Source organism: Paenibacillus koleovorans NBRC 103111 (assembly GCF_004000845.1).
Classification (GTDB): Bacteria; Bacillota; Bacilli; order Paenibacillales; family NBRC-103111; genus Paenibacillus_AA; species Paenibacillus_AA koleovorans.
Genome location: NZ_BIMA01000001.1, coordinates 1 through 115,343 on the forward strand (window position 1 = coordinate 1; position 115,343 = coordinate 115,343).

General features: G+C 57.3%; 108 protein-coding genes, 1 tRNA gene and 2 pseudogenes (1 of these 111 running past the window's edge). 24 read left to right on the top strand and 87 right to left on the bottom strand.

Annotated features, from left to right (window positions below):
- Positions 1–42 precede the first annotated feature (42 nt).
- Positions 43–147: a Kelch repeat-containing protein gene (locus PKO02S_RS00005; protein ID WP_246066777.1), complete on the top strand. Its 105-nt coding sequence runs from the start codon at positions 43–45 to the stop codon at positions 145–147.
- Between the two features lie 68 nt (positions 148–215).
- Here the strand turns inward: PKO02S_RS00005 and PKO02S_RS00010 are convergent, their stop codons facing one another.
- On the bottom strand, positions 216–587 hold the full coding sequence (locus PKO02S_RS00010; protein ID WP_127578667.1) for a hypothetical protein: 372 nt from the start codon (positions 585–587) through the stop codon (positions 216–218).
- A gap of 128 nt (positions 588–715) precedes the next feature.
- Between PKO02S_RS00010 and PKO02S_RS00015 the strand changes: the two genes are divergently transcribed.
- Positions 716–1,132: a hypothetical protein gene (locus PKO02S_RS00015; RefSeq protein WP_127578670.1), complete on the top strand. Its 417-nt coding sequence runs from the start codon at positions 716–718 to the stop codon at positions 1,130–1,132.
- A gap of 142 nt (positions 1,133–1,274) precedes the next feature.
- Positions 1,275–1,348 (top strand) — tRNA-Arg (locus tag PKO02S_RS00020).
- Between the two features lie 896 nt (positions 1,349–2,244).
- Here the strand turns inward: PKO02S_RS00020 and PKO02S_RS00025 are convergent.
- Positions 2,245–3,553, bottom strand: a pseudogene (locus PKO02S_RS00025) (aminopeptidase).
- 255 nt (positions 3,554–3,808) lie between these two features.
- Here PKO02S_RS00025 and asnB point away from each other — a divergent pair.
- Positions 3,809–5,662, top strand: a complete 1,854-nt coding sequence (gene asnB, locus PKO02S_RS00030) for an asparagine synthase (glutamine-hydrolyzing) (RefSeq protein ID WP_127578673.1) — start codon at positions 3,809–3,811, stop codon at positions 5,660–5,662.
- A 72-nt stretch (positions 5,663–5,734) separates the two neighbouring features.
- On the opposite strand, the gene PKO02S_RS00035 is transcribed toward asnB, so the two are convergent.
- Positions 5,735–9,589, bottom strand: coding sequence for a phospholipid carrier-dependent glycosyltransferase (locus PKO02S_RS00035; RefSeq protein WP_127578676.1), 3,855 nt, complete (start codon positions 9,587–9,589; stop codon positions 5,735–5,737).
- A 104-nt stretch (positions 9,590–9,693) separates the two neighbouring features.
- On the bottom strand, positions 9,694–10,242 hold the full coding sequence (locus PKO02S_RS00040; RefSeq protein WP_246066764.1) for a Uma2 family endonuclease: 549 nt from the start codon (positions 10,240–10,242) through the stop codon (positions 9,694–9,696).
- A gap of 255 nt (positions 10,243–10,497) precedes the next feature.
- On the opposite strand from PKO02S_RS00040, the gene PKO02S_RS00045 reads away from it, so the two are divergent.
- Positions 10,498–10,887, top strand: coding sequence for an ATP-binding protein (locus tag PKO02S_RS00045; RefSeq protein ID WP_127578679.1), 390 nt, complete (start codon positions 10,498–10,500; stop codon positions 10,885–10,887).
- Here the strand turns inward: PKO02S_RS00045 and PKO02S_RS00050 are convergent.
- From PKO02S_RS00050 to PKO02S_RS00065, 4 genes are all read right to left on the bottom strand, one after another.
- Positions 10,833–11,705 carry an Ig-like domain-containing domain gene (locus PKO02S_RS00050; RefSeq protein WP_127578682.1) on the bottom strand — a complete coding sequence of 291 codons (873 nt, stop codon included), beginning with the start codon at positions 11,703–11,705 and terminating at the stop codon, positions 10,833–10,835. The genes PKO02S_RS00045 and PKO02S_RS00050 overlap by 55 nt on opposite strands.
- 149 nt (positions 11,706–11,854) lie before the next feature.
- On the bottom strand, positions 11,855–12,622 hold the full coding sequence (locus PKO02S_RS00055) for a non-canonical purine NTP pyrophosphatase (protein ID WP_127578685.1): 768 nt from the start codon (positions 12,620–12,622) through the stop codon (positions 11,855–11,857).
- Positions 12,606–13,364, bottom strand: coding sequence for a ribonuclease PH (rph, locus tag PKO02S_RS00060; RefSeq protein WP_127578687.1), 759 nt, complete (start codon positions 13,362–13,364; stop codon positions 12,606–12,608). The genes PKO02S_RS00055 and rph overlap by 17 nt, the downstream gene beginning before the upstream one ends.
- 151 nt (positions 13,365–13,515) lie before the next feature.
- Positions 13,516–14,547 (bottom strand): GerMN domain-containing protein, encoded by a 1,032-nt coding sequence (locus PKO02S_RS00065; RefSeq protein WP_127578690.1) that lies wholly within the window; start codon positions 14,545–14,547, stop codon positions 13,516–13,518.
- Between the two features lie 216 nt (positions 14,548–14,763).
- Here PKO02S_RS00065 and PKO02S_RS00070 point away from each other — a divergent pair, with 216 nt between their 5' ends.
- Entirely contained in the window at positions 14,764–15,300 is a 537-nt protein-coding gene (locus PKO02S_RS00070; protein WP_127578693.1) for a phosphatidylglycerophosphatase A family protein, read from the top strand.
- 69 nt (positions 15,301–15,369) lie between these two features.
- On the opposite strand, the gene PKO02S_RS00075 is transcribed toward PKO02S_RS00070, so the two are convergent.
- Positions 15,370–16,674, bottom strand: a complete 1,305-nt coding sequence (locus PKO02S_RS00075) for a TolB-like translocation protein (protein WP_127578696.1) — start codon at positions 16,672–16,674, stop codon at positions 15,370–15,372.
- Positions 16,675–17,136: 462 nt separating this feature from the next.
- Between PKO02S_RS00075 and PKO02S_RS00080 the strand changes: the two genes are divergently transcribed.
- The gene (locus tag PKO02S_RS00080; RefSeq protein WP_127578700.1) at positions 17,137–17,727 is read left to right on the top strand and encodes a TetR/AcrR family transcriptional regulator; all 591 of its coding nucleotides are present in this window, start codon (positions 17,137–17,139) and stop codon (positions 17,725–17,727) included.
- A 33-nt stretch (positions 17,728–17,760) separates the two neighbouring features.
- Positions 17,761–18,642 (top strand): alpha/beta hydrolase, encoded by an 882-nt coding sequence (locus tag PKO02S_RS00085; protein WP_246066765.1) that lies wholly within the window; start codon positions 17,761–17,763, stop codon positions 18,640–18,642.
- Between the two features lie 57 nt (positions 18,643–18,699).
- On the opposite strand, the gene PKO02S_RS00090 is transcribed toward PKO02S_RS00085, so the two are convergent.
- From PKO02S_RS00090 to PKO02S_RS00110, 5 genes and pseudogenes are all read right to left on the bottom strand, one after another.
- Positions 18,700–19,389: an AlkZ-related protein gene (locus PKO02S_RS00090; RefSeq protein WP_127578703.1), complete on the bottom strand. Its 690-nt coding sequence runs from the start codon at positions 19,387–19,389 to the stop codon at positions 18,700–18,702.
- Positions 19,390–19,409: 20 nt separating this feature from the next.
- A complete protein-coding gene (locus tag PKO02S_RS00095) occupies positions 19,410–20,417 on the bottom strand; it encodes an MBL fold metallo-hydrolase (protein ID WP_127578706.1) in 1,008 nt (335 codons plus the stop codon).
- Positions 20,414–21,163 (bottom strand): class I SAM-dependent methyltransferase, encoded by a 750-nt coding sequence (locus tag PKO02S_RS00100; protein ID WP_127578709.1) that lies wholly within the window; start codon positions 21,161–21,163, stop codon positions 20,414–20,416. The genes PKO02S_RS00095 and PKO02S_RS00100 overlap by 4 nt, the downstream gene beginning before the upstream one ends.
- Positions 21,164–21,257: 94 nt before the next feature.
- Positions 21,258–21,410, bottom strand: a pseudogene (locus tag PKO02S_RS00105) (LuxR C-terminal-related transcriptional regulator); the annotation flags it as partial.
- A 331-nt stretch (positions 21,411–21,741) separates the two neighbouring features.
- A complete protein-coding gene (locus PKO02S_RS00110; RefSeq protein ID WP_127578712.1) occupies positions 21,742–22,032 on the bottom strand; it encodes a hypothetical protein in 291 nt (96 codons plus the stop codon).
- A gap of 219 nt (positions 22,033–22,251) precedes the next feature.
- Here PKO02S_RS00110 and PKO02S_RS00115 point away from each other — a divergent pair, with 219 nt between their 5' ends.
- Positions 22,252–22,476 carry a helix-turn-helix domain-containing protein gene (locus PKO02S_RS00115; protein ID WP_009672290.1) on the top strand — a complete coding sequence of 75 codons (225 nt, stop codon included), beginning with the start codon at positions 22,252–22,254 and terminating at the stop codon, positions 22,474–22,476.
- A 459-nt stretch (positions 22,477–22,935) separates the two neighbouring features.
- Here PKO02S_RS00115 and PKO02S_RS00120 read toward each other — a convergent pair whose 3' ends face one another.
- From PKO02S_RS00120 to PKO02S_RS00180, 13 genes are all read right to left on the bottom strand, one after another.
- Complete coding sequence (locus PKO02S_RS00120; protein ID WP_127578715.1) at positions 22,936–23,262, bottom strand: cupin domain-containing protein; 327 nt, start codon at positions 23,260–23,262, stop codon at positions 22,936–22,938.
- Between the two features lie 192 nt (positions 23,263–23,454).
- Positions 23,455–24,132: a YhcN/YlaJ family sporulation lipoprotein gene (locus PKO02S_RS00125; protein ID WP_246066778.1), complete on the bottom strand. Its 678-nt coding sequence runs from the start codon at positions 24,130–24,132 to the stop codon at positions 23,455–23,457.
- A gap of 135 nt (positions 24,133–24,267) precedes the next feature.
- Entirely contained in the window at positions 24,268–24,948 is a 681-nt protein-coding gene (locus PKO02S_RS00130; protein ID WP_127578722.1) for a glycoside hydrolase family 73 protein, read from the bottom strand.
- Between the two features lie 217 nt (positions 24,949–25,165).
- Positions 25,166–26,071 carry a sugar phosphate isomerase/epimerase family protein gene (locus tag PKO02S_RS00135; RefSeq protein WP_127578726.1) on the bottom strand — a complete coding sequence of 302 codons (906 nt, stop codon included), beginning with the start codon at positions 26,069–26,071 and terminating at the stop codon, positions 25,166–25,168.
- A 17-nt stretch (positions 26,072–26,088) separates the two neighbouring features.
- Entirely contained in the window at positions 26,089–26,628 is a 540-nt protein-coding gene (locus PKO02S_RS00140) for a hypothetical protein (protein ID WP_127578730.1), read from the bottom strand.
- 42 nt (positions 26,629–26,670) lie between these two features.
- Positions 26,671–28,215, bottom strand: coding sequence for a DEAD/DEAH box helicase (locus PKO02S_RS00145; protein ID WP_127578733.1), 1,545 nt, complete (start codon positions 28,213–28,215; stop codon positions 26,671–26,673).
- A 142-nt stretch (positions 28,216–28,357) separates the two neighbouring features.
- Entirely contained in the window at positions 28,358–29,221 is an 864-nt protein-coding gene (locus tag PKO02S_RS00150; protein WP_127578736.1) for a sugar phosphate isomerase/epimerase family protein, read from the bottom strand.
- 3 nt (positions 29,222–29,224) lie between these two features.
- Positions 29,225–30,406, bottom strand: a complete 1,182-nt coding sequence (locus PKO02S_RS00155; protein WP_127578740.1) for an N-acetylglucosamine-6-phosphate deacetylase — start codon at positions 30,404–30,406, stop codon at positions 29,225–29,227.
- Between the two features lie 15 nt (positions 30,407–30,421).
- The gene (locus tag PKO02S_RS00160; RefSeq protein ID WP_127578743.1) at positions 30,422–31,195 is read right to left on the bottom strand and encodes a glucosamine-6-phosphate deaminase; all 774 of its coding nucleotides are present in this window, start codon (positions 31,193–31,195) and stop codon (positions 30,422–30,424) included.
- A 4-nt stretch (positions 31,196–31,199) separates the two neighbouring features.
- Positions 31,200–32,495, bottom strand: a complete 1,296-nt coding sequence (locus tag PKO02S_RS00165) for a neutral/alkaline non-lysosomal ceramidase N-terminal domain-containing protein (RefSeq protein ID WP_127578746.1) — start codon at positions 32,493–32,495, stop codon at positions 31,200–31,202.
- Positions 32,496–32,498: 3 nt separating this feature from the next.
- Entirely contained in the window at positions 32,499–33,527 is a 1,029-nt protein-coding gene (locus PKO02S_RS00170) for a Gfo/Idh/MocA family protein (RefSeq protein WP_127578749.1), read from the bottom strand.
- A 7-nt stretch (positions 33,528–33,534) separates the two neighbouring features.
- The gene (locus PKO02S_RS00175; protein ID WP_127578752.1) at positions 33,535–34,389 is read right to left on the bottom strand and encodes a sugar phosphate isomerase/epimerase family protein; all 855 of its coding nucleotides are present in this window, start codon (positions 34,387–34,389) and stop codon (positions 33,535–33,537) included.
- 135 nt (positions 34,390–34,524) lie between these two features.
- Positions 34,525–36,225, bottom strand: a complete 1,701-nt coding sequence (locus tag PKO02S_RS00180; protein ID WP_127578755.1) for a polysaccharide deacetylase family protein — start codon at positions 36,223–36,225, stop codon at positions 34,525–34,527.
- Positions 36,226–36,461: 236 nt separating this feature from the next.
- Between PKO02S_RS00180 and PKO02S_RS00185 the strand changes: the two genes are divergently transcribed.
- Together PKO02S_RS00185 and PKO02S_RS00190 are read left to right on the top strand one after the other, a co-directional pair.
- Positions 36,462–37,832: an extracellular solute-binding protein gene (locus PKO02S_RS00185; RefSeq protein WP_127578758.1), complete on the top strand. Its 1,371-nt coding sequence runs from the start codon at positions 36,462–36,464 to the stop codon at positions 37,830–37,832.
- 385 nt (positions 37,833–38,217) lie between these two features.
- Positions 38,218–40,368, top strand: a complete 2,151-nt coding sequence (locus tag PKO02S_RS00190) for a methyl-accepting chemotaxis protein (RefSeq protein WP_246066766.1) — start codon at positions 38,218–38,220, stop codon at positions 40,366–40,368.
- A 60-nt stretch (positions 40,369–40,428) separates the two neighbouring features.
- Here the strand turns inward: PKO02S_RS00190 and PKO02S_RS00195 are convergent, their stop codons facing one another.
- From PKO02S_RS00195 to PKO02S_RS00240, 10 genes are all read right to left on the bottom strand, one after another.
- Positions 40,429–41,313, bottom strand: a complete 885-nt coding sequence (locus PKO02S_RS00195; RefSeq protein WP_127578761.1) for an SMP-30/gluconolactonase/LRE family protein — start codon at positions 41,311–41,313, stop codon at positions 40,429–40,431.
- Positions 41,314–41,503: 190 nt separating this feature from the next.
- The gene (locus PKO02S_RS00200; RefSeq protein ID WP_127578764.1) at positions 41,504–41,854 is read right to left on the bottom strand and encodes a hypothetical protein; all 351 of its coding nucleotides are present in this window, start codon (positions 41,852–41,854) and stop codon (positions 41,504–41,506) included.
- Positions 41,851–42,192: an alpha-helical endospore appendage domain-containing protein gene (locus tag PKO02S_RS00205; protein ID WP_127578767.1), complete on the bottom strand. Its 342-nt coding sequence runs from the start codon at positions 42,190–42,192 to the stop codon at positions 41,851–41,853. The genes PKO02S_RS00200 and PKO02S_RS00205 overlap by 4 nt, the downstream gene beginning before the upstream one ends.
- Before the next feature lie 39 nt (positions 42,193–42,231).
- A complete protein-coding gene (locus PKO02S_RS00210; protein ID WP_127578770.1) occupies positions 42,232–42,519 on the bottom strand; it encodes a nucleoside-diphosphate sugar epimerase in 288 nt (95 codons plus the stop codon).
- Positions 42,520–42,588: 69 nt separating this feature from the next.
- Positions 42,589–43,815, bottom strand: coding sequence for a glycosyltransferase family A protein (locus tag PKO02S_RS00215; protein WP_164821214.1), 1,227 nt, complete (start codon positions 43,813–43,815; stop codon positions 42,589–42,591).
- Between the two features lie 20 nt (positions 43,816–43,835).
- Positions 43,836–45,065 carry a glycosyltransferase family 2 protein gene (locus PKO02S_RS00220; RefSeq protein ID WP_164821215.1) on the bottom strand — a complete coding sequence of 410 codons (1,230 nt, stop codon included), beginning with the start codon at positions 45,063–45,065 and terminating at the stop codon, positions 43,836–43,838.
- A gap of 26 nt (positions 45,066–45,091) precedes the next feature.
- Positions 45,092–46,312: a glycosyltransferase family 2 protein gene (locus PKO02S_RS00225; RefSeq protein ID WP_127578779.1), complete on the bottom strand. Its 1,221-nt coding sequence runs from the start codon at positions 46,310–46,312 to the stop codon at positions 45,092–45,094.
- A 5-nt stretch (positions 46,313–46,317) separates the two neighbouring features.
- Positions 46,318–47,235 carry a UDP-3-O-(3-hydroxymyristoyl)glucosamine N-acyltransferase gene (locus PKO02S_RS00230; RefSeq protein WP_127578781.1) on the bottom strand — a complete coding sequence of 306 codons (918 nt, stop codon included), beginning with the start codon at positions 47,233–47,235 and terminating at the stop codon, positions 46,318–46,320.
- The gene (locus tag PKO02S_RS00235; protein WP_127578784.1) at positions 47,236–48,057 is read right to left on the bottom strand and encodes a beta-keto acid cleavage family enzyme; all 822 of its coding nucleotides are present in this window, start codon (positions 48,055–48,057) and stop codon (positions 47,236–47,238) included.
- Positions 48,045–48,980: an NAD-dependent epimerase/dehydratase family protein gene (locus PKO02S_RS00240; protein ID WP_127579115.1), complete on the bottom strand. Its 936-nt coding sequence runs from the start codon at positions 48,978–48,980 to the stop codon at positions 48,045–48,047. The genes PKO02S_RS00235 and PKO02S_RS00240 overlap by 13 nt, the downstream gene beginning before the upstream one ends.
- Before the next feature lie 165 nt (positions 48,981–49,145).
- Between PKO02S_RS00240 and PKO02S_RS00245 the strand changes: the two genes are divergently transcribed.
- Positions 49,146–49,919, top strand: a complete 774-nt coding sequence (locus PKO02S_RS00245; protein WP_127578788.1) for a sulfotransferase — start codon at positions 49,146–49,148, stop codon at positions 49,917–49,919.
- Between the two features lie 59 nt (positions 49,920–49,978).
- Here PKO02S_RS00245 and cysC read toward each other — a convergent pair whose 3' ends face one another.
- Positions 49,979–50,587, bottom strand: a complete 609-nt coding sequence (gene cysC / locus PKO02S_RS00250; RefSeq protein WP_246066767.1) for an adenylyl-sulfate kinase — start codon at positions 50,585–50,587, stop codon at positions 49,979–49,981.
- 213 nt (positions 50,588–50,800) lie between these two features.
- Between cysC and PKO02S_RS00255 the strand changes: the two genes are divergently transcribed.
- Positions 50,801–51,457, top strand: coding sequence for a PIG-L deacetylase family protein (locus tag PKO02S_RS00255; RefSeq protein WP_127578794.1), 657 nt, complete (start codon positions 50,801–50,803; stop codon positions 51,455–51,457).
- Positions 51,458–51,518: 61 nt separating this feature from the next.
- Here the strand turns inward: PKO02S_RS00255 and PKO02S_RS00260 are convergent, their stop codons facing one another.
- Genes PKO02S_RS00260 through galU form a run of 3 tightly spaced genes read right to left on the bottom strand, consistent with a single transcriptional unit; the run spans position 51,519 to position 54,780 of the window.
- The gene (locus PKO02S_RS00260; RefSeq protein ID WP_127578796.1) at positions 51,519–52,907 is read right to left on the bottom strand and encodes a UDP-glucose dehydrogenase family protein; all 1,389 of its coding nucleotides are present in this window, start codon (positions 52,905–52,907) and stop codon (positions 51,519–51,521) included.
- A complete protein-coding gene (locus PKO02S_RS00265) occupies positions 52,904–53,896 on the bottom strand; it encodes an NAD-dependent epimerase/dehydratase family protein (protein ID WP_127578799.1) in 993 nt (330 codons plus the stop codon). The genes PKO02S_RS00260 and PKO02S_RS00265 overlap by 4 nt, the downstream gene beginning before the upstream one ends.
- Entirely contained in the window at positions 53,893–54,780 is an 888-nt protein-coding gene (gene galU, locus PKO02S_RS00270; RefSeq protein ID WP_127578802.1) for a UTP--glucose-1-phosphate uridylyltransferase GalU, read from the bottom strand. Before galU ends, PKO02S_RS00265 begins: the two co-directional genes overlap by 4 nt.
- Positions 54,781–55,032: 252 nt before the next feature.
- Here galU and PKO02S_RS00275 point away from each other — a divergent pair, with 252 nt between their 5' ends.
- A complete protein-coding gene (locus tag PKO02S_RS00275; protein ID WP_127578808.1) occupies positions 55,033–55,524 on the top strand; it encodes a DUF4214 domain-containing protein in 492 nt (163 codons plus the stop codon).
- 26 nt (positions 55,525–55,550) lie between these two features.
- Positions 55,551–56,474 (top strand): phosphotransferase family protein, encoded by a 924-nt coding sequence (locus tag PKO02S_RS00280; RefSeq protein ID WP_164821216.1) that lies wholly within the window; start codon positions 55,551–55,553, stop codon positions 56,472–56,474.
- Positions 56,475–56,591: 117 nt separating this feature from the next.
- On the opposite strand, the gene PKO02S_RS00285 is transcribed toward PKO02S_RS00280, so the two are convergent.
- The 19 genes from PKO02S_RS00285 to PKO02S_RS00375 all read right to left on the bottom strand — a co-directional run bounded on the left by PKO02S_RS00285 (position 56,592) and on the right by PKO02S_RS00375 (position 76,016).
- Positions 56,592–57,251, bottom strand: a complete 660-nt coding sequence (locus PKO02S_RS00285; protein ID WP_127578815.1) for a serine/threonine protein kinase — start codon at positions 57,249–57,251, stop codon at positions 56,592–56,594.
- Between the two features lie 15 nt (positions 57,252–57,266).
- Positions 57,267–58,688, bottom strand: a complete 1,422-nt coding sequence (locus PKO02S_RS00290) for a glycosyltransferase (protein ID WP_246066768.1) — start codon at positions 58,686–58,688, stop codon at positions 57,267–57,269.
- A 56-nt stretch (positions 58,689–58,744) separates the two neighbouring features.
- Positions 58,745–59,692: a GDP-mannose 4,6-dehydratase gene (locus PKO02S_RS00295; protein ID WP_127578818.1), complete on the bottom strand. Its 948-nt coding sequence runs from the start codon at positions 59,690–59,692 to the stop codon at positions 58,745–58,747.
- Positions 59,693–59,699: 7 nt separating this feature from the next.
- Positions 59,700–60,734, bottom strand: coding sequence for a mannose-1-phosphate guanylyltransferase (locus PKO02S_RS00300; RefSeq protein WP_127578821.1), 1,035 nt, complete (start codon positions 60,732–60,734; stop codon positions 59,700–59,702).
- 143 nt (positions 60,735–60,877) lie between these two features.
- Positions 60,878–62,146, bottom strand: a complete 1,269-nt coding sequence (locus tag PKO02S_RS00305; RefSeq protein ID WP_127578824.1) for a glycosyltransferase family 2 protein — start codon at positions 62,144–62,146, stop codon at positions 60,878–60,880.
- Positions 62,143–63,108, bottom strand: a complete 966-nt coding sequence (locus tag PKO02S_RS00310; RefSeq protein ID WP_127578827.1) for a GDP-L-fucose synthase family protein — start codon at positions 63,106–63,108, stop codon at positions 62,143–62,145. The genes PKO02S_RS00305 and PKO02S_RS00310 overlap by 4 nt, the downstream gene beginning before the upstream one ends.
- Before the next feature lie 586 nt (positions 63,109–63,694).
- Positions 63,695–63,949: a hypothetical protein gene (locus PKO02S_RS00315; RefSeq protein ID WP_127578830.1), complete on the bottom strand. Its 255-nt coding sequence runs from the start codon at positions 63,947–63,949 to the stop codon at positions 63,695–63,697.
- A 20-nt stretch (positions 63,950–63,969) separates the two neighbouring features.
- Complete coding sequence (locus PKO02S_RS00320; RefSeq protein ID WP_127578833.1) at positions 63,970–65,340, bottom strand: glycosyltransferase family 2 protein; 1,371 nt, start codon at positions 65,338–65,340, stop codon at positions 63,970–63,972.
- Positions 65,341–65,367: 27 nt separating this feature from the next.
- The gene (locus tag PKO02S_RS00325) at positions 65,368–66,366 is read right to left on the bottom strand and encodes a GT-D fold domain-containing protein (RefSeq protein WP_246066769.1); all 999 of its coding nucleotides are present in this window, start codon (positions 66,364–66,366) and stop codon (positions 65,368–65,370) included.
- Between the two features lie 38 nt (positions 66,367–66,404).
- Positions 66,405–67,517, bottom strand: a complete 1,113-nt coding sequence (locus PKO02S_RS00330; RefSeq protein WP_246066770.1) for a CgeB family protein — start codon at positions 67,515–67,517, stop codon at positions 66,405–66,407.
- A 15-nt stretch (positions 67,518–67,532) separates the two neighbouring features.
- A complete protein-coding gene (locus tag PKO02S_RS00335) occupies positions 67,533–68,642 on the bottom strand; it encodes a CgeB family protein (protein ID WP_164821217.1) in 1,110 nt (369 codons plus the stop codon).
- 110 nt (positions 68,643–68,752) lie between these two features.
- Complete coding sequence (gene rfbD, locus PKO02S_RS00340; protein WP_127578842.1) at positions 68,753–69,640, bottom strand: dTDP-4-dehydrorhamnose reductase; 888 nt, start codon at positions 69,638–69,640, stop codon at positions 68,753–68,755.
- Positions 69,637–70,692 carry an NAD-dependent epimerase/dehydratase family protein gene (locus PKO02S_RS00345; RefSeq protein WP_127578845.1) on the bottom strand — a complete coding sequence of 352 codons (1,056 nt, stop codon included), beginning with the start codon at positions 70,690–70,692 and terminating at the stop codon, positions 69,637–69,639. Before PKO02S_RS00345 ends, rfbD begins: the two co-directional genes overlap by 4 nt.
- Positions 70,693–70,726: 34 nt before the next feature.
- Positions 70,727–71,272 carry a dTDP-4-dehydrorhamnose 3,5-epimerase gene (gene rfbC, locus PKO02S_RS00350; RefSeq protein WP_127578848.1) on the bottom strand — a complete coding sequence of 182 codons (546 nt, stop codon included), beginning with the start codon at positions 71,270–71,272 and terminating at the stop codon, positions 70,727–70,729.
- Positions 71,269–72,516 (bottom strand): L-2-hydroxyglutarate dehydrogenase, encoded by a 1,248-nt coding sequence (gene lhgD, locus PKO02S_RS00355; protein ID WP_127578850.1) that lies wholly within the window; start codon positions 72,514–72,516, stop codon positions 71,269–71,271. The genes rfbC and lhgD overlap by 4 nt, the downstream gene beginning before the upstream one ends.
- A complete protein-coding gene (locus PKO02S_RS00360; protein WP_127578853.1) occupies positions 72,513–73,244 on the bottom strand; it encodes a sugar phosphate nucleotidyltransferase in 732 nt (243 codons plus the stop codon). Before PKO02S_RS00360 ends, lhgD begins: the two co-directional genes overlap by 4 nt.
- A gap of 51 nt (positions 73,245–73,295) precedes the next feature.
- A complete protein-coding gene (locus PKO02S_RS00365) occupies positions 73,296–74,036 on the bottom strand; it encodes a glycosyltransferase family 2 protein (protein WP_127578856.1) in 741 nt (246 codons plus the stop codon).
- A complete protein-coding gene (locus PKO02S_RS00370) occupies positions 74,033–75,202 on the bottom strand; it encodes a glycosyltransferase family 2 protein (RefSeq protein ID WP_246066771.1) in 1,170 nt (389 codons plus the stop codon). Before PKO02S_RS00370 ends, PKO02S_RS00365 begins: the two co-directional genes overlap by 4 nt.
- Positions 75,203–75,206: 4 nt before the next feature.
- On the bottom strand, positions 75,207–76,016 hold the full coding sequence (locus PKO02S_RS00375) for a glycosyltransferase family 2 protein (protein ID WP_127578861.1): 810 nt from the start codon (positions 76,014–76,016) through the stop codon (positions 75,207–75,209).
- Positions 76,017–77,292: 1,276 nt separating this feature from the next.
- Between PKO02S_RS00375 and PKO02S_RS00380 the strand changes: the two genes are divergently transcribed.
- Positions 77,293–77,967, top strand: coding sequence for a chromate transporter (locus tag PKO02S_RS00380; RefSeq protein WP_127578863.1), 675 nt, complete (start codon positions 77,293–77,295; stop codon positions 77,965–77,967).
- Between the two features lie 33 nt (positions 77,968–78,000).
- Positions 78,001–78,540, top strand: a complete 540-nt coding sequence (locus PKO02S_RS00385; RefSeq protein WP_127578864.1) for a chromate transporter — start codon at positions 78,001–78,003, stop codon at positions 78,538–78,540.
- 63 nt (positions 78,541–78,603) lie between these two features.
- Here PKO02S_RS00385 and PKO02S_RS00390 read toward each other — a convergent pair whose 3' ends face one another.
- The 3 genes from PKO02S_RS00390 to PKO02S_RS00400 all read right to left on the bottom strand — a co-directional run bounded on the left by PKO02S_RS00390 (position 78,604) and on the right by PKO02S_RS00400 (position 85,857).
- Positions 78,604–84,222 (bottom strand): WIAG-tail domain, encoded by a 5,619-nt coding sequence (locus PKO02S_RS00390; protein WP_127578866.1) that lies wholly within the window; start codon positions 84,220–84,222, stop codon positions 78,604–78,606.
- Between the two features lie 63 nt (positions 84,223–84,285).
- Positions 84,286–85,479 (bottom strand): glycosyltransferase family 4 protein, encoded by a 1,194-nt coding sequence (locus PKO02S_RS00395; protein WP_127578869.1) that lies wholly within the window; start codon positions 85,477–85,479, stop codon positions 84,286–84,288.
- Between the two features lie 39 nt (positions 85,480–85,518).
- Positions 85,519–85,857 carry a L,D-transpeptidase gene (locus PKO02S_RS00400; RefSeq protein ID WP_127578871.1) on the bottom strand — a complete coding sequence of 113 codons (339 nt, stop codon included), beginning with the start codon at positions 85,855–85,857 and terminating at the stop codon, positions 85,519–85,521.
- 177 nt (positions 85,858–86,034) lie between these two features.
- Between PKO02S_RS00400 and PKO02S_RS00405 the strand changes: the two genes are divergently transcribed.
- The gene (locus tag PKO02S_RS00405; RefSeq protein WP_127578873.1) at positions 86,035–87,981 is read left to right on the top strand and encodes a hypothetical protein; all 1,947 of its coding nucleotides are present in this window, start codon (positions 86,035–86,037) and stop codon (positions 87,979–87,981) included.
- 112 nt (positions 87,982–88,093) lie between these two features.
- Positions 88,094–88,759, top strand: coding sequence for a DUF2306 domain-containing protein (locus tag PKO02S_RS00410; RefSeq protein WP_164821218.1), 666 nt, complete (start codon positions 88,094–88,096; stop codon positions 88,757–88,759).
- Here PKO02S_RS00410 and PKO02S_RS00415 read toward each other — a convergent pair.
- From PKO02S_RS00415 to PKO02S_RS00445, 8 genes are all read right to left on the bottom strand, one after another.
- Positions 88,754–89,179, bottom strand: a complete 426-nt coding sequence (locus PKO02S_RS00415; RefSeq protein WP_127578877.1) for an NUDIX hydrolase — start codon at positions 89,177–89,179, stop codon at positions 88,754–88,756. The genes PKO02S_RS00410 and PKO02S_RS00415 overlap by 6 nt on opposite strands.
- 18 nt (positions 89,180–89,197) lie before the next feature.
- On the bottom strand, positions 89,198–89,386 hold the full coding sequence (locus PKO02S_RS00420; RefSeq protein WP_127578879.1) for a hypothetical protein: 189 nt from the start codon (positions 89,384–89,386) through the stop codon (positions 89,198–89,200).
- A 32-nt stretch (positions 89,387–89,418) separates the two neighbouring features.
- Complete coding sequence (locus PKO02S_RS32170; protein ID WP_164821219.1) at positions 89,419–89,595, bottom strand: hypothetical protein; 177 nt, start codon at positions 89,593–89,595, stop codon at positions 89,419–89,421.
- A 264-nt stretch (positions 89,596–89,859) separates the two neighbouring features.
- Positions 89,860–90,957, bottom strand: a complete 1,098-nt coding sequence (locus tag PKO02S_RS00425; protein ID WP_127578881.1) for an SGNH/GDSL hydrolase family protein — start codon at positions 90,955–90,957, stop codon at positions 89,860–89,862.
- Between the two features lies 1 nt (position 90,958).
- On the bottom strand, positions 90,959–92,317 hold the full coding sequence (locus tag PKO02S_RS00430) for a neutral/alkaline non-lysosomal ceramidase N-terminal domain-containing protein (protein WP_127578883.1): 1,359 nt from the start codon (positions 92,315–92,317) through the stop codon (positions 90,959–90,961).
- 35 nt (positions 92,318–92,352) lie between these two features.
- On the bottom strand, positions 92,353–93,102 hold the full coding sequence (locus tag PKO02S_RS00435) for a glycoside hydrolase family 25 protein (RefSeq protein WP_246066772.1): 750 nt from the start codon (positions 93,100–93,102) through the stop codon (positions 92,353–92,355).
- Between the two features lie 117 nt (positions 93,103–93,219).
- Positions 93,220–94,563, bottom strand: coding sequence for an aminodeoxychorismate synthase component I (gene pabB, locus PKO02S_RS00440; RefSeq protein ID WP_218033899.1), 1,344 nt, complete (start codon positions 94,561–94,563; stop codon positions 93,220–93,222).
- Positions 94,564–95,042: 479 nt separating this feature from the next.
- Positions 95,043–95,300: a hypothetical protein gene (locus tag PKO02S_RS00445; RefSeq protein ID WP_127578885.1), complete on the bottom strand. Its 258-nt coding sequence runs from the start codon at positions 95,298–95,300 to the stop codon at positions 95,043–95,045.
- A 180-nt stretch (positions 95,301–95,480) separates the two neighbouring features.
- On the opposite strand from PKO02S_RS00445, the gene PKO02S_RS00450 reads away from it, so the two are divergent.
- Positions 95,481–96,842: an FAD-binding oxidoreductase/lyase gene (locus PKO02S_RS00450; RefSeq protein WP_127578887.1), complete on the top strand. Its 1,362-nt coding sequence runs from the start codon at positions 95,481–95,483 to the stop codon at positions 96,840–96,842.
- Here PKO02S_RS00450 and PKO02S_RS00455 read toward each other — a convergent pair.
- From PKO02S_RS00455 to PKO02S_RS00475, 5 genes are all read right to left on the bottom strand, one after another.
- Positions 96,800–97,711, bottom strand: coding sequence for a DMT family transporter (locus PKO02S_RS00455; protein ID WP_127578889.1), 912 nt, complete (start codon positions 97,709–97,711; stop codon positions 96,800–96,802). The genes PKO02S_RS00450 and PKO02S_RS00455 overlap by 43 nt on opposite strands.
- A gap of 33 nt (positions 97,712–97,744) precedes the next feature.
- Positions 97,745–98,311 (bottom strand): GNAT family N-acetyltransferase, encoded by a 567-nt coding sequence (locus PKO02S_RS00460; protein ID WP_127578891.1) that lies wholly within the window; start codon positions 98,309–98,311, stop codon positions 97,745–97,747.
- Positions 98,312–98,344: 33 nt separating this feature from the next.
- Positions 98,345–99,838 (bottom strand): protein adenylyltransferase SelO, encoded by a 1,494-nt coding sequence (locus tag PKO02S_RS00465; RefSeq protein ID WP_127578893.1) that lies wholly within the window; start codon positions 99,836–99,838, stop codon positions 98,345–98,347.
- 121 nt (positions 99,839–99,959) lie between these two features.
- Positions 99,960–101,516, bottom strand: a complete 1,557-nt coding sequence (locus tag PKO02S_RS00470) for an ABC-F family ATP-binding cassette domain-containing protein (RefSeq protein WP_127578895.1) — start codon at positions 101,514–101,516, stop codon at positions 99,960–99,962.
- Positions 101,517–101,580: 64 nt separating this feature from the next.
- Complete coding sequence (locus PKO02S_RS00475; protein ID WP_127578897.1) at positions 101,581–102,285, bottom strand: spermidine synthase; 705 nt, start codon at positions 102,283–102,285, stop codon at positions 101,581–101,583.
- A 146-nt stretch (positions 102,286–102,431) separates the two neighbouring features.
- Between PKO02S_RS00475 and PKO02S_RS00480 the strand changes: the two genes are divergently transcribed.
- Complete coding sequence (locus tag PKO02S_RS00480; RefSeq protein WP_127578900.1) at positions 102,432–103,517, top strand: YheC/YheD family endospore coat-associated protein; 1,086 nt, start codon at positions 102,432–102,434, stop codon at positions 103,515–103,517.
- A gap of 139 nt (positions 103,518–103,656) precedes the next feature.
- Here PKO02S_RS00480 and PKO02S_RS00485 read toward each other — a convergent pair whose 3' ends face one another.
- The 7 genes from PKO02S_RS00485 to hisC all read right to left on the bottom strand — a co-directional run bounded on the left by PKO02S_RS00485 (position 103,657) and on the right by hisC (position 108,708).
- The gene (locus PKO02S_RS00485; RefSeq protein ID WP_127578902.1) at positions 103,657–104,073 is read right to left on the bottom strand and encodes an NUDIX hydrolase; all 417 of its coding nucleotides are present in this window, start codon (positions 104,071–104,073) and stop codon (positions 103,657–103,659) included.
- A gap of 36 nt (positions 104,074–104,109) precedes the next feature.
- Complete coding sequence (locus tag PKO02S_RS00490) at positions 104,110–104,313, bottom strand: hypothetical protein (RefSeq protein ID WP_127578904.1); 204 nt, start codon at positions 104,311–104,313, stop codon at positions 104,110–104,112.
- Between the two features lie 197 nt (positions 104,314–104,510).
- Entirely contained in the window at positions 104,511–105,116 is a 606-nt protein-coding gene (locus PKO02S_RS00495) for a histidine phosphatase family protein (protein ID WP_127578906.1), read from the bottom strand.
- Positions 105,117–105,128: 12 nt separating this feature from the next.
- Positions 105,129–105,395 carry a DUF1294 domain-containing protein gene (locus PKO02S_RS00500; RefSeq protein WP_127578908.1) on the bottom strand — a complete coding sequence of 89 codons (267 nt, stop codon included), beginning with the start codon at positions 105,393–105,395 and terminating at the stop codon, positions 105,129–105,131.
- A gap of 98 nt (positions 105,396–105,493) precedes the next feature.
- Positions 105,494–106,501: a hydroxyacid dehydrogenase gene (locus PKO02S_RS00505; RefSeq protein WP_127578911.1), complete on the bottom strand. Its 1,008-nt coding sequence runs from the start codon at positions 106,499–106,501 to the stop codon at positions 105,494–105,496.
- A gap of 120 nt (positions 106,502–106,621) precedes the next feature.
- Entirely contained in the window at positions 106,622–107,503 is an 882-nt protein-coding gene (locus tag PKO02S_RS00510) for an AraC family transcriptional regulator (RefSeq protein WP_164821220.1), read from the bottom strand.
- An 89-nt stretch (positions 107,504–107,592) separates the two neighbouring features.
- Positions 107,593–108,708, bottom strand: coding sequence for a histidinol-phosphate transaminase (hisC, locus tag PKO02S_RS00515; RefSeq protein WP_127578915.1), 1,116 nt, complete (start codon positions 108,706–108,708; stop codon positions 107,593–107,595).
- A gap of 147 nt (positions 108,709–108,855) precedes the next feature.
- Between hisC and PKO02S_RS00520 the strand changes: the two genes are divergently transcribed.
- The gene (locus PKO02S_RS00520; RefSeq protein WP_127578917.1) at positions 108,856–109,419 is read left to right on the top strand and encodes a Uma2 family endonuclease; all 564 of its coding nucleotides are present in this window, start codon (positions 108,856–108,858) and stop codon (positions 109,417–109,419) included.
- A gap of 271 nt (positions 109,420–109,690) precedes the next feature.
- On the opposite strand, the gene PKO02S_RS00525 is transcribed toward PKO02S_RS00520, so the two are convergent.
- Positions 109,691–110,470, bottom strand: a complete 780-nt coding sequence (locus tag PKO02S_RS00525; protein ID WP_127578919.1) for a DUF8832 domain-containing protein — start codon at positions 110,468–110,470, stop codon at positions 109,691–109,693.
- A 440-nt stretch (positions 110,471–110,910) separates the two neighbouring features.
- On the opposite strand from PKO02S_RS00525, the gene PKO02S_RS00530 reads away from it, so the two are divergent.
- Positions 110,911–111,465 carry a hypothetical protein gene (locus PKO02S_RS00530; RefSeq protein WP_127578921.1) on the top strand — a complete coding sequence of 185 codons (555 nt, stop codon included), beginning with the start codon at positions 110,911–110,913 and terminating at the stop codon, positions 111,463–111,465.
- Positions 111,466–111,537: 72 nt separating this feature from the next.
- On the opposite strand, the gene PKO02S_RS00535 is transcribed toward PKO02S_RS00530, so the two are convergent.
- From PKO02S_RS00535 to PKO02S_RS00545, 3 genes are all read right to left on the bottom strand, one after another.
- The gene (locus PKO02S_RS00535; RefSeq protein WP_127578923.1) at positions 111,538–112,368 is read right to left on the bottom strand and encodes a sugar phosphate isomerase/epimerase family protein; all 831 of its coding nucleotides are present in this window, start codon (positions 112,366–112,368) and stop codon (positions 111,538–111,540) included.
- 19 nt (positions 112,369–112,387) lie between these two features.
- On the bottom strand, positions 112,388–113,362 hold the full coding sequence (locus tag PKO02S_RS00540) for a Gfo/Idh/MocA family protein (RefSeq protein WP_127578925.1): 975 nt from the start codon (positions 113,360–113,362) through the stop codon (positions 112,388–112,390).
- A 111-nt stretch (positions 113,363–113,473) separates the two neighbouring features.
- Positions 113,474–114,265 (bottom strand): helix-turn-helix domain-containing protein, encoded by a 792-nt coding sequence (locus PKO02S_RS00545; protein WP_127578927.1) that lies wholly within the window; start codon positions 114,263–114,265, stop codon positions 113,474–113,476.
- Between the two features lie 198 nt (positions 114,266–114,463).
- On the opposite strand from PKO02S_RS00545, the gene murA reads away from it, so the two are divergent.
- A protein-coding gene (gene murA / locus PKO02S_RS00550) for a UDP-N-acetylglucosamine 1-carboxyvinyltransferase (protein ID WP_127578929.1) crosses the window boundary here: on the top strand, positions 114,464–115,343 show its 5' portion. It continues 407 nt past the right edge of the window; only the first 880 of its 1,287 coding nucleotides appear in the window; the start codon lies at positions 114,464–114,466; its stop codon lies beyond the right edge, outside the window.

Sequence of the window (115,343 nt, forward strand, 5' to 3'; positions counted from 1 at the left end):
TCGGTGTCAGCAGCAGGGGATACTTGGGAAACAAAGGCTTCGATGCCATCATCAAGATTTAACGCTGGGGCAGCAGTCGTTGATGGGAAAATCTATGTTATTGGAGGACAGAACGACGGCGCGAGTGTGTTAAATACAGTTGAGTAACTGCCCCATGTGGTCCTCGTAGTTCCCGCAACCAGCCCTCTTGTTACCCTCAAATCCTCTTCTTACCCTCAAATATTCCAAGTCGTATCGAAAAATCTCCAGCCTTTGAGCGTATTAGCCACCGATCGTAGGCCCATCGCCAGCTGCCTGTCCAATGTTGCACTCTTTACGACGCCTTTCATAAACAAAGCGGTTGCCTTATAAGAGTATCCTTCTTCATAGCGTAAGTGAATCGCTTGCCGGGCATCCTCATCTTGAATTAGCTTGACGGCCCGATGAATGGTGCATACAAGCGTTTGATACTCCTGGAATAAAGCTCGCTGCCCTTCGGCAATAATGGATGCATTCGCCGTCCGGTTGGCATAATACTCTTCGCTGCTGATCTTATTGCCCCATTTGCCGTCGACCGCTGTGGAAGCATAGTCCTCGAGATGGCTCATGAAATCGCGAACGACCAAATCTAATTGAAGTGATTTGCCTTGAATTCGGGGTGTCGCAGTCCGTTGCCGAACGGAGAGTCACTCAGATTGAGCGGCGTTTGTACCAGGGCAGATTAGATCAGGAGTTGATGCAAAATGCGAGTGCTTTAGAAGGAAACGAACAAAAGCGGCTTCCAGCGTCAGTCGAGACTCAGGCCGATGTCGGACTTCTATACGATAACAACCTGGCTGGCGAACAGCCGTCGGCATTGGTCATCAAATTAAAGAACGGCATCACTGACACAGGTAGAACATACTTTGCCATACAAACTACACTTCCAAAAGTGGATGCTTATGATTTTGGATATTTAGTGACGGTCCCCATCCAAAATAGCGAAGTGATATGGACGGATATTCCGTTCTGCTTTGGAGTGGATATCCCCCGGATTCGTGGGCGCATTGGTCCGCTTGAAGTCGATCAGCTGCTTATTAAGCTAGACGCATTGGATTATTCACTGCAATCCGCCATCATGCGAAGCAATCCGCAAAACCTTTCCTCCTTTTGAGGCTGCTAGGAGTAGTAAATAAAGAGTTGCTATCTCGGTTTATTTCGGGTATAATCTGATCTTGTCGGTGGTCCACCTCGAGTTTTATTGCTTGAGGCGAGGGTTCGATTCCCTTCACATGATCCGCTTTCTTGAAGATTATGACCCAGTAGCTCAGCTGGATAGAGCAACGGCCTTCTAAGCCGTCGGTCGGGAGTTCGAATCTCTTCTGGGTCGTTAACGTTAGAAAAGCTCCCGATTAGGGGGCTTTTCTTAGTTAAGGGACCAGAATGAGAACTCCCGCAGGGAGGGCGTCGGAGCGACCCTTCGTTAGCATACGCTTCGCAGTCGCGGCTCCTTGTTTCCGCCCTTTGGCGGATAACGGCAGCGCATCTCTTCTGGGTCGTTAACGTTAGAAAAGCTCCCGATTAGGGGGCTTTTCTTAGTTAAGGGACCAGAATGAGAACTCTCGCACGGAGGGCGTCGGAGCGACCCTTCGTTAGCATACGCTTCGCAGTCGCGGCTCCTTGATGATGCGTACTGCCGCAAAACGGAACTCGTATCGGGCTGTACGCTCGATTTTTGTGCTTAAAGCAACAGTTACAGAAAAAGTCCCCCGGGCAGACATAGGACCCGGGGGACTTTTGGGCTGAGCGGCTGAGTGGAGGCACGGAAGGAAGCTCCTCTAGCACTCATAGAATAGAATATGAGAGGGGGGTGAGTCCGGCTTGGATGAACCCCCAGTGTCAGCAAAAAATCTAGCAAATGGTTGCCCGATTCTTCAGGATCGATAGACGCTTGCTAGAGACCTGAGCTTCAGTGCTGAGCTTCAGTGCCTGAACTTCAGTGCCTGAGCTTCTGTGCTTGAGGTTCAGTGCCTGAGCTTCAGTGCCTGAGCTTCAGTGCTTGAGCTTCAGTGCTTGAGCTTCGGTGCCTGAGCTTCGGTGCCTGAGGTTCAGTGCCTGAGCTTCAGTGCCTGAGCTTCAGTGCTTGAGCTTCAGTGCTTGAGCTTCAGTGCTTGAGCTTCGGTGCCTGAGCTTCAGTGCTTGAGTTTCAGTGCCTTAGCTTCGGTGCCTGAGCTTCAGTGCTCGAGCTTGGATCTTCCAGCAGCGAGCGCCTGATCCCTATCCGCCCTATACCAGCTGGAGCGCCCAGTTGCCGGCACGGAACACCGGCTCCACCGTGCCGTCAGGCAGCTCGCCGTCGATTTCCAGCAGCTCCGACCCAACCATAAAGTCGGCATGCGCCAAGCTGACGTTCGCTCCGCGCGCGAGCAACTCGCACCCTATTCAGTCATACGTCGAAAGCGCCACAGAAGCTGACGTTCGCTCCGCGCGCGAGCAACTCGGCTTTACTGAGCCGCGTCCCGTTCTCGATATTCGTCGGGTAGGCGCTGCCGAGCGCGAGATGGCACGAGGCGTTCTCGTCGATGCCGGTGTTGTAGAACGTGCGGCGCAGGTTGGAGATCGGCGAATCATGCGGCACGAGCGCGACTTCGCCCAAGTAGCTCGCGCCCTCGTCCGTCTCGAGCAGCGAGCGCAGGTGCTCCTCGCCGACCTCGGCGCGGCAATCGACAACCTTGCCGGCCTGGAACGTCAGCGAGAACTTCTCCACGAGCCGGCCGTTCAGATTGAGCGGCATCGTGCTCGTCACCGTGCCGTTCACGCCGCCGCGCTTCGGCATCGTGTACACTTCCTCGGTCGGCATGTTCGCGACGAAATACACGCCTGCGCCGTTCTCCTTGCCGCCGCCGAGCCAAATATGCCCCTCCGGCAGCTCGACGCTGAGGTCGGTGCCCGGCGCCCGGTAATGCAAGCGGCGGTAGCGCTTCGCGTTCAGCGCCTCCCGCTTCGCCAGCAGCACGTCGAGATGCTCGCGCCAAGCTGCGACCGGCTGCTCGCGATCAATGCGATTGATGCGGAAGATCGCCTCCCACATCGCGTCTACGCGTTCCTCCTGCGGCAAGTCGGCGAACACTTTGTCCGCCCAAGCCCGCGTCGGCGCCTTCACCAAACACCAGCTGATCGTGCTGTTGCGGATATAGCGCTGGAAGTTCTCGCGTGCCACTGCCGCGGCCTTCGTCGCCGCCGACACTTTCCACCCTTCGATCCCGTTGTACAGCGCCGGGTCCGGCACTTTGATGTTCAGCAACGCGCCGTTCCCTTCCGCCAGCTGCTCCATCATCCGAGCGCTCCATTCCGGATAATAATCGAATGAATCGTCCGGCGCTTGCTCGAACCGGATCCGCGTCGTCCCTTCGTCCTGCCAATTCACCTGCACATATTTGGCACCCGCCGCATAAGCCTGCTTCACAAGCTTGCGCGTCAGCTCCACGGTTTCAAGCGGCGACTCGATCATCAGCACTTGGCCCGCCTGCAAATTCAGGCCGACCCGAATGACGAGCTCCGCGTATTTTTCCAAGTTGCGTTCAAACGTCTCCATTCCACACAAACCTCCCGCCAAAAATCGACCGCTCCCGCCACCGTCTTTTTCGCCAACATCCGCATAACGACGGCCCGGAACGACCCTTCCTATTATACACAAACAAATGAAAATTTCTATCCGTCCCCCAAAAGGCGAGGCATACCGGGACAGACATCTCGTACGAGCCAATCGCATACGCTTAAGTATTGTCGCTGCCTGTCGTCAGCTGGAAGGACATGTACACATATTGAGAAGGCGAGGGGTGAATGGATCATGTGTGGAATTACGGGATGGGTCGATTACCGGAAAAATTTGACCAGCTATCCGTCCATACTTGTCGGCATGACGGAGACGATGGCGCTGCGCGGACCCGACGCTTCCGGCACGTGGCTGTCTCCGCACTGTGCGCTCGGACATCGCAGGCTGAGCGTGATGGATCCCGAGAACGGCGCCCAGCCGATGACCCGCCGCAAGGGCGATTACGACTATACGATCGTATATAACGGGGAGCTATATAATGCGCCGGAGCTAAAGCGCGAGCTGGAGCAGCGCGGCTACCGCTTCTCGACGACTTGCGACACGGAAGTGCTGCTTGTGTCATTTATCGAGTGGGGCCGGGAATGTGTGGACCGGCTGAACGGCATTTTCGCTTTCGCGATATGGAGCGAGGAAACGCGTAATTTGTTTCTGGTGCGGGATCGGGTCGGCGTGAAGCCGTTTTTTTATTCTTATCAGCACGGCACGTTCTTGTTCGGCTCCGAGCCGAAGGCGATTCTCGCCCATCCGAGCTTCAAGCCGGAGGTCGGGCGCGAAGGGCTGGCGGAGCTGTTCCTCATCGGGCCGGCGCGTACACCGGCGAGCGGCATTTACCGCGGCATGACCGAGCTCAAGCCCGGGCATTGCATGGTTGTCGACGCGAGCGGTATCAGCGTCAAGCCGTACTGGCAGCTCGAGAGCCGGCCGCATGAGGACGACGTCGACACGACGGCCTCCAAAGTGCGAGAGCTGCTGATCGATACCGTCGAGCGCCAGCTGGCGTCTGACGTGCCGGTGGGGACGCTGCTGTCCGGCGGCCTCGACTCGAGTGCGTTGACGGCCATTGCCGTCGACTTCTACAAGCGGAATGGCGTGAAGGATCCGCTGAAGACGTTCTCGGTCGATTATGTCGACAACGACAAGCATTTCAAATCCAGCGTGTTCACGCCGAACAGCGACGCGCCGTGGATCCAGCGGATGGTGCAGCATCTCGGCACACAGCATCACGATATATTTTTCGATACGCCCGACCTGGTGGCGTCGCTCCGAGAAACCGTCTACGCCCGCGACATGCCGGGGATGGCGGATATCGACGGCTCGCTGTACTTATTTTGCCGCGAGATCAAGAAGAACGTCACGGTCGCGATCTCCGGCGAGGCGGCCGACGAAATATTCGGCGGCTATCCTTGGTTCCACCGCGAGGAGTCGCTGAACGCGAACACGTTCCCGTGGTCGCTCTCCGCGGACACGCGGCTCAGCATTCTCGCGCCAGAGCTGCTCGACTGGCTGCAGCCGCAAGCGACGCTAGACGCCCGCTACGAGCAGGCGCTCGCCGAAGTGCCGCGGCTCGACGGCGAGACCGGCCAAGCGCGCCGCATGCGCGAGATGTCGTACCTCAACATCAGCCGCTTCATGCCGACCTTGCTCGACCGCAAGGACCGGATGAGCATGGCCGTCGGATTGGAAGTGCGGGTGCCGTTCTGCGACCATCGGCTGATCGAATACGTGTTCAACATCCCATGGGAAATCAAGACCGCAGGCGACCGCGAGAAAGGCATCCTTCGTCGAGCGCTCAAGGGCATCCTCCCCGACGACGTGCTGACGCGCAAAAAAAGCCCTTACCCGAAGACGCACAACCCGAACTATTTGCACGCGCTGCAAGCCGGCTTGCTCGACATCCTGAACGAACCGTCGTCCCCGATCCTCGAGTTCATCGACGTCCCGCGGGTGCGCAAGCTGGCGGAATCGGACGCGTCGCAGATGAACCTGCCGTGGTTCGGCCAACTGATGTCCGGCCCGCAATTGCTCGCCTACTTGACGATGATGAACATATGGCTGAAGGAGTACAACATCTCGATCATCCGAAATTAATATGAAACGGAGCCGCCTTCGCCAGACTAGCACCTCTGACGAAAAGCGGCTCCTTTTTTGCACAACAATCCATTAGAACTGCCAAGTATCCTTCCATTTCAAAAACGTCTCGACGTACTCCCGGTTCACTTCCGCGCCCGACAGGATCGGATAAAACAGCATGAACATCAGCAGCACCAGCCCCAAGTAGGCATAAACCGCCGCGTTAGCCCAGAAATGAGCCGGCTTGCCGGCCGTTTCTTCCCGTAACCTTTCGATGACATAGACAAGGCACAAGATCATGAACGGCACCACGGCGAAAAAGTGATAAATAAACGTAAGCCGCGGCACGAGCATCCAAGGCACGTAGACGGAGCCCAGTGCGATCGCCAGGAACAGCACCCGTCGATCCTTCCTTCGATACCCCATCCATAACGCCGCCAAAATACCCCCGATGCCGATCCAGCCCCATATGAGCGGATTGCCCAGCGCCACGATCAGCGATGCTTTCCCAGGTGGCAGCTCCGATCCGCCATAATACCAAACCGGCTTGACCATCGTCGGCCACTCGTACCAAGTGGAGGAGAACGGATGAGTAGCTTTCAGCTCGCTGTGATAATTGTACATATGCTTCTGGTAGCTGACGATGTCGGCCAACCCATGACCGGGACCCGGCACGTTCAGGAACGGAATATAGGACATGACGTAAATGATCAGCGGTACCGCGACGAACCAAACGACGCACCAACCGATCGTCCAGCCCGCATAGCGCGGAAATTGCAGCCACTTCACCGGCGCTTTCAAGTACTCGCGATAACGTTCCCACAGGCTGAGGAAGAATAGGATGGCCAGCCCGACGCCGGCGTAAAGCCCGATCCATTTGGACGCCACGCCCAGCCCGAACGCTAGTCCGCACAAAGCCAGCGGGATCAAGGTTCGTTTCAACCCGTCGCGATGGAAATTCAGCTGCATGTAGTGATACATGAAATAGAACGCCAGCACGATGAAAAAGACCCCGTACACGTCGATCGTAGCGATCCGGGTTTGCACGAAATGCATAAAATCGAAAGCCAGCAAAAAGGCGGCGGCGAACGCGTACCAAGCTTTGTTGTGGAACAAGCGCTTGGCAAACACATACATGAGCGGCACCATCAGGATGCCGAACAGCGTCCCCATGATGCGCCAGCCGAACGGATTCATCCCGAAAATCCATGTTCCTAAAGCGATTATGACCTTTCCCAGCGGCGGATGCGTGCTCTCGAAAGGTTCCAGCTGATTCGAATGTTCATATGCGGTGCGGGCGTGATAGATTTCGTCGAAGTACGTACTATTCATAAAAGTCGCTTTGTAGGCGGCCTGTCCCTGCTCGTCAAACAACAAATCGATCTTGCCGACGGACGCATCGCTCACCTGCTCGCCCTTGTAGCTCTGGATCGCCAGCGGCTTCTCTCCGCCTCCCGCCCCAGGTCCGTAGATGGCAAGCTCGCTCAACCGTGTACCCGGCTTGTCCACCTGCAGCTTCACGTAGCGGGCCGGTTTGTTCACCATGATGCTCTTCCACGCGAACACATTGCCGCCGTCGCGCACGAGCGGGAATGCATCGCCCCAGCTCGTTCCGTCCTGCGAGACGAATAGCTTGAAGCTGCCGTCGCCGACCGCGGCGAAGCTGTTGATCCGCTCGACGGTCTGCGCCGAGCCGAGGTCGACGATAACGCTCTCGCCTTGGCGAGCCGGCTGCCAGTACGTCTCCGGCGCCTTGAGCGAGCCGAGCTGGAATAGAGCGATCGCCGCGTAGACGACGGTCAGCCCCGTAATGAGCAGCGTGTCGAGCCGGCTCCACTCGAGCTTCGGAGGTGGCGGGAAGGCGGTGGCTGACTCTTTGACCCGGGCCTGCTTGTTTTTGTGCGAGCCTGCTTGGGATGGGGAGGTCGTTTTGACGGCTCCTTTGGCGTTTTTGGCAGCAGCAGCGTTTGCGGCAGCTACGGCAGGAACTAGCGGGACCGTTTGATTTTGCAGGAACAGCGACCAGGCCGTCTTCAGCATGGCGACGAACAAGATTGTGTTCGCAAGCGAGATGGTGATCACTGTTGGATCGAATCGTTTCAAGTGGAAAATGTTCGCCCAGCTGTTCATCAGCACGTCGTGCGCGTTCACATATTGGGTGAGGCTGAAGCCTGCGTACAGCAGGAGCAGCCGGCGATCCCTCATGCAGATGACGCTGGCCAATCCGAGTACGACGCCGTAGAACATGTAGCGCTCATGCATTTTGACCGTCATCATGAAGACCGACACGGAGAGCAGGAAGCCGATGAAATACAGCTTCGTCTCATCGGCCTTGCTCTTGAAGTACAGATAGGCGCAAGCTACGACGGTAGCGGCGACAAGAATGACGCTCCAGATGCTGTAAGGGATGAACAGCAGCGTCTTCGACGTCGGCTGCCAGTTGCCGCCGAGCAATCCATATAAATTGAAGGCGTTCAAGCTCGCATACGGATATTGAGATAATGTTCCGGTATAGAGCTCCACCAGCCACAAAGGTCCGCCTGGTTTGTGAATCGTGAACGGCACTGCGAGAACGGCGATTACGGCTAGACCGTAACCCACGCACTTCAGGAACACCGTCCAGCTGCGACGGTGGATGACGGCGAACAAGAGCAGCGGCCCGAGCATGAGCGCTTGCGGCTTTATCAGGATCGCGAAGGCGAACACGGCGGCGGACAACGGTAGCCGGCCTTGCACTAGCAAGTAGACGGCGTAGAGGATAACTAGCGTGAACACCGAGTCTACTTGACCCCATGCCGCCGAGTTGACGATCGCCATCGGGTTGAAGATGTAGAGCAGCGAGATGGAGACAGCTGCTGCCGACGAAAACTTCCTTTCGATCGCGATCCGGTACAATAAGTAGCCGATCCCGATATCCGCCAGCATCGCCGGCAGCTTGATCAGCATTGTAAAGGAAGTGGAGTCGTTCGCTAATGAGAAGAGCTCGCGAATTGCTCCGATCGCGTACAAGATGTAGATGTAACCTGGCGGATAGTCGACGAACAGCTCTCCGTTATAGAACTGCAAGATGCCGCCTGAGAACGACTGCGTCGCCCAAGCCTTGAACAATGCCATATCGATATGATGGCCAAGGTCCATTGGAGCGATGATCAGGCGCAGCAGCAGGGCAGCGCCAGCCGCAATCGGCCATGCCAGCCAATGCGGCTGAGTATCGCTGTGATGCCGCTTCAAGAAGCGGTACACCCAAGCAACCAAGCCGATGTATAGAAGGGAGAACAGTAGGATCGGGAACGTCGAAGGTGCGTGGCTTCTTCCCGCCGCTGCTGCGGCTGCCTCGGCAGAATTGGAGGTGCTCTGCTGGGTCGGATCGAACGAGATCAGCTTCACGCCGTTCGGCAATTGCTCCACTTCTTCGAGCGCGATGTCGTCGAACATCGCTTTGCCCGCTATTGTGCCGCCGAAGAAGCCGAGTCGCGCTTGCACGGACAGCCGGTTTTGCTGTTTGCCGGTTGTGCCGTACAGCTCGACCAGCTGCCATTGGCCTTTCGTATCGCCCACCTGCTTGGACGTGATCATAATTCCTTCTACCGTCACATGGGCGCCTTTATCCGCCGATCCGGTGCCTTCTACGTTCACCCAAGCCGACAGCCGGTATTTCGTCTCCGGCTTGACCGCCGCCGCTTGTGTCCAGCGGGCGTCGTTAGCTTGTTTGTTCTCGATCATGACGGCGTAATCGCCTGAGTGCGCCTGACCCTTGACGATCGTGAAGGCCGTCGCTTCTCCCTCAGGCAAATAGGACGCCTTGGACCATTGCGCCGGCTGGCTCCCTTCAACTTGCTCGAAGCCTCCGTTGCCGAGCAAGTTGGCGCCTGCTGCATTCGCCGAGCCCGCTACCCCAAGCATCGCCGCGACGAGCAGCATAACGCCGATTAAAAGCTTTTTCATTATTGGTGAGCCCCCCTACCGATTGACAGCTATCGCTATACTTTTTCTCCCAGCAAGCGTCAAAATCCTCTTTTTAGGAGAAGCGGGGCGAGGGGCAGGTTAGTTCAATCCGGAAGCTCCGGAATTTTGCTCATGATTTCTTTCATCGTAAAAGACACGCATGGCAACCGCTCCGAGGCGACCTCTTCATTTTCCACGTATACGTCGTGCAGCTCATACTTCCCGTCCATCCCGAGCACGTATTGTTCCAACAATTCCTGTGCCGGGAGGATGATCCAATACTCTGGAATGCCGTACGTGGCATAGGCTTTCAACTTGCTGATCTTATCGCGGCGGACCGACGTGGGAGAGACGATTTCCACCACCAGATCCGGGGCTCCTTTAATCCCTTTCTTAGTGATGATCTCCATTCGCTTCCTGCTCACCATGACCAAGTCGGGCCTTCTTACTTCCTTAGGGGACAGAATGACATCGATTTCGTGCAAAATGACATATTCCAGCTCGCAAGTGTGCTTAATGGCATACAGCAGCTCTACGCTAATCATCTGATGATCGGAAGCTGCTCCTGGCGACAATTCCAGATTGCCATCCGCCAGTTCGACAACGGATCCGTCTTCCAGCTCAGGGAGCGCGTCGAATTCATCGTAGGACATCGGCTGCTCGCGGATTATCGGGGGGTTGTCCTTCTTGGGTTTTATGGGGATCACCTCATTCAAGTTTTCAGAGTAATCATGGTTAGTAACTTGATTATACTTCAACATAAAGGGTAAACGGAATATAAGAAAACCGGCCTCCAGAACGATCCATGATCGGGCTGCCATAAAGAAAACCGTCCCTAGTCGTTGCGCGACCGGAGACGGCTGGAGCTTTCGCCTGCTGCTATTCCTGCAAATAAGTGCTGATCTTGCTTGTTGTCGAATGCGATCAAACATACGCCGGCAGACGGTGAGGTCCGTGTTCGCACTTCCGTTGAGAAGGCTGCGGGTCTGGATGCCGGTGCGTCCGGACGCAGCTTGCTGGTAGAGGTGTTCAATGCGGGAGAGCCGATCCCGTCGGAAGATTTGCCTCGCATTTGGGAGACGTTCTTCACCGTCGACAAGTCCCATAATCGCGAACAAGCGTCAGGCTCCGGGATCGGTCTCGCGATCGTGCGGAATATCCTGACGCTTCATGGCAGCCGGTTCGGTGCGGTTAATATCGGTGGAGCCGAGTCCGGTCGATGGGGCGGTGTTGGGGGGCTGTTTTATTTCACGCTCCCGCTTGCGGGGCCGGAAGATTCATCAGCTTCGGCCGTCTGAAATTGAAAATTATACGATCGGCGCCCGGCTTCGACGGTGACGACGAGCGTCTTGCCCGGCAGAAACGGCTGGTCGGGCTTGAACGACATCCCGGATTGGCTGCCGCTCGTTCCTCCGGGGATGTGCTGATCCGGAGCATCGGCGTATCGGACCTTCATCCCTAGGTTGTTGCCGCGAGATCCGTCCCAAACCGCGGATACCGTAATATCCTTAGAAACGCCAGTCGCTCCATTTTTCGGTGAAGTGCTATGCATCCAAGTCCGCTCCAACGTAGCTTCGATGCCAACCCATGCGGCTAGGACTAGTAAGATCGATCCGATGTATGCAAACCAGCTTTTGCGCGTCAGGCGATCCTCCGAGTTCCGTGCAACCGTAGCTTGTACGCTGAGTACGATGGAGCAGCCGGCGACAATGGCAACGAACCCGTGCATGACGACTCCGACCAGCATCCCGATCTGTGGAGAAAACACATACATCGAGGTAAATTCGGCTCCCATCAATCCGTACATCAGCCACATCAAAATCGGCAAAACTTGGGCCGTCGCAATCGCTAGCATTCCCGGCATGCTGATAACCAGCAACAGCTTCCGAATGCCCCCGTGTGCCATGGACAATCCGAGCGATCCGGCGATAGCCGCCACACCGCCGAACTCCGCCCAGTTGCCCCAACTTCGAATTTCGGCCTCCTGCAGGTCACCGAGAATGTAAAAGGGATGCCAAGGGGTGTACATCCAACCCAGCATAAGACAAGCAATCCCCGCGATCAGCACCGGGATACTCGGTCTCCGCCACAGCATAATGTTGCGCAGCACCTTCATCAATACGCACTCCTCTCGAAGCACCTGCCTACCAACCAATCTAGCCCCCGGTTATGAACTTAAGTTCATCCACTAGGAACCTATTCTCCTTATTTCTCACCCTATCGGTTGGTTCACCCTGTATGAACTTAAGTTCATACCCGCTCCGCTCAGCGCCCCGCTCCTTCAATCTGCAGCTTTTCCAGCAGCCGTTCGATTGCGAGGCCGCGATGGCTGATCGCGTTTTTCTCGTCCAGCGTCAGCTCGGCCATCGTACGGCCGAACGCCGGCACATAAAACAACGGGTCATACCCGAACCCGTGCTCCCCCCGCGGCGCGTCGATGATGACGCCCTCGCAGGCGGCCTCCGCATGCAGCGTCGCCGCCGTCGCGGGGTCGTGCAGCGCCAGCGCGCACACGAACCGGGCAGCGCTTAACGCGCTCGCCCCCGCAGGCGCCTCCTGCATCGCCGCACTTGCAGCCGCATCTTCCGCCTCGCAGTTGCTCTCACCGCCACTGCCGGACTCCGCCAGCGTAGCTGCCGCCGAGGCGCCGACGCTTGCGCCGGCCGCGCCCGGCGCCATCCGCATGCGGCCGAGCTCGGCCAGCAGCTTGCGGTTGTTCGCGCCGTCGTCGGACGGCTCGCCCGCGTAGCGCGCCGAGAACACGCCCGGCGCGCCGCCGAGCGCGTCGACGCACAAGCCCGAGTCGTCGGCCAGCACCGGCAGGCCGAGCATCCGCGCGATCGTCGCCGCCTTCTTCTCGGCGTTGGCCGCGAAAGTCTCGCCATCCTCCACGATGTCGGGCAGCGCCTCGTAGTCGGCCAAGCTCTTCACCGTCAGTCCGAGCTGCCCGAATCGATGAGCGAACTCTTTCACTTTGCCGGCGTTGCGCGTTGCGACAACGACAGTACCGCCGCCGTTAAGTCCGCTCCACATACTTGCCACCTCCGACGAGCGCAACGAGCGGGCCGAGCACTTCCTTCTGCTTGGCGATCATCAGCTCGATGCCCAGTTCCGCCATTGCGAGCAGCTCGTCCAGCTCCTGGCGAGTAAACGGCGATTCTTCTCCCGTTCCCTGCACCTCGACGAACTTGCCTTCGCCGGTCATAACGACGTTCATATCTACCTTCGCCTGGGAATCCTCCGCGTAGTTCAGATCGAGGCAAACTTTGTCCTGAATCACCCCAACGCTGATGGAGGCGAGAAAATCCGTAATCGGCGATTTCTTCAGCTTGTTGTCGTTCATCAGCTTTTGAATCGCGAAACAAAGCGCTACGAAAGCCCCAGTTATCGAAGTCGTCCGCGTCCCTCCGTCCGCCTGGATGACGTCACAGTCGATCGTAATCGTCCGCTCCCCCAGCGACTCAAGCGAAATGACCGAACGCAATGCTCGTCCGATCAGCCGTTGAATTTCCATCGTGCGGCCGCCGACCCTGCCTTTCATCGATTCCCGCTGGTTGCGCACTTGCGTGGCGCGCGGCAGCATCGAGTATTCAGCATTGATCCAGCCTTTGCCTTGCCCTTTCATGAACGGCGGCACCTTTTCCTCGATCGAAGCGGTACAAATGACCTTCGTATCGCCAACCTCGATCAGTACCGAACCTTCCGCATGTTTTATATAGTTCGGGGTAATGACAACCTGGCGCGGCTCCGTATAATCTCTTCCGTCGGATCTCATCGTACAACCATCCTCCATCCCTGTTCCATCACGCACTCGAGTAGTGTACGCTTAACCCCCTCATTTTACCAAAGTCCGGGCGGAAAATCATTATTTCACGCAATAGAGCCGAACCCCCTTTCCGAGGTCCGGCTCTGTCCTTCAAACACCGTTACATTTTGATAGGGTTCACGCTCGACGGTTTCGCAACCGGCTTGCTGTAGTTCTGGTTGTCGGTCGCTTGAACGGCCGTATTGCCGTTTACTTTGATCTGCACCTTGGACACCGCGTTCTCCGTCAGCGACAGGATGACCGATTGGATCGATTCGCCCGGCGCTTTCTTATCCGTGCCCAGCAGCTTGTCGGTGAAGTTGACGTTCATAACGCCGTCGGCGCCGAGCTCGAGCTTCGGCAGCTCCAAAGTCGGAGCCAGCACCGAATGCAGCTTGGACTTGACAGTTGGTCCTACGATCAGTTGCTCAATGACCGCAGTCGCCTTATCGTCCGTACGTTTCACGAGTCGGGTCACTGGCACATAGTACTTGGTCTTATCCGTTGTTTCGCTTTGGAAATAGAGCGTAACCGGCGTCGACTGGCCGAATTCCACCCCATCTGCGCGCTCGATATTGATTCCCATCGCCCGCGACAGCTTGCCGTCGATCGGCGTACCGCCGACCGGCATTTGCTTCAGCGCCACGCCGTCGATGCGCAGCTCCACGTTGTCCACGCCCGCGAAGCCGGTCAGCGTCCAAGTGATCGCCTCCATCAGCTTCCGCTCGTCTTGCTGGGCGTAACTTTTGAATTCCTTCGTGAAATCGACGATCGCCGTCTTCTCCTTGATGTCGATCCCTTTCACTTGTGTGCCCTTAGGCAACACGGCGGTGAAATCTTTCGGCAGCTGTCCCTTCGAAACACCGTCCACGACCATAGATTCCAGCGTCAGCTTGGCTATGCCTTCCGCCCGCGGGAGATTCAGCGTAACCGGCGCGATAAAGCCGTTCCGGTCCTTCAAGTACATCGTCACCCCTTGCGTCAATCCTTGCACGGCCGCCGAAACGCTGAGCGCGTCTCCGTTCGTCCCTGCCACTACCGTCTCGTCTTGCGGGGGGTCGATTTCATTCGAACCCAGCAGGGAACAGCCGGAAGTCAGCATCACCGTAATACCTGCAATGGCTCCCCATTTCATCCAGTAGCTCGGCTTCATTGGAAAATCCTCCTCATGGTTTCTTTAGGACTAGGTAGTACTATGTATACGAGCCCCGGCTCGTTTTATAACTCCATTTGTCCAACAAAAAATACGAGCCTCCGGTTGTCCCGCTTTCGCCTCTCGCGCTGCCATCATCAGGATTGGCAAACAGGCGGCCGGACGTGGTATGCTTGGCTTAGCAGTTCAGTTTATACTAGGCGAGGAGGAAGCCCTATGTCATACAGCCTGAATAGCAAAAGAGTGTCCGAAGCCACGCAAGTATGGTTGGCGGAGCGCGGAGTCGACAAAAAAGAAATCGCCGAGCTCGTCATGTTCCTTCAACAGCCTTACTTTCCTAACCTGACGCCTGAAGAATGTCTGGATACGGTAGAACGGGTTCTCGAGAAAAGAGAAGTGCAGAACGCCATTCTGACCGGCATTCAGCTCGACATGCTGGCTGCCGAGGGCAAGCTGCTTCCACCGCTCCAAGAGATGATAGAGAACGATGAAGGCCTGTATGGCTGCGACGAAGTGCTCGCGCTTTCGATCGTGAACGTATATGGCAGCATCGGCTTTACGAACTTCGGCTATATCGACAAGGTGAAGCCCGGCATCCTGAAACGGTTGAACGACAAGTCCACCGGGGAGACGCATACATTCCTCGACGACATCGTCGGCGCCATCGCGGCCGCCGCCAGCAGCCGGATCGCGCATCGCAAGCAGGCGGAGAAAGAAGCCGAACGCGAAGCGAAAGGCGACCCGTTGCCATAAACGTGAAACTAGCAAAGCCCCATTCCCTTTTTAGGAGGGATGGGGCTTTTTTGTTTGGGGCGATGCTCCTTATAGAGCGGGGAGTTTCATTTCCAGGGATTCGGTTTTGTTGGTTTCGAAGTTTACTTTTGTATAGCGAATGCTCTCCGCATCGATCCATCCTTCGGCAAAATAGCTAAGCTTGGGGTCGGCTTTCAGGATGACGGTTTCTTGCAACGATTGGAGGTCCAGCAGCATAAGGTCGAAGGAATCTCCGGATCCAGCTTTGACATAAGGGGATTTCAGATCGACAGGACGAGCATAAAGGAGTTGTTTGGAGTCTGGCGAAAAGTAATAGCGGTTGGCTACCGTAAGAACAGTTGCAAGCGTTGAAGTAACGGCGTTAATTAAATGCCCCGGCTGCACCGCAGCAACACCAAACGTATACAGCACAAACCGATTATCTGCAGACCAAGTGAACGAGCCGATCGGCATCAGAATATCCTTTTCGAAAGCTACAGGTTTCGGGTCATCCTCACCGGCACGCCAAACATAAACTTTTCCTCCCCTACCCGGAGCATCCCCTTGCGCATACACGACACTCTGCTTACTCGGCGACCATGTCACCTCGAAAATATCCGGGCGCTGAATCCCTTGCACGATATACGCCGGCGGCATCACTTTTACAGTCGTATCCTTGAACCTCGCCGACCACTTCTGGATCGTCTTCGGTATGCCTGCTGGTTTGTCGCGGTTGGAGTACACCAAAATCGATCCGTTGTTCAGGACGGCCGTCCAGACCCCGTTATCCGGCGTCCGCATGATAATAGCTTCCATGATGGTGAACAGTCCGGGCACTCCGCCTGTGATCACTGTCGCTCCGAGTTGGTCCTCATCCGTTCCGGTGGAATAGATTTGGAAACTGTCGACAAAAGCGAAGTATTGCTCGCCAACCAGCTTTCGAAACCTTTCATCCGAGGACTGGTCAGGCATAATACCGAGTGTTATAAGCGTTGTTTCTTCTTGAAGCGGACCCCGCTGAAACTCTCCATGGAAGGTCACGTTCATCCCGCCGAAATAGGAAACATTCCCTCCGCTCTCCACCTTTATGTTCGGTCCGTTAATGGTAAACACTAGACTTGCCTCTACGTCCTTGCTTTTAAAAATGGCGGTCTCGTTCTGAAATGAAGCCTCCCCAATGATCTGTCCGACGTTCCCACCCCAATTGGCAAACAACTCAAACGAAAATCCCTTTGATGTCACTTTAGTAATGTTCAATGTAGCAGAAGCCAAATGGCTCATCCCCACGCGAACCCAGCTACCTTCCCACATGGGATCGGAAGCCGGGATAACAGTCGCAACCGTTGGCGCGGTGCTAGGCATTGAAGCGGTCATAATCCGAGACCCTACCGTAGGCGAGGAGCTCGGACTCGGACTGGGGCTCAAAACGGGAGGTTCACTTGGATTGACGCTTGAGCCGGGATTCACTTTGGTGCCGGAGTCCGAGTCGGAGTCGCAAGCCGTACATAGGAGCAGCCCTACTGCTAACAGAAGGGCGGCAATTGATCCACTTATTCTCATCGGCATCCTCCGAATTTCTAATAATGGCAACTATTAGCAATAATAACTCATTCTTGATCGGATGGGAATATGCATTTTTGAAATAAGCAATTCAGAGGCTGTCGATTCATTGGGAACACACCGGCGGCCCCCAACAAACCTACAGAAACAAAGTCTGCACCAGCAAATAGCCGTTCAACACGGCAATAAATACCGGCAAGGAATTTCCTTGCTCATACGACACCCTCCTGTCCATTCGAAATTTCATGTTATACTAACAACAGCGGGAGGTGCGGCATGGACGGCTTTCAAAAACGAACAAGAGCCAAGATGGACCAGATCGAATCGACAGCCGTGAAGCTGCTGGGCAAGCCGATTCTTGATTTCACCGTAACGGAAATTGCCAAAGAGGCGAATGTGTCTCCAGTTACGATCTATAATTATTACGGGAGCAAAGAAGCGCTATTGAAGGAAGCGTTGAAGAGGGATGTGCAGCAGTCGCTGGAGCAATTCCGGGAGCTGCTGGAGCAGCCTCTGCCTTTTGACGAGAAGCTGAAGCAGATTATCCTCATGAAGCATCAAACCTCGAACAATGTGCATCCGGAAACATACGCACGGCTCCTCAAGCATGATGAAGAAATGCAGCTCTTCATCCAGCATTATTCGAGAGAGCAATCGATTCCGCTGTTTTTGCGGTTTATCGAGGAAGGGCGCGCTTGCGGCAAAGTCCGCTCCTCGGTACACAACGATATTTTGCTCATCTACTTGAATATGTTCGCGGATGCGATATCCTTGCTCTCGGAGGACAGCTTGCGCTCGGCGGAGCGGGCCGGCGGCTTGGAGGAATTGTTGGATCTGTTTTTTTACGGCATGCTGAATCAGGAATAATAAAGCGGACTCATAGATCGGAGGGACCCGGAAATGGCGATGCAGCTAGAGGATTTGGATTGGAAATGCAAGGATGGCACGAGGATGTATGCGTTCGTCTGTCAGCCTGAGCTGGTGGAAAACAGAGATAGCGGGACAAGCGGAATCAAAGGCGTAATTGGCATCGTCCATGGGATGGGAGAACACACCGGAAGATATAAGCATGTTGCCGAGCGTTTCACGAATGCCGGGTATGCCGTGCTGTTGTTCGATCACCGGGGGCACGGGCTTACTCAAGGACTGAAGGGCCACACTCCCGACTACGAATCGCTGCTCGAGGGGATCGACTTGCTGCTGGCGGAAGCGGAGCGCCGATTCCCAGGGGTGCCCCGCCTCTTGTTCGGTCACAGCATGGGCGGCAATGTCACGCTGAACTATGTGATTCGCCGCAAGCCGCAGCTAGCAGGTGCATTGGTGACCGGCCCTTGGCTGAAGCTGGCGTTCGATCCTCCCAAGCTGCAAGTGGCGATCGGCACCGTGCTGGAGCGGATCAAGCCGACGTATATGAACAATCGGCCGCTCCGTCCCGAGAATTTGACTTCGCATCCGGATATGATCCAGAGCATCCGCGAAGATAAAATGCGGCACGGCTTCATCTCGGCGCGTTTCTTCTTCGGCGTTGTACGGGCCGGCCGTTACGCGCTGCAGCATGCCGCCGAGGCGAAAGTGCCGCTCTACGTCATGCATGGAGGCGAAGACTTCGTCACCTCGATCGCGGCGAGCCGGGAGTTCGTCACTCGCGCCGGGGACGTGTGCCGGTTCATGGAATGGCCCGCGCTTCGTCACGAGCTTCACAATGAGCGGGTATGGGAGGAAGTGGTCGACCGGATGCTGGAATGGTTCGACGAGCGGGTTGACGCGGTGGTCCCCGTCTAGCCGTTCCTCAAACGCAATCGCACACGTTCACATGCACTCGCACTCTAATCTGCACAGCTACTTCAAATATTTCGCCAACTTCTGGACAGCCGCTTCGCTCGCCTGGCGGGCGAACTTGTCCAGCAGCTCCTCCTTGGCCGCTTCGCGATCCAGCTGAAGCGGCTTTAGTCCGTTCCGCTTCAGCCATTGGCGGGCGGTCGAATAACAGGTGCTGTTCCAGCCGTTTTTCGTCCCCTGCTCGTTCAATCGTTCGGAGATACCTGCGATAACCGCTTCGCCGGCCGCTTGCAGCTCGATAAGCGCGTCGTCGAACGCCTTTTTGTCGTCTTTGCCATGTAGCCCGGCGGTCCGACGTAACACCTTCACATCAATCCCATCATTTGCCTCGATCAGCTCGCACAGGCGGATGACATCTCTTGAGACGGAGCCTTCCTCATAACGTCTGCGCAACGTTTTGGCCGGCTGCAGCGCTGCTATCAGATGGGGCACCCAAGACGCCGCGACCAGAATCGGCTTTTTGGCAAAGAAACGGCCGTACGCAGCTATCCCCTCTGCCGCAAAACGGTCCCGCCATAGCCAAGGGTCGGTATCCAAGCCGGTGTGCCAAGCGCTTTCGCGCGTTATCGTACCGAGCGAAGGATGCTCCGGCAAACAATCGGACAGGGGCAGGATGCCCACTTTCCGGATGACCGCAATCGCCTCCTCGTAGGTCTCGACCGTTTTGATTTCCGCAGCCGCTTTCGTCATTCCCCAACAACTCCCCACTGTTAAAATACGGATCGGTTCGTCTGCAGAGCTTCATACAGGAGTGTGCCGTCTTCCGCCTGTTTCTCGCGGATTTGTTCTTCCTCCTGCATGTAGATCACATGGGCAATCGTCTCCGACAAAGCAAAGCGCAGCTGATGCACCGACAGCCGATCGCCGAACAGCTCGCGGCATAACGCGTAAGCCGACAGCGGACGCTCCTGCAGCAGCGTCCGCATCTGGAGCAGCCGCTCCTCGTGATGCAGCACGATCTCCTCCGCCCGTTCGGCATATGTCGTGAACGGATCGCGGTGCCCCGGGTATGCCCGCCCCACTTGCAGGCTTGCCGCCTCATCGAGGCTGCGCAAATACGTCCGGAGCGGGTTCGGGTCGAAGCCCGGCAAATAGCCGACGTTCGGCGTAATTTGCGGCAGCACGTGATCGCCGCAGATCAGCTCGCGGCGCACCTCGTCGTAGAAGCTCAGATGCCCGTCGGCATGGCCTGGCGTGTGAATCGGTCTGTACTCGCGCCCGGCGATGAGCAGCGATACATCCGCCTCAATCGAGGTCAAGACTGGCTGAGGCGACACTTGCGGGATGAAGCTGCCCATATGCTCGCGCATCGGCTCTGTCAGCTGCCGGTCCAGCCCATGCAGCAGGAACACGGCCATCAGGCGATCGCTCATCGGCATGCCGTCTCCCCAGAGCTGGCTGATTTGGCTCGCTCCTGTGCTAGAGATATAGACCGGCGCCCCGCCGCTTCGCTCTTGGAACAGCCCGCTGAGCCCATAATGATCGGGATGATGATGGGTCAAGACGATTTGGACGATTTCGTTGAACTCGATTTCCATTTCCGCTAAAGTCTCTTCCCACAGCCCGACCGATTCCGGGGTATGGAGTCCCGGGTCGATGACCGTCCACCCGTCCGTTCCTTCCAGCAGGTAGCTGTTGACCCAACGAAGCGGAAAAGGAAGCGGCACTTTGATCTGGTGCAGCCCCGGCTGCCATTCCGTGCGAATCGTTCTTGTCATTGCGCTTGTCCCTCCCGCTTCGTGCCGATCAGAATAAGCCGAGCCGATTCGTCTCGCCTGTACTCTTGGCCGTCATACCCGCCATAAACCAAGTCCACCTGCAAGCCTGCTCCATGCAGCATGCCGGTCAGCTCCTGCACCCCGTAAAGCTTCACTTGCTCTATGTATCGCCGTTCCGTCTGTCCTGGCTCGTTCACAATGATTTGTTTGCGGACGAACCCTCCCTCGATTTCTCGCGTCTCTTCGATCTTCAACCCCGTTTCCTCTCTAACCGAATAGGGGACGAGGTGCTGCCGCACGTAGCCTTCATTCAGGAAGTCCACGAGGAACCGGCCTCCCGGCTCAAGGACCCGATGCATTTCCTCCAAAACCCGCAAATTGTGCCGGTCGTCTTCGAAGTAACCGAATGAAGTAAAAAAGTTCACTACCGCCCTGAACGTATCGTCTTCGAAAGGTAAGCTGCGCATGTCGCCGGCATGCCAGTCGATACTATGCGCCGTATCCTGGCGTCTCGCCTCCTGCAGCAGCGTCTCGGACAAGTCGATGCCCGTCACCCGGTAGCCCGCCTCCGCCAGCGCCAGCGCATGCCGCCCCATACCGCAGCATAGATCCAGCACCTTCGCTCCGGGCGGCAGCCCGAGCCAGCGAATCATTTTGCGCACCTCCGCCGACGCGCCTTCCATATCGCGATGCTTGTACACAAGCAAGTAGTCTTTGCCGAAGCTTTCCTCATACCAAGCTGTCATTCGTCCATCTCGCCTCCATCCCTCTATTTAACACCATAAGCGGGCGTGGAAGCAATCTAACCTTGTCTCCCCGTCGATCGGCAACGGCTTATGATCAGGTGTGGCTGCATAAAGTCAAAAAAGCCCTCCATCTGCTCTCTCCGCACTCGGACAGCATGTGGACAAGCTTGATTAGCTCGACAACCGCTTGTGAACGACCTTTTACGTTTAATTTTTGCATAACATTCGAGATGTGGTTTGAAACACGCCCAGGAGAGGAGAACTAATCGTTGTTGGTAAAAGGAGGATGGATGCCATACAAAATCTGCGCAACTTCACCTGTGCCCCCGTGATAGCAAGCACGGATCTGTACATTGCGGGCATTCACATTAACGGAGTACACGATGACAACATTACGAATCATTTTCAGACAGTAGCCATTATATCGATAATTTTCATAATCGGCTACTTTGTCTGCCTGAGCGAACGGTTCTTTGCTTAGCAAATTTTGAGACATACGATATACAGAATCATGATCGACTTTATTGAATCCAAACAACATGCGAAGAGCCGTTTTACTCCACGCAACCGAATAGGGATTATCTCAGCTCATTAGCGACCTCATTTTTAAACTTTAAGTAATCTGCGTAATTGGCTATATACTCACCCTCAGACTCCACCTCCGACTGCTCCAGTTGCTTCATTACATCTGGATTGAAAAAAATATGTTGCCCAAGTCTGTTCCTTTGCTCTTGATTCAATTCTCGGGAATTAAATTCTTCAATCAGTGAACGAATCAGAACATCGACCGGGATTTCCACATCCTTCGCATTATTGAAAAAAATCTTTTGAATTGCACTTTCAACTGCTTCCCTGGATACATATTGCATTGTCGTCACCTTCCCTTATTAGTGAACTGTCCTACCGATTTATTTCTATTATATCACATGGAGCCGTTATTGAAGAAAAGTCTGACGTTAGCCATCCAGGCATTTCCCCGCCCATTTTTCACGGACTCCGCACCAAGCAGGGCGCGCCCTCATAAACTGTGTTGACTGTATCCCTTTACCTTGTAACATACAAAGCCCAAGCAAGGAGGGGTGGCACTATTGAAAGGCAGCGACCATAAAAACAAATTTCTGTTAACCAATCGTGAACGCGAAGTCTTCGAACTGCTCGTGCAGGACAAAACGACCAAAGATATCGCCCAGCAACTGTTCATCAGTGAAAAGACTGTGCGCAATCATATCTCGAATGTCATGCAAAAATTAAACGTAAAAGGTCGTTCACAAGCGGTTGTCGAGCTAATCAAGCTTGGGGAGTTAAAGATTTGACCTTTTGTAGCCTAACCTAAAAGCCTTCCACATGCTGTCCGAGTCCGGGGGAGAGCAGGCGGAAGGCTTTTTTGAGTTTTTGTGCAGCTCTGCCGAAGCTGGGCGAATGACCAGGGCCAATGCCCAGGGCCCGGCATATAAATACACAAGGACCCGATTCTGATCCATTGGAGGCCAACCGTCATGCCTTGTAACTGCCATTCTTCCCAAACATCCTATGCGAAGCTGCCTTATTCCGGCCATCTGCCCCCGAGAGCACCCGTACAGTTCACGCCGACCCCACCGGAATTTCACTACTATCGTATCGCACCGGCTCCGACCTATTGGCAACCCATCCCTTGGTGGCATCAGCAACTGCATCCGCAAACGCAAATTCAACAGCAAACAGGGATCGGTTACCCGACCCCTGGCTATGTAACCCCAACAACCTATTGACTCGCTCGACCATGCCTTGACGGCTTATTTCAAGAAATCTTCGCGCATCGGAGTGAAAAAATCGATCAGCACCGATCCATCCTCCAGCGCCACGACGCCGTGAACGATATCAGGCTCGACCATGTACCCGTCGCCGGTCACCAGCACTTTCGTCTCCCCATCGATCGTCACCTCGAACGAACCGGCGGCTACATAAGCGGATTGACGATGCGGATGATGATGAAGCACGCCTACTACTCCTTTGGCAAACCGGACCTCCGTCACCATCATTTGCTCGGAATACCCCAGTATGCGGCGTTCCAGCCCGGGCTCAAGCGTTACAAAAGGAATTGCGGAAGATTGTATGAACATCGTGCGCCTCCTGTTACAGGGAATGGATTGTTGTCGAAAAGCATGATGTATGCCTGTCCATTAGCTAGTATAGCATACGAGCCCCCGGTGAAACATATCAAATGAAACCAGGCACGCCCGCCATCGACGAGCGTACCTGCCTTGTTGCGATTGACCGCCCTTGGTCACCTCATGGCTGAATGCCGGTACTGACTAGTAAGAAGCTGGCTTCGGGAACATGCTGTGCATCGAAGCGTTGAACTCGTCCTTGATACCGGAGAACGGTTTGCCTTGACGCAGATGCTCCCCGTACTGCTGGAAGCGGCTGACCAGATCGGGATTCGACGAGACGTAGACATTCTTCACTTCCGGCCGCGTCGAATGCACCTTGTCGGCGATTTGCGACTTGATCGTGCTGACGGACTCCACATCCTGGCCGTTTTTCAGCTTCACCGCGACATACACGTTATGATCCGTGAGCATAACATGCGCCGTTTCGACCGGGTCGATCGTCGTGAGCTGCTGCGCCAAGTCGTGGTTTTCCTCCAGCTTGTTGTTGACGTGCCCGTGTCCCGCCGCCTTGTAGTCGCGCCAGTTGTTCACGCCGTCTTGATCATAGCCGGTGATGCCGTTGTCCCGATTCAGACCGAGCCGCATGTCGTCCGCATCGCGGATACGATCGGGATTCGTGCCCCGATGGCGATCGAGGCCGAGCCGCATATCCCAGTTGCTTCCCGTGCCGTAGTTAAGCGGACGACTGTGGTGCGTCAGCATCCGTGTTCTCATCCCGTCATTCGTGCCGGTTCCTTCGCGTCCCGCATGGCCGCAACCGACAGCCGTGATGACCATCGTAGTAGCGACTGCCGTGAGCAAAGCTGCTTTTTTTGCCATTTTCACCAAGCTAGCCATCCTCCGTTTCGGAAATTGATGATGTTGTTGAGGGCGAATCGATATTAGCATGTGCCGACGATCGATCCGCATGCACCCCAAAATTTCGGTGGATGGCCAGTGCAACCTGTTCCTGCATCAGATCAACTGTTTCCGATGCAAAATCGTCAGGAGCCGATAAAAGTCGTAGCTCCCATTCTCCGGGGAATCGATGATGCCGGCGGCGACCGCCTTCTGGACGGCCGCTTCCGCCCACTCCGGTATCGGCATAGAGGCGCGGCCTTCGAGCGCGGCCACTTGGCTCTGCAACGCAGAAATCTGCAGCTGCAGCTGCTCCAATTTCTCCAACACTTGCTCCACCTCCCTGTCGAACCGTTTGAAATCATTCTGGCGAATCAAATCGATGATGGCCCCCGCATAATTCGGATCCGTGGCATAGCCGCAAGCCCGCAGCATTTCCGCCTGAAGCTCGGGGGTTCCGGCTTGACGGACGCGGTCATAACGGGGATATAGAAACAGCAAATCCTGGTCCCTCAAACAATCCTCGATCGTATCATAGGCGCGAAAGCTGTCGTAGATGTACACGGTCTGATCGTTGATCACTTCCCAGGTTCTCACGTTCACCGAGGCGCCTTTCCAGTAACCATTAGGTTGGCCTCCGCCGACTTTATAACCGACGATGTTGTTCCAGCCGTTGAGGCGGCCGCCGGTTTCCAATAACGTCTGGGCAACCCGCACCGACGCGAAAATCGAGGAGCCTTCCAGTCTAAGCTTCACCGCGATCGGCGCTACGGTCGCTACGAATGCAGCACGATCCAATCCGATTTCCTCCTCCCGCGATTCCACTCCGCGATAGTCTTAGCAGATTCTGAATCGATAGACATAGGTTTCCCTGCTTCTACTAGACTATGAGACAGGCGGATCGCCCGACTCGGCGTATGGACGGGGGACATCCGTCGGTTTCGGTTTCGAGTTGCAGCAATAAAGAAAGACCGTTCGGCAGGACAGCAGGCGTCCTCGAACGGTCTGATTCGTGTTATGACGGTGAGTTCGCCCGTTGCCAGGCACGACGGCCGATCTGCTGGAGCAGCAGCGCCTGCTGCCAGCGATCGGAAATTTCGTCCCCCGGCAAGCCGGTCTCGCCGGACGTGGCGCGGATCGCGTAATCGGCCGGTCCCAGCTCGGTGACGAACGGGAATACATCGCCCGGAGCGGCTTCCTGCAGCCACGTGCGCATCCCGTTCGCCCACCATTCTTCGTACAGCGGCACCAACGGATGCTCCCCATTCGGCCCGAGATCGATCTGTACCTGATGCCCGTTGGAGATGCGGCCGTGAATGGAGGAGGCTCGGCTCAGAAGCCGGCTGAAATAATCGGCGTGAGGAGCCTCATTATCGACGATCACGCCGGCTACCGCGTAGTGAGAAAGATCGATCGTCAATTGCAGCTTGGCGAGCCGCTCGACCAATTGAACGGAACGGAGCAGGTCCTGCGTGACGCACATGCGATGAGTCTCCACGAAGAAAGGGACCCCGGCTCGTTCGGCAAACTCATACAGCTGCTCCACATAGGCGACCTGCTCCGCTTCCGGCATATAATAGCCCATCACTTGCCCGGTTACATACAAGGCGCCGAGATCGGCGGCTTGCTTGAAGAAGTCGCGATTGTCCTCATGGGGGTAGAACAGAGCATTGACGCCGAAGCTGAACCGGTGATGGTCCAGCAGCGCTCGCCAAGAGGCGGCATCCGCGCCTTGCGGGAAGCGGGACAAGATGCCGTCGTACCCGGCCTCCGCGATCATCTCGAACTTCTCCTCGGTCGTGATCCCCGGTCGCCCGATCTGCGTCATCGCCCACCAGGACTGCTGAATTTGCAAGCTGGGCGCACGGCCGCTGCCGTCGTTCGCTTGCCGGAATCGAAAATGCTCTTTCCCTGCGTTCATAAACGGGTTCCCCTCCGCTATTTTAACTGAAACGCGATTATGATTTCGTTCGATTCAAACTTGACGGTTGAGATGGACACGATCGGGAGCTGCTCATCGATCGGCACGCGGATCGGATCCAGCTTGAACCAGCCAATCGGCACGGCCCATGGGCCGGTTTTCGTCCCGATGTGCTCGACGATCAAGTTCGGCGGGCTCCATTTCAGCTCGAAGTCCAGCGAAGCCTCCGCGCGGATCCCGGCCTTGCCGGTCGCCTGCACATGTGCGGTCACGACCCGGCCTTGCTGCTCGAAACGCGCGCCGTCGATCCTCGCATAGCCGATTGAATCAGCCCGCTCCGCCAGCTCTTTCTTCATGATGTTGTTCAAATCGGCTTCGGTCAGCCGCAGCTCGAAGCTTCGTCGCAGGACCATGTCGCGGATTTTGGACGAGATCGAGATGCGCTCGTAAGCCAAATCCAGCGGCTCGCTCGGCCGAATCGACCATATCAATCCTGACGCAAGTCCGACGATGAGCAGCACAAGCACACCGAAGGCGATGGCCATTCGTTTGAACAACTCGCATCTCTCCCATGCGGTTATTGAGGTTCCGGTGCAGCTTTAGGTTTTATCGCTGCCTTTCGGCTGCTCCTGGTTCGGTTGCTCTTGCTTCGGCTGCGCCTGCTGCGGCTGTTGCTGCTTGGCCTTCAGCCACTTCGGCGCGCCTTTGTTCTTCTTGTCGCGCTCACGCGCACGCTCCCGCTCGCGGGGGCGCTCGCTCGAGCGCGGGGGGGCTGTGTCGCCGCCCGTCGCGGCGGGCGAGGCGCCGGGCTTCGCGGGCTTGCGCAGCGAAGCCGCGGGGGTGGCGGCGGCGGACGTCTTGACCGTCCGCTTCGCTTTGCCGGCCGGCGCCGACGTGTCTAGCGCCGCCTCTTTCACCGGGCCGCGCGCACTCGCGGCGGTCCCGGGTTGGGCCGGAGGCTCGGCTCGGCGGCCTCCGCTCTTGGCGTGGCCGAGCTCGAGCAGCTTGCCGGCGGCCAGCGATCTGGGCTCGATGCGGATGCCGAGCTGCTCCTCGAACTTCCGCAGGATGAACGCCTCGCGCTCCGTAATGATCGCCACGCTCACCCCGTGCTCGCCCATCCGGCCCGTCCGGCCTACGCGGTGCACGTAGTGGTCGGCGTCAGATGCCGGGTCAAGATGGAACACATGCGTGATGCCCTTGATGTCGAGCCCGCGAGCGGCAATATCCGTCGCTACTAGCAGGCGCACCTTGCCTTCGCGGAAGCGGCTCAGCACCTTGGTACGCTCCTGCTTCGGCGCGTCCCCATACAGAGCCGCCGTCGGAATGGCGCCGAACTCCAGCTTGGCCACGAGCTCGGCGATCGGCTCGATCTCGTTCACGAACACAAGCGCCGCTTTCGGCTTCAGCGCGTGAAATGCGCGGCGCAGCGTCTCTAGCTTGTCCCGCTCATCGCAGCGAACATACAAGTGCTCGATCGTCCCCGCCGTCCGCTGCTCCGGCCGCATGGCGACGCCGACCGGCTCGTTCATCCAGCGATCCGCGATGCGCTGCACCTCCGGCGTAATCGTCGCGCTGAAGAACAGCAATTGCCGGTCGCGAAGCGCGCTCTTCAGAATCTGCTTTACGTCCTCGATCATTCCGAGCGAGATGAGCTGATCCGCTTCATCCGCCACGATCGTCCGCACCTCGTGCATCTTCACCTTGCGCGCCTTGATCAGCTCCAGCACCCGGCCCGGCGTACCGACAATCAAGTGCGGATGCAGCCGCAGCTTCTCCACCTGGCGACTGAGCGCCGCGCCGCCGATCAGCGCTTGCGAGCGGATGCCGAGCGGATCGCCGTAATGCTCCGCCTCGCTCAGGATCTGCATCCCGAGCTCGCGCGTCGGGGCGATGACGACGGCTTGCAGCCCTTTGTCCGCCGGGTCCAGCCGCTGCAGGATCGGCAGCAAATAAGCCAGTGTTTTCCCGGAGCCGGTCTGGGATTGAGCGATCAGATCTTTACCCTTCAGCACATGCGGTATCGACTCCGCCTGGATCGGCGAAGGCGATGTTATGCCTCGCGCCTGCAGAGCCTGCAGCAGCTCGGGGCGGAGGTTCAGTTGTTCAAATGAAAGCTGCGGTTCATTCGTAGATTCACTCATAGGGTTGTCCCTCTTTCTATCGACAGCAAACGAATCGTGCCGACCTTTTTCCAATCCTTACTATAGCACAAACGGCCGCAATTAAGAAAAGACAAGAAAGACCCCGACACGAAACGCTGTGCGGGATCTTCGCCTACTCGGTTTACTTGTTGTATCCGGCCTTGGCCAGCATCGACTTGACGAAATCGAAATCATGCTTCAGCCGCTCGAACGCCGGGAACGGTGCATGGCATTCCAGCGTGACCCAACCGTCGTAGCCGGTCTCCACCAGCGCGTCGAACAGCGGCTGATGATCGGCTTCGCCTTCGCCGAGGCGGCTCTGCACGAACGCTTCCTCGCCGCGATGCGTCAAGTTCTGGAACGTGCCCGGAGCGCCAACGGCTTCTACGCGCTTCTCGTCCTTCACATGGACATGGAACATTTGCTTGCCCAGGCGAAGCACGGAATCGCGGCCGTAATCGGTATCCGTGATATACATATTGCCTGCATCGTGGATCATCCCGACATTGTCATGCTCGATCAAGCTGAGCAGCCGCAAGCTGCTGTCCACCGTTTCCGCGATCGAGACGTTGTGAATCTCGAGAATGATGCGTACGCCTTGTTTCTTCGCTTCCGCCGCGCAACGGTCGAGCCAATACGCCGACTTCGCGTAGTGGTAATCCTTCGCGAGGAACGCGTTCGGACCGCCGGGACCGACCCGCACCATCGTCGCACCCAACTCGCCCGTAGCTGCAAGCAACCTCTGGAAGTCGGAAAATTGCTGCTCGCACTCCTTGTCGCTCGCCGTAGAGAAGCCGCCCATGTAACCGGCCAATACAGGAATTTCAAGACCGAGGCCGTCCGCAATCGAGCGGACTTCCTTGATTCGTGCCGCGCTCGTCGTCGGGGACACATGCGGCTCACGGGCTGCGATCTCGATCCCGTCCATGCCAAGCTCGCGGGTCATCCGCAACGCCTCGTGGATGCTGTATTCAATAAAAACGCCGCTGAAGGCTGCGAATTTCATCGATTAGTTCTCCTTTGCCCGGTCGTACACCTGTACGCCGGCTTTGAAAGTTTGCTGCAGCTGTACGCGATCGCCGTCCCAGCCGAACACGGTCAAATCCGCCGGCGCTCCGACGGCAAGCCCGCTCTTGGCCCTCAGGCCCATAAATTCGGCCGGGCGGATGGACGACATGTCCCAAGCCTCGCCGATTCCCACTAGTCCGCGCCGCACGACATGCTCGATGCCCCAGATGAGCATCTGCGCCGAGCCGGCCAACACTTTCTCGTTGGCTGCCGTGTGCAGGCGGCCTTCCGGCGTCAGCACGACTTGTCCGCCGACATGCGTCTTGTACTCGCCCGCCGGCATGCCGCTCAGATAGACGGCGTCGCTGACGAGCAGCGCGCGTCTGCCCTTCACCCGCATCGCCACCTTCAGCACTTGCTCGGGCAAGTGGAAGCCGTCGGCGATGAGACAGCACCACAGGTTGTCCTGCGCCAGCTGCTCCCACAAGTAGTTCGGGTGGCGCGGGATCATCAGATGCGAGCCGTTGCCGAAGTGCGTCGACATCGTCGCCCCGGCGTCGACCGCCTCTCGCACTTGCTCCGGCGTGGCGGACGTGTGGCCGATGGAGACGGTGACGCCGCTATCCGCACAACGGCGAATGAACGGGATGCTCGGTTCCCACTCGGGGGAAATCGTGAGGATCTTGATCCGGCCGTCCGCCGCTTCCTGCCAGCGCTGGAACATGTCCCAATCCGGCGCTTGCACGAATTGCCGGGCATGAGCGCCGCGGGCGCCGTCCTCCGGCGAGATGAACGGGCCTTCAACGTGAATGCCCGCGATCGTCGAGGCGGTAAGCGCGTCTTCCCGGCAGGCGCGCGCTATCGTCCGCACCGCATCGCCGATTTCTTCCTCGGAATTCGTGATGACGGTCGGATAGTAGGCGGTGTATCCTTCCCGGAACAGCTCGCGCGATACTTGATGGACGAGCTCGGTCTGAAAAGGCAATGTATTGAAATCCAGGCCGTTATAGCCGTTGATCTGCAAATCGACCAACCCGGGGCCGATTCGAGGCAGTCCGGTCCGTCCGTTCAAGGGCACTCGATCGAGACGGGCGATTGCGCCCCCCTCGATGGTCACTCGAATCGGGTAGCCGTCCGAGTAGTGAAGGCCTTCCAGGATAACGGACGTGTCATTCGAGCTCATGCGTTCGCTTCCTCCTTATTCACCGTAAGATTCGCGGTCCACATACAAAGTGCAGGACGGATGCGTGCGCAAAATGGTGGAAGGGCACTCCGTCGAGATCGACCCGTTCAGCGTCCGATTCACCGCCGCGCGCTTCGTCGGGCCTGGTACCATGCAGTACAAATAGTGACCCGACATCATCGTCGGGATCGTTAGCGTGAGCGCATGCGTCGGCACGTCGTCGAACGTCGGGAAGCAGCCGTCGTTCACTTGCTGCTGGCGGCAGGCATCGTCAAGCTCCACCGCCTTGATGACGTGAGGATCGCTGAAATCGGCAACCGGCGGATCATTGAAGGCGATATGGCCGTTCTCGCCGATGCCGAGGCAGACAATATCGATCGGCGCCTCTTGAATCAGCGCACCGTAGCGGGCGCATTCCTCTTCGATCGTCTTCGAGCTGTCGATCAGGTTCACTTGACCCGGCTTCACGAGGTCAAACAGCTTCTCGCACAAGAAGCGGCTGAATTTTTGCGGCGCATCGTTAGGCAACCCGATATATTCGTCCATATGGAACACCGTAATGCGCTTCCAATCAATGGCCGTATCGGCGACCAGGGTAGCCAGGAATTCGTTCTGGGATGGAGCGGCGGCGAAAATAATGCGGATCGACGGCTTCTCGGCGAGCAGACGTTTGATCGTCGCCGCAGCGGCAGCCCCCGCGGCCGCGCCTAATTTGCCGCGGTCCGGGTATACATTGACGGTCAGAGAGTCGATCGTTTCCGAAAGAACGGGTTGAATTTGCAAGGGCATGCTGTTATCTTCCTTTCTGCTTCGTCAATTCGGCTATGCCGGCTTCTATTACTTGCTCAAGCGAACGGTCGAATACCGCGGGCAAGGAGAACAGCTTCGAGGAGCCCCCGCCTTCATAACCGCCTTCGTCAACCTGAGCGGCAGTCGGGACGTACCCGACCATCCCGTTGCAGTAACCGAGAGGCAGTGTGCTCCCGCCGCTCAGCCGTTTCACTTTCAGGCCATACTCCAGAACGATTTCCCCGTTCATCGCGAGCAGCGACAAGTCCGGTGCCAGCTCCAGCTTCGTGAGCTCAAGCGGGATTTCCGGCTGCAACAGCTCCGGCTGGCTCGTCAGCTTGCGTGCCCATTCCGAAGGGACACCGGGATGGTCTGCGGTTGCAGCGATCTCGGCCATACTCGGCAACGGCTGAAACGGCAGCCCGACCACGACTTGGCGTCCGTCGAGAATACCAGGCTCGATGGAAGCGAACCGCCCGGCGGCGAACACTTCTTCCGCCGCATCGGCCAGCTGCAGCCCGAGCTCTTCCGCTTCCTCCAGCGTGCCGCTATAAAACTTGTTGTCGCGAATCAGCGCCGGTCGCGTATCTCCGCAGCAGCCCTGCAGGAAGGAGACTACCGCTCCGCCGCCCAAGTACATCTCCAGCCGCTCGCTCGCAGCGCCGGGAAAATCGCCGTGCAGACTGTTGACGCCGGTAGTTGTCGGGTGACATGTGTAATGCAGCCATACCGCGCTGGTGTCCCCGCTGTCCGTAATGAACCGGACGAGCTCCACATGGGGATCAAGCGGTCCGTCAGGATTCGGCGCCATCTCCATGATGCCATCCACAAGCTTGCGACGATGGATGCCGATGCGGCATTCCCCTCGACCGCGCTCGATTCGCACCGGTTCCGCCCGTTCGAACGCTTCCCGGACCGCCTCTATCAAACTTTCTTCCAGTTGCTCGATGTAGGCCGTCTCCGGCAACCCCAGCGTCTCGATGAATGCGAAAGTCGTCTGCGGTGCGCCGTGTGTGTGGGTGGCACTGAGGATCATCAGCTCCGGCTTCAGGCCGAACGAGTCGGCCAATCGGCGGCGGATGCCTTCCATCCGCTCCGGCCCCCACCAAATAATGTCGGCTTGCACGACTAACGCGCGCCGTTCCACACCGTCTACCCTCTGAATAAATGCATTAGCGCGCAAAAAAATCGGGGCGGCGACGCCTTCCATTAGCCCCTTCCGGTTGCCGAATCCAGCCAAGGGCACATACTGCTCCGGCGAAATGTCGATTTTGGCGACTCCCAATCGAAGGGTGCTCACCTGTTACTCCTCCAGTACGATCTGGCTTCCCTTTGCCGAGGAAGCGTATATGGATTCTACGAGCTGCACGGCGCGGTAGCCGTCCGCCCCCGTGACGAGCGGCGGTTGGCCGGTCTCGATCGAACGGATGACATCGATGAATTGCAGCTTGTGATTGACGAACGAAATCGCCTTCGGATCGGCAACACCGCCGCCGCCAACTGTCGGTGTATCGAAAGCGGGCTGCTCTACGCCAGGTACGGTCCAATGAGTGATAGACGTTCCCTCCAGCTTGATCGTGCCTTTCTCGCCGTACAGGTTCAAGTACGCCTGGAAGCCCGGTTGAATACTCGTCGATGCCATGATCGTGCCGAACGCGCCATTCTTAAACTGCACAATCGCCAAGCCGAGATCCTCCGCTTCCATCTCATGTGTCTGCGTCGCCACTTTGCCGAATACAGTGGAGAGCTCGCCGCCGAACCAGAGCAGCAGGTCGATCGAGTGAATCCCCTGATTCATGAGCGCCCCGCCGTCCTCAGCCAGCGTTCCGCGCCAGTCCGCACTGTCATAGTACGCTTGCGTGCGGTACCAGGGCAGTGATATCTCCACTAATAGGAGACGGCCAAGGTCGCCGCCCTCGATCACTTGCTTCACCGCTTGATGCTGCGCCTCGAAGCGGCGCTGCGAGATGACCGACAGCGTCACGCCGCAGTCTTGAGCGGTGCGGATCAGCTCGGCAACGTCCGCAGACTTCATCGCGGCCGGCTTCTCGACGACAAGATGTTTGCCGGCGCGGAGGACGTCCATGCCGATGCTGTAATGGCTGCCGCTGGATGTCGTCACGGAGACGATATCGACCGCCGGATCCGCCAGCATCGCTTTATAGTCCGTATACCAGGCGCAGCCTTGCGCTTCCGCCACCGAGCGAGCTTTCTCCTCGCTACGGCTCGACACCGCTACTACTTTCGCGTTGTCGATTTCGCTCAAGGCTTTCATATGAAAATCTGCGATCGTGCCGCAGCCGATCATGCCAATGCCCCATGTTTTGCTCATCCTGAACTTATACCCCCTTGACCAGTTCCCGCAGCGCCTCCAGCGTCATCCGGGTTCCCATCATTTGTGTGCCGCCTTCCGGCACGTAATGCGTTTCTATCGTGAACAGCCCGTCATACCCGTCCGCTACCAGCGCTTTCAACTGCGCGATGACCGGCACATTGCCGGAGCCGAGCGGTACGCACCGCGTTTTGCCCTTCGAATTCGTATAGGCGTCTTTGAGATGGACATGGCCCAAAATTTCTTTCATCTCGTTGTAGCCCGCCGGGTAAGCTTCCCGCTCGCCGAACGCTTCGTTGCCCGGGTCCCATAAGCCGCGCAGTCCCGGAGAGTTGACTCCGCGCACGATGGCTGCTACTTCCTCGGCAAACCCGCCGTTGCAGGACGGCTCGTTTTCGAGCAGCAGCACGACGCCTTCCCGCTCTGCAATAACCGCCGCCTTGCCCAGCAGCTCAATAATTTCGCCCCGGTACTTCTCAGGCTCCTGCTCGCGCCAGAACGAGAAAATCCGGATGTTGCGCGTCCCGAGCAGCTTGGCAATTTCGATCACGCGGTTTAATTTGCCGAAGTGAGCCTCTACGCTCTCTTCCTTCTGGCCGAAAACATCGCCGGATTCAACCGGACGGGACGGATCGAGCGCACACTTGAATACCGGCGAAGCGATAGCGGATATGAACAACCCGTGCGATTCCACCTTGCTCTTCACGTCCAGCAGCTGCTCATCAGACAAATTGGAGACGTTGGCGCCGTCAATGACGCGCACCTCCACATGTTTCAGCCCCTGCTCTTCAATCCAATCCAAAGCTTCGTCGAACTTCGCCGACACTTCATCCGTCAGCACACCCAATCGTTCCAAGATCATCGCACAGTTCTCCCATCCTATAAGTAATCTACTCTTGCCCACTATATCAAGTTTCGTTTGGACTGTGTTGACTTTTCTTTAGGTAAGAGTAATAAAATTTTTGGAGCGGCTGTCTATAAATTGACCATTAATCGATTATGCCGGAGTCCCGATGGCGAGCTCCGCCTTGCGGCAAGGCACGCCGAATTTCACCGCGATCCCCTCAGTGGATGTCGCCTCATCAGCGGTAACCGGCAGCCATACCTGAATGCCCTTCGCCTGCTCCGTGCCGGACAATACCGCCTCCCCGCTTCCGCAGGACTCGATTTTGACTTGTCTGCGAGCACGCTCCCATGCGTTCAACTCACTACCGGTCCAGAACACGAAGCCTCTAGCGTGCGCCTCCTTCACAACATGACGGAACGCTGCGCGCACCTCTTCTTTGCGAAGGACATGGTATTGGTGGAACAGGAAATGCGCAACCCCATCCACTTTTTCCGCTTGCGAGAGCATAGGCTCAATGATGCTGTCGTCCGCCCAAGAGCTCAAATTCATGTCCTGGGTGAAAAAGCCGACTTCCAACACATTGTAAACCCGGTTCTGCTCGTCATTCCACGCGATCGGGAAATAAGGATGGCATGTGCCGAAAGGCATGCCGACGTTGCCTCGTTTGCTCGGACCTCGCGTCTGATCGGATTCGATGCCATGCTTCTCGCACCAGCGGAACAGCTCGCCCCAGCCTTCCAGACGGGTGTAGTGATTTTTGTTCGATACGGCTTGCCCGGAGCCGATGGCGGCTTCCAGCCAGGCGAACTGGCTGTCGAAGTTGCTCTCGCTCCACTCGAAATCGATCGCATTATAATGAAACCCGAGCTCATGACCATCGGCTCGGATGGAGTCGTACAGGTGGGCGCTATAGCCGGGTTGGATCATGCACCAGGTCGATTGTACGCCGCATTCCTTCAGCAAGGCCAGCGTAGCTTCGCCGGCGGCATCTTCATTATGATCGCTGTCGTGCGAGATCATCGCGACTCGGCTTATCCCTTCCGGCCAATAGCCGAGGAAAGGAAGCGTCAGCCCTTTGCCGAGCGCGATGCGCAGCAGATGGCTGGTCAGCGTCTCACGCCACAGATCTGCGTAGGCATGCGGAAAATAGGGCTGGCCCGTCTCCGTCCAGGCACGGTCGAGCACCCAATCCAGTGCATGCTCGTCGTCCGCTTTCAGCCATCCGTCGTCGAGCGGGACAGAGCCGTCCTCAGCCGGAACTCCGTCCTCGAACACCGGCTGGAGACCTTGCTGCAAGCCGACTATCGTGGCCGTCATGTCGATCGACCAGCGCTCTATCGTGCCGAGTCCGACCCGGAAGCGAAGCAGCGCATCGTAAGTGCGGGAATCCGGCCTCAGCAACGGTTGAGGTTTTTCGCCGACGCTTCCTTTCTTTTCTATTAAATACTCGTTGCCTTCCGTTACGCGCCATGGAGCTGCTTTCACGAACCGCATCGGGCGAGACTCATAACCATCCGGCAATTGTGCGTAGCCCGGTTGAATAGGGGAAGCGAGCGTACATTGCAGCTTTTTGGCCAATCCGCCCAAATTGCCCAGACCGACGATCGTCCCTCCGTTCTCGACATAGCTCCACAGGTGCTCGGCGGAAGCGTTGCCCTCACGCACAAAAGCGACGATCGCCAGATCCGGCTTCACGACGGTCAGCTCGGCTGCGCCATCGATCCACTCGAACGGTATCCCCGCTTTACCAAGCAGCTCTCCAATATACGACTCGAACACGTTGACGCCTGACGAACGCCGTGCTTCGGCTTCCTTTTTATCGAACACAACCCCTAGTTTGGCCATTCTCATCACTTGTGGGCTCCCTTTCTGTAAAAAAATGATTTACTTAGTTGTATCATACCTGTATTATATATCATATAGGGACTGTCTGACTAGCAATTTTTTTGTTAGAACTTGTCGATCTGTGCCCTGTTTTCGTCCAATTTGTGGAAATCCATGTTTCTATTCCGCCTAATTTCGGCTATAATGAAAGAAAAACAATCTTTTTACTTGGAATCATTTTGCATAGAAATGGAAGAACGCGTATGAGACGTGAAAATGAATTTCGGTACTCGAAGCTGGCCAATATTTTGAGGGAGCAAATTTATTCGGGTTATATCAAACCTGGCGAGTTTCTCTTCTCTGAAAATGAGCTTTGCCGCTATTACGGGATCAGCCGCACCTCCGTCCGGAAATCGCTCGAGCAGCTGCAAAAGGAAGGCCTGATCGTCAAAAAAGTCGGACAAGGCACGATCGTTTCCCCCGACCTGATCATTCCCGAGAGTCAGATGAAGGTGCTGCGAATCATGGCTCCCGTGCCTTCGCACTTTGCCGATCATGCCTTGCCGATGATGATCGATGCGTTCAAGCGCAAGTACCCGAACGTGGAAGTGAAGCTGCTGGGCTTTCCTGCCTATAACTTCCGGGAGTCGATGCGCGCCGCGATGGAGCTTGGCCATGCTCCTCATCTCATGCTGATCACCGACCGCACGTTCGAAGAGCTGCAGCAGGTCAGCTCGTTTACTAGCCTGGACGAGCGGTTTAGCGGCACGCTCTCCGCCATGTACCCTCGCATCGTCGACGCTTTCCGCATCGAGGGCCAGGTCAAGGCGATGCCGGCTACGTTCTCGCCGGTATACCTCGCGTACAATCCGGAATTGTTCGCGCAATTCAGTGTTCCGAAGCCGGCGCAAGACTGGAGCGTGTCCGATTTCATGGACGCCGCCCGGAAGCTGACCGTCGACACGGACAACGACGGCATCCTGAACCAATACGGCTTGCTGCTGTCGGCTTCGATCAGCCGCTGGCCGGTGTTCGCCCTGCAGAACGGCTATACGTTCCGTTCCACCTCCGAGCGTGCCGCCCTGGTCAAGACGCTCGAGTTTATGCAGGACCTGCTCTATCGCAAGCGGTCCGTGTCGTTGTATCAGGCGCCGAGCGGGCTGAACTCCGAGGCGTTCCTCCGCGGCAAGACCGCCATGGTGCTGACGACTTCGATCGAGATGGCGAGCTGGCTGCACGACGACATTCATTTCAAACCGGAGGTCGCTCCGCTGCCGTTCGGGCCGGAGAAAGCTTCCCTGCTCGTCGCCAACGCATTTATGATTCCGGAGGCGTGCCCGGATTTCGATCTGGCGGCACAGTTTCTGGATACGGCCTTCGATCCTGCCCTGCAGATCGCCATCGCGCGGCAGAGCGGCTTCCTCTCTTGCCTGACCTTGAACCGCGAGGTGTGGGACGAGTCATACCTGCACTCGCTGAACATCATCGACAACGAGATCATCAATTGCCAGTTCCTCGCCGAGATTTTCGAGGACCCGATGCTGATCGGGGAGCTGGACTCGGAGATGGACTTGTTCTGGGCGGGCTTGGAGTCGCCGGACGAAGTCGCCGACCGTTTCGCCCGCATCATCTGAAGTGGAAGGTTGTCCAACCGTCGGGGATCCCGGCGGTTTTTTGGTCTGGTTGTTGATTTGGCGGGGTTGTCGGCACCCACCGATAACGCAGCCGCTTTGCTGCCAAAGTCCCTCCTTTTACATGGCCTCCATAAAAATATTGCGATTTCATCCCGCTCCTCTACAACTTTTGAACTAAAAGTAAAGGTTTTTCGAACTTTTTCTCGCCAGGCAATTTCTGGACGGAGGATAATGGAAAAACATGTCGAATACCGTATACAGCGAATCATAGGTACTCGGAATCCGCCCGAACCCGGGCCGCGTACTCGATGCAAACCGCTTCACACCAAGCAATGCATCCGGACACACACAGGCAAGTGACAAATTGGCAAAGGTGGGCTAGTTCATGAAAGACAAAAGGACGCAATGGCTGTCCCGGTTGACCGGGGCTTTCGATAAAGCCAAGCGGCAAGGCAACAACACGACACCGACTTCACGCGAGAGGGGAGCTGTAACTGTGCAAAATCCGCTTCGTTCCGTAGGTCTGACGCTGTTCCTCTTGTTTTTTATCAGTATCATCGTCATGGTAGTCGTGGTGGGCATCCTGTCCGCGCAAATCTCTAAGGGCATCATCACGGACAAAGTGTCCGAAGCGTCCAAAGAAACGATCGTCCAGGCGGCGGACAAAATCGACTTCTTCTTCGAAAACATCGAGAACATGTCCGTACAGATCATGTCCGACGATGTGATCGCCGATAACTTGACCAAGTACAAGGAGACTACGCTCAGCGCGTACGACAAGCTCCAAGCGGGCGCCACCATCACGAACCGGCTCAAGAACTACGTCATGGCGAACAACAAAATCGCCGACATCAACGTCGTCCCGCTTACCCTTGAATCCACTTCATACAAATCGTCCACCAGCATCAAGGAGGAAGTATTCAAATCCGCCTGGATGGAAGATATCAAGAAGGCCGACGGAAGAGCAGTATGGCTGCCAACGCTGAAAGCCGGCTACGTGACGACGCCGAACACCTTCGCGGTAGGAAGGGTGCTCCGCAACATCAAAACCAGCACCATAGAAGGCATCCTAGTCGTAGAATTGAAAGAATCGTCGCTGAAGGAAGTCCTGAACGGCCTCTCGATCGGAGAAGGCAGCCAAATCGGGATCGTCTCCCAAACCAATAAAGTGGTGTGGAACGGGAACACGGAAAGCCTGGAATCCGACTACCCAATCAACATCGTGGCGGACACAACCAAATACAAAGAGGTACGGGAAACGAACGATTTCGAAACGTCGGTGAACGGCGATACGAAACTGGTAGTTTACGACAAGCTGAACCGCTCGAACTGGTTCTTGGGCGGCAACGTCTCAATCAACGAGCTGACGAAGGAAGCTAGCAAAATCAATACCGTCATTTGGATTTGCGTACTGGTGTCCGCTGCGGTCGCAAGTGTACTCGGCTTCCTGGTCATGCGGATGATCGGAGCGCCGCTCGTCACGATGCGCAACCTGATGATGCAAGGCGCGCAAGGCAATCTGGTCGTGCGGACCAAAGTCGGCAGCCGCCGCGACGAAATCGGCCAGCTCGGCGAAAGCTTCAACCGGATGATGGAGCAAATCACCCAACTCGTCCGCCAGACAAGCGCTTCCGCTCAGGAAGTGCTCAACACCGCGGCCGAGCTGTCCGATGCTTCGAGGAAGACGGCGCTCTCCGCCAAGGAGATCTCCATCGCCACCGAGGAAATCGCGTCCGGCGCATCCAGCTTGGCGGTCGAAGCGGAGCGCGGCAACGACTTGACCAGCAACATCAACGTGAAGGTCGCGCAAGTGGTCGCTTCCAACCAACAGATGGAGGTGTCCAGCAACGAGGTTATGAAATCCTCTGAGCAGGGCAAGATGTACATGTCCGAGCTGATCACCAAAACGAACACGACCGAAGAAATGACCCGTTCGATGGTGGAGAAGGTCGAGAAGCTGCAAGAGAGCACCCGCTCCATCCGCAAAATTCTCGACGTGCTGCACTCCATGACGAAACAAACGAACATTCTCTCGCTGAACGCCACGATCGAAGCGGCGCGCGCCGGAGCGGCAGGCAAAGGCTTCATGGTCGTTGCCGACGAAATCCGGAAGCTCGCCGACCAGTCCAAGCAATCGATCGACGTCGTCGCGCAAATTACCGATACGATCCAGCATGAAATCAAAGATACCGTTACCGTGCTCTCGGAGGCGTACCCGCTGTTCCAGGAGCAAATCTCCTCCGTTAAGTACACGGACGAGATCTTCAAGCAAGTGGCCGAGCGGATGGGCAGCTTCACCGTCCAACTGCAGGACGTCACCGGCTCGATCCAGCAGTTGAAGGAATCACAGTCGATCTTGTCCGACGCGATGAGCAACGTCAGCGCCGTCGCCGAAGAGTCGTCCGCGACTTCCGAGGAAGTCGCCTCGCTCAGCACGGAGCAGCTCAGCATAAGCAGCGGGCTGGTCAAGCTGTCCGAGAAGCTCGAAGAGCTCTCCAACTCGCTCAAAGAATCGCTTAGCAAGTTTACGATCTAATCATCACCCCTATTAAAGAGCCCCTCCGACAACCGGAGGGGCTCTTTCCATACTGTTTAATTAGCCGAACGAATGTACAGCCGCACCCGACACACCAACCTTCACCTGGAACAAGCCTCCGGAAAGCGGATACTCCGCCAGCTGCTGCCCGCTCATCCCTCGCCGCGCGGACGTGATGTACAGCACGTCTCGCGAGGGCCCGCCGAACATCGCGGACGTCGCCTGCAGCGCCGGCACCGCGACGAAGCCGAGCTTGCGTCCGGTCGCCGGATCCCAGCGGCTCACTTGCGAGCCGCCCCAATGCGCAACCCACAGCATTCCTTCGTCGTCGATCGTCATCCCGTCGGGAACGCCCGGCTCGACGTCGCCGAAATCGACGGCCACGCGGCGGTTCGATATTACGCCGCTCGCCGCGTCGTAGTCGAACGCGTACACTTGCCGAACCGGCGAGTCGATGTAGTACATGACGCGACGGTCCAGACTCCAGGCGATGCCGTTCGAGCAGCCGATGCCGCCCTCCGTCGCCAGCACGGACAAGTCGCGATCCACGCAATACAACGTGCCCTGATCGGGTTTGCCCGTGACGCTCATTGTCCCAATCCACAACCGGCCGGAAGCATCGCATTTCCCGTCGTTGAACCGGTTGTCCGGATTATCGCCCTCAATGCCGTCCACCAGCGTCTCCAGCTTGCCGCTGTCCGGATCGAACAATGCAAGCGTATGCGGGAAGCTGATGACGACACCGCCGCGGGCATGAGGCACCACGACGGTCACCAAGTCATCGAACGTATATGTATCGTCTTGCCCCGATTCCGGGTTATACCGGTGAAGCGCCTTGCCGTAAATGTCGACCCACCACAAGACGCCGGTGCGATCGTCCCAGCAAGGTCCTTCCCCCAACTCCGACTTCGCATCCACGATCAATTCCGCATTCCATTGCTGCATTACTGCATCCATCTCCTCTTGATGGCCCAGCCCAACCCAGCTCCTTCGAAACTCGCAACCCAGCTGAAGCCGGCTAAACCTTGTTTCAACCATTGTACCACGGCCTTCTTCAACCGGTAACTGTTTCTTGTCCCTCCCCCGGCTGGTTGCAGTAAAAATAAAAATCCGGCACCCGCTCGGTTTCCCCGATTCAAGCGCCGGCTATTCGCTGTTCCCGACTGGACCTCAGTGATTCCACTTCCTCTTGGGTGGAAGTCATCCGACTCCCCCCGCAGACACGCAAGCTGCCGTTCGTCCACGGACTGGACGGCGTGGAGCGCCGGACTGTGTCCGGCAGCTCGATCTCCGCCACCTTCTCCGCCATCGTGCGTTGGTACTCCGCAATCGCCCGGATGTTCTCGCGCAGCCCCGCCGCCGTATCGATGGACTGCTCCGTTACATCGGCGAGCGATTCGATCATACGGGCGAGCGCCTTCTGGCTCCGCGCGAGCGAATGAAGCATATCCAGCTTCAGTTCCGCCCGTTCGCTGATCCAGGTCATGAGTCGTCTCCCATGCCTCCGAACAGGCCACCGAACCCGCCGCCATCCAACCCGGAGGACATCGGTTCCTTCTTGTTAAGCACAACCGTCAAGTTTTTACCCAAGGCGGCCTCCAGCTTCGTCAGCCCGTCGATCAGCTCCACGAACTGCTCGTGGTAGGCTAGCGGCTGCTTCAGCTGATCGGCATGATTGTCGTACGTGAGATGATTCAGATGGTTCAGGATCCAGTCGCGGGACTTGGCCGCCTCGTTCGCCTTCGCCTCCAGAATCATCGAGATGTTGTACTGCATGCTGGCCGCAGCGTCCAGCATCTGCATGAAGTACTCCGACCGTTTCATTCGCGTTCCCCCTCTCTGCCTTAGCCTGCTCGAGTCGGCTTACTCCTCTTGATCCGGATCCAGCTCCTTGATCACCGTCTCCAGATTGTCGGCGATCGCATCCTCCAGATCAGCCAGGCTATTCAGATAAGCGGTCACGCTCTTCGCAATGTCCATCGCGCTGAGTCCGATTGCGCGGGCGTCGCCCAGCGCCAGATTCTCATTCGGCATGGCGGTCATAATATGCGAGACATTCGTTATGGATTCGCGCTTCGATTCCAGCACCCGCGCCATCTCCGCATGGGAACGAGCCAGATGGCCGATGATGGAAGTCACTTGATGCTCCACAGGTGCTCCTCCTTCGAGTAGTTGCGGCTTCCTGTTTAGCATATGTGCGGACACCCAAAAAGGTACGGCTCAAAGACCGGAGAGCAGCTCATACAGCTCGATGTGGAGCGGGAAAAAATGGAGCCGCCGAAGCAGCTGCAGCTCCGCCTCCAATTGAGCGGACAGGACCGGATCCAACACGATACCGCAAGCAGTAAGTAACGCGGTGACGGGCTGCTTGTGCAGCTTCAGCATCGGAATCGCCTGCAGCATTCGGATGAGGCTGGCCTTGAACGTCTGGAACTGAATCGGGAACCGTTCGACAAACTGATCGTGCTCCACCACGACATCATTCATCCAGCGATAGTCCTTCATTTTCAACAAAATCAGCGAGCGGATGCAAACTTCGAGAACGGGATGTTTTTTCTGGAATAGGACCCAATTGCCTCTGCCGCCCGTCAGCTTGGCCGCAGCAGGAGGGTGCTCCTGATGGTAGCGGATCAAGTCTTGGTCCAATACGTATACAGCCCCGGCTTGATGCATCCGGTAGGCGAATTCCAGATCCTCCTCGCCCCACTCCACGAAATCCTCGCAATAACCGCCTATTTGACGAACTATACGGGTCGTGGCGGAATGATTGGATCCCAGACAGCTCAGCCAGGCTAGGCGAATCCCGCTGAGATCCTGACCGAATTGATCGAGGACGAAGTCGCTGTAGCGTCCCGGCACCGACAGCCGCTCCAGCCGGCTCGCGTAAGCCAAGTCGTTGCGCCGGATAAGCGGAATCCGCTTCTTCTTGGCCTTCACGATCTGCTCGAGCGGCGTCTTATCCCGGGCCATCTCCAATCGCCGCTCCAACAGCTGCTTGACGGCGTTGCTGCCTCGCTCCAGCTTGCGAAGCTCCTTCCACTGCGACTCGACGAAATCCGGGAACAAATTGGAGTACACCTTCCGTTTATACATCCCGACAACGATCTTATTGTCTGCATCGAGATGGTGCCGGTAATGCTGCGCCACATAGTCGGGGCCTACGAGCATCTCTGCATCCAGAAAAATGAGGACGCGCCCCTGCGCATGGCGGATGCCCACGTTCCGGGTGTAGGCCAATCCGCGATTGACCGAATTTCGGAAATAGCGAAACGAATAAGCTGCCTGGAATGATGTCAGTCTGTACGTCTTATCCGTAGATGCGTCGTCTACAAGAATTACTTCGAGCTTGGACATGTCGAAATTTTGCCGTTCCAATGCTTGCAAAGTCAGTTCATTGAGTGGATATCGGTTGAAGGAAGGGATAATGACGGTTACCTCGATAGTCATGCTCACTCTCCTCTCGCTTGCTAGTAGCCGGTCAACTCGTCGAACAGCCGCACAAGCTCCGGATGACGACCATGCGCCGCCAGCATGGTGCGTTCTTGAACGAGCTTCTCGAGCTGCTGGCTGCCCGCCGTAAAACCCGTGCGATGCAAGAGATTGCGGACATTCTCCTTCTTCTTGTACAAGTGCGGAATGCATTGGATCATCAGGATCAGTGCGGATCGGAACAGGTCGAAGCTCCTTCCGGACATACGACCGAGCGAATCATATTCACCGATCAGACGGTCGTAATAGGCGATGCCCGGGCCCTTGAGCAAGCTGAGCGACTTGACGCAGCCGGCCATGTTCGGAAATTTCTCTTGAAAATAAATGATGTTCTGAAGCCGCTCCGATTGACGACCCTGCAGGATCGGATGCTCCTGGTGGTACCGTGACAGCTTCCGATCGAGCTTGAATTGAGCGCCAGCCTGGTGAAGGCGATAGGCAAACTCGATATCCTCCAGCCCCCAGCCCGAAAATTTCTCGTCGAAGCCGCCGACCGACTCGGCGAGCTGCTTCGGGAACGAATGGTTGGAGCCGAACAGCAGCCACGGAGCAAACAATCGTTTGAACTGAGAGCCGACCTGGGCGAACTGATGGTCCGTATGCTCCGACGGCACGGACAGCTCCGCAAGCGTTGCCAGCAGCCGCTCCGGCTGAAGCAGCTTCTTCGGCTCCTTCAGCCGCTGCAGATGAGTCGCGATATCGCTCGCCGGCTGCTGATTCGACATCTCGAGCCGCTTGCGGATTTTGCGCCGAGCCAGCGGGCTTCGCTCATATAAGGCTGCCAGCTCCGCCACCTGCGAGGAATTCAACTCGCGAAATAATGTGGAGTACAGCTTCTCCCGCTTGTCGCCAATGACGACGGCCGGACGTACGTCCTGGTGATGCCGGTAATGATGCCGGACGAAGTCGGGGCCGACGATAATTTCGGCGTCCAATCCGATAATGACCGGCGCTCCCGCCATGCGGATACCGGCGTTGCGTGCCGCAGATCGGCCGACATTGACAGAATGGCGCACGTACCGGAATGCGAAGGGGGCTTTGTCCATGTAGTCGGCCAGCAAGGGGGTGGCATCGGTCGAGGCATCGTCGATCAGAATCACTTCCATCTCGGACAGCTTGAAGCTCTGCCGCTCCAACGCCCGGAGGGTGAACAAGTTCAGGGGGTAACGATTGTAGGACGGAATGATGATGCTGACTTTGGCCTTCACCCCTACGCGCCTCCCTTGCAGGATGATTACAAGTCGGTCAAAATATCGTACAAACGCGCGCTATGAACGAAACCCAGCCTCTCCAGCTCGTCTCGCTCCCATTTCAGCAGCTCGAGGTAAGCGGCGCCTTTCTCGTTATAGCCGCAGTTGCTCAGCAGATCCTTGATCGGCCGATTGTGATGCATCAGAATTGGAATCCGCTTCAGCATGCGGAGCTGAGCTTTCCAGAATCGGCGGAATCGCCCGCGGCCATCCTTGTCAAGCCGCTCCTTCTCGGCCAACACACGATCCATGTAAGCAAAGTCATACACCTGTACCCGCGGCAGCGACATAAGCGCTACATCGAGTCCGGCGTGTTTGCGCTGGAACAAGATCAGGTTGCTCGTACCGCCCGAGCGCCGCTCCTTCAGGATCGGATGCTCCTGATGAAACACGGCGATCGCCGGGTCGAATACGAACTGAACTCCCCGTTGGTTCAACCGGTAGCCGTATTCGTAATCCTCCAGCCCCGGATTGACGAAGCTCTCGTCGAAGCCGCCGATCGAGAGGGCGACATCCCGGCGAATCGAATGGTTCATCGTTGTAGCAGCCAGCCATGGCATGCGGAACCGGTCATGGAACGCCTGCACGATGGCGGAGTCCTGCTGCCTCGGCGCCGACCATTGCAGCAGCTCCGGCTCCTGGTCGAGCTGCGCCCGATCCAGCATGAGCAGCGGCTGCTTCAGCTTCGCCAGGCACGCCGGCAGCAGCTCCGCCGACAAGTCCGGCACGCCCAGGGCGGAGAGCAGCTTGCTCTGCACGGAAGGGCGCTCCTCCAGCATCGCGGTCAGCAAGCTCTTCTGGTAGGTGTTGTACTGGCCGAACAGATGCGAGAACAACCGGTGCGTATATCGGCTTGTCACAAGCCAAGAGGTGGCGGAATGATGCCACCGGACATGCTGCCGGATGAAATCCGGCTTCACCAGCACTTCCGCATCCATAAAAATAAGGATCGAACCTCGCGCGACCCTCAAGCCAATATTGCGTGTCACGGAACAGCCCAGCTTGATATGATTGCGCATATAGCGGAACGTGTACGGCGCTCTGTAGCCCCTGAGCAATGGCGTCCCGTCCGTGGAGGCGTCGTCGATCAGAATGACCTCGAAATTCGACAAGCCGCAGTCTTGCCGCTCCAGAACCTGCAGACTCAACAAATTCAAAGGATAGCGATTGTAAGAAGGCATGATGATGCTGACCTGGATGCCCAATGGACTCACTCCTTCTTGAGCGGCTTGGCCGGCACGCCGGCTACTACCTCATGCGGGTTGACATCCCGGATGACTACCGCCCCCAACCCGACGAATGCATGCGCTCCGACCTCGATCCCTTCTCTCAGTACCGCGCCGGGAGCGATCCAGCTCCGTTCTCCAATCCGCGTGCTGCCGCTCAAGTGAGTCTGATGCGTAATCATGACATGCTCCCCGATTTCGACATTGTGGGAGACATGCGTCAAGTTTCCGATTTTCGTATGATCGCCAATCACGGTATTCGCCAGCACCCCTCGCGCGATGCAGCAATTGCTGCCGATCTCGACGCCGTCACCGATCTGCACCCCGCCGATATGGGGAAATTTGAACGCCTTCCCTTCCTCGTCGAGCTCGTAGCCGAATCCGTCGGCCCCGATCACCGTCCCGCTATGCACGATGCATTGCGAGCCGATCGCCACTTGATCGTGAATGGAGACATGGCTGTGAATCTGGGTGTGGCCGCCGATCGTCACATCGTCGCCGACGACGGCATATTCGCCGATGTAGACGGATTCGCCGATGCTGCAGTTGTGTCCGATTCGGGCCGTCGGCGCAATCCCGACCAGCGGACGGAACGGATAAAATCGGCGCATCGCCAAGGCGAAGGCGTTCCTCGGATTATGCACCGGGATGCGAATCAGCGAGTCGTCCGCATGGTCCGCCTCGGCGCCGGCCGGGCAGACGAGCGCCGCCGATCGAATAGGCGCCCCGTCGAACCGGCTGCCCTTCATCCACGTCAGCGTGCCGGGTCTCGACTCGTAGAGGGACGAGAACCCGGTGATCTCCCGCTTCGCCTGCTCAGGCGTCAGCTCAATCCGTTCCACCAGACAGCCGATCGACTCATAATAATCCAGCAATTCCTTGATTTTGAACGAACCGTGCATTTACATCCCTCCCAGTCCCAGAATCGCCCTCGCTTCGCTCGGCTTCGCAACCGGACGTCCCAGCTCCTCCGCATAACGCACTAGCCGCTCGACCAGTTGGGCGTTGCTCTTGGCGAGCTCGCGGTATTTGTAATAAACGTTGTCTTCGAACCCGGTGCGGATGTGGCCGCCCATTACGATACCCATCAGGTTCATCGGCAATTGCCCGCGGCCGACCGCCGCGACGGACCAAGCGCTTCCCGCCGGGATGCTCTCGGACAGATGCTGCAAATTTTTGGTCGTGGCGGGTATGCCGCCTTCAACGCCCAGGACGAATTGGAACAGCAGCCGTCCGGTCAGCAGCCCTTCCTTCGCCAGCTTCAGCGCCTGATCGATCATGCCGAAATCGAATATTTCGATCTCGGGTTTGACGCCGTGCTCCAGCATGCGTCTTCCCAGCTTTCTCACGAAAGAAGGGCTATTGATCATCAAGCTGTCCTTGCGGTTCATCGAGCCAGGCGTGAAGGTCCCGATCTCCGGCTTGCATGCGAGCGGTCCCAGACGCGATTCCTCATCCCCCGCTTGGCCCCAGCCGGTCGTCGTGAAGTTCACGATAATGTCGCACCGGGCCCGGACGAGATCCGCAATCTCCGCATACAGCTCCACCTTCTGACTAGGAGTGCCGTCTTCCTCGCGGGCGTGAATATGGGCGATGGAAGCACCCGCATTCCAGCAGTCGTACACCGACTGGGCGATTTGCTCCGGCGAGATCGGCAAATTCGGGTTTTGCTGCACGGTAGTCACTCCGCCCGTCACAGCCGCCGTAATGATCAGCTTTTCCATACTCCACGCTCCTCTCCCTTGTAGAAATCTAGCGTTTCCTTCAATCCTTCCTCCAGCGAAAATTGCGGCGTCCACCCCAGCGCATGCATCGCTTCCGTATGATCCAGCACGCTATATTGAATTTCTCCCGGACGCTCGGGCCCATATGTCAAGGGACTCGACTCCGGCTGAAAAGCTCTAACGATCGCTGCGAGCTGATGGATCGGAGTCGCTCGGCTGCTCCCGATGTTGAGAATTCGATTGTCCCCTTTATCCAGACATAGCAAGTTCGCCGCGGCCACATCCTTCGCATAAATGAAGTCGCGGGTCTGGCTGCCGTCCCCGTAGATGCGCAGAGGTTCCCCGTGCAGCAAATGACGCAAAAAAATCGAAATGACGCCGCCTTCTCCCTTGACCGCCTGGCGCGGACCATATACGTTGGCGTATCGAAGTATGGTGTAGGGGAGCTTGTAGAGATGATGGTAGAGGAGGATGTATCGTTCCGACACGTATTTGGACAGCCCGTAGAAGGAGAGCGGTCTCGTCCCGCATGTTTCCGGGATGAGGGTGTCCCCCGTATCGCCATAGACGGCGCAGGAGGACGAGAAAATGAGCTTGCGCACGCCGAGCTTGTGACAGCATTGCAAGACGTTGACGGTTCCCACAATGTTCGACTCCGCGTCCTCGATCGGGTGCTGCATCGACTTCGCCACATCGATCTGGGCGGCCAGATGAAACACATAATCCGGTCGGAAGGTTGCGAAGACCGCTTCCAGGTCAGGACTGGTCACCGACTGCTGTACGAGCTTGACACCGGTCGGGACAAACAACGCATGACCGCTGGACAAATTGTCGACCACCAGCAGCTCCACCCCTGCTTGAACCAGCCTCTCCACAATGTGGGAGCCGATGAAGCCCGCCCCGCCCGTAATGAGAGCTCTCACTTTCAATCACAACCTTTCCGTATACCATGTTTATGTATTTTTCATACGAGCCGCTTGTGCGATTTTCCCGGAACGTTCCATGGCTTGGAAAATAGGTGCTTGTATCAGTTGCATCCTCGTCCTCGCGCGTAGAATAAAGAAGATCATCTGCAAGGAGGAATCGGATTGGACGATATTCACTTGATCATCTCGGCGGTCGCTCTGCGATCGGGCTCCACCTTGCTGCAGCGCATGTTCAACGCCAGGAAAAAAACGCTCATCTGGGGTGAGCATCGCGGCTGCATGAAAGAATTCGGCCGGATCTACGCCGAGCTCATGACCGTCAGCCGACAGAGCGAGCATATGCGGGAGCAGTATTTCAAGCAGGGGGAGAGTCCCAATATGTGGATGCCGACCTTGATCCCCGCTCCGAATTATGTGGAGAAGGCGGTCATTCGTTCGGTTCAGCAATTCATGCACACGCTCTACGAACAAAACCGCGAAGGGCATGACCTCGTCGGGTTCAAAGAGGTGCGCTACGGCGCCGAAGAGCTGACGCTGCTGCGCAAATGCTACGCTAAGGCGAACTTCGTGCTGCTAGTCCGTCATCCCTTCGACTGCTGGCGAAGCTACCCGCGGAAGTGGAAAGATTACAAATCGGCCCAAGATTTTGCAGACAGCTGGAACGAGCACGCCTCCTCCTACTTGAAGTACGTCAAGCAAGACCGGCTGAGCCATCTGATCCGCTACGAGGACATCGTCGCCAAGGACCAGGCCGCATGCGCGAAAATCGCCCAACTCGGGCGGCTGTCGTGGAAAGAAATGTACATGGTGCTGAGCGAGAAAATCGAAGGCAGCGAGAAAAACGAGCAAGGCGTCGACAGCAAAGACTTGGCGATCATCGCCCGGACGTGCCGGGAAGCTATGGAGACGCTAGGATACTCGAGAAAAGGGTCCTGATGATGCACCAAAAAGAGACGCGCCGGTTCGACCGGTTCATCTCTTTTCTGTGTGCGCTGTTAGTGGGGCGGAATGAGAAAATATTGGCGGCCCAGCAGCTCGATCAGTTGGGCGGCCCCATCGGCGGGCGAATGGCGGCTCGACTCGACGACGATCTCCGGCTTAAGCGGCGGCTCGTAGGGTGCGTCGATGCCGGTGAAGCCTTTGAGCTCGCCTGCCCTCGCTTTTTTGTAGAGTCCCTTCGGGTCGCGACGTTCGCATTCCTCGATCGGACATTTTACGTATACCTCCAGAAATTCTCCCTCCTGGAACAACGCACGTGCAGCTTGGCGGTCGAGACGCACCGGCGAGATAAGGGCGACGATTGCGATGAAGCCGGCGTCAACGAACAGCTTGGCGACTTCGGCTACCCGGCGGATGTTCTCCGAACGATCCTCCGGACTGAACCCGAGGTTCCGGTTCAACCCATGCCGGACGTTGTCTCCGTCCAGCACGTACGTGCGGCAGCCCCGGCCGTGCAGCTGCTTCTCCAGCTCGTACGCGAGCGTGGACTTACCCGCTCCGGAGAGCCCCGTCAGCCACAGAATGCCGCTGCGGTGCCCGTTCAGCCGGTTGCGGTCTTGTCTCGTGATAGTTGACGGATGCCATACGATCGGGTCCTGGGTCAACGATCCTGCACCTCCTGCAAATGGTCGACCGGCCTGCCATTTCGGCATTATGCGCTTGTCTCACTCAGTGTATGGCCGAGCTTCGCCACACGTCACCGCGAATGCCCCGAGCTGACATATTTGTCCGGCTCCCGCGTTTGTCCCTTTCCAGATCCGGCTGCGGCTCATATATGTATACATCAACAATAAATAAGCAAGAGGTGACTGGTACAAATGAAGCGAACTATCATGGTCGTCGCGTCCCATCCGGACGATGAGCTGCTGGGACCCGGCGGGACCTTGAGGAAGCTGATCAAGGACGGACATGAAGTGGTGACGGTCTTGACAGCCAAAGGCCGCAAGGAAGAAGATCACCACATGCGGACGTTCATCGAGCGGGCGAACGCGAGCCTTGGCGTGAAGGAGGTCGTCTGGCTCGCTCTCCCGAATCTCGAGCTGGAATGCGCGCCGCTGCACCAGCTGAACGCACAGCTCGAGCAATTGATGCAGCTTCATCGGCCCGACACCGTCTTCACTCACCATTACGGTGACTTGAACCGCGATCATCAGATTACGTTTCAAGCCGTCGCCACCGCAGCCCGGCCGATCGCCGGCAAACCACCGGTCGAGCTGATCTGCTTCGAGACGGTGTCCTCGACGGAATGGACTCCCGCCTCCGAGAACAAAACGTTCAAGCCGAACTACTACGTGGACATTACCGACACGATGCAAGACAAGCTGGAGGCGCTGCGGCATTACGACGTCGAGATGCGTCCCTTCCCCCACCCGCGCTCCTACGAGGGCGTCGAATATTTGGCCCGCGTCCGCGGGATGACCGTCGGTGTCCCCTATGGGGAAGCGTTCGAGATTGTCCGCCGGGTGTGGAAATAAAGAAAAGCGGCTAGTCAGTGCCCTTCAGTGGCCTGACTAGCCGCTTTTCTCTATCATTGCGTTAATAATGAACCCCGAGTCCCTCATAGTCCCAACCTGCGCTGCGCATCGACGGCGCATTCAGCACATTCCGGGTGTCGAGCACGTAAGGCGTCCGCATACGCTGCCGCATGCCTCGCCAATCCGTCTCGCTCGTGCCGTATTGCGGCCAATGGGTGAGCAGCACGATAGCATCGGCCTGCGAGGCGACCTCCTCCGCCGACCCGCAATAGCGGACCGATAAGTGGTCGTGCAGCCGCCGGAACATCTCCATGCCCTTGGGATCGTGAACGGCCACCTCCGCCCCCAGCTCCAGCAGTCTTTCGATAATGAACGACGCTTGCGTATGCCGGGCGTCGTCGGTGTTCGGCTTGAACGTCAGTCCCAGCACCCCGATTCGTTTGCCGGTCAGTGTCTTCAGCCGTTTGGCGATTTTGTCGACGCAATATTGATGCATCCGCTCATTGGACAACACGGCGGCATTCACAATCGACAGATCGATGCCGTACTTGCGCCCGGCATGGAGCAGCTCGGCCGTATCCTTCGGGAAGCAGCTGCCGCTCCAGCCGCTCGATACCTGCAGGAACTGGGGGCCAATCCGCGTATCCAGTCCCATGCCATAGGACACGTCCAGCGCGTTCGCCCCCAGCTTCTCGCATAACCGGGCGACCTCGTTGACATAGCTGATCTTCACCGACAGGAACGCGTTGGACACGTATTTGATCAGCTCCGCGCTCTTCGCGTCGGTCTCGAACCACACTGGCTCTTGCCGCTTGCGAACGGCGCGGAACGGGTACAGCTCCTGCAGCTCCCCGTAGCCGCCCGGCTCCAGCATGCGGCGGTACAAGCTTCGCATGATCCGCCGCGCCTCCTCATGCTCCGTGCCAATGACGATCCGGTCGGGGAAGAACACGTCCTCGAGCGCGTAGCCTTCCCGCAGAAACTCCGGGTTGCTCACGACCGTGAACACCGCCTCGTCCCGGTTCGGTCGGCCGAGCGACTGCTCGATGATCGTCCCCACCAGATCGCTCGTACCTACGGGGACGGTGGATTTGTCGACGACGACCGTGAAGCGCCGCGGATCGAGATGTGCGCCGATGGAAGCTGCAGCCGCGCGTACGTACGTAAGGTCCGCCGAGCCGTCCGGGCGGCTCGGGGTCCCGACAGCGATGAAGACGACGTCGGCCTGCCTCACCGCCGCATAATCGGTCGTCGCGGACAGCTGTCCTCGGCCCACCGCCTGGCGGAGCAGCTCCTCCAGCCCGGGCTCGTAGATCGGGCTCTCCCCGGCGTTCAGCCGCTCCGCCTTGTGTCGGTCGATATCGATTACGATCGTCGGATGCCCCAGGGTCGCGAAGGCGGCCCCCGTCACGCTTCCGACGTAACCCGATCCGATAACCGCAACGTTCATGGGCGTTCCTCCTTCTGCTCTGTTGCTTGGCCCAGCCGCTCCCTGTAATCTTCAACCGTCCGGCGCAAGCCCTCCTCCAGACTGATCCGCGGCTCCCAGCCGAGAAGCCGCTTCGCCTTCTCGATGCTTGGCCGCCTTACCTTCGGATCATCCTCCGGCAGCGGCATGAAGACGATCGGACCGGCTGCACCGGTCAGGCGAACGACCATCTCCGCCAGCTCCAATACGGTGTGCTCATAGGGGCTGCCGATATTGATGATCTGACCGTTCGCGCGATCCGAGCTCATCATCAGCCGGAGCGCCCGCACCGTATCGTCCACATAGCAGAACGAGCGTGTCTGGGAGCCGTCGCCGTAGATAGTGAGCGGCTCGCCGGCTACCGCCTGGCTGACGAAGTTGGAGATGACGCGTCCGTCGTCGGTCCGCAAGCCGGCGGAGTAGGTGTTGAACACGCGGGCTACCTTCACGCGGACCCCGTACCGATGCAAGTATTCGTAGCAGATCACCTCGCCGAGTCGCTTGGACTCATCGTAACAAGCGCGCGGGCCCCATGTGTTCACGTTGCCCCGGTAGTCCTCCCGCTGCGGGTGCTCCTCCGGGTCGCCGTACACTTCGCTTGTAGACGTGAAGACGACCTTCGCACCCGCCGCACGCGCCAGCTCGAGCGCCTGCTTCGTCCCTATCGTATTCGCGTCGATCGTCCGAAACGGCTCCTCCTGATAAAATTTCGGAGAGGCCGGGGAGGCGAGATGATAAATTTCTTGTGGCGGAGGTTCTTCGGTCAGCTCCGGCCGTTGCCATGTCGAGACATCGGTGACGTCTGCTTCCAGGAACCGAAACGTCGGGAGATGGAGTAATTGTCCCAGTCGTTCGGCAATGCCGGTCGATAAGTTGTCGATGCCGGTAACCTGGTGGCCTTCGGCCACAAGCTGCCGGACGAGATGGGAGCCGATAAAGCCGGCCGCCCCGGTGACGACGATTCGGGTCAACGCATACCGCCTCCTTCCCCACTGCCGAACCGGTACTTCAAGAAAGCTAGGAACGGAGCCTGCAGATCAGCGTCCTTGCAAGCCAGCTCGACCGTCGCCTTCAGGAAGCCCATCTTGTCGCCGACATCATACAGCTTGCCTTCAATTCGGTAAGCGTACATCGTCTCGCAGGAAGCCAGCTGCTGCAGCGCGTCCGTCAGTTGGATCTCGCCCCCCGCCCCCCGGGGGGTTGTCTCCAGCCGGTCGAAGACGGATGGCTCGAGCACGTAGCGGCCGATAATGGCGGCGTTCGAGAGGGGGTTGGACGGCGGTTTCTCCACGAGCCGTTCGATGCGCAGCAGTCGATCGTCCAGCTCCACTCCGCCGACGATCCCGTATTTGCTCGTCTCTTCCCACGCCACGGTCTCGACCGCGATGATCGGCGCCTGCCGCTCGGCGTACACGTCCAACAGCTGCTTCAAGCAAGGCTTGTCGCTGTCGACGAGCATATCGCCGAGCAGGACGGCGAACGGCTCCGAGCCGATAAATTTGCGCGCGCACCAAACCGCATGCCCCAGTCCTAGCGGCTCCTTCTGGCGCACATAATGAATATTCGCCAATTGAGCAACATCCTCCACTATGCTCAACAGACGGCCCTTGTTCCTCTCCTTCAAAAACAGCTCCAATTCTTCGCTTTTGTCGAAATGGTCCTCGATCGCCCGCTTGCTGCGGCCCGTCACGATGATGATGTCCTCGATTCCGGAACGGACCGCTTCCTCGACGATATACTGGATGGTCGGCTTGTCGACGATGGGCAGCATTTCCTTCGGCATGGCTTTTGTGGCGGGCAAAAATCGCGTCCCGAAGCCTGCTGCGGGAATGATCGCTTTTCTTACGGTTTTCAATCTCGAGCCCTCCCCAACTGTACTCGGCGGCAAGCTTTCCGTGCCGGTATCGGCCAGCCGGAATGCCCGCAGCACTCGCCATGCAGTTTGTTTATATCGTATGCACGTCCGTACGGGGGGTTTGGACCGCTATCCTGTCCCGATCCAACTATTGACCTCCGCAAGTGACAGTTGCGGATTGTTGCGCCCGGACATATGCATACTGCATAGCTGATCTTTACGATTCGACCACGGTCGAAGGAGGGAATTCCTATGATTGCCCAACGGCTGTACAAAGCGATTCAACTGGACGACCACGGCTTCCTGCATGCGGCCTACCGCGAATTGCTGAACCGCGAGCCCGATCCGTCCGGCTTCCAGAGCCATCTCCAGGCGTTGCATAGCGGGACGGGCCGACGACACATTTTGGCCGTTTTCATGCAGAGCCCCGAGGCCGGCTCTCTCTACTCGCTGCGGGGATCCGGCACGATCAGCCAAGCGAAGACGGTGGCGGAAGCCATGAAGCTGCTGACCCCGCTGCCTGCCGAAGCGTTTGCCAAGCAAATATACCGCGAGCTGTTCTCTCGCAATCCGGATCCTTCCGGCAAGGAGTGGGTCATGAAGCATCTCCAGAATGGCCGCTCGAGGCATGATGTGGCGGGGGAAATGCTGGGTACGCCGGAATTCGGCGCGCTGATGAATTTGAACCGGCACGATTTTGCCAAGGAGCTGCTGAACCGGTTGGTGCAAACGTTCTACACATGATCCACGATGAAAGCGGGGCGATGAGGATGACGGCAAGCTTGGAGCAGGCGTGCCTGCGGCGACTGACGGAGGACCATCCGGAGCTGGCCGGGAAGCCGATTCGGGTCGTCTCCAGCGGGCATCAGAACGTCGTGGTAGTGGTGGACGAAACATATGTATTCCGATTCCCTCGGACGGAGGACTTGTCGTCGCTGCGGCTGGAGCAGCGGCTGCTCCCGAAGCTGGGCGAGGTGCTGCCGGTTGGCATCCCGCAGTTCGAGTTCGCCTCAGGGCCGAAGGAAAAGCCGGTTTATGTGGGGTACCCGATCTTAAGAGGGAAGACACTGGAACGCTCCGTGCTGGAGAGCTTCTCCGACGCGACGCAGCTTCGGCTCGCGCAAGGCATCGCCGGCTTCCTGAGCGCGCTTCATCAGTTCCAGGACGACGAGCTGGTGCAGTGTACGAACCGGGATCGGCGCGCGTGCAGAGCGGAGTGGCGGCGCAATTGGTCGGGGTATTACCGCGCTGTGGAACAGATCGTATTCCCTCGCCTCCATACACGGGAGCGTACTTGGATTATGGAAGTGTTCCATGCGTACTTGTACCCGGAGGAGCATTTCGAGTTCCGGCCGTGCCTGATCCACGGGGATTTCAAGAACGATCACATTCTTGTGAACGCTCAGGGGCGGATGACGGGCGTCATTGACTTCGGCCAGCTGAAAATCGGCGATCCGTCCTATGACTACCACGATCTGTACCTCACTTACGGGGAACCCTTCGCCGAACTGGTCTACAAGCTCTACACAGGCCCGCACGACCCGACCTTTCTGAGCCGCTGCAAGCAGTTCTACACGCATATCATCCGCTTCAGCTCGCTCATCAACTCGATTCAGAGCGGCGACAAGGCGAAGTTCGAGCGGCGGCTGGAGTGGCTGCGGAAGATGGCAAGGGGGAGCGAGGCGGAGCGGTAGGAGAGAAGCCCGGCCGCACTACCCTACCGCCTCCGACCAAGTAACCACGCTTTTGCCTTCCCCTACACTTCTACACACAAGCGAAAGGGGCTGTCGCCGAGACAGCCCCTTCTCCTACTATTGAAGCCGCTCCAAGCGCGGCAGAGCCGGTACATCTTCCATGTCCGCCGCTTCGCCTTCCGCGATTTTGCGCAGCCACTTCCGGTACAGCTTCGGATCGTGCTTCACTACATAGCGCAAGAAAGGCATCAGCAGCCCGGCTTTGTGCAAGCTCTTGAACAGCATGAGCGGGATCCGCCGTCGGCTGCGAAACGCCCCGATATGGTCGATCACCTTCAGCCGCCGTTTCCCGTTCCCCTGAGTCTGCACCAGAATGTGAGCGAGCCGCGTGTCGATCCGGTTGAACTTCATTCGCCGCATCCCCCGCACGATCTCAAGCAGCTGTGCCGCGACCCACTCTTCGAGCTGCTTGCGCTCCTTCAGATAAACCTCGAGCGTGGGCCCGTGAATAAACTCCATAACCACGTAATTCGTTCCCGCCTCGAACAGCTGCGGCATGAACTTCACTTTGACCGCGGCGGCCGCAAGCGCCTTCCGCTCCCACTCCGCATTGGCCGGATCGGCATACAGCTTCACGCAGCGTTTGTCGGACAGCCGGAAGACGGCTCCTTGCGCCCCGATCCCGATCATGGGCAGCGAGGTGGGGTTATAAATTTTCAACTGCTTTTTGCCCTCCGCCACTTCCTGGACGACCTTTATCGATTTGAACGCGTCCACACTCTCCGCCTCCTCCTACAGCACTCCCAATTCCTTCAGCCTGATCCTCATTCTGTTGCCGACGGCAGCCGGCGAAAACTCGCCCCGGATCGTCGCCTGTCCTCTGGCAGCGATGTCCATCCGGAACGCTTCGTTGAAGCGAACCTCCCTCATCGAATGCGCCGCATGCTCGAGATCGGGCTCCGCCCATGTCTGGTAACTCTTGTATGGCCCCCAGTCTTCACCGACCTGAACGAGGCTAAATCCGATCGGACAGGAGTTGGACGCGTTCATGAAGTCGGTGTTGCCCGACCAGTGTGTGCCGATGACCGGTTTGCCCAGATACATCGCTTCCGCCAATCCGAGCCCGAACCCTTCCGCGCGGTGCAAGGAGACGAAGCTGTCCGTGCACGCCAGCAGCGCGTTTACTTCGCCGCGGGTCATGATTTGATCGAGGATGTAGATGTTGCTGAAGCCCTGCACCTGCTGGTGCAGTCGCTCCAGATCGTCGGGATTGGCTTGGGAATGGTTCAGCTTGACCACTAGCCCGACAGAGGCGTCGTTCGGGTCGAACGCCATTTTGAACGCGGCGATCGCCCCTTGCGGGTTTTTGCGGCGCTGGTAGCTGAGGGTGTCGAACATCGAGAAGAACAAGAATCGGTCGCCCGGCAATCCGAAGGAGCCGCGGTTCAACCCTGGCGGGTAATGGACCTCGATGCCATGCGGAATACGAATGACCGGAACCGGCGATTTAGGAGCGATGCAGTTCACGACGTAGTTCGACGGTACCCATACCTCATCCACAAGCTCGAAGCCGTTGCAGAATTCGTCCGGGAAGTCCGGCAGCTCCCAATGCCAGTAGCCGATATTGCGACGGCCGTCGAACAGCCCCTGGCCAAAATAATGATGGACCGACCGCATCGTATCCGCATTCATGTGGAATACGTTGGCTTTGAAATCGGGATGCTCCACTTCCTTGTGCGCCCACGTCAAATCTTCCATTCGAATCTTCGTGATCGGAAAGTTCATCATGTCGAACGGAATGCCGGCCGCATCCAGCGATCGGGCCGCGAGCCGACTCGACTCCCCGATGCCCATCTCCGCGCGCACGAAGCCTACGATGTTGACGCCCCGGCGGTACCCTGGCTCTTCCGGCTCGGGAGGAGGAGGAGGAGGAGGAGGAGCCGCTTCCACAACCGGGAGCGCCTTTCTACGCCGGCGAGCGCGAAGGCGGGCTCGCTGACCTTTGCCCCGCAGCCTCCGACGCAGTCGCAGCTGCCCGCGACCCATCCTTCTTCGGCGCCGCAGCCTCAACTTCCGGACCCGTTTGCCCCTTAACCGACCTGTGCCTCTACCTCCGCTGCCCCTCCGCCTCCTCGCCTTCGCTTTGGACGTACCGCTCTTCAACCCGACGCCTTTGACGCTTGTCGCCGAGCTGATCCGAGCTTCGCTCGTCATAAAATCCCACCCTTTCGAGAGATATTGGCTTGCGTACGGGAAAGGCGGACGGCAGCCTAAGGCTGCGCCCGCCAGTAGTTCAGCAAATCCTGCATCGTCTGCTCGAACGGAATTTCCGGCTTCCAGCCGGTCCGGTCATGGAATCGCTGGTAGTCGCCGAGCAGGATCTCCACATCGGACGGCCGCAGACGCGCCGGATCTTCCTTCACCTCAATCTGGATATGGCTGTACGACAACAGCAGATCGAGCACCTCCTGGATCGTATAGCATGTGCCTGAGGCGATGTTGTACGTGACGCCTGCTTCGCCTTTCTCCAGCGCCAGCCAATACGCCCGCACGACGTCGCGCACATCGGTGAAATCGCGTTTGGCCGTCAAGTTGCCTACGTGGATGACCGGTTCCTTTTTCCCCTTCTCAATATCCGATATTTGCTTGGAGAAGTTGGAAGTCACGAAATTTTCCCCGCGACGCGGGCCGGTATGGTTGAACGTCCGAGTCGGGATGATATGAAGTCCGTAGCTCTTGAAATATTGATAGCCCAAGTATTCCTGGCACACCTTGCTTACGGCATAGGGGCTGAGCGGCCGCAGCGGATTCGTCTCCTTGATCGGCACCTCGTCGGGTTCGACATGGCCGTACTGCTCACTGGAGCAGGCCAACTGGATTTTCGCCGGCAAACCGAGCTTCCGCACCGCCTCGAGAATGTTCACTTGACCGCCGATGTTGTTCGTTATCGTGTCCATGGGGGAGTTCCATGACGTCGGGACGAAGCTCTGCGCCGCCAGGTGGAAGATCAGATCCGGCTTCACCTCGGTCAGCAAATGCTCGACGGAGAACGGATCGCGCAGCTCGCACTCCATCAGCCGGATATCCTTCAGATGCCGAATATGGTCCATGCGGCTCCGATGCCGAATCGTACCGGTCACTTCCACATTGCGTGCCAGCAGAAATTCCGCCATGTGGCTCCCGACAAATCCGGAAATGCCTGTCACTAAAGCCTTCATCGATTCCCTATCCCCTCTCCGATTGTTCGATCGCTTTCAGCACATGCTTGATTTGCTGCTCTTGAGACTTGTGGCAGACGAGCAGCCCATCCGAAGTGGAGACGATGATCAGATCCTCGACTCCGATCACAACCGCTTTGCCCTGCTCGATATACAAAATGTTCGTCTTCGCCGAGAATGGGTACGTAGAGCCGCTTCCCTGCACGATATTGCCGTCCTCGTCGTGAGGATGGATGCGGTCGAGCGAAGTCCACATGCCCACGTCGTCCCACTCGAATTGCACGGGGATTGTAAAAATTTTCTCGGCCTTCTCCAGAATCGCGTAATCCACTGAAACTTTGGGCAGACGTGCGTATGCTTGCTGCATTTCCTCCTCCTGCAAGGTCAGCGCGTTCCATGTATCGATCTGATGCTTCTGCATGTAATAGGCGATCGTTGAAGGCTTCCAGATGCAAATGCCGCTGTTCCAATACACATGCTTCTGAAGGACGAGCGACTCCGCTTTGGAGCGGGATGGTTTCTCCATGAACGCATGCACCCTCAGCAACCCGCGCCCGCAATCGCTGTCCTCCTTAGCCTGAATGTAGCCGAAGGCGGTTTCCGGCCGGGTAGGCGTAATCCCGAGCGTCACGATCGTTCCCGGCTCGGCGGCGGCTTGCTCAGCCCGGCGAAGCGCCTGCATCAGCGCTCTGCCGTCGGGGATGTACTGGTCCGAGGGAGTGGTGACGATCACTTCATCGTCGCCCAGCTCCAGGAAGTGCCGCGCGGTCAGCCCGATGCAAGGACCGGTGTCGCGCTGCTCCGGCTCGAGCAGCAGCTGCGATTCCGGAAGCTCCGGCAGCTGCTGCTGCAGAATTGTTTTGTACATCGCCGCTGTAATGACGTAGACCGAAGTGCGGGGCAGCCACCGCGTGAACCTCCGGTACGTCTCCTGTATCATCGTTTCTTCGGAGGTTAGAGCCAGGAACTGCTTCGGTCTGGACGGCACGCTTCGCGGCCAAAATCGGGTGCCGATACCGCCGGCCATAATGACAATTTTCACCGATTTCCCTCCTAGCCATGGTGAGTTCTGAAGGTTGCGAATAAGCTGGCGAAGCTATTGGATAGTGTATGCGCCTGAAGATGGACACACGTGGACGGCTCTCACGGCTCTCCGAAATTGGCGTATGACCTGAACCGGCGCCGCTACTCCCGAAACTGCAAGGCGGGATGCTGCATCAGCCACTCGCCGATTGAGGCGGGATCGTGCTCCAACAGCTCATACAGCGCCGCCTCGGCCTTCGACAGCGGAATCGCGCGCTTCACCAGCAGGCTCAGCTCGCGATTGTCATCGCTTAGCTGCAGCCGCTTCGGGTTCAGCGAGGCATGCGAGCGAATCTCGATGTGGCCGGCAGCCGATGAAACCGGCAGTGGGATTTTCACGTTGAACCGCCCTTTATCCAGCTCCAACTTTTTCACGGTCCGGTTGTCAACGGTGACGGTACAGTGCATCTTGCCGACGCTGCCGTGCAGACGGTGCAAGTTGTTCTCGCCTTGAATCAGCAAGAAATCAACCGGTCGCGACGGCTTTCCTTCCAGCTCCAGCCTCCAGCGCGGCGGCACCCATCCGTCCTCGTACCGAGCGGATTGTCGGATCCCGGCGGTCGGCCCGAACACATGCATCGCCTTCAGGCGTTCGATCAACCAGCCTGGCCCTTCGTGCAAATGATGGGCGAGGAATTGCATCACCCAGTGGCTGGAGACGGCACCGAAATTTTTGATGCTGGAGCGGATACACTCGGGCAGTCCGATGCTGAAATACTGCTTTACGGTTTTGGCTTCCTCGTGGAGCCTGGAGTTGGCCAGCATCGCATCGATGAAGCCTAGCTTGGCCTGCTTGGCTATGCGCATCCACAGCTCGTAGTCCATGCAGAACTGCAGCGACTCGTCGATCGGGCCGGTTTTCTCCAGGACCGATTTGCGGAAGAAGACGGCCGGTTGGCAGATGGTGCACACATCGAACAATCTGGCACGGCCGATCTTCTTGTCGACCGGGTATGGGGATAGCGGCCGATTGCCGGCGTCCGTATACATGGCGCGGCCGTAGACCGCCCCGTATTCCGGGTGCTCGACCAGCGCCTTCACCGCGCGCGCGATCGCTTGCGGATGGTACGTGTCGTCCGAGTTCAACCAACCGATTACGCTGCCTTTGGCCATCGCCAGCCCTTTGTTCAGCGCATGGGATTGGCCGCGATCTTTCTCGGACACGTAGCGGAACCGGGGTTCCTTCCTCGCATAGTGCTTCAAAATCTCAACCGTTCCGTCAGTGGACCCCCCGTCAATGACCAGATGCTCGAGATTCGGATAGTTTTGCGACCAGATGCTTTCGATCGTTTCGCGGATATAACCGGCTTGCTGGTAGGAGGGCGTAACGATCGTAACCAGCGGAAAAGAAGCCTGCTGTCGTCCGCTCATCGGCGCTCGCCCGCTTCCCCCATGCCATGGATGCCGTGTTCGGTATACCAGGCGATCACTTGCTTGAGCCCTTCCTCCATCTTCGTGCTCGCCTTGAAGCCGAACTTCGCTTCAGCCCGTTCCACGTCCAGGCGGCGGCGAGGCTGTCCGTTCGGGCGCGTCGTGTCCCAGACAATGTCGCCCCGATACTCCGTCAGCCGCTTGATGATCGCCGCCAGCTCGCCGATCGAGAGCTCCTCGCCTGACCCGATATTGACCGGCTCCGATTCGTCGTAGCGCTCTGTCGCGAGCACGATGCCCTCCGCCGCGTCGTCGGCGTAGATGAATTCGCGCGTCGGCGTGCCGTCGCCCCACAGCGTGATGTGCGGCTCGCCGCGGCGTTTTGCTTCGAGGCATTTGCGGATCATCGCCGGGATGACATGCGACGTCTCGAGGTCGAAGTTATCCCAGCAGCCGTAGAGGTTGACGGGCAGCAGGTAGATCGAGTTGAACCCGTACTGCTGGCGGTACGCCTGTGATTGGACGAGCATCATCTTCTTCGCCAACCCGTAAGGCGCGTTCGTCTCCTCCGGGTAGCCGTTCCACAGATCGTCTTCCCGGAACGGAACCGGCGTGAATTTCGGGTAGGAGCAGATGGTGCCGATCGCCACGAACTTCTCCACGCCGGCCAGCCGGGCATGCTCGATCAGTTGGATGCCCATGACGAGGTTGTCATACAAAAATTTGCCCGGGTTCGCCTGATTCGCTCCGATGCCGCCGACGACCGCCGCCAGATGGATGACGACATCCGGCGCCGAGTCCCGGTACAGCCGCTCGATGTCCCGCTCCCGCCGCAGGTCGTACTCTCGGCTGCGGGGCACGATAATCCGCTTGACGCCCCGCTCTATCAACTTGCCCACGACATGCCGCCCCAGAAATCCCGAGCCGCCGGTCACCACGATTTTTTTGTCCGCTAGTTCCATCCTGCTCTTCCTTTCCAAGTGGAATGGTTCTTCGTTTACGATATGTAAATAGATGGACACGGGTATGGACGGGTGCATGGCCTTGCGAGAAAAATTGTGCGCATACCGCGGGCAACTTGTCTCTGTTCATCGCGGGGGGAGGCGGTGGTTGTCCTTTGAATGAGGGACGGGCTTGTTTACGATTGGCTTTGGAATGAGCACGTAAGTACTCAGACTGAGAACTGAATTTCCTTCTTCTGCATCGGATATGTGGATCTGAGTACCTAAGTACTCTAAACGCGAAGCTAGATTCGCGAATTGGATACTTAGGTACTCAGATTGGCCGAAACGGAGCCCGAATGCGAAATTCGGTTCTCCAATCGCGAAATTTGGTATCCAGGTTAGTACGGATTCCGGACTTAGTTGGCTGAGGAGCGGCTTTGGGGGCGAAGTTAGTACGGATTCCGGACTTAGTTTGCCGGGGAGCGGCTAGAGAGAGCGGTTAGAGCGGTGTTAGCGCAACAGCCACAACGAAGAAGCTGCACCCGACTGGGATACAGCTTCTTCCTCCGAATTGCAGCAAGCCGAGCCGTGCCAAATCAAACCGTTACCCCGCCGCCGAGTAAGCCTGCTGGTAGCCTTCCTCGAACGCCTTGGCGAAGCCTTCGTCGAAGCCTTGGTTGTAGCCCGTGTTGAAGCCCTGGTCGTACGTCCCTTTGCCGGTGCCGGGACTTTGAGGCCCGCGTCTTCGCTTCGCCACGGTCCGGCCGACTCGCCGTTTTCCGCCGCGCAGAAGCCTACGCTTGCGGCCGGCCTTCTTCCGCGAGGGGCCCGCCGCCCGGGCCTTCCGTTTCGCACGCATCCGTCATTCCTCCCCTCTTCTCACAGGTGGGCCGCTTTCAGAATCGGAGGGGCGATGATCGGCATCCCCTCGGGATACGACGCCTTCTCCTCCCGCGACAGCATGCGGACCGGCCGGTCCTTCAGCCGCCACGCCTCGGCCGCCCACTCGGTGGCGATCCGATGCAGCTTCTGGCCCTTGCGCTGATACAAGTACCCGTCCTTCGTCCGCGCAAGCGCCCCGTCCGGCAGCTCGCCATGCTCCGACGGCGCCACGGCGGCCAGCTTCTCCTGCAGCTGCGCCTGCGAAAGGGTCTCGCCGACCGGCCAGTTGCGCACGTCGATCTGCGAGATCCGGGTCGAAGGCGCATCAACGTCGGCCCTCAGCGGGAATCGTCGCCCTCCCTCGATCCAGTACCGCGCCTCGCCTGCCCCTTGCACGACGACATGCGAAGGATACAAATCGATCGTCCGCGTTGCCTCGCCATCCCACCGCGCATGCGTCTCCTGCAGCAAGATATGTGTTTCTCCCCATTTGCTTGAGTAAAACGCCAAATTGCGGCCGTACATTTCCTCGAACTGCTCCGGGGTAAGCGTCTTGATCGTCGTGCTGCCGACATGGTGGATGAACGTATCGTGCGCAATAATCAGCTCCAGCCCGAGCAGCCGGGTGCGGAAGCCGTAGTCGTCGTCCTCGCAGTTGCCGATCTCGAAGCCTTCATCCAAGTAGCCGAGCCTGCGGAACGTCTCTCGCGTCATCAGCACGCAAAACCCGGTCAACCGTCCGGTCGCCCGCCACTTCTCCGGACTGGAGCGGTTGATCGTCGCCGCGAACCGGTGCATCTCCTCGATCGACTTGTACGACGTCTCGATCAGCTGGTCACCGCTAATATAGTTCGTCAGCGGCCCGATCAGCCCGTAGCTGCCGCAAGCGCGCATGCAGGCGAGCAAGTTCGACAGCCAGTGCTGCGTCACAATCGTGTCGTTATTTAGGAACATCAGGCTCGTTCCCCTTGCCATCATAAGCCCTTGGTTGACTCCGCCGGCGAAGCCCAGATTTTCAGGACATATTTTGAAACGCACGGTGCCGGGTTTAAGCGATTGGAGATACTCCGCCGTCCCGTCCGTTGATCCGTTGTCCACCACGATAATTTCGTGCGGCTCGGGCGTGAACTGCTCGATGCTCTCGATGCATTCTTTCAGATAGCGATGCTGGTTGTAAGTCGGGATAACGATGCTCGTGCCTTCGAACGGATGGGCGATCGCCCAGGCGCCTTTCTCCAGACCCAGCTCATGGCCTTTGGTATAGCCAATGTTAAAGCCGGAATTGAACCCCCAGTTGTAGGACTGCCGCTTGACGCGACGCCCTCCCGCCGGCCGAACGCGCTTCGCGGTCCTCTTCGTCCTGTTCATAAACCCCCTCCTTCCGCACAGTTGCAATTATTTGAACGGGGCTTCCCCCTTGATCATCGAATTGGCAAGATGACCGAAGTCTACCGCCACTCGACCGAGATCCGTCGCGATACGCTGAGACAAAATCACCGCCGCGATACCGGCCGCCACGAAAGCGAGATCAAACTCATAGCTCGCCGACTCTTCCAGGACACGCGGCACGTCGGCTACACCGTTCACCGGCGAGATCGTCCCCACGACATGCATGCCGCCGCCTCGCAGCACCTCACCAAGCTTCTCGGCCAGATTGCCGATCACGAGCACGCGACGCCCCTCCGTGATCCGCTTGAGAAAACCGGATTGATACAAATAATAATTGATCAGCGAATCCGTCAGCAGAAGCCGGTTATAGTCGATGCCGTGCGCCCGGAACACATCGAAGGCGAGCGGTTGGTAGTTGCGTACGCGCAGCTTCGGAATGCCGACCGCCGTCGCCAGGCGGATCGATTCCACGAGCCGGTCGCGAGCATCATAGTCCGGCACGTCGACTCCAGCATAGCTGAGAAACGGCCCCTGCTCCTTCACCTGCTGGATGCTGAGCACCGAGCCCTGCGCCAGCGTCAGCAGCTCGCCGTCGCCCAATCGAACGACGGAGAACGGGCTGCGGCTATCCAGGGCTTGCAGAATACGTCCCCCCAGCTCCTCGGGTGTGAGCAAGTGGAGGAATCGCCCCCGCATCGCCTCGACGCCGGCGGCCAGCACCTCCTCAGCCGACACCTCAGGCAGCACTTCAAAGCCCGGAATGAGACGGTCGATCATCCCTTCTACGCCGTCCTTCCAGCCGCTGCCCGCTTCCCCGTCGTACCGTCCATGGCGATAGCCTTCAGCATGGCCTTTGTCAAAGCCAAGGTTGTAGCCGTTGTTGAAAGCCGGCGACTTTCCGGAGAGCCCCCGCTTGCCCACCCGGCCGCCGCGGCGAAATAACCTTTTTCGGCGAATAACCCCTTTCTTCTTGACGCCAACACGCGTGATACGCGCCATACTCATTCACCACCTTCCTGACTGGTATTCGAGACGAGCCGGACTCAACCGAATACATGACCGAGCAGCCGACTGACCCGACTCAAATACGTATGCTCCTCCATCGTACGGTGAAGGGAGCGATAGGCGGTCTCTCGGCGCTCCTCCTCATGGTTCAAATAATGCTCGACGCGCTCGATGAGTTCCTCCGGCGAGCCGTATACGGCGATTTCACGGCCGGCCTCATATGCTTGCGGGAGTCCGACGCGGCCGTCGGTCAGCTGCAGCGTTCCGCAGGCGCCGATCTCGAAGCTGCGCGGATTGACCGATTGCGCGGGCAACCGGCGGCTGTTGCGGTTCGACTCGTCGTCGATCGCCCGGTGCATGTTGATGACGATTTTGGCCCCGTTATAGAACGAAGCCGTTTCCTCGGACGAAACCCAGTAGCCGAGGCGAATCCGGTCGGCGAGCAGCGAGTAGTGTTTCAGCCGATCCCACCAGTACCCGGCGATGAACACTCTTTTACCGCGCAAATAAGGGGCCAGACGATCGAAATAAGCAACCCGGTTCCAGAACGCGCTGCCGATGAAGACGATGTCGTACCGATAGGAGGCGGTCACCCGCTTCGGCTCGTACATCGCTGTATTTACCCCGAATGGGAGAAAATGAGCTTCAGCGCAGCCGCGATCGCGATAAAAGGGGACGCAGCTTTCCTCCAACGTAAATACATAGTCATAATGTGGAGCGAGGTCGCCGGTCACGTCGGAGTAATACGGATCGTCGGTGAACCATGCGGCTGTCTTGATGCCAAGCTCCCGAAGCGCGTCGACATGGCGGACGGGCAAACATTCAACCGAATTGAGCGCCAGCACGAGATCGGCCCCGACCGTAGAGGCGATCGCCGCCACATCGTCGGTCGGAGCGGCAATATGCACATCGCGAACCAATCCGCGCAAAGCGTCGATCACGCCTTCGTCGAGCGGTGCATAGGCCCACAGCCCGGTCTTCACGTACAGCACGCTCACCGGCCGGATCGTACCTGGACTGCCGCCGAGCGACGGCACCGTATCGCGGACGATCGCCCGGCAGCGGCCAAGATGCTCGCCATCCGCCAGGCCGGCACGGAAGCCGTCCTCCTTTCCTTTCCTCCACGGCGAAGCGGTTCGCCTCATCCTCATCGTCATCAGACCCCCTTACGAACCGAATATAAGCTCCAACAGCCGGTTCACCCGATTCCGGAACGTATGCGCCTGGATCGTCCGGAACAAACCTTTTCTCGCCATTTCCCGCCTTTCTTCCTCATGGGTCAAATAATACTCGATCTTGCTCTTCAAATCGGCTGCGGACGTAAACGGAACGACGTCCGTACCGGGAGTGTACAGCGCCCCCAGCTCCGGGCGTTCGTCGACCAGCTGCAGCGTAGCGCACGAGGCGATCTCGAACATCCGCGGATTGACCGAGTTCGCCGGTATTTGCCGGCTGTTGCTGTTATGGCTGGCGTCGTCCAGGGAACGGTGCAGGTTGATCACGATTTTGGCGCCGCTGTAGTATTTGGCCGTCTCCTCCGGGGATAGCCAGATGCCATGGATGCAGTGCTTCAACTTGTCATACTGCTTCAGCCGGTCCCACCACCAGCCGATGATCTTCGTATCGTGTCCGGCGAAAAAATCCGCGAGCTCGTCGAACAGTGCAATCCGGTTCCAGAACGCGCTGCCCACGAAGCAGATATCGCTTCGGTAAGCCGGCTCTACCTTGCAGTGGCGCATAAACTGCGGGTTGACGGCAAGCGGCAAATAGTGAACCTGCTGGCAGCCAAGCCCGCGGTACAGCTCCACGCAGCTGGACTCCAGCGTAAACACATAGTCATAATGCGGCGCAATGTTAACCGTTTGGTCGGAATGGTAGGGGTCGTCGGGCAGCCAGACCGCCGTACGAATTCCTTGGGCCCGCATGGCGTCGGCCTTCGTCGTCGAGAACGAGCGGCCGATCGCGTCCAGCACGAGCACCAGGTCCGGCCGGAGCCGTTCCGCAATCGCGACGGTGTCCTCTTCGGGTCCGACGACATGAAGCTCGCGCACGTAAGTCCGCAGCGCGTCCTCGATGCCTTGATCGAGCGAATGGTATGGCTGGCCGTCCGCCTTCACATAGAGCATGCGAATGTTCCAGCTTCGATCCGGCAGGGCGCGAACATAGGAGGCATAAATCGATTCGCACAGACCGGCATGCCTACCGTCATCCCGCCCTAGCCGAAGCCCCGCTTCCCACCCGGTCTGCCAGGCGGAGGAAGTCCGGCTGAGCTTCAAGCGGACGGTTCTCTTTCGCCGAAGAGGGTGTCGATGTCGGAGCCGAAGTCGAGCTAAGGGTCGGAGCCGGAGCCGCCGTTTTCTCTGCTTGTTGCGGGGCATCGTTCGTCTCACCTCGGATGTTTGATTTGCAAATACTCAGCCAACGCGTCCTGCCAACGGGGCATCGGATAGAAGCTTCGGAGCTTGCCTGGCTGCAGCACGCTATAGGCGGGCCGTTTCGCTTTAGTCGCGTAGCTGCCGCTCGATACAGGCGACAGCCGGACGTCCAGCTGCAGCTGCGCGAAAATCTCCCGGGCGAATGAGTACCAGCTGCAAGCTCCTTCGCCCGAGCAATGGTAGATGCCGCACGGCGGCTCCTCCTCCCGGCGCAGCATCGCACGGACCGCCTTCGCGATGTCGAGCGTATGCGTCGGAGACATGATCTGGTCGTCGACGACTGTGATCGGCCCTCCTGCTCGTGCGAGCCGGATCATCGTCTCGACGAAATTGCCGCCTTTGCCGCTTGCCCCCGCCTCCCCGAACAGCGACGAGACGCGGATAATCCAGTACCGTTCCCCGGCATAGGCGCGGATTAACTGTTCGCCCGCCGACTTGGAGACGCCGTACACATTAAGCGGCCAAGTCGGGTCGTCCTCCCCGCAAGCCTGCCCGGTATCGCCGGCGAAGACGTAGTCGGTCGTGAAATGCACGAGCCGCACCCCGGCGTCCGCACAGAACCGGGCCATCTCACGTGGAGCGAGTGCGTTGATCGCAAACGCCTTCTCGGCCTGATCCTCGCATTCATCGGTCTTATGGTACGAAGTGCAGTTGATCAGGACGTCGAACGGGAGCAGGCTTTGCAGAAAAGGCACAATGCGGCCTATGTCCGAGACGTCAAGCTGGGTACGGACAACCGGCACCAGCTCCAGCGCACCATCCGCCCCCAGCACCCGGCGCAGGTCGGTGCCTAGCTGGCCGGATGCGCCAAGCAGCACGATGCGCTTCCACTCCGTCATTGTCCCTCACCGGGTTCCGTCTGCGCCGGCAAGTCGAGCATCCCGCCATACAGCTCGGTGTCCCGGATAATCCGGTGCCACTTGATCAGCTCGCGATACCAGCCGAGCGTAATCGTCTGCTCGTAGCTCGGCACGCACCCTTCCTCCAGCGCCGTATATATTTCCAGTGCGCCGTCCGCTGCGGTCCAGCGAGCTTTCCAGCCGAGCGTTGCCTCGATTTTGTCGAAACTTACCCTATAGGAGCGGTGGTCCGGATCGCCGTACCATTCGATCGTCACCGGCTTTGGCAGCGCCCGCGCGATTTCTTCCCCAAGCGGTCCTAACTGGTAATTGTTGCGATTCGATCCCACGTTGAAAATTTCGCCGTTAACATTAGCCGCATCGGCTTCGAGCAGCAGCGCCATCACATCGGTCGTGTCCTGCACATGCACCATTGGCCGCCACTGGGTCCCATCCTTCATCAGCGGAATCACGCCGGTTTTCCAAGCCCCAAGCGTCATGCCGTTGATTGCCAAATCGAACCGCATTCGCGGCGAGTAGCCATAAACCGTCGCTTGCCGCATGACGACCACCGTGAAGGTATCGTCCGCCAAGGGCAGCACGCCCAGCTCCGCCAGCTCGTTCGCTTTGGCATATGTGGATAGCGGGTTCGTGGCCGATTGCTCGTTTACGATGACTTCAGGCTCCACGAACCCATACAGGCTGCAGGACGACGGAAGAATATACCGGCTTACGCCCGCCCGCTTGGCCATCTCGGCCGTTCTGACACGTGATTGGTGGTTGATTTCGTAAGTCGCCTCTTGGAACAGCTCCCCGCTCGGATCGTTGGAGATCGCCACCAGGTCGACGACAGCGTCCACCCCGACCAGCGCTTCCTCCGGAATGCGACGGCTGTCTTCCTTGATCAAGCTCAGCTGCGGGTGGGCTTCCAGCTTGTCGATGCCGAAGAAATAACGGTCCAGCGCCCTCACCCGGTATCCCCTTTGCAGCAGCTTCGGCACAAGCACACTTCCGATATAGCCGCCCGCCCCGGTGACCAGCACGGTTTTCATCGCGATCCACTCCCTCTTTCCGAATTAAATGATGTCAGAAATTCGTGTCCAGCTCCCGAAGCTTCGGCTGCACCATATCTTTCTCCGACAAGATCGGTCGGCTGACCGGCCAATCGATGCCCAGCTCCGGATCGCTCCATAGCAGCCCGCGATCATGCTCGGCGGAGTAGATCTGGTCTACCTTGTACAGCACCTGGGTGTTCGGAGTCAAAGTGCAGAAGCCATGGGCCATTCCTTGCGGCACGAGCAGCTGGCGCTTGTTATGCTCGCTCAGGATGAACCCGGCCCACTGGCCGAATGTCGGAGAATTTTTGCGGATATCGACCGCCACGTCGTAAATAACCCCGCTCAACACCCGAACGAGCTTCGTCTGCGCCTTCGGATTGAGCTGAAAATGCAGCCCGCGGATTACCCCCGGCATAACCGAAAGCGATTGGTTGTCTTGCACGAAGCTGTAAGTGATGCCGAGTGCCTCGAGCCGGTTGGCGTTGTAGCTTTCCATAAAATAGCCGCGATGGTCCCCGTGTACTTCCGGCTCCAGCAAGACCAGTCCGCTTAGTTTCGTCTCCGTCAGCTTCAAAGTAAGTCCTCCTCCTTGACAACTCGCCGCTTCTCTTCAACCTCATCGACCACATACCGCGCGAACGGCATGGAGCAAGTGAAAGCGGGCGAAACGGCGTTCAACACATGCATGGAGCGATGATCTCCCTCGATTACGAAATCCTGCACCAGCTCGAGCGTATCCTTGTGCAGCAATTGCGCGCGGATGCCCGGTCTCCCGAACTCGCCGAAGCCTTCGGGATCGACGCCTCTGGCCAGCTTCTGCGAAAGCCGAATGAAGTTCGAACGGAAGTATTTCTTCATCTCCTCTATAGCCAGGCGGCGGAATCCGAACGAATTCGTCAAGACCAGCTTCGCCTCGTAAAATAAAATCGTCAGGAATTCACTAAGCCGGAAGCGGCTGAAGCCTTTGTAATTCTCGCGCCACAGCGCCGGGATCGCCGTCGGTCCGATCTTGATGCCCCCGTCCACCGTTTTCGTAAAATGAACCCCGAGAAACGGATTGCCCAAATTCGGCACCGGGTAAATGTTCGTGCGGATGTCCGTTTTGTTTTTGGCATATTTCAGGTAGAGCCCTTTAAACGGAATGATCGTGTAGCTGCGGCCAAAACCAAGCGCTTGCGCGATTTTGTCGGCGTACAGCCCGGCTGCATTGATCAAGTACCCGCACCGAAGCGTCAATTCCCCCCCGCACGCGTGCACATGGCCGTCCACGAAATCGACGAACGGCGTGTCGAGGTAGAAATGAACGCCGTTCCGTTCGTTCTCCCGCCACAGCGTTTCGCATACTTGCTGCGGATCCACCGTCACGGTCGTCGGGGAGTACAGCGCCTTGCGGAACGTCTTGGCGTTCGGATCGATCGCCATCGCTTCCACCTCGTCCACCCAATGAAGCTCGACCCCGTTGGTATCTCCCCGGCGCTTCAGCTCCTCCAGCCCCCGCAGCTCTTCTTCGTCCGCCGCGACGATCAGCTTGCCGCATCGGTTCATGTCGAGCCCGTACTTCTCGCAATAGTCGCGGAGCATCCGGTTCCCGTCTCTGGTGAAACGGGCCTTCAGGCTGTTCGCCGTGTAATAGAAGCCGGCATGCAGAACGCCGCTGTTTCGCCCGCTTGCATGGTAAGCCGGCATCGGTTCCTTCTCCAGCACGGCGATGCGGGTGTCCGGATCGCGAAGCTTCAGCTCCCGGGAGATCGTAAGACCGATGATGCCGGCACCGACGATCACATAGTCGTAAGTCGCCACATTGGTGAAGGGGGTCATCGCCGATCCCCCTCGTCGCTTAACAGCAGCTTCGCTCCAGCCTCCTGCAGCGAGCTGAACGTCCCAGCATCCGTCCACCAGCCTTGAAGCACCCCGTACGTGAGCTTGCCTGCCGCCGCGTAGACATTGTTAACGTCGGTTATCTCCAGCTCACCTCGCTGGGAAGGTCGGATGGTGCGGATAATGTCAAACACCCCGGCGTCGTACATGTAAATGCCGGTGACGCTATAGTTGGATTTGGGCACGGAAGGCTTTTCCTCGATGAATAAAATATTCTCGTTGTGAAGAATCGGCACCCCATAGCGCCTTGGGTCCGGCACTTCCTTCAACATAACCATGGCCCCTTCCGGTTGGCGGGCGAATTGCTCCACCGCCGGTGCGAGCGAATCCTCGTACAGGTTGTCGCCCAGCAGAACCATGAACTTCTCGTTATCCGGCACGAACCCCTCGGCCAGCGCCAACGCCTGGGCGATGCCGCCTGCCTCCTCCTGAACGCGGTAGGTCATGCGGACGCCGTGATCTTTGCCCCCGCCCAGATAATCGATGTACATGCCGGCCGAGTGTTTGCCCATGACCAGCAGCACCTCCTGGATGCCGGCCTGCTGAAACTTGCGGATCGCATAATGGATCATCGGATATTTTCCAACCGGGAGCAGGTGCTTGTTCACGAGCTTCGTCATCGGATTCAACCGAGTTCCGGTTCCTCCGGCCAATAGGACTCCCTTCACGCCAGGCCCCTCCTCTCTGGATGTTTTCGAATGTGGGATACGGATATGGGATTAAATGAACGCACGCGGATCGACTCCCCATTTGTCCATAAACTTCCGGTAATTCGTCTCGACGAGCCGATCCAGCTTCTCCTGCCCTTGCTTGCGGAAGCTGGCGCTGCCATGATGGTGCACGACCGTATCGCCGGCAATGAGCAGCCGATATCCCGCTTGCCTCGCGCGGTAACAGTAGTCGTCGTCCTCGTAGTGGCCCGGCGAGAACCGCTCGTCGAGCTCCCCGATCCGGTCCATCAGCTCGCGCTTGAAGAGGAAGCACAGGCCGACCAGACGGGTCACGTCTTGCCACTTGCCTCGGTCGGAGCGGTTCATAGCGGCGGCGAGCGATTGAAATTCGGAGATGCTGCCGTAGTGGATGTCGATCTTCTGCCTGCCGCTCACATAATTCGTCACCGGCCCGACGATCCCGATCTCCGGGCTGCTCTCCAGGGCGGCCAGCATGTTCGTCAGCCAACCCCGCGAGACGACGACGTCGTTGTTGTGCAGCAGCAAGGCGTCGCCGCTCGCCATCCGCATCCCGTAATTGCAAGCCTCTGGGAAACCCCGATTATGGGGCAAGGAGACGAACGGGATGCGATTCGCCTTGCAGTAGGCCGCCGTGCCGTCGGTCGAGCCGTTGTCGACGACGATCAGCTCGTAAGGCGTATCCGTCGTGTATGTCCGAATCGCTTCGATGCATTCGGCCAACAGATGCAAGCCGTTGTAGGTCGGAATAATGATACTGGTCAGGGTCATGCCTTCATCCCCTTGAACAGGCTGCGGTTGCGGATGCGGTCGGGCTCGCCGAGGCGGTTGCCGTTCAGGCGCATCATCATGGCTATGGCTTCCAGATGGTCGCCTACGATCAATCGGGCAACCGGGTTTTGGCTGCCGGTATTGAAATCGCGGACTTTGTTCTTCGTGATGACGTCCACGCTGGTCGGGCAAACGAGGCTCAGCCCTTTCCAGGCTGCGATCGCTTGCGCCTTGGGCGGGACCATCAGGTTCGGGATGCCGATCGTCTCGACGGCCTTGCGCGAGAGGGCATGCGGGACCGCGGTAAGGGAGTTGGCGCGGAGCTCTCCTCGCCCGATGGCGCGGTTCAGCATCTCCTTCACGATCGTTACGGCGTCCCTGCCGGCGAAGGCGCCCAAGTATGGCGAGATGTCGTTCAGTGCCACATCGCCGCCCCGTTCGATCGCGTCGATGAACGGCACGAGCTGCTCCGCCACAATCGGGAAGTCGCCGTCCAGGAACAGCAGGATGTCCCCCTTCGCGAGCTTGGCGCCGATCGCGCGGCCCACGTCATGCCCGAGCGCCTCCGGGTAGTGCACGATGACGGCGTCCGAACGGTTCCGCGCGACTTCGAACGTATCGTCGGTCGAGCCGTTCACGACGACGAGAATTTCGTCGACCGGCAACCGGTCGAGCTGGGCGAACACCGCGACCATCGCCTTCGCTTCGTTCATTGCCGTAACGATGGCGGTTACGGTCCGACGGGTCGTCAGCCAGGCGCAGTCCGGCACTTGGAGCTGCCCTTCGCTCGCGCGGCAGAAGCTTTCCGCGAACTTCTCCGCAGCCGCCGCCCATTGCGCCCAGCTGTGTTGGCTGATCGGCCGGTCGGCTCGCCATTCGTTCCATTGCTTGTGGATCCAGCGCTTCAGCGGCATCGGCGGTGCCTCGGCCGGGTAGGGGTGGCTTCGGGCCGCGGCGGCTCCCGCTTCCAGCGCCGCTCGCGTCAGCGCCGTGTGCCGCGCTGCGGCCGCCCGCAGCAGGCGGACCGGCGCCACCGCGCGCCGCGTCCTCGCTCGGCCGCCTCCGCGGAAGGCCGCATGTTTGCGGCGCGCGTGGAGGCGGCGCCGTGGGAGACTGCGGCGAAGAGCTAGCGCCGGCCGTTTTCGTTTGTTGGTCCGTTTCAGCATATAGTCACCTCACTGCACTCCTCACTCGGGCGAGATCGGTTTGATTGCCTCGGTCATTCGTCGATTCGGTCAGCCAATGCATGGCCTCCAGGTGATCGCCTACGATCAGCGACTCCAGCGGGTCGCCTCCGGCCACTTTGCGGCGGCGGATCGGATTCGTCCGGCCCACGTCGACATAGTGGACCGCCCGGACGTCCAGCCCGCGCAGCATCGCGACAGTCTGCGCCTTCGGCGGGACGATCAGCTGTTCATGGCCTATGGTGTCTAGCGCCTTCTTGCTCATGGCATGGGGAATGGTGGTCAGCGACGAGCCCTTCAAGTCGGGACGGGCCATCGCGATGTTGAGCGCGTGTTTGGCGAGCACGACGCCGTGGACATGGTTCTTCATCGTCGGGCCCTGGTAGCTGTTCAGCGCCACGTCGATGCCGTTCTCGACCGCCCGCACGAACGGCATGAGCGCGACCGTCTGGATGACGATGTCGCCGTCCAGGAATAGCAGCACATTGCCCTTCGCTTCCTTCGCCCCGAGGCTGCGGCCCACGTCGTGGCCCAGCGCCTCCGGGTACTCCACGACCCGGGCGCCCATACGCGCGGCGATCTCCTTCGAGCCGTCCGTGGAGCCGTTGGCGACGACGATCACTTCGGTGTGCGGGTGCACCCGGGCGGCGTTCGCAATCACCCGCGCGATCGTGCGGGCCTCGTTGACGACCGGGATGATGACGGACACTCGCGGTGTCTCCGAATGGCGGATCGGTGCGATTCGGCCTTGCTGCTTCCTCGTCCCCCGTTTCCTTCGGGACCTGATGTTCCTCATAATTCACCCCCGCCACAACAAACTTTTTTAGTCATTTTATGACGGGATGTCATCGGCGGAAGGGCATGAGTGGATAACCCGGGAAAAAAGGCTCAGCAGCAAAGGCGCGGGGTGGCGGGAGGATGTGGGAGGATGGTGGGAGGAGTGCTTGATAGGCTAGGGGCTGGAGAGCATAAGCGCGGTGAGCGGGATCGCGGATGGCGTTGGTACGCTGGTTCGCGTTGGTGAGTATGCGGAAAACTGCATACACTTTGAGCGAAATGGTCGGTTGGGTGGGGAGAGCGCCTGTTCAGATGTACAGCAATTCTACATCTGAAGCCGAAAATGCTCCCATATCGGCTGCAGATGTATAGGGTTTGTACAACTGAACGCAAAAATGGGCTGTTTTCGCAGTCATAGTATAAAAAATAGACATCTGAACGGCGAAAATCAGGGTCAGGTGTACAAAGTCTGTACATCTGAACCGAAATGAAGTCGAATTCGTTCCCTAGTTGTACAAAGCTTGTACATCTGGGCGGGACGCTCGACGGTAGACGATGTGGAGTAAACATTGATTACCTGGTGAACGAGGTCCAATTGAGCAAATAAACGTAACACTCCCCTGACCCTCACGTTTGGTGCACATCTTCTCGTTCTCGGCCAGTACCAAGCGCCAACTGAACACGTTCACCGGTGGACACAACGTTGAGAACCAAACCTTGCTTCCAGTGAACCAAATTTCGCAAGTTGCCTCCCTATTTCCTCGAACTATGAATCTAAATGGCGGAGATTTGGTTTATAGAATATGAACGGGGGCTGAATATAGGGAGTGTACGGGCGGTGGGTGAGCGCTGGTTGCGCATAGGCTGCAGGATTGGTGGGGGAGCTGGGTTGATGAGTAATATGTGGTTCGCGGATGTTTGGTGATTAGCTAATCACGAACAAAAGATTGGTTACTTTGGGCGATTTCAGCTCCTGAGCCAGATAACGTACAGAAGTTTGTTAATAGCAAATCATAGCCTGTTATTTAATGATCGGAAGTTTGTTATTGATGGTCGATCATTTTGCCCCGCCTGTCACCTCCCCATCAAATCCCCAAAAAATCTACGAAATGCCCTCTTCTCAAAGCACGAATTCTACAGTAAGATGAACTTAATACTATTTTGATGTTTTTGAGTCGAATAACGTCGTTTAAATCCCCACTAAATCCATCTGAATTAGGCGGATAACAAGCGATTTCCAACAACTTAACACCACATTGGAATATAGAACAAGTTCAATCAAGGAAGGGATCAAAATGAACAGCCAGCCGAGCTTCAAATTGCTTCTTCAAATTTTTTGGACGTTTTTCAAAATCGGACCGGTTACTTTCGGCGGCGGGTATGCGATGATCCCGTTGATCGAGCGGGAAGTCGTGGAAAAACGCAAATGGGTCCGGACTTCGGAGATTGCCGACATGTTCGCCGTCTCGGAGTCGATTCCAGGTGCGATCGCTATCAACTCCGCGTCGCTCGTAGGTTTCCGCGTTGCGGGGATCCGTGGCACTATTGCCGCGCTGCTTGGCGTGCTGCTCCCCACTTTTCTCATCGTGCTGGGACTGTGCATCCTTTTCCTGCAGGTAAAAGACAATCCGAAAATCATCGCCGCCTTCCGCGGCATCCGCATCACCATCGTGGCCTTGATCGTCTACGCCGCCATCAAGATCGGGAAGACGGCCGTGATCGATAAAACGACGCTTCTGGTCACAGCCGGAACGGTTCTGCTCCTGCTCGTGGCGCATGTCAATCCCGTGTTCATCATTATGGCCGGCGCCGTACTGGGGATTCTGCTCGTGACTCTGAAGGCTAAACTGGGCTTCAAGGTTCCGCTGGAGCATGTCGATCATGACCAAGAGGCGGTAGAGGAAGGGAAACAGGCGGCTCCACAAATGCGGTTCAAATACACCGACTATTATTTGGGGGACGGCATTTAGCTCATACGGTCTGCCAGGGGGATCTGTCTAAAAATGGAATTATGGGAATTGTTTCGCACTTTCTTTATGATCGGCCTCGTCTCATTCGGCGGCGGCTACGCGATGATTCCGGTCATCGAACAGCAAGTGGCCAGCCACGGCTGGATGACGCTGGAGGATTTCACGGACGCCATTGCGGTTGCAGGCATGTCGCCCGGACCGATCGGCACGAACAGCGCCATCTTCGTCGGCTACAATGTCGCCGGTACGCCAGGGGCGGTCTTTTCCGCACTCGGCATGGTGCTGCCTTCGCTCTTTATAGTCATTCTGGTTGGGCTTGGGCTGAGCCGGATCGACAAAAACAAATGGGTGCAAATGGCGTTCTACGGCTTGCGGCCAATCATTACCGGTTTGATCGTATACGGGGCGATTCGGTTCGCCAAAAACAACCATCTGATCGGAAGCTTCAGCCTCGATATGGTGATCGCCTTGCTTATTTTCGCCGGATCGCTCCTGGCTATGATGAAGTTCCGCATGCATCCGTTCTTCGTTATTTTATTATCCGGCCTGACTGGGGTAGCCATCTATAGTTAAGTAAAAAACCTCCCCTTCCGCACGCAATCGCTGCGCCGGAGGAGGAGGTTTCATTATTCAATGCTAAGCCCGCTCGCCGATCGCGATCCAATGGATGAGACCGGTCGTTTCCGGTGAGAAGCGGGTGCGCAGGATGGAGATGACCGAACTGCCTGTTTGTTGAGCTTTCAGAACAGCGTTGTACGCCTCATGATTCGTCATCGCTACGATCACATAACCTGCATCTGCATAAGGTTGTTCCAGTTCGATCACTAGCTCCACCCGCTCATCCGAAGCCCCGAAACGGAATGGAGCAATGCCGAACTGTTGCAATGGCTGGCGCGTCGAACGATTGGTCTGAATAGGCTGGAAGCTCAGTTTCTCCGCTCCGAGGGTGCCGTCGGCGATATGAGAGCCGTTTACGGCTTCCGGCGCGATGGCGCTCGAAGTAACGGACTCGTGGGCCAAGTGGGCGGCTTCCACAGCACCGGCAGTCAAGTGCCGGCCACCTACGGAGCTCGAAGCTAACTGCTCGCTGCTTACGGAACCCGCGGCCAACTGTTCACGGCCTATAGACCCGGCAGCCAACTGTTCACTGCCAATCGAGCCTGCTGCCAGCTTCGCACCGCTCACAGCGCCATCCGCCAGCTGATCCGTCCCAACGGACAGCGGCCTCAGCCGATCGCCTCCGATGACCACGTCCAGACGCGGTTCGTTCAGGCTTTGCGTCAGCGCATGCTTCAGATGATGCGGCTGAATGGCGCCCGGCAAAATATGCTCACTGCCGATGGAGCCCGGTGCCACCTTGTCGGACGTGATGCTGCGCGGCGCTATTTTCTCCCGAGTGACAGCATCATCCTGCAAATGAACGGCCGCGATCGCGTTCTCCTGGATATGCTCCTCGGCGATCGACTGATCCTCGATATGCCGCGACCCGATCGAATCGTTCACCAGATGCTCGCCGGTCAGCGTGAACAGAGCCAGCTTTTCCCCGGTCAGCGAACCTTCCTGCACATGCTCCCCGCTCACCGAATCCGCAGCCAACCGGATAATATTGTCCTCGAGGTGGTATGCCTTCACCGTGCCTGGCTGCAAATGATACCCATAGATCGACTCGGCGCGCAAATGCGAGCTGCCCACACTCTCGATCGCCAGCTTCTCGCCCGTCACCGAACCCGCCGCCAACTTCCGCTCCGTCACGATACCGTCCTGCAGTTGCCCTATGCCTACCGACTCAACACGCAAGTGTTCAAAGCCCACACTCTCGATCGCCAGCTTCTCGCCCGTCACCGAACCCGCCGCCAGCTTCCGCTCCGTCACGATACCGTCCTGCAGTTGCCCTATGCCTACCGACTCAACACGCAAATGCTCAAAGCCCACACTCTCGATCGCCAGCTTCTCGCCCGTCACCGAACCCGCCGCCAACTTCCGCTCCGTCACGAGGCCGTCCTGCAATTGCTCGCTGCCTACAGTCGCATCGCGCAGATGACGCTGCTCGATGGAGCCGGAGGCGATGTTCCAAGATTCGATTGCTTCCGCTGCCAAATGCCCGCCGCTCAAAGAGCCTGCTTGCACATGCTCCCCCTTGACCGAATCCGGACGAAGGTTGAAGATGCCTTCCTCAAGATGGTAAGCCTTCACCGTGCCAGGCTGCAGATGGTAGCCGTACACCGACTCGGCCTGCAGATGCTCGGCACCTATACTTTCTGCCGCCAGCTTCTCGCCCGTCACCGAACCGGCCGCCAGCTTTTGCTCCGTCACGATACCGTCCTGCAACTGCCCTACACCTACGGACTCAACACGCAAATGCTCGAAGCCTACACTTTCAACCGCCAGCTTCTCGCCTGTCACGGACCCAGCCGCCAGCTTCCGTTCCGTCACGATGCCGTCCTGCAGCTGCTCCCCGCCAACAGATCCGGCCAGCAACTGACGCCCTCCAACCGAACCGGCTGCCAAATGCCGCTGCACGATCGCATCGTTCACCAGATGTCCGCCGTGCAACGTACCCTGTGCCAGCTTTTCGCCGCTCAGACTGCCCGGCTGTACGTGCTGCCCGGTTACGGAATTCGGTTCCAGCTGGATAATGCCTTCCTCGAGATGGTAAGCTTTCACAGCCCCCGGCTGCAGATGGTAGCCGTACACCGATTCCGAGCGCAGATGCTCCGAACCGACGCTCTCGCTGACCAGATGCTCGCCCGTCACCGATCCCGGCGCCAGCTTCCGCTCCGTCACGATGCCGTCCTGCAGCTGCTCCGAACCGACGGAGGCTGCCCGCAGATGCTCAGCGCCCACGCTCGCTCCGGCCAGCTTCTCGCCTGTCACCGACCCGGCCGCCAGCTTCGGCTCTGTCACGATGCCGTCCTGCAGCTGGTCGCCGCCTACGGACGCTTCATGCAGATGCCATTGCCCGATGGAGCCGTAGGCGAGATGGCGCGCCTGCACCGAAGCTTCCGCCAGATGGTCGGAAGTGACCGTGTCTTCGGCGATCTTCAGGCCGGTTACGATCCGGTCTTCGAGCTGATCGGTGCCGACCGAGCCTGCACGCAGTTTGTCGCGGTCAATCGCGCCGTTCGCAATATGATCGTTCGTGAAGATGCCGGACTCCAGATGATAAGCCTTGATCGTGCCCGGCTTCAAATGATAGCCCTGCACCGCTTCATGCTTCAAATGTTTGCTGGTGATCACTTCCATCGCGATCTTATCGCCGGTCACCGCGCCGGGGGCGAGCTGCTCGCCGCCCACCGACTGCGGCTTCAGCTTCTCCGACGTCACCGCGCCGGGCGCCAAGTGATCGCCGAGCACGCTGCGCTCCGCCAAGTGCGAAGACCGAATGATGCCGGCCGCCAGGTGACGGCTCTCGACCGCCTCGTCGGCAATCGCCGACGACGTCACCGCGCCGTCCGCCAGCCGCTCGGCGTCCACCGCGCCTGCGGCGAGCTGCGCCTGACCGACGCTGCCGGCCGCGAGCTTCGCCGCGCTGACGGCTCCGTCGGCCAGCGCCGCCTCGCCGACCACGCCGGCAGCGAGATGCTCCGCCGACACTGCGCCGGCCGTCAGATGCTCGCCGCTCACGGCTTCCGGCGCCAGCTTGCTGCCGACTACGCTTCCGTCCGCCAGCACCTCCGAGCACACGCTACCCGCCGCCAGATGCTCGCCGCTCACCGACAATGCCGCGAGCTTCGCCGAGGTGACGACCCGGTCGGCGAGCGCCGTCTCGCTAATGGCGCCGGCAGCGAGATGCTCCGTCGCCACCGCGCCGGCTACCAACTGCTCGCTGCCAACCGACCCGGCCGCCAGCTTGGCGCCATCGACGCTACCGTCCGCCAGCGCTTCCGTGCTTACGCTGCCCGCCGCCAGATGCTCGCGTTGGACCGCTTGCGATGCCAGCTTCTCGGACGTGACGGCCGAGTCGGCCAACGCCGTCTCGCCGACAGCGGCGTCTTGCAGCTTCGTGCCGTCCACGCTGCGCTCGGCCAACCGGCTCGAGGTGACGGCCCCCACCATCAGATGCGACTCGCTAATGAGGCTCGGGCTAAGGTGCGCCGCGACGATCGATTGCGGTGCGATATGCTCGGTCTGCACCGCATCTTCCGTGAGATGATCGGCGAGCACCGAATGCCGCGCGATATGCTCGGCTTGCACGGCATCCGGACCCAACTGATCGGCGCCGACGGAGCCTATCGCCAGCTTGGAGCTGGTCACGGCGCCTTGCGCCAGCTTGGCGCCGGTGACGGACAGATCGGTCATTTTATCGGTCGAGATCGACTCGGGTGCGATCTTCGCAGTCGTCACCGAATGATCCATCAGATGATGAGTGTACACGCTGCCCTGTACGAGATGGTTGCGCGTAATCGAGCCGAGGGCGATTTTGTTCCAAGTAACCGCCTGATCCTGGATAGCATCCGTCGCGACCGCATTTTTCTGAATATGCTCCATGCTGATCGATTGATCGGCGATGTGCTGCTTTTCTACCGCGTCTGCAGCCAGCTTCGCGGATACGATCGCCCCGTCCGCCACATGTCCGGTCCGGACGGAGTCGCGAGCGAGCTTCTCGAATGTGACCGACCCGCCCGCCAGCTTCGGCGATGTAATGGCGCTATCGCTTATTTTTTCCGTTCCTACGCTGCTTGCGCCCAGTTGCTCGCTTTGAACCGCTGCTTTGGCCAACTGGTCGGTCCCGATCAGGGCGTCTGTCAAATGCCCCCGCAAGATAGACTGTGGAGCGATTTTGGGCGTAGTGACCGACTGATTTTGCAGATTGACGGTTCCGACCGCGTCGACCGTCAGATGCGGAGCCGCTACCGACTGATCGGCCAGTTTCTCTCGCGTCACGCTCCCTTGGGCGAGGTGAATATGCTTCACCGTCTCCTTCTGCAGCTTCTGCGAAGTGACGCTGTGGTCGCCAAGCTTCTCCGTCGTAACGGCCAAATCCTGGATGTTCTCGGTAATGACGGCCTTCGGGGCCAGCTTGCTCGTAGTGACGGCGTCTTCCTGAAGATGCTGGGTCAATACGGCCCCATCGTTCAAGTGTGTCGAGCGGATCGATTGAGGCTGCAAGTGATGCGGCCCGACGGACCCATTCGCCAATTTCTCCGAGGAGACGCTCTGCGGCTTTAAATGCGGGGTCCCTACCGATTCCTGAGCCAGATGAAGCTCGTTGATGCTCCATGCTGCGATATGCGAGCCGTCCACGGCGTTGTCGGCGATGTGCTGCTTGAGCACGGAGGCCGGGCGAATATGCTGCGACTGCACGCTTTCCTCCGCCAGCTTCTCCTCGGTCACAGCGGCGTCGCGGATTTTCTCGGTCAGCACCGCACCGTCGGCGATTTTCGCCGAATTAACAGCCCCGTTGGCCAGCGTGCTCGAATGAATAGCGCCGCTCTTGATCTTATCGCTTACAATTGCTTGATCTTGAATAAGATCGGTCGTAATCGATTGCGGGTGCAGATGCTTCGTCTCAATCGAGCCTTCGGCGATCTTCATCGAGTCGATCGTCTTGTCGGCCAGCTTCTCGGACGTGATGCTGTTGTCGATGAGCTTCTCGCCCGGTATCGATTTGTTCTTGATTTTCCGGCCGGAGATGGCGCCGGGGACGATATGCTTGTCGTCGATGGAAGCGGGATAAATTTTGGGACCGGTGACGCTGCTGTCGGCGAGTTTATTCGTATCTACCGCATAATCGGTCAGCGATTCGCGACCGATGCTGCCCGGCTTGATCTTCGTTCCGTCGATCGCACGATTCGCGATCTTCTCATTCGTCACCGCTTCGTCGACGAGGTCGTCGGTATAGACGACGGCGACGTTCTCTTGCTGCGCCCGCTCGAACAGCAGCAACACCGGCGATATTTCGTCGGCGTCGACGAAAACCGCCGGCTCTTGACCGCCCTCTTGCTCGACTGTCGGTCTCTCCCCCACCTCAATAACTTCCGGCTCGGCGCCTGCTTCCAATATCATCGTTTCCAAATCACGGATATGTTCGACAGGACCGCCGGCTTGCTCCACCTGCGGTTCCGCTACAGCCAAATGATTGATCGTAGCCAGCTCGGCTTCGACCGGTTCCGCCATCCTCTTGTCCGCCGCTGCTTTCCGTTTGGCGGCGCCGCTCTTGTCGTCGTCCAACCAGCTCAGCTCATTCAAGCTCGCGTTGAAAATTTGCTGGCCCGTCGGTTTTTTGCGCTTCTGATCGCCGGATTTCTTCTTCACTGCGGTACTCCTTTCTGCTGCCCAGGTAGTCTTCTGTAACATATGCAACCACCCAGGCCCATGTCACTCCTTTCGAAGCGACCCATACAGATCGGCTAGCCGCTCGGAGGTATGCTCCCAAGTAAATTGCTCCAGCACGCGTCGACGCCCATTTTCACCCAAAGTTCGAGCCTTCTCAGGGTTCTCCAGCAAAGAGCCGATATTCGTCTGCAGCTCTTCCTCCAGATGCTCGGGATCGGCCAATAACCCCGTCAGCTCGTGCTCGATCACTTCTCGCATGCCGCCGGCACGCGTCGCGACGACCGGGACTCCGGACGCCATCGCCTCCACGTTGACGAGTCCGAAAGCTTCCTTCTCTGCAGAAGGCACGATGACGGCGTCGGCCAAGCGGAACCATTCCGGCACGTACTCGTGTGGAACATACGGCACGAATCGGACGGCATCGCCCAGCGGTGCGGCCAGCTTCTTCAACTCTGCCACATAAGGTGTCGGCTTGTTGTTCCCATAGAAAGCGCCCCCAACAATAAGGAGTCGGGCACGCGGATCCCGCGCCAGCACCTTCGGCATCGCCTTCAAAAGATGATGCACGCCCTTGATCGGAATGAGCCGACCGACGAACAAAACGACCTTGGCGCCTTGCCAGCCGAACGATTCAAGCTGCGCCTCGCGGATGATTTCCTCCTCTTCCGACCAGCGGGAGCTGAACCGTTCGGGATCGACGCCGAGATGATTGACCGTAATTTTATTGCCCAACCGGGGGTCGAGCTGCAGCAGCACCTCTTTGAGAAACTGGCTATTGACCAGAATCGCATCCACGCTCCTGAGGCAGGGGAGAAGGCGGCTTCGGGGAATATGGGGAAGCGAGATGAAGGTGGTGGAGTGCAGGGAGAGGATGACGGGCACCCGCATGCCGAGCCTCTGCTTCAGAAATTGGGCGAACCGGGGCCGGTTCTCGACTTGAACGATGGCGGGGCGGAGCTTGCGCAGCCGGGCGCATACATGCCGCATGTAGCCTTGGCGGGGGCAGCGCCAGTACGTCACGTCGTCGATCGTCTGTCTGGCCGGCTGGAAACGGGTTTTCGGCCCGATGACGACCAGAGGAATCCGGTGTTGACGGCGCAGCAGCCCGCTCGTCTTGTCGACGACCAGCTCGACCGAGCTGCTGCGGCCGGAAGGAATGGGGAACGTGCCGGGCACGACGATGGCGATGGGCCGGCGTCCGGTTGTTGGGAATGAATCTGTGGAATCGAGCGTCATCGGGCGGCTCCTCCTCTCAATATTCCAAGCGTCGCCAAGCTAAGGCCGTATCGTAACCCGGGTCCCGATCGGGACCAGCTTGGAAAGCGCCAGCACATCCTCGTTGTACATTCGGATGCAGCCGTGCGAGACGATGTGGCCGATCGAGGCCGGGTTGTTCGTTCCATGAATGCCATAGTGCGGCTGCGACAGACCCATCCACATCACCCCGAAGGGCCCTCCGGGATTCGGCGCCTTGTTCACAATCGTATAATCGCCGGTAGGGGTAGGCGTCACCATACGGCCGATCCCGACCGGGAACGTGCGGACAACCCGATCCCCGTCGAGCAGATGCAGCCTGCGGTCGGACAAATCAACTATGATGCGGTATTCGGGCATTTGGACTCCCCTCGAATGCAGTTTTGATATGGTATGTGCCGCCGACGCAAAAAGGGACACCTCGACCGTCAGGCATCCATAATGGGCTAGTACTTATTTCAAAGAATTTGTGAAACATTCCTGAATTTCCAACGTCTAACTATTGATTGAACTATTTTCCTAGGAGTGGTAGGGGTCATGAGATGGAAGCGAAAAGAATGGACTGTCATCGTAGTTGCCGGAGTGTTGCTGATTGGCGCACTTGCGAGTTGGAGCCTGCTGCCCAGGGATCGGGAAGCGGCGGTCATCGAGACTACTCCTTCGCCACAGCCTACTAGTACAGTGACTCCCATGCCTCATATGGCTTCTCCTTCTTCTTCGCCAACGCCAACACCGTCGTCACAGCCAACTCCATCGCCGGCCAAGTCGGTCGTTGATACATTAGTTTTCAATGCAATTGCTTCTATCCGCGTACTTGAATCCACAAGTATCGACTTTACCGGGCAACAAACACCTATCTTTTCCGGCCCCAGGCCCTTATTCATGCTGTCCTCCACTCCTTATATGCCGCTCACACGAGAAGAAATAGCTCAGCTCCCGTCACAAATCTCAATCGTAAGCAGCCGCACCAAACAATCCGTCCGATTCACCATTAACAACGAAATCTCCCCTAATCAGAACGTAACTGACGGTACCCTCAGACTTCAACTGCAGGATACGCCAAAGGAAGATTTGATTGTACGCCTCGTTGCCTCCAACGGATTGGAAAAAGCGATCTCATTTCAATATGTCGAAAAGCTAAATCTAACCGTCACGTCTGAGGACGACCCTTCCATCGTAGAGTATATCGCGACTTGGAGCCAGGGCATCTACAAGACGCATTATGTTGCGCCGGGCAAGCGGTATACGTATCATTTCGACTTCTCGCATCCTATGGATCGATCAGGGTTCGAGAGTAAGCTGAAAAGGATGTATCCCGGTGGCATGCCTTCAGAAGCCGCCTGGACATGGGAAAATGATCGCAGAGTAAACTTGACGCTGGATTACACGCAAGCTTCCGCTAAAGCCTACACCTTCGAGTTGTATGGCATTCAAGCCCAGAACCGCACGGTTTTCGCCGGGATCGGCACACTTCGTATCGAACCGTCGCCTCCTCAAGCCCTGTATCGAATTGACATCCCGACCAGGAAGAAGGACCGTTTGTTCGTGCCGGGGATTCACTTTCACAGACTGGAGTCGATCGCCCCCGGTGGAAACTATGCAATGGCAGTGGAAGACGGCTCCAACGAAATGCGCGGTTTGGACGGTTACTCCGTAATCGAGATGAATGGCCGCACCGTCGCCTCCTATGGGATGGATCGCGTCAGAGCTCATTATTGGAATGCCGAGGGCACTGCTCTCCTGTTCTGGAAAGACGATCAAGTCCTTGTAGATGATCTGAAGAGCGGTACAACGAAGGTCATCTGGACCCCGCCTGCCGCAGGGAGCAACTCCCGAATCGTGTCACTGGATGCGGACGAATCGTGGAGCCGGATAATAATCGGTTGGGGAACTCACGACGAGAACGGGAAGTTCACATATGATCTTCATGTGCTCACAGGCGTCGAAGATACACTGCCTTTCGTCATTCCGAGCGCAGGCAGCTTCTCTTGTTACGAAGGACCGTGCCTGGCACACGGCGTGCGTACTATTATCGGCAGCTCGCTGGACTTGCAAGTGGATAGCGGTTCCGGACTGTCCACCACACGATTCGACTTAGCGACCGGTGCAAGACAAGAGCTGGGAACGACTCCACGAATAGCTCCGCAAGGCGGCGCAGTCAGCCGTAGCATTCGGCTTGAGAACGGTCAGATACTGCTTCTTGAGAAGCTCGCCTCCTCGGAGACGGCGGAACGCTGGGTGATGTTCGACCCGCAGACCAACCAGTACACCGCGTTGATGGAAACGTCGCTCGGTTTGATCAGGAATTGGGATCCGCTCTTGGAGCTCGGGAACAGCCAATTTCTTGTTCGCCAGGCCAATCGAAGCTGGTCAATCGTCGATACGAACAGCAAACAAGTGTCTCCGTTCGAGTTGATCCCTAAGGATGTAGACCAGGTTACAAAGCTGGACCATGCATTATACTTTTTCGGCGACGCAAATTGAGATTCCCCTGACCCGAAGTCTAGTGCCAATCACCGACCTAAGACCGGCTCTTCCCGCTGCAAGAAAGTATAAACTAGAATCTATAAGCTATTTATCAGGGAGGCTGCAATCGATGGCGGGGCGTGAGCGAAGAAAGAGGAATGGCGGGCTACTAGGAGTCGCCTTATTGGCGATACTGGTTGGTTTGTTTCTCGGGGTTCAATACTTCGGGATGGGGGCAACCAACGCCGAGTTCGTGAAACAGAAGTTGATATCCGTCAATCTTGACTCGATGTGGTATGTCATGTTGTATGTCCACATTGTGGGTAGTATGGCGGCTCTATTGCTGGGTTGGGTACAGTTCATTCAGCGGTTGCGCCTGCGCAATCCAGCAATGCATCGCTTGATTGGTAAAATCTACACGGTAGGCGTTGCGCTTGGCGCGTTGTCCGGATTGTACTTGGCTTTCTATGCCGAGGGAGGCGTGGTGTCTACGCTTGGGTTTGTCGGGTTGTCGCTTGCCTGGGCGTATACGTTAGTATTAGGCTTGCGCTCAATCGTTGTTGAGCGGGACCGGAAGGCGCACGGAGAATGGATGCTGCGCAACTACGCACTGACCTTCGCGGCTGTCATGCTGCGGATTTATTTGCCGGTGTCGATGGTGATATTCGGTGAAGAGCATTTCGACACTTACTATCGCATGATCGCTTGGTTGTGCTGGGTGCCTAATTTGTTTTTCGCGCAGCTGCTTATCGGCAGACGACGGCGTGTCAGCTTTTCGAAGAGAAGAGCGCTATAGGGGTTGCCGCTCTTTCTCCAGAATGCCGCTCAGCTTGACCTGCTCGATCATATGCCCGATATTGCCTTCCCCACCGTATAGCGTCATGTCGAAGAAGTCTGGCGTCAGCTCCGACCAATACAACTCGTTCTCATCACCTGAAACGACAACGTCCCGCTTTAGCCTACCTACATATACTTCCACATAGCAAGGGTGAAAATAGTACTTGAAATCCATTAAGTGGTACAGAACAATATCTGCGTATGTAATTCCGGTTTCTTCCTCTAGCTCTCGATATGCCGCTTCGATACCAGGCTCGCCGATTTCAATTTTTCCGCCGACCAGATTACTCAAGCCTTTGTACGGATTCTTTCTGCGGATGCACATAAGCAGGCGGTCCATTTCTTTGTTGTAAACCATTACTACGTTATAACCTTGCATTGTCGAATGCGCCTCCTCTTAGGTGAACACTCCGTACGCCTTTACTATCAATTCCTGCAAAGTCGACGCAATCCGCTCCCGCAGCTCCCCATTCGGAAACACGTGCGCATGCAGGAAAGCATCCGTATTGCCGTAAATCGAATAGTTCATGCGGCGAGGCTTCACAACGGCTTGTACGGCGTCGCCCAATAGACTCATATCGAACAAATAATCGGCGCGCGCCTGATACGACAGCTCCTCTAAAGACCCAACTCAGCAATCGATCGCCCGGACAGCCTCTTCACAATCATGCCCGCCAAACCTTCACCTTCCACTTGGTCCACTCCGAAAAATTTCGGTGTCGTCTTGGTCAGCACGTGACGGAGCCTCAACTTGTCCAGCTCGCTTGGCGGGATCCCGTCGATGTAGGGCTGCACCGGTTCATCCAACTCAAGCCCGGAATGCTATCATCGAAAACGATATTTCAAAGCTCGATAGCGGTAACATTCTGCATCTACGTCTAAGTGCAGAACTTTTGGTAAAAAATGCAGGAATAGAGAGGATGTCAACGAATAAGTAACGTCCGTTTCCCCTCGCGACCATCCCGCTTCTCCGATGCCGGACGATGCTCCTGTAATCAATGCGGTTGTTCTCTTCTCGCTCCTCAGTCTCCCATCTGTCTGCTAGCTGTTCGCCGATATCTAATCGATAATGCCTATGAGTCCCAATGTAAAGTTTGTCCCCGTACAATCCGGGCGGTCGCCATGTACGACCTCGAGCTCCAGTGAATGCTCCCCCGGATCCAGATCATCGGCTACTAGGAACAAACGAAACCAGCCGTCATTCCCGCACCAGGCCGGTCGATCTCGCTCCGACAGCTTCCACTCGCCGCCATCCAAGCGATAACGGAACTCCGCCGACTGCTTGCCGAAATCGAAGCCAAGCGTCACCCCGCGGCCGCGAAACGAAAACGAAAGCTTCGCCCCGACCGCAGATGTATAGATCGCTTGATCGATCCACGTATGCTTGAGATACCGCCGAATCGTCCATGGCCCCTCCAGCTTTACCGCGTCAAAAGGAAGCTTCCAAGCGTTCCCCCAGTGAAGCGGGTCAAGCGGCTCAGGCAGCAGAGACGGCAGCTCCCCGGCACCGTCAAGCGGCATCGCAAGCTCCCGCTTCAGCAGCTCAATTACGCTCTGCGCATAGCTGTAGGAGCCTCGCTCCGTCGGGTGCAGCCCGTCCGGCAGCCATTCCTCCCAGCGCAGCCGGCCTAACCGAACTTCATCGAACGCATGTTTACCCATCCACACCGAGTTAAGCCCGTAATGGTCGGCCAACCGTTCGAACTCCTCGACGGAAGCCGGCATACGTCCTTCCGCCATGTCCTTGTACATGACCTGAATGTATGTATAAGCCAATGCCACATCGCAGGTGCCAGAGGCGAGCAGCTTGCGCAGCAAGCCTTCCCGGGTTTTCATCCGCTTCGCGGTAGGTTCGCCTGAATCGTTCACCGCATACTCCACGAAGACAATGTCGCATCCCCTAGAAATCAAATCCCGCTCCGCCCGGAAAACCGCCAAATCGCTGCCTGTTGCGCCGATCGCCGCATTTTCCACAGTAATCCTCACATGCGGGTACTGCTCGCACAGCCAAGCGAGGACCGGCTCCGGCCATTTATACGGCGACCGTCCATCTGTAATCGAGCCCCCGATGAACCCGATGGTCAAGCTGCCTCGCTCCAACGCGTTGCGCATATTCACCAAACGGCCGCGCACATTCCAAACTCCTTCAAAACTCATCTCACTCACCGCTCCTTTTCGTCAACACAGCTTTAGCAATCTGCCCTACAATAATATCCTCTATCTCCGGAACGAAAGGCCCGTGCAGCCCGAAAAAAAAGTTGCAGGTCGCCTCGTATCCGCCTTCATGGATCATTTGAGCGGTGGGCACATAGCAGAAAACCCCATTCGTATAGCCCAACACGAGCGTCTGCCCGTTGCCGAACAGGTTCTTAATCATAAGCCCATACTGCGTCGACACTTCACCTTCCATCCCAATGATGCGCGTCTCGTCGTCCAACTGCCAGATGTTGATGTAGTACGGGAGCCGATCCTTGATCGAGCCGTCCTGGATCGCCTGAATGGTGCGTTCCGCGGACTTCTGATAAAATTCGCCTCCGGCCGAGTCGTTCATGATGCGCTCATAGTAGCCGTTTGGCAGCCTCTCGGTATAGAGCTGCGGATCGAGCAGCTGCGACCGGAAGCCGTCGCTCCGCACAGGGGTAAACTCGCCGTGCTCCAGAAGGGCCGCGACCTCATTCGCCAGATCGACCCCGGCCTCCTCCATTTCCTCATAGCTGCATGCCTTGAATGAGTCTCCAACCGCTCCTTTCATCGGCTTGATCTCGCCCCCGCAGCCTTGCAAGAACAACGCCGCTGCACCTGGGTATGCTTCCTCCAGCCAACTGGACGTTTTGCCGGCAAAATCATTGGAGAACAAATACTGCGCTCCCATCGCCGTCGTGTGGCAGCCGTAGTTGTACAGGATCGCTTTCAGCCGTTCCTCCGAATCTACCAGCTTGAGCACGAATAAGTCCCGATCGATTACACCCTCGTAATAAGGCTTCCAATCCACACTGCCTTGATCGTTCGGACGCCGGCGGCTAACCCCGAAATTCGAATCGGCCCTCGCCAGCAGCAGTTGTCCTTCCACCAAATTGGCATAGCAGTCACGAACCATTTCTAACAAGGCACCTTCCAACCGATCATAAAACAGCTCATCCTCGGTATAGTCCAGCTCATCCTCGTGCGACGGCCATTGCGTCTGACCCATGCTGTAGCCGCCGCGGCGAAGCGAAGGATCGCGTCCCGTCAGGAAGACGGAGTGATGCGTATGCGAGTAGTTGATCATGACATCGGCGTGATGCAGCCCGAAATGCTCCTGGAGGGCATTCTTGATACCTACTGTAAAGCTGCGGTCTGAACCTAGCGAATCTATGGTTACAAGGAGAAGCGACTTCCCGGAATCCGATTGGAGGAGCACCGCTTTCATGAAGAGCGGATCGTGCATGCCCTCGGATTTGTGGTCTCGTTTGCCGTAGCCGTGCATGAAGACGGGTTTGTCGGGCGTGATGTTCGTTTGAGCGGTGCTGAATCGCATGGCGGTGGTCTCCTCTGCTAGTTGGATTGCGGCGGCTAAGACCGCTTGAAGGTTTGATCGAATGCTTCTTGCGAGCCTCGGAACACGTTCATATCTACATATGCGTCGATGCCGGGGACATGCCCTCGGTTGCCATATTGCCAGAACGCCCAGTCTCGGCCGTCCTTCAAATTAGGATGCTTCAGCACATCTCGAATCCAGATCTCATGATCCTCGAAGGAACCGGAAACATATTGGTCATATGTAGCGTATGTGACGTAAAGGATCGGCTTCCGTTGGTAATGCCGCTCCAGGGTTTGGCTAAGGGCGATCAGCTCGCTGCGGATCGTGTCCACATTGCGGTTCAGGTCGATTTCAATATCGATGACCGGCGGCAGATTGCTAGAGTCCTTAGGCACGATCTCGATGTACTTCTGCGCCTGCTCCGCCCCCGAGCTTCTAGTGGAGAAAAAATGATAAGCCCCCGTAAGAAAGCCGCTAGCCTTGGCCTTATTCCAGTTGCTGCTGAACTTGAAATCTATGAAATCATGCCCTTCCGTAGCTTTGATATAGACAAATTGGAAGTCGGTGCTCGTCCGGAGCCGCTGCCAATCGATATCGCCCTGGTAGTGCGACACGTCGAGTCCGCGAACCTCGTAAGGCTTGGCGAACCAGCTCGTATGCCAGATATAGCCTTTGAATTCCAGAAGCGCCAGCAAGACTATTAACGTCCCTCTCAGCAAAATAAGCAAAACCGCTATTTTCCTCAACGCATGCTCCACTCCCGGCTCCCAAGCTACTTTCACTTTTTGCTCCCCAGCCGAACGAGCCAGTACACCAGCAGTAAGGCAATCCCAGCCGCGAGAAGACTGATTATCGCCGAAGTCCATACAAAAGTCATGTCGCCGCACCTCCGCGTTCCCTTATGGGGTTAGTTCCTTCCGATAAGTCAGCACACGCGACTTGGTGATCATTTCCTCATACTCATCCTCCGCCGTCGAATCCCAAATGACGCCGCCGCCAACTCCGTACTCCGCCTGCTGCCGCTCCCGATCCACGAGTACCGTCCGAATCGCCACATTAAAAGTCATGCCTTCGCCCGGGACGGCAAGCCCGATTGAGCCGCAGTAAATGTGCCGGGGCTCTCGCTCCAAGGAGGCGATCAGCTGCATTGTGGAAATTTTCGGCGCCCCCGTGATTGATCCGCAAGGAAACATCGCCTCGAACACTTCGAATAGTGTAACTCCGGGTTTCGTCTCCGCTTCTACAGTCGAAGTCATTTGGAATAGCGTCGGATACTCCTCGACCTCGAACAGCTTGGGCACTTGCACGGACCCCGTGGTCGCCACCCGGCTCATGTCGTTCCGCAGCAGGTCGACGATCATGACGTTTTCCGTGCGGTTTTTCTCGGATGCGAGCAGCGCTTCCCGGTTCTCGGACTTCGGCAGCGTCCCCTTCATCGGCTTCGTCCGGATGCGTTCCCCATCCCAGTGGAAAAAAAGCTCCGGCGACACCGACAGGATACGATAGCGGCCTAAATCGAGATAGGCGGAGTAAGCGCCTTGCTGCACCTCGCGAAGCTCCTCATAATAGGCGAGGTCATTGCCGTCGAATGCCGCCCGCAGCCGGGTCGTGTAGTTGACTTGATACGTCTCTCCCCTGGCGATCGCCTCGTGGATGCTATGGATGTGAGAGGCGTACGTGGTGCGGTCGGTGTTATTTTGCCATTCGGTAGCGGTGAAGGTTGCCGGTGCTGATGGTGATGGTGATGGTGCTATTGGTGATAGTGCTAGTGCAGGTGCTTCTGTTAACGCTGGTGCTGTTGATATGGCTCGTGCGGAAGTTTCTGCTGACTTTGGTGCTGGTGCGATTGGTTCTGTTGACTCTGATGCGGACGCTTCTGTTAACGCTGGTGCCGATGCCGAAGCGTGCTCCTCTATCGGGCTCTCATACGCCGCGAACCAGACGAGCGGAAACGAAGGATCGGGATCGCACACCACGTAATGGTCGTCAAAAGCAGGCGCACACTCATAAGACACAAACCCGGCCACGTACAGCTGATCGCGGATCGCCACCTGCGCCTGCTCGAAAATAGGCTTTACTTCATCAAGGCGGCTCGTCTGCCATACATGCAGCGGCTTCTCGAAGCGCAACCGTTTATGGTGAAAGTCGATAATAACCGTCGGCTCATGCTCATGCTCATGTTCATTTTCGTGCTCATTTTTGTGTTCGTTTTCGTGTTCATTTCCATGTTCTTGCAAGTCCACTGAATCACGCACCGCATCTTTCTGTCCGCCGAAAAAATAACGTTATGAAATCACCTTATTCCCTCAAAACTCCCGCTCAGCTGCGAAATAGCGTTATGAAAACACCTTATTTTGCTCAAAGGCACGCGGAAACTCGGGTTAGGCGACCAATAGCGTTATGCCATCGTCTTATTTTTGTGCAAAAGGGGAGTTTGGGCGAAATAACATTACGGCATCACCTTATTCCATGGGGGCGCCAAGCAACCTGTTCCTGTTCAATATTCGCGATCGCTACACCAAGGTCCCTGCCGCTCATGCAGCAAAGGCCGCCGTTCCCCTCGGCTCGGCAGCCTTTATGTTAGTTTTCAGGTGAAGTGATCATAATCAAATCGGACAGATTAAGAACAGCCTTCACTTCTATTAATAGATCGAGACTTATTAGAACAGATTGCCCTTGGTAAGCGAGAGTATTTACAGTTTGAAGCATTCCGTCGATAAGTTCAATTTTCATGACGGATAACTCCTCGCAACCCTCTCAGGTTCCGAACCTCAATCTTCAATTCATCATTAGTGGTGTGAGAGACAATAATCCCCTCTTTTGAACGAATCAGCTCCTCCGTTGCTTCTCTAGGATCCTGAATCGCTCTGATTAAAGCAACCTCATCAACGATCTTCGTATTTCCTTCCATATGGGAGGCGAGAATTTGTAGCTTTACGTACTGGGAAGGATAGATTTTGCGAACCTCATCCCACTGCACAATTAACACCTCCGATTACTCTAATACCTCCATTATACCAAATTTATTCCTAGTTCAGCAGCATTGCACGCGTCTCTATGTTCACTTTTTCTTACGATACCCCTCCTCTGCGCATTGCAATTCCGACCCGGTACAATTATTGTTATAGCATGAATTCCGACTAAGGGTGAACGAACGAATATGTATGATTTTATCACGATCGGCTCGGGTGTGAGCAGTATTTTTATGGCATATGCGATGCGGAATAGCGGGAGGTCCGTCCTGATCCTTGAAAAAGGGAAGCCGCTCGAGGCGCGAAGCTGCCCGCTGGATCGGGGCGAAAGCTGCGACTGCGAAGCCTGCGACAAGTTTTTCGGATTTGCCGGCTTGGGGAAATCGGAAGGGAAGTTCAACTATACGAGCGACTTCGGCGGGGAGCTGGAGCACAAACTCGGCAAAAAGCGGCTGCATGAGCTGATGCGCGAGGTGGATGATATTTTGTGTTCTTACGGCGGGGACGCGGTGGACATGTATTCGACGGTAAACCCTCAGCTGGCGCGAAAAGCGGAGCAAAGCGGACTAAAGCTGCTTTCGACCGAGGTGCGGCACCTGGGCAGCACGCTGTCCTCAGCCATTTTCCAGAGGATCTATGAGGAAATCGTCGCTAGCGACTCTATTCAGCTGCAATTTCAAGTGGACGTCCAGACGATCCAAAAAGACGCAGATGGCTTCTTCACCGTGCATACCTCACAAGGTTCCGTGCGTGCCCGACAAATCGCAATAGCTACAGGGCGATCCGGAACGGACTGGCTGAACCGGCAGGCTGCAGAGCTCGGCGTGCGCCAAGGGAAAACCCGACTGGATCTAGGCTTCCGCGTCGAAATGAAGGAGCAGCAGCTGCGCGCCATTTTGCAGAACACTTTCGAAACGAAGCTCTCTTACGCCGACGAGAATACAGTTTCCACAACCTATTGCATGAACCCGCGGGGGAGCATCATCCGCAAATACCAGGAAGGGCTCGTCATGCCGGACGGGCAAAATTTTCGGGAACGCCAAGACGGAACAACAGCCAATTTGAACTTTACTTTGTTCACACCGGCTTATTTCTCCACCTTGGAGGAGGCGAACCAACTGGCCCGGCAAGTGATCGGCGGCATTAACCGCGGCGGGGAGCGCATCGTGGTGCAGCGACTGGAGGATCTACGGCGAGGACGGCCGACCACGACGGAGCAGCTCACCGGGAATCGGATTCAACCGACGCTGCACGCTGATGCCGGATATCTCCCAGAGGAAATACCGGCGCCATACATCCCCATCCTCCTCCGATTTTTGGAGCGACTGGAGCATTTCCTGGAGGAGCCGCTCGACGAGGATACGCTTCTCTACGGAATGGACGGCAAGTTTTACGCCCCGGTGCTCGAGACCGACGAACGGTTCCAGACGGCCGTGCCCGGCTTTTACCTCATCGGCGACTGCTCCGGCGTTACGCATTCGTTGTCTCAAGCGGCAGCATGCGGTCTTTATTTAGGCAAGCTCTTATCTTCGGATTCGGAACGCACTTGACGCCTTATTCTCTTATGCCCGACCGGTAAATTCAGCACGACCATCCCGGCTGTGAACAGCGTCGCTCCTCCGACGATGTACGTCGTAATCGGGTCCCGGTAGATGAGGAAGCTCCATAAGATCGCGAACAGCACTGAGCTGTTGCTCAAGATGACGGCGACCGAGAACGGCACCTTGGCTAGTCCGAGCGAGAACCAATAAAAGCTGATGCCGGTAATGAGTCCCAGCAACACCAAGGCGCCGACCGAACTGATGCTGGCATTGCCATGGAATTCGAATTGCCAGGGAAGCGGCACCATCATAACGAGAGACGCCCAGAAAAACACGGAGAAATTCATCTCGCCTGGCTCCATATCTTTGGCGAGCAAGTTCTGACTCAGCACATGGAATGTAGCGCCGACTCCCGAGATCAGGAAAATCAGCGTCGTGAGCGAATCCGCGCCGAACAAGTCGCCGAGCGGCTTCCCGTTCCAACTGATGACGAACACCCCGGCTACGCACATGGCGGCGGCGATGCGGCCCCGGACCGATATTCGTTCCTTCAGCAGGAAATACGAGACAAGCAGCAAAAGGACGGTCGAAACCGGCGAAACGAGAATATAGCCGTATGAATAGCCGATGGACAGCCCTATGTTTTCTAAATAATTGTTGAGCGCCTTCCCTAGAGCCCCGAGCCAAATCCAGCGCAAGCGGAATTGCAGCCGAAGCCCTTTCCCTTTAAGCAGCAGAAAAAGGCCAAGAAACACGACGCCGATCGAAAAGCGGGCGAACGTAATCGTCGTACTGTCCACCATCGTAGACGCCGCCTTCACCAAGATGCCGACGAAGCTCCAGGACAAGGTCGCCAGCAATAAAAACAAATATCCCATGAAGCGCACCTCAGCTCTCTACAGTAAGAATGGTTACGTCCGACGATACGCTTTCTCATGAAACCGCGTGATGCTGCGGAATAGCTGCTTGCCGTCCTCCGGCAGTCGGTCCTTGATGTCATCGAAATGGAACACCATAGCCTGATAAGGCTCGGGCACCCAGATGTACTTGTGGACATAGGAGGTCAGTACGAATCCGTTCTTCTCCCAGAAGTGGATACGGCGTCGGTTTTCCTCCGTCGGCTCGCATTCGACCTCCACGATAATGCCTCGGCAATCGCACGATTCCCGTGCCCATAGCTTGATCCGGTTCAGCAGTTGACGGCCGGCGCCTTCGCCGCGCGCGTCCTTCCGTACTGCGATATAATCGATCAGCACCGCGCCGGCTTGACGATCGATGCCCGTCAGCGCCATTCCCACGAGCTCTCCATCGCGACGCCATAACATGTGCAGCTGACACAGCCGCCGTTCGAACATGCGTTGAATGATGGCTCGGCTTTTTTTGCCATCCAGCGGGAACGCTTCCTCGTAGATACGCTCCGCCGCGTCCCACAGCGCTTCCTCCCACTCGTCCGTTACCCGATAGTTCCAATCATCCACAGCAACCGTTCCCCGCTTTCCGCGTCTTGAGCGTTACGTGCCGCAGTAGGTGCGGTACCGGCATGACGACGGCTCGGGCAAGATCGCGAATTCCTCTTGCTCCGTGGAATACGCATATGGATCCTCGAGCACGGCTAGCAATCGATGCAGCACACTAAAGTCCCCTTGCTGCTCAGCGGCCTCCAGCGCTTCTTCCACCCGATGATTGCGCGCGATGATAGCCGGGTTGCTGCGTTGCATCAAGCGGCGTACTTCTTCCGGGGCAGCGGCCTGACGAGCCAACCTAGCTTGCCACTTCTCACGCCAGGCGTGGAAGTCGGCCGTATTTGGCAAGGCGGGCGATGGTGATGGCGTTTCGCTTGCTCCAATCCCCATCGTCAGCGCTCGAAACGTATTCGTATAGTCCGCACCGGACTTCTGCATCTCACTCAATAACTCCTCAACCAGCGACTCGTCTTCCTGCTCTTCGTTGAACAATCCCAGCTTCGCCCGCATGCCTGCTAGTCGGAAACTTCGGTACTGCTCGGCGAACGCTCCCAGCGCGTCCTCGGCCAGTTGGATCGCCCGATCCTCGTGCTCGTCCAGTAGCGGCAGCAAAGCTTCCGCGAGCCGCGCCAAATTCCAAGCCGCGATCGGCGGCTGGTTGCCGTACGCGTAGCGACCGCGCGAGTCGATCGAGCTGAACACGGTCCCCGGATCGTAAGCGTCCATGAACGCGCATGGGCCGTAGTCGATCGTCTCGCCGCTCAGCGTCATGTTGTCGGTGTTCATCACGCCATGGATAAAGCCGACGAGCATCCACTTGGCGATCAACTGCGCCTGGCGGCGGATGACGCCCTGCAGCAGCGCGAGGTAGCGGTTGTCCGCCTGCAGCGCGTCCGAATAGTGCCGCTGCAGCGTGTAGTCCGCCAGCGCGCGCAGGTCTTCCGGCGCTCCCCAACGCGCCGCGAACTGGAACGTGCCGACGCGGATATGGCTGGACGCGATGCGGGTCAAGATCGCGCCGGGCAGATGCGTCTCGCGGATGACCGGCTGCCCGGTCGACACGACAGCCAGGCTGCGTGTCGTCGGGATGCCGAGGCCGTGCATCGCCTCGCTGATAATGTATTCGCGCAGCATCGGACCGAGCGCCGCCCGGCCGTCGCCGCCCCGCGAATAAGGGGTGCGTCCCGGTCCCTTGAGCTGGACGTCGAGCCGCTCGCCCTGCGGCGTAATCTGCTCCCCGAGCAGGATCGCCCGGCCGTCGCCCAGCATCGTGAAGCCGCCGAACTGATGCCCCGCATAAGCCTGGGCGATCGGCAAGGCGCCTTCGGGCAGGCCGTTGCCCGCCAGCTCCTCTACGCGCTCCACAGTGCGGAGCGCATCCGCATTCAACCCCAGCGCCGCTGCCAAACGGTCGTTGAGCACGACAAGCTCCGGCGCCCGCACTGGAGTAGGGTTCAACGGCGAGAACAAAACATGAGGCAGTCTCGCATAGCTATTATCAAAGTTCCAGCCAACATCCTGGATGGATCGATTCTCGTTCATATTGTGCATCTCCCGCTATCGTTCGACATTCGTTCATTCGACTAGTATACCCCTCCGCCGACTAGAAAAAAAGACCGTCGCCCCCATCTCATGGGTTTTCGACAGTCTTGGCTCCTGCGCTCTAAATAACTTTCGTCGTCCACGACTCGCAATTCCAAGTCTCAGTCACGACCTCGCGATAAAATTCAGGTTCGTGGGAGATGAGCAGAATGCTGCCCTTGTAAGCTTTCAGCGCACGCTTCAGCTCGTCCTTCGCATCGACGTCCAAGTGATTCGTAGGCTCGTCGAGCACGAGCAGGTTCGTCTCGCGGTTGATCAGCTTGCACAGCCGCACCTTGGCTTTCTCGCCGCCGCTCAGCACGGCGATCTTGCTCTCGATGTGCTTCGTCGTCAGTCCGCACTTGGCGAGCGCCGCACGCACCTCGAATTGGTTGAACGAAGGGAACTCGTTCCACACTTCCTCGATGCAGGTGTTGTAGTTGTCGCCCTTCATCTCCTGCTCGAAGTAGCCGACATACTGGTACTCCCCGCGCTCGACCGAGCCGGAGATGGCTTGAATTTCACCGAGGATGCTGCGCAGGAGCGTCGTTTTCCCGATGCCGTTCGCCCCGACGAGCGCGATCTTCTGTCCGCGCTCCATCCGCAGATTGAGCGGTCTGGACAGCGGCGAATCGTAGCCGATGACGAGCTCCTTCGCCTCGAAGATCAGCTTGCCCGACGCTCGGGCATCCTTGAACTGGAACTGCGGCTTCGGCTTCTCCTTAGCCAGCTCGATCACATCCATCTTGTCGAGCTTCTTCTGTCTGGACATCGCCATGTTCCGCGTCGCCACGCTAGCCTTGTTCCGCGCCACGAAATCCTTCAGATCGGCGATTTCCTGCTGCTGGCGCTTGAAGGCCGACTCCAGCTGCGTTTTCTTCATTTCATAGACGGATTGGAAGTGGTCATAGTCGCCTACATAGCGATTCAGCTCTTGATTTTCCATATGGTAGATCAAGTTGATGACGCTGTTCAGGAACGGGATGTCATGGGAGATCAGAATGAAGGCATTCTCGTATTCCTGCAGGTACCGCTTCAGCCATTCGATATGCGTCTCGTCGAGGTAGTTCGTAGGCTCGTCCAGCAGCAAAATGTCCGGCTTCTCCAGCAGCAGCTTGGCGAGCAGCACCTTGGTCCGCTGGCCGCCGCTCAAGTCGTTCACGTCTTTATCCAGCCCGATATCGGTCAGACCCAAGCCGCGGGCCGTCTCGTCGATTTTGGCGTCGATCATATAGAAATCCTGGTTCGTCAGCGTATCCTGAATCGTGCCGACATCCTCCAGCAGCTGCTCGAGCTCCTTCTCCGACACGTCGCCCATCCGGCCGTACATGTCGTTCATCTCTTGCTCCAGGTCGAACAAGTATTGGAAGGCGCCCTTCAGGACGTCCCGCATCGACATCCCTTTGCTCAGCATCGCATGCTGATCGAGGTAGCCTACGCGCATCCGTCTGGACCAGACGACTTTGCCTTCATCCGGTTGAAGCTTGCCGGTAATGATGTTCATGAATGTCGATTTGCCTTCGCCGTTGGCGCCGATGAGGCCGATATGCTCGCCTTTCAGCAAGCGGAACGACACGTCCCGGAAGATCGCCCGATCCCCGAAGCCGTGGCTTAATTTTTCTACGTTTAAAATGCTCATGCCTGGACAACACCTTTTCCTTCAATATGTTCTCGTCCTATTATACGGTTCCGGCGGAAACATCTCAATCCCGGATTATGTAGCCCTGCTCCAGCTGAGTGGGTTCGAATCCGGCCATATGGCGCTGCTGCCAGCGGATCGGGACGTTGCTGCCCACGAGGACCAGATTGCATGCGGCTGTTTGGTCGCTGCTCGGCAGAACAAACCCTCGTGTGTACGGAAACACTTGGCTCAGCGTCGTAAATACAGCTTGCAGCCATGGATCGTTGTTCGGTTTGCCAGTCACATTCAGGAGGATGGTTCCTTCTGAGGTGAGCTTCTCTTGTGCAAGATGGAAAAATTCGAGCGATAGCAGGTGGGTTGGCGTCCCTCTTTCGTTGAATGCATCAAGGACGATATAGTCTTGGGAGCTCGGGTTCTCTTGCTCTAGCACGGCTCGACCGTCCCCGATGATCACATGCCCGGTTTCGGCCCCGAACCATTTTTCGCTCAACTCCACCACTTCTTGCGACAGCTCCGCCGTTCTGCATCGTTTTTGTTTGAAATGCCCGGCGATCGTCCCGATCCCATGCCCGATTATAAACAAGTCCTCGAAGTCGGGATTGTTCATCTCCATTAAATGAATGATCGCTTGCGGGTATTCCAGTACGATCCGGGACGGTTGATTCAAATCCATCGCACCTTGCACGGCTTCGTCGGCAAAGGCGAGCACGCGGAATTTTCCCCGCTCTCCGTAGAGCTCCTCCGTATCGAACACAGTTACTTTCATCGCCAACTCTCCATCTCCTTGTTAAACTGCCGTCACATAGGCCGATAGACTTAGGTAAAGCGGACAAAATGAAGCGGCCCCATACACCCGTCCATACGTCGACCTTTCTCTCATCATACTGTAATTGTGGAGGTGAGTGAGCCGTCATGGACAATCGCTATGTAGGCATTATACTGAACGATTCGCTGTATCGGCGCATCCCCGCCGGACGCGTACATCATGAATCACTTTCCTGTTACGAGGTAGCCGGACGACTCCATGGTGTCACGCCTTGCTACATTCGCTTGAACGATCTGTATCCGGGGCAGACGAGCGTCATGGCTTATGTCCGGTCGGATCGAGGTTATGTTCGAAAGTCGGTTCCGGTTCCTAAAGTGATCCACAATCGCGGTCTCTACTTCAACTCGAATGCCAAGCTTCGGATCGAGCGGCTGGTCAAAAGCGGCAAACAAATTTTCAACGGCTGGAACCGGTATGGCAAAAAGACGATCCACGATTTGCTGCTGCAGGATGCCGCCATTCGGCCGCATCTGCCGGTAACCGTGACGGCGACGACGCACAACATCCGGCACATGATGACGCAGTACGACTCGCTGATCGTAAAGCCGAACAGCAGCAGCATCGGGCGCGGCATCATGAAGCTGTCTCGGCAGGGCAACCGCTGGGTGCTCGACTACGCGATCACCCGCAGGAGCATGGTGAGGCGGAAGGTGGCGTTCCGCACCGCGCTGCCCGGCGTGCTGGTGCGGCGCATTCGCTCGACCTCGTACTTGGTGCAGCAGTGCTGGCCGCTTGCAACATACCGCGGTCGCCCGTTCGACTTACGCGTCTCCGTGCAGCGCAACGAATCCGGCGCCTGGCACATCTCGGGCATCGCCGTGAAGGTCGCCAAGCCGAATGTGTTCCTGACCAATCTCGCCCAGGGCGGGTCAGTGTACTCCCTCGACAGCGTGCTCGGCGAGTACCCGCATCTGAACCCGGTGGAAACCCGGGCTCGTGTGGAGCAGCTGTCGCTTGCCGTCGCTGAACGGCTCAGCTGCCACTTGCCGCATCTGGCGGATATCGGCCTCGATGTGGGCATCGATGCCAGCGGCATGCCGCTGTTCATCGAGTGCAACGGCCGCGATCTGCGCATTAGCTTCCAGGAGGGCAACCAGCTGAAGGAGTTTCAACAGACGTACAGCAGCCCGATCGGGTACGCCAAGTATTTGTTGTCGAATGGGGGAGAATAGGGAAATAGGGGGCCGCAGCGGAACAGAACGGAACGGGATGGAACGGGATGGAACGGAACTGAAAGAGACGGGACGGGACGGAAAACGGAGAGGACACCTGGGGTGTCTTCTCCGTTTTTGTTTATGGTTGCTTGGCCGGCTAGGTGCCCCTCGTACTCGTGCTTGTGATGTGCAGAAGGAACGCCCGATCTTCCTCGAAGCTAAGGGGCAGCCGCTCCAGTTCCTCGCGGGGAATCCAGGCGATCTCGTAGATGAGGCCGTCCGGGTCTTGAATGACCGCCTCGCCCCCCGTAATTTCTATCTCGAAATAGGTGACAGAGTAGTCGATACCGGCTATCGTTCCCTTCTTCTCCTGGAGCGGTTTCGTAGTCCGGATGCGATAGCCGGTTTCCTCGAACACTTCCCGAATGCAAGTCTGCTCAAGTGTCTCCTCGCCCTCGCGGCCTCCGGAAGGAACAGACCACCGTTTCTCCTCCTCCGGCTTGCCTTGCAGCACCATCAACAAACGGCCTTGCTCGTCCACGCAGACGCCAGCGGCGCCTCTCCATTGATCCATAGCCTGTCCCTCCTGCTCTTCTAGGTGGCGAGCCGATCAGAAAAATTTGTCGTCCTTGTTCGGATCGAGCAACGCCGGGTCGAGCCCGGTAGTTTGCACGGCTTCCTGCTTGAGCGAGGCGGCGCAATCCTTGCACACGTACAGCTTCGTCTGGCCGCTCTTGAGCTTATAGTACTGCGGTTCGCTGGGCGTCACGCGGAATAACTTGCGGCAGGTCATGCAGTTGGCTTCTATCGACATTCGACTCCACCTCCGACGGATTCGCTTTCTCTTCCAGTATAAGTAAAAGGAGTGCGCCTGGCGGAGGAGGAAATGAACAGTATGTGTCGATGTGGGAATCGGTGTCAGAGTTGCAGTAGCTAATCCAGCGGCAACGGTTTGCTATTTTTGTAAGGAGAGCCACTTTGGAGCAAATAAGGGGGTCTCGTCTCGTATCGCTATTTCGGTACGGAGGACGACTCCAGATGCTTGGCGCAGTTGTATAGCTCGCATTGCCATGGCTGATCGGCGTCTGCCTTGGTTAGAATCGTCATTGAGGTATTGTGGAGGTTCGAACTGCTGTCCAGATCCGGCACCAGATGCGCCAGCACGTTGGACAGAATGATACCGTGGCTGACTATCAACACCCTTTTCCCTTTGTATTCCCGAGCGATATCTTCAAGACAGGCGCTCCCTCTGAGCCTCAACTTTTCTGAAGTTTCGATGCCGAGATCGAGCTGCCTCCACCCGGCTCCCCAGCGTTCAATTCGCTCCGCTTCGGTCGTACCGGAAATTTGTCCCCGATCGACTTCCCGCAGCCTTACATCCCATTCTACAATCTCCAGTTGGAGCCGTCGCGCGATGATTTCCGTCGTCTGCCTGGCGCGCATCAAGTCTGAAGAGAGCAAGACATCCCATTTCCAAGGCGTTGCAGCCAGTCTGTCCGCCACTTTCTCAGCTTGCTGAAGCCCCAGCTCATTCAGCGGATTGTGCGAATGCCCTTGAGTTCGGCGCTCGGCATTCCAGTACGTTTCTCCATGCCGAATCAGTGCGATATATGCCATTGGCGCCTCCTCCTAAATCTGCGTATAAATGGCGTACAAGCAGCCGATGTTGAGCGCCAGCAGCAGAGGGATGCCGACTGTGAACGACAGATGCTTCGTCTTGTGCCGCCACAGCTGCATGCCGATCAACACCCCTGCCGCGCCGCCCGCCAAGGCGATCAGGAACAAGCGCTTCTCCGGAATGCGTCGATTTTTGCGCTTGGCCTGTTGCTTGTCATAGCCCATCACCGCGTACCCGGCGAAATTCAACACAATCAAATAGAACACCAATAGCTTCATATCGCGTAACGCTCCCCCAGTTCCCCTCGTTCAATCACAAACCACGGAATTACCTAGGGTCGCGCTGCCTGCCAAATAGGAGCAACCGTCCCCCTCGATTATTGCGGCGTCAAGAAAGCAAACTTCTCCCTCGTAATTCGTCCCTGCAGCGGTTCCCCGTTCACAAACCGGATGAGCTCGTCGATTACCGTCTCGCCAAGCTGCCCCCGCCAGTAGCGAGACATCGCTCCGATATGCGGCGTGCACACGACGTTAGGCAGCCGCAGCAGCGGAGAATCCACCTGCACCGGCTCGGCGTGGAACACGTCCAGCGCGGCGTACAGCCGGCCGCTCTCCAGCTCGTCCAGCAGCGCCTGCTCCTGGACGATCGGGCCGCGCGCCGTGTTGACGAACAGCGCGCCGTCCTGCATGAGCGCGAGCTGCTCGCGCCCGATCATGCCTTGCGTCTTCTCGGTGAGCGTGTTGTGCAGCGAAACGATCGTGCTGCGCCGCAGCAGCTCCTCCAGCCCGCATAGCTGTACGCCGAGGCTGGCGGCCTCTTCCTCCGGGCAATTGCGCGAGCAGAGCAGAATCGTCGCATGGAACGGCTGCAGCAGACGGATGACTTCCCGGGAGATTTCCCCATACCCGATCAAGCCGATCGTTTGTCCATACAAGCCGATGACCGTCTGCTGGTTCACGTCGCGCCACACCCCGCGGCGCATCTGATCCGCGAACCGATTCAGCGTCCAGCCGCCCGCCATCATCAGCGCCATCACGAGCTCGGCCGTCGAGCGGGCCAGCGGCGAATTGGCGTTCACGACAACGGTCTCCGGATCGCGATCGAAAATAACCGGATCGACGATCGGCACCACCGTCCCGGCCGCATGGCCGACGAACCGCAGCCGATCGGCCCGTTCCAGCACTTGCTGCGTCAACTTCGGCGACCGCCATGAAGTGAGCACCGCCTCATACCCGGCGATTCTGTCGGCCAACTGAGCCACAGTCAAGTCGTCGCCAAGCTCCACAAAATCCACTTCCGTGACCCGCTCCAGCCTCCATACCGCTTCCTCCCGAAACACCAATTGACGTAAATCTTCATTCGCAACTGTAATTAAAGTTTTCATTTGGGCCCCTACCTACCTCTCGGAATCGATCTTTCCCCCAAGGGTAGCAGGCCGGAGCTCCGATAACCATGCACTATATTCGAAACCTAGTAACCTTTCTTTGGAACCGGTCCGCCGCTCTCAGCCTTTGCGTCTATACGCGGCAGGCGTGAGGCCCGTCGTTTTTTTGAACATACGGTAAAAATGCGTACTATTGTTGAAGCCGGTCTCCAGCGCGATCCCGTCCACGCCCATGTCGGTCTCCTTCAGCAGCCGCATCGCTTCCCCCAACCGCAGCTCGTTGACATACTCGACGAACGATTTGCCCTTGAACAGCTTGAACATCGTGCTGAAATAGGCTGGCGACATCGTCGCTCGCGCGGCGGCATCCTGCAGCTTGATTTCCTCGCGGAACCGGCTGTGTATGTAGGCGACCGCTTCTTCGAAAAACTTCCTGCTGGCGGCGGCAGCCCCGCCCGTTCCCTGCTTCGCATCCGCGTAGGAAGCATACTCGCGTCCGGTCAGCACAAGCAGCCGCTGCACGGCCGCCTTAATGACGAGCGGATAACCGGCCTCGCGCCGGTCCAGCTCCATCCGAATTTCCGTAATGATCGACTCCACGCGCTGTTGCCCCTCGTAGGTCAGCGTGAGCTGCGGCAGCAGCCGGTCGTTCATGTCCAAGAAAGGCCGAATAAACGCCACATGCACGAAATGCGTCAAATCCCCGTAGCTCTGTATGCTTCCGTCTAGCAGTGCAGGCATAAAGTCGATTTGAACGAGCTCCACATCTTTGTCCGGAAGCAATTCCAGCTGATGCTGCGACATCGGCGGGATGGAGATCAGATCGCCCTTGGCCAGCACCGCCTCGCGTCCGTTCACCCTGTGAAGACAGGTCCCTTTCATAATGTAGCTAATTTGAAAAAACGAATGGGCATGCAGCTTGTTCGCTACTTCCAGCCCTTGCTTGATTTCCACCTTGAAAGGGAACTCGGGATCCGCGAATTCCTGCTCCGTATACAGCACCCTCGATCCCCTCCGCCGCCAGCTTGTCCGTATTCGACTCTTCGAGTCAAGCATACCAGAACGACGGGCAAGGAGCCAACCACCATCGCCTACGCCTCGGACAGCACCAGTTGGAGCGCCTCCAGCAGGCGGTCATTTTCCTCGGACAAGCCGATCGACACCCTCACATGCTCCGGCAGTCCCCAACCGCCTCCATAGCGCACGATTACGCCCGACGCCATTAGCCGCTCATACCGCTGCTTCGCCTCCGGTCCAAGCTCCACCAGGATGAAATTGCTCATGCTCTCGGTAAAAGATACCCCCAACCCCCTAAGTCCCGCATACAATCTGTCGCGTTCCCTCAGCACCAGCTCGCGCGAGCGCCGGACATGCTCCTCGTCCCCTAAAGCCGCAATAGCCGCCGTCTGGGCCAAAGCATTCACATTGAAAGGCTCCTTCACTTGCAAAATCGAACGGATCAGCTCCTGCGGGCCGACCCCGAAGCCAACCCGGATGCCGGCCAGCCCGTATATTTTGGAAAACGTCTGGAGTACTAGCACCGGGTACCCTTCCCGAACGAGCTCCAAGCCGTCCGTATAGTCATCGGCCGACGCAAAGTGCGTATAAGCCGAATCCAAAATAACCAGCACTTGCGGAGGCAAGGCAGCCAATAGCTTGAGGAGATCGGGTTTCGGCATGTAGGTGCCGGTCGGATTGTTGGGCGTGCACAAATAAATCAGCTTGGTCCGGTCGGTTACCGCCGCGGCGATTGAGTTCCAGTCGTATTCGAATCCGGGCTGCAGAGGCACCTTGCGCACGACCGCCCCCATCAGCTGTGCACCGAACTCGTATTCGGTGAACGTGTGCTCAGGTACGATCACTTCGTCGCCGGCTTCCAGATACGCCTCCGAGAGCAAGGTGATCAGCTCGTCGCCGCCGTTTGTCACGATGAGCTGCTCCGGGGCCACGTCGAGCTTGGCGGACAGCGCTTGGCGCAGGTCGAACGCATGCGCGTCCGGATAGCGGTGAAGCTCGCCGAGCGCCATGGTAATGGCGGTAACCGCCAAGGGCGAAGGGCCGAGCGCATTTTCGTTGGAGGCGAGCTTGACGACATCGGTCAGGCCGAGCTCTCGCTGCACCTCCCAGATCGGCTTGCCGGGGGAGTACGGTTTCATTTGGCCGAGCAGGGTACGGGCTTGAACGGTGGATGGGGTGGCGGGTTTCATGACGAATAGCAGCTCCTTTAGCAATTTTTTCTTTATTGCTTTAAATAAATAATACATTGACGCGTTAATGTTGTAAACACCCTTCTCAAGCATCTTCCTTTCTGCTACACTTGAAATAATTAGAAATATTTAGGAGGTTCAAGAAATATGAGCAACAACAGGGATTCCAAGCCAAAAATCAAAGAAAGCACTTCTTTCTATGACATCCCGGAACGGTTCGAGTTAATCAACGGCATCCGCTACGATCTATCTCCATCCCCGAAGTATGTGCATCAGAAAATAGTGGGGAACTTGCTCTTGAATCTGAGTAAGACTTGCCATCTGGACGGGGAAATCCTCGTGGCCCCCATGGACGTGCATTTCGACGAGGAAAATATTGCGCAGCCCGACCTTCTCTATATTGCGAACGACAATCGAGCTATCCTGCGGGACGGCTACGTGTACGGAGCACCGGATTTAGTAGTGGAAGTGCTGTCGAGCAGCACGGGCCGGAAGGACAAGACGGTGAAAAAAGCGATGTTCGAACGGTTCGGCGTAAAAGAATACTGGTTGTTCTACCCTGATTATCAGACCGTGGATCAATTCGTGCTCGCCGATGGAGCTTATTTTCTAGCCGCATCGCTCACGATCGGGGACCAGCTTACATCTCCACAGTTTCCTTGCGTAGCGGTAGAGTTGGAGGGTATTTTCCCTTCGGAAAGCATGGAATGAGGATCGCCTCATCCTCGTTCGCGACGCCTAATTACAACAAAAAACCGGCCGTTCGAGCAATGTCTTTGGCGTGTGCTATTGAAGCTATTTCCCTCTCGCAAGCAAGTAAAGAAAATAAGCCCCCAAGCGCTGCGACCACGATTCCCGCCGGGATCTCCTGCGGCTTAACGATGGATCGCGCGAGCGTATCGCCGCCTAGCAATCGGGCTAGATGCGGCACGATTTGCCGATTAAGCCAATGCCGCCGTTCACCGACACAAGCTCAGCCAATCTATTGAACACTGATAACATAAGGAACTGTTATCAACTCTTTTCCTAATAAGAATTGCCCCCAAAACTTGTAGACTCCATTTTCAGGGAATTTTGCCGTGACCGTTACACTATTAGCTGAACTGATAGAAGCATGTGCATGTAAATAATTTTCAAGGTCATTACTAAGAAATATTACGTGTCCGTAGCTACCTAAATATTTATTTATCTTTACTTTTTTTGATTTTGGGTCGGTATTTGTAAACGCATAAGTTATCTCGGTTTCATTGCCAACTGCCACCCGATCAACTGAAATACTTACTTCGATGTTATTAATAAATTTTATTCGACTAGTATCAGGTACTATTTGCTTTGTAGGTGCTTTTTCACCCTCTATTTTTATCCAATGGTATTTTGTTGAAACATTTTTGTTACTTGGCATATACTCACCAATTAATTTGTACTCATCAGCAAATGGAAATTGAATTGTTGTTTCAAATTTTCCATGATGATCTTCCGGATGAAGATGATCAAAATAAGTGAGATCTTTACTGACGACAAATAGATGCATTTTCTTTTCATGAAAAACATCAAAACTGTTTAATGGTTTTCCTCGTTGATCAAATACCTGAGCGGATACGTTGTACTGTCCTTCCGACTCAGTATTATTGATACTCCATAAAACGTCTGTGGTATCCGGCATATTCTCTGAACTATAGGTGTGATTGTGATTATGTTTGCTAGAACACCCAAGAACAATAATTAATAAAATACATGTAAAACTTGTTAGAATAATCTTCATTTTTTCCTCCTATTGGCTAAAAGTTCCACAGAACCACTCTTCTATTTACAATTTACACCATCAATGGTAATCTAACAAGGAAGTTATTTCCACTAATTAGGAGGTTGGTAGTTTTGAGAAAAATGGTTGTTGTATTGCTAGTACTATTTATAATGTTGCTCACCCCGGCTATTGCATTCGCGTCTCACTCAGAAGGACACTTTCACAACGAGCAGACCGCATACAATGAAATTTCCACGGAAGGTTACTATTTAGCGGATCCTTGTTATTTCCAGCAAAACGTATACTTAGTTGATCGGACATTCTATGATTGGTATCACCATAAATACGTAATTTTTGATTTATGGTATAACGACGTTTACCAGTACTCAAGCTACTACGATAATAACTTCAGACTACAGGGATCCTATATTTATTACATGTGTTAGGGGGTGTGTTCAATGTCAACTACAATGTCCAATAAACGCAATACAATCCTATTAGTCACGATCATTACTGCGGTTGTTTTAGCTTTCGTTCTCTATAAAGGTTACTCTGTCAGCCGGGCTGGGGACGGACAAGAAGGACAAATGACTAGACTCGGTATCAGTTCTCTGGACAACTTCACGGTGAAGGAGCCAATCGAACAAGTAAATAAAGAAAGCAAAGTAAAGGTATGGAGAGATGATAAGGACCCGGGCAGAACAATCACCCTTAATGAGAAAAATGGGTATATCGATGTAACCAAACTTCAAGATAAACTCGATCCCAATCCAGTCCATTCCGAAATCATTAAAGTAAATAACCAGTACACCGCGCTTTTGACCGAGTTTCAGGTTGAATATAACGGAAAAAAGGAAAACATGTTCAGCTTGAGATGGAGCACTCCAGCAATTGATGCGATTGAGACAACGTTCGCGATGTTTTTCACCTCCAAGTTTACGAGAAGCGAGATCCTCCATATTGTCGAGAATGTTACTTTCAAGAAGGAAGAATATTCGGAATCAAATAAGTAAATCAAATGCCCAAACAGCCGTCCCTCGGGTTTTAATAGACCCGTTGGGACGGCTGTATGGGGTTCTCATAGATTATCGATTCTTACCCGTAATAACAAAGTCCAGATGACGCGCCGTGTCATAAGCGAGCTGGTACGGGTCCGCCGCATACGGCGAGATCTCCGCCGTCAGCGTGTCCGTGTAGCCGATCGCCTGAAGCGCCTCGCGCACGGCTTTCCAATTGACGTCGCCGGCGAGCAGCGGGACGAAGCCGCCGCCGTTGCCTACGGCGGTCTTGAATTCCTTCACGTGCACCTTCAGGATGCGCGAGCCGAGAATGCGTATCCATTGCTCGGGGAAGCCGAACAGCAGCACGTTGCCAACATCGAAATAGGCGCCGACGTTCGGGGAGCCGATCTCGTCGATGTAGCGGGCGAATTCGAGCGGCGACAGCAGGAACTTGTTCCACACGTTCTCCACGCCGATGCGCACGCCGCGCTTCTCCGCTTCCGCGGCTAGAAGCCGAAGTTCCGGCTGCGTCCGCTCGTAGCATTCATCGTATCTTGTATCCGCGTTCACTAAACCCGGCACGACGAGCACCGTATCCATGCCGAGCAGCTCGGCGATCTCGAGCTGCTTCGTCACGACGCCGCGGCCTTGCTCACGCAACGCCGGGTCTGGCGAAGACAACGGGTTGCGGCCCATAAGACCGGTGGACAAGCTGCGCAGCTGGATGCCATAGCTGCGGGCCAGCCGCCCGATCGCTTCCGCTTCGCCGGCGCTGATGTCGGTCGTGAAGCCGATGCCTCCCGGCGCGTACAAGTTCAGCTCGACGGCGTCGTAGCCGGCTTCCGCGCTGACGCTGAGCACTTTCTCCAGAGGCGTATCCGCTGGGTAACACCATTGATTGATCGATTTCAACATGTTCCGTTCTCGCTCCCTTCTATTTTAACACTACGGTCTGACGCGAACCCGCCGACTCGTTAGCCGCAAGCGTAACCGCAAGCGTCTCCGCCGCTTCCGAGAATGTGCTCAGGACGAGCTCTCGGCGCCCCGTGCGTATAGCTTCTACGAAAGCTTTGTCTTGCTCGTAATAGTAGTCTTGCTTCGATTTAATCGTAATGTCCTGTGCATCATCGACGATACGCAACACATTTCCTTCCACAGACAGGAAGAAGTTGTGCCCGTAAATTTCCACCGCGCCTTTGCCGACATACTTCGCCATCGAGGTGCTCGTGATGTTGCCGATCGCGCCGGATCGCAGGGTGAAGGATACGGTGCCCACATCGTATGCCGTCGCCTCGGGATCGATCTGCCGAATGTGCCGCTGCGCATGGATGGCATTCACTTCTTGGAAGTCGCCGGCCAAATAGCGGATCAGATCGAGCTGATGCGTCGCCATCTCGACGAGCTGGCCTCCCGATTGCTCAAGCATTCTCCACCAGCGCACGCCCGGCAAGCCGCCGAACCGATACGCCATCACCATGGCGATCTCCTTGTCTGCCAAGTATTCCTTGGCTTGCGCCACGATATCCATATAGCGGAAGCAATAGCCCGAGCTATGGATGATGCCCGATTCGAGAATGACTCTCTCCTTCTCGCGCACCTCCGCCATCGACAAACCAACCGGCTTCTCCGCCAGCAAATGCAGTCCCCGTCGTGCAGCCTGCTCCTCGATGCCGCTGCCGTCGCGTGCGAACGGCGGCGTGCAGACGAACAACGCGTCGACTTGCCCCGAATCCATCAGCGCCTCCGCACTTGCGAACGCCTCCGCCCCATATTTCTCCGCCATCTCGCGCGCCCGAGCTTCATTAATGTCGTATACCGCCGAGACAACCGCATGTTCAATTTTCTGCAGCGTCTTGATATGATGCTCCGCTATTCCGCCGACTCCGATAAATCCGATTCTGACCGCCATGAAGTGTTACGCCTCCTGATCGACTAGGTTTCTTTTCTACCCAAGCATAGTCGGATCGGAGGCGTTTGTATTTATTGAAATCGATACAGTATATACGCAAAAAAACAAGCTTCAGCCAAACTGCATCATCTGCTGTCGGCGCCACTCCGTAGGGGAGATGCCTTCGATATTCTTGAACCATTGCGAGAACGAATGCGGTCGGGAGAAACCGAGACAGTCGGCGATCTCCGCCATGTCCTTCGAGGAGGCGCTGAGCTGCCATTTCGCTTCCGCCATGCGGCATTGCTGCTGATACTGCTTCGGACTCATCCGGTAGACGGACTCGAATGAACGGCGGAACCCCGCCTCTGTCATGCCGGCGAGCGCTGCCAGCTCTGAAATCTGGACGCCGTGCTGCAGATTGCCGCGAATCCAGTCGCCGGCCCGCGTTATCGACAACGCCTCCCGGTTCGACTGTGAATGCTCGAGCAGGAACAGCATCAGCACCTCGAGCCAGGCGGAATACGTCCAAGCCTTCTCCTTGAGCGGGACGGACACCATCCGCAGCCATTCGCGGAACAGCTTCTCGTAGCGGTCTTTGTCCAGAGCGGATAAAGTAAACATCGTCGGCTTCCGATCCTCGACGAGCTCGCTTAGTATATCTCTCAACCTGGGTGGAGCATAATGGATATGAATAACGCCGTATCGGCTACGGCTGATGCCTTCGAACCGATGCGGCAGTTCTGCCGGAATAATGACCACGTTGCCGGCTTCCAAGCTGTCCCGCTTGGCGCTCCATTCGAAAACGCCGCGCCCTTCCATGAGCAGGCTGATCTCGACCGTCGCATGCTGGTGAAAGCCCTGATCCTTCCAATCCTCGTCGCGCGTGCCGATGAAGCTCCTGACGGTCATTTCCGATTGCATTCCGGGACCTCCGCTAATCGTATCTGGTACCTACGTACCTTTTTTTCTCAGGGTAGCATAAAAAATTTCCATCTTCCAGATCGTTTATGTATAATGGATGCAGACTGTCGATTTCTATGTCCAAATGCCCCTAAGTCCCCCTATATAAGCAAATTACATAGGCATCAACCAATGACGATCCATAGCGGAGGAACATCCATGAGATGGTTGCAAGTCGAACATACAACGAACGTACAAGGTCAAGTTAAAATAAATGGTTCCAAAAACAGCTCGCTGGCTCTGCTGGCCGCTTCCTGCCTGGCAGACGAGCCTGTCCAACTGATGGGCATCCCGGATATTGCCGATATTCGCGTCATCGAGAACATGCTGAGAGAAGCCGGCGCACAGGTGGAGCGCGATTCGTTCGGAACTGTACATATCGATCCGCGGACGATCGAGTCGGCGAGCTTCGATCCGAAGAAATCGTCTTCGTTCCGCGCTTCCTATTATTTCGTAGGCGCGTTGCTCGCCAAATTCGGCCGCGTCTCCATCGGCTACCCCGGCGGCGACGATTTCAAGAGCCGTCCGATTGAGCAGCATTTCAAGGCGCTCAAGCTGCTCGGCGCAAACCTTACCTTTAATGAAGATCATTATGTGGTCGAAGCTTCCCGATTGAACGGCGCGACGATTTTCTTCGACATGATCACGATGGGCGCGACGATCAACATTATGCTGGCCGCTGTTCGGGCGCGCGGCACAACGACGCTGCTTAACGCCGCCCGGGATCCCGAGGTTGTCGATACGTCCAACCTGCTCAATCAGATGGGTGCCCGCATATCCGGTGCCGGCACCGATACGATCCGCATTGAAGGCGTGACCGAATTGTCCGGCTGCGCATACACCGTTATCCCGGACCGGCTCATCGCAGGTGCCTTCCTCATGACCGCGGGGATAGGCGGCGGTACAGTAACCGTGAAGGACGTTATCCCGGAGCATCTCGGCTCCTGTGTCGCCAAGCTGCGCGAGATCGGGCTCCATATCGAATCGGACGATCAGTCCGTAACGGCTTACTCAGACGGCCATATTAAGGCTACCCGCA

Excerpts from the sequence above, each read along its gene's own strand:
- PKO02S_RS00195 (WP_127578761.1), bottom strand. The coding sequence starts at position 41,313 with ATGCAGCAATGGAATGCGGAATTGATCGTGGATGCGAAGTCGGAGTTG.
- PKO02S_RS00330 (WP_246066770.1), bottom strand. The coding sequence starts at position 67,517 with ATGAGGATGAGGCGAACCGCTTCGCCGTGGAGGAAAGGAAAGGAGGAC.
- PKO02S_RS00180 (WP_127578755.1), bottom strand. The coding sequence starts at position 36,225 with ATGAGAATGGCCAAACTAGGGGTTGTGTTCGATAAAAAGGAAGCCGAA.
- PKO02S_RS00500 (WP_127578908.1), bottom strand. The coding sequence starts at position 105,395 with ATGAAGCTATTGGTGTTCTATTTGATTGTGTTGAATTTCGCCGGGTAC.
- PKO02S_RS00345 (WP_127578845.1), bottom strand. The coding sequence starts at position 70,692 with ATGAAAACCGTGCTGGTCACCGGGGCGGGCGGCTATATCGGAAGTGTG.
- rfbD (WP_127578842.1), bottom strand. The coding sequence starts at position 69,640 with ATGACGGAGTGGAAGCGCATCGTGCTGCTTGGCGCATCCGGCCAGCTA.
- PKO02S_RS00310 (WP_127578827.1), bottom strand. The coding sequence starts at position 63,108 with ATGGAACTAGCGGACAAAAAAATCGTGGTGACCGGCGGCTCGGGATTT.
- PKO02S_RS00365 (WP_127578856.1), bottom strand. The coding sequence starts at position 74,036 with ATGACCCTGACCAGTATCATTATTCCGACCTACAACGGCTTGCATCTG.
- PKO02S_RS00430 (WP_127578883.1), bottom strand. The coding sequence starts at position 92,317 with ATGCGATTCAGCACCGCTCAAACGAACATCACGCCCGACAAACCCGTC.
- PKO02S_RS00450 (WP_127578887.1), top strand. The coding sequence starts at position 95,481 with ATGTATGATTTTATCACGATCGGCTCGGGTGTGAGCAGTATTTTTATG.
- PKO02S_RS00085 (WP_246066765.1), top strand. The coding sequence starts at position 17,761 with ATGGCGATGCAGCTAGAGGATTTGGATTGGAAATGCAAGGATGGCACG.
- PKO02S_RS00175 (WP_127578752.1), bottom strand. The coding sequence starts at position 34,389 with ATGATCTTGGAACGATTGGGTGTGCTGACGGATGAAGTGTCGGCGAAG.
- PKO02S_RS00425 (WP_127578881.1), bottom strand. The coding sequence starts at position 90,957 with ATGAGTTTTGAAGGAGTTTGGAATGTGCGCGGCCGTTTGGTGAATATG.
- PKO02S_RS00185 (WP_127578758.1), top strand. The coding sequence starts at position 36,462 with ATGAGACGTGAAAATGAATTTCGGTACTCGAAGCTGGCCAATATTTTG.
- PKO02S_RS00405 (WP_127578873.1), top strand. The coding sequence starts at position 86,035 with ATGAGATGGAAGCGAAAAGAATGGACTGTCATCGTAGTTGCCGGAGTG.
- PKO02S_RS00305 (WP_127578824.1), bottom strand. The coding sequence starts at position 62,146 with ATGAGCGGACGACAGCAGGCTTCTTTTCCGCTGGTTACGATCGTTACG.
- PKO02S_RS00150 (WP_127578736.1), bottom strand. The coding sequence starts at position 29,221 with ATGAAATTCGCAGCCTTCAGCGGCGTTTTTATTGAATACAGCATCCAC.
- PKO02S_RS00260 (WP_127578796.1), bottom strand. The coding sequence starts at position 52,907 with ATGAACGTTGCGGTTATCGGATCGGGTTACGTCGGAAGCGTGACGGGG.
- PKO02S_RS00280 (WP_164821216.1), top strand. The coding sequence starts at position 55,551 with ATGACGGCAAGCTTGGAGCAGGCGTGCCTGCGGCGACTGACGGAGGAC.
- PKO02S_RS00520 (WP_127578917.1), top strand. The coding sequence starts at position 108,856 with ATGAGCAACAACAGGGATTCCAAGCCAAAAATCAAAGAAAGCACTTCT.
- PKO02S_RS00055 (WP_127578685.1), bottom strand. The coding sequence starts at position 12,622 with ATGTGGAGCGGACTTAACGGCGGCGGTACTGTCGTTGTCGCAACGCGC.
- PKO02S_RS00295 (WP_127578818.1), bottom strand. The coding sequence starts at position 59,692 with ATGAAGGCTTTAGTGACAGGCATTTCCGGATTTGTCGGGAGCCACATG.
- PKO02S_RS00465 (WP_127578893.1), bottom strand. The coding sequence starts at position 99,838 with ATGAACGAGAATCGATCCATCCAGGATGTTGGCTGGAACTTTGATAAT.
- PKO02S_RS00135 (WP_127578726.1), bottom strand. The coding sequence starts at position 26,071 with ATGAACGCAGGGAAAGAGCATTTTCGATTCCGGCAAGCGAACGACGGC.
- rph (WP_127578687.1), bottom strand. The coding sequence starts at position 13,364 with ATGAGATCCGACGGAAGAGATTATACGGAGCCGCGCCAGGTTGTCATT.
- PKO02S_RS00100 (WP_127578709.1), bottom strand. The coding sequence starts at position 21,163 with ATGACAGCTTGGTATGAGGAAAGCTTCGGCAAAGACTACTTGCTTGTG.
- PKO02S_RS00200 (WP_127578764.1), bottom strand. The coding sequence starts at position 41,854 with ATGACCTGGATCAGCGAACGGGCGGAACTGAAGCTGGATATGCTTCAT.
- PKO02S_RS00415 (WP_127578877.1), bottom strand. The coding sequence starts at position 89,179 with ATGCAAGGTTATAACGTAGTAATGGTTTACAACAAAGAAATGGACCGC.
- PKO02S_RS00530 (WP_127578921.1), top strand. The coding sequence starts at position 110,911 with ATGTCAACTACAATGTCCAATAAACGCAATACAATCCTATTAGTCACG.
- PKO02S_RS00075 (WP_127578696.1), bottom strand. The coding sequence starts at position 16,674 with ATGACCGCTTCAATGCCTAGCACCGCGCCAACGGTTGCGACTGTTATC.
- PKO02S_RS00160 (WP_127578743.1), bottom strand. The coding sequence starts at position 31,195 with ATGCCCTTGCAAATTCAACCCGTTCTTTCGGAAACGATCGACTCTCTG.
- PKO02S_RS00065 (WP_127578690.1), bottom strand. The coding sequence starts at position 14,547 with ATGAAGCCGAGCTACTGGATGAAATGGGGAGCCATTGCAGGTATTACG.
- PKO02S_RS00385 (WP_127578864.1), top strand. The coding sequence starts at position 78,001 with ATGGAATTATGGGAATTGTTTCGCACTTTCTTTATGATCGGCCTCGTC.
- PKO02S_RS00320 (WP_127578833.1), bottom strand. The coding sequence starts at position 65,340 with ATGAACAGGACGAAGAGGACCGCGAAGCGCGTTCGGCCGGCGGGAGGG.
- PKO02S_RS00230 (WP_127578781.1), bottom strand. The coding sequence starts at position 47,235 with ATGCACGGTTCGTTCAAAATCAAGGAATTGCTGGATTATTATGAGTCG.
- lhgD (WP_127578850.1), bottom strand. The coding sequence starts at position 72,516 with ATGACCCCCTTCACCAATGTGGCGACTTACGACTATGTGATCGTCGGT.
- PKO02S_RS00090 (WP_127578703.1), bottom strand. The coding sequence starts at position 19,389 with ATGACGAAAGCGGCTGCGGAAATCAAAACGGTCGAGACCTACGAGGAG.
- PKO02S_RS00040 (WP_246066764.1), bottom strand. The coding sequence starts at position 10,242 with ATGTCCTACGATGAATTCGACGCGCTCCCTGAGCTGGAAGACGGATCC.
- PKO02S_RS00480 (WP_127578900.1), top strand. The coding sequence starts at position 102,432 with ATGGACAATCGCTATGTAGGCATTATACTGAACGATTCGCTGTATCGG.
- PKO02S_RS00095 (WP_127578706.1), bottom strand. The coding sequence starts at position 20,417 with ATGACAAGAACGATTCGCACGGAATGGCAGCCGGGGCTGCACCAGATC.
- PKO02S_RS00375 (WP_127578861.1), bottom strand. The coding sequence starts at position 76,016 with ATGAGGAACATCAGGTCCCGAAGGAAACGGGGGACGAGGAAGCAGCAA.
- PKO02S_RS00190 (WP_246066766.1), top strand. The coding sequence starts at position 38,218 with ATGAAAGACAAAAGGACGCAATGGCTGTCCCGGTTGACCGGGGCTTTC.
- PKO02S_RS00255 (WP_127578794.1), top strand. The coding sequence starts at position 50,801 with ATGAAGCGAACTATCATGGTCGTCGCGTCCCATCCGGACGATGAGCTG.
- PKO02S_RS00080 (WP_127578700.1), top strand. The coding sequence starts at position 17,137 with ATGGACGGCTTTCAAAAACGAACAAGAGCCAAGATGGACCAGATCGAA.
- PKO02S_RS00110 (WP_127578712.1), bottom strand. The coding sequence starts at position 22,032 with ATGCAATATGTATCCAGGGAAGCAGTTGAAAGTGCAATTCAAAAGATT.
- PKO02S_RS00545 (WP_127578927.1), bottom strand. The coding sequence starts at position 114,265 with ATGCAATCGGAAATGACCGTCAGGAGCTTCATCGGCACGCGCGACGAG.
- PKO02S_RS00070 (WP_127578693.1), top strand. The coding sequence starts at position 14,764 with ATGTCATACAGCCTGAATAGCAAAAGAGTGTCCGAAGCCACGCAAGTA.
- PKO02S_RS00470 (WP_127578895.1), bottom strand. The coding sequence starts at position 101,516 with ATGAGCATTTTAAACGTAGAAAAATTAAGCCACGGCTTCGGGGATCGG.
- PKO02S_RS00485 (WP_127578902.1), bottom strand. The coding sequence starts at position 104,073 with ATGGATCAATGGAGAGGCGCCGCTGGCGTCTGCGTGGACGAGCAAGGC.
- PKO02S_RS00505 (WP_127578911.1), bottom strand. The coding sequence starts at position 106,501 with ATGAAAACTTTAATTACAGTTGCGAATGAAGATTTACGTCAATTGGTG.
- PKO02S_RS00410 (WP_164821218.1), top strand. The coding sequence starts at position 88,094 with ATGGCGGGGCGTGAGCGAAGAAAGAGGAATGGCGGGCTACTAGGAGTC.
- asnB (WP_127578673.1), top strand. The coding sequence starts at position 3,809 with ATGTGTGGAATTACGGGATGGGTCGATTACCGGAAAAATTTGACCAGC.
- PKO02S_RS00535 (WP_127578923.1), bottom strand. The coding sequence starts at position 112,368 with ATGTTGAAATCGATCAATCAATGGTGTTACCCAGCGGATACGCCTCTG.
- PKO02S_RS00495 (WP_127578906.1), bottom strand. The coding sequence starts at position 105,116 with ATGGCATATATCGCACTGATTCGGCATGGAGAAACGTACTGGAATGCC.
- PKO02S_RS00015 (WP_127578670.1), top strand. The coding sequence starts at position 716 with ATGCAAAATGCGAGTGCTTTAGAAGGAAACGAACAAAAGCGGCTTCCA.
- PKO02S_RS00290 (WP_246066768.1), bottom strand. The coding sequence starts at position 58,688 with ATGACGAGCGAAGCTCGGATCAGCTCGGCGACAAGCGTCAAAGGCGTC.
- PKO02S_RS00275 (WP_127578808.1), top strand. The coding sequence starts at position 55,033 with ATGATTGCCCAACGGCTGTACAAAGCGATTCAACTGGACGACCACGGC.
- PKO02S_RS00145 (WP_127578733.1), bottom strand. The coding sequence starts at position 28,215 with ATGAGTGAATCTACGAATGAACCGCAGCTTTCATTTGAACAACTGAAC.
- PKO02S_RS00400 (WP_127578871.1), bottom strand. The coding sequence starts at position 85,857 with ATGCCCGAATACCGCATCATAGTTGATTTGTCCGACCGCAGGCTGCAT.
- PKO02S_RS00215 (WP_164821214.1), bottom strand. The coding sequence starts at position 43,815 with ATGACTATCGAGGTAACCGTCATTATCCCTTCCTTCAACCGATATCCA.
- PKO02S_RS00475 (WP_127578897.1), bottom strand. The coding sequence starts at position 102,285 with ATGAAAGTAACTGTGTTCGATACGGAGGAGCTCTACGGAGAGCGGGGA.
- PKO02S_RS00315 (WP_127578830.1), bottom strand. The coding sequence starts at position 63,949 with ATGCGTGCGAAACGGAAGGCCCGGGCGGCGGGCCCCTCGCGGAAGAAG.
- hisC (WP_127578915.1), bottom strand. The coding sequence starts at position 108,708 with ATGAAACCCGCCACCCCATCCACCGTTCAAGCCCGTACCCTGCTCGGC.
- PKO02S_RS00050 (WP_127578682.1), bottom strand. The coding sequence starts at position 11,705 with ATGAAGGTGCTGCGCAACATTATGCTGTGGCGGAGACCGAGTATCCCG.
- PKO02S_RS00525 (WP_127578919.1), bottom strand. The coding sequence starts at position 110,470 with ATGAAGATTATTCTAACAAGTTTTACATGTATTTTATTAATTATTGTT.
- PKO02S_RS00395 (WP_127578869.1), bottom strand. The coding sequence starts at position 85,479 with ATGACGCTCGATTCCACAGATTCATTCCCAACAACCGGACGCCGGCCC.
- PKO02S_RS00125 (WP_246066778.1), bottom strand. The coding sequence starts at position 24,132 with ATGGCAAAAAAAGCAGCTTTGCTCACGGCAGTCGCTACTACGATGGTC.
- PKO02S_RS00035 (WP_127578676.1), bottom strand. The coding sequence starts at position 9,589 with ATGAAAAAGCTTTTAATCGGCGTTATGCTGCTCGTCGCGGCGATGCTT.
- PKO02S_RS00170 (WP_127578749.1), bottom strand. The coding sequence starts at position 33,527 with ATGAGCAAAACATGGGGCATTGGCATGATCGGCTGCGGCACGATCGCA.
- PKO02S_RS00540 (WP_127578925.1), bottom strand. The coding sequence starts at position 113,362 with ATGGCGGTCAGAATCGGATTTATCGGAGTCGGCGGAATAGCGGAGCAT.
- PKO02S_RS00120 (WP_127578715.1), bottom strand. The coding sequence starts at position 23,262 with ATGTTCATACAATCTTCCGCAATTCCTTTTGTAACGCTTGAGCCCGGG.
- PKO02S_RS00325 (WP_246066769.1), bottom strand. The coding sequence starts at position 66,366 with ATGAGTATGGCGCGTATCACGCGTGTTGGCGTCAAGAAGAAAGGGGTT.
- PKO02S_RS00490 (WP_127578904.1), bottom strand. The coding sequence starts at position 104,313 with ATGTCGATAGAAGCCAACTGCATGACCTGCCGCAAGTTATTCCGCGTG.
- PKO02S_RS00205 (WP_127578767.1), bottom strand. The coding sequence starts at position 42,192 with ATGAAACGGTCGGAGTACTTCATGCAGATGCTGGACGCTGCGGCCAGC.
- PKO02S_RS00370 (WP_246066771.1), bottom strand. The coding sequence starts at position 75,202 with ATGCTGAAACGGACCAACAAACGAAAACGGCCGGCGCTAGCTCTTCGC.
- PKO02S_RS00005 (WP_246066777.1), top strand. The coding sequence starts at position 43 with ATGCCATCATCAAGATTTAACGCTGGGGCAGCAGTCGTTGATGGGAAA.
- PKO02S_RS00380 (WP_127578863.1), top strand. The coding sequence starts at position 77,293 with ATGAACAGCCAGCCGAGCTTCAAATTGCTTCTTCAAATTTTTTGGACG.
- PKO02S_RS00455 (WP_127578889.1), bottom strand. The coding sequence starts at position 97,711 with ATGGGATATTTGTTTTTATTGCTGGCGACCTTGTCCTGGAGCTTCGTC.
- PKO02S_RS00155 (WP_127578740.1), bottom strand. The coding sequence starts at position 30,406 with ATGAGCTCGAATGACACGTCCGTTATCCTGGAAGGCCTTCACTACTCG.
- PKO02S_RS00235 (WP_127578784.1), bottom strand. The coding sequence starts at position 48,057 with ATGGAAAAGCTGATCATTACGGCGGCTGTGACGGGCGGAGTGACTACC.
- PKO02S_RS00010 (WP_127578667.1), bottom strand. The coding sequence starts at position 587 with ATGAGCCATCTCGAGGACTATGCTTCCACAGCGGTCGACGGCAAATGG.